Raw genomic sequence first — 114,303 nt, forward strand, 5'->3', positions numbered from 1 at the left:
GCATTGCCACACGCTACGATAAGTTAGCAAGCAGCTTTAGGGCGATGGTATGCGTGGCATGCATAGACCGCTGCCTGCGAGCTAACTTTTCGTACAAAGCCTAGGCTGGCCAACCCGAACAGGCTGCATAGCTGCGCCCGGTTCTTGGCCAGCCCCTTGTAACGCACCTTTCGGTAGCCGAAGAGGTTCTTGATGACATGAAACGGATGCTCGACCTTGGCCTTCTCGATCTCCAACAGCAGCGTTTTCATGGATCTGTCTTCCATCTTCTTGATGGCGTTGCGCTTGACGGCCACACAGCAGCGGGAGTCCGGGGCACCCTTCTCTTCGTCCAGGTACTTCCACATGCCGGTGTAGCCCGCGTCGTCGTATACCCGATTGTCATCGTCCCAAACCAAATGGCCCGTCATGGTGACATTGGCGACGTTGGCCAAGGTGGCGACGACACTGTGGGCCAGTCCGGTGAACGCATCTACACCGAGATGGGCCTTTAATGCCAAAGTAATACTGGTTGCCCTTCCTGGTCTGATTCATCTCAGGATCGCGTTGCTTGGCCTTGTTTTTAGTGGAAGGGGCGGCCGCCACGATGGTGGTGTCGACGATGGTATCTTCGCGCATAAACAGGCCCTTCTCAGCAGGTGGCGGAAGCGCACCAAGGTGGTCACGTCCGGCACGCCCTTGATGGCCAAACCGATACCCACGAAGTCGCGCATCGCCTGGCTGTCGTAACTGGCATCCTCCAGCGCTTCATCGACCAGGACCGACCACTGCTTGAGGAAGTAGATGCGCAGCATGCGCTCCGGGCCAATCGGCGGATTCCCCCGCTTACCCACCGCGTTCGGGAAATAGGATGTCGGAAGCGCCTCGATCAGTCGCGGCCATGGAACCAGCGCCTCCATCTGAGCCAGGAACCGCTTTCAGCGGGTGACCTTCTTCTTGTTTTGGTGCTCGGCTTGGGCGAACGAGATTTGTTTCATCGGGCGGCTCTGATCAAGCAGTGGCAGGAGGACCGAATTCTACCCCGCCGCTGGCTACCTGGCAGCTGCGGCGGGATTTATGCAGCGTTTCCTTAACTAACTGTAATAACGCCACATTGTGCCAAGTGCCCTACCTTATGCGATACGCTTCCCGCGACCATACCGCCTAAATCACTGAGTCCGCGACTACCCATCACGATCACGTCGACGCCTTCGCGCCTTGATACTTCCAATATGATATCGACAGGCCTGCCTTGTTCGATCATTGTCTCGATATTGCGGATGCCTTTCGCTTTAGCAAACGTTTCGGCTTCTTCAAGCAGTGCCTCGCCCGCTGACGCCAAGTGTTCGGACGTTGCATCACTTGCAAGCGCGCCGACACCCCAGATCAGCTTGCTAGTGTTACTGACCACCTCAGGAATATGCAGCACGTAGACCTTCGTACTGTTTTGCTCTGACAATTTGCACGCCACGGACAGCGCATGCTGTGAGTGTGCAGAACCATCGATAGGCACCAAAATCTTGGTATACATAACATCTCCGACATTGACTAAAGTATGAGAAACATCCTTCAGCAAAACTGATAGCTTATACTTTTTAGGTATTTTAAGCGCTCTACCAGAAAGATTAATTATAGCTAGAAAATGCCATTTCCATTGGCATTTCTCCAATATCTTTCGGACAGAAAGCCATACCTAGGAGGTATAATGGAGCTACGCCATCTTAGATACTTCTGCGTGGTTGCCGAAGAGCTAAACTTCACGTCTGCCGCAGAGCGGCTCCATATGTCGCAACCTCCGCTTTCTCGTCAGATCAAGCAGTTGGAGCAAGAGGTAGGCACGGAACTGTTCGAGCGCAGTTCACGAGGACTACAGCTCACCCCATCAGGCATTTTCTTTCAACAACACGCCATACAAATATTAGAAAAAGTCGATGTTACGGTGGAGGCTACTCGCCATATGGCGCGCCATAAACGTCAGCTATTTGGGATTGGCTTTGTGCCTTCGGTTTTCTATGGGCAGTTGCCCACGCTCGTGCGTGATTTAAGACAAATGGACAATGTCGAGCTATCGTTAGCGGAGCTGACGACGGTGCAGCAAATTCAGGCTTTGAAAGCCGGGCGGATCGATATGGGGTTTGGCCGTATCAGAATCGACGACCCCGATGTGGAGCAGGACATTCTTTTCGAGGAGCCCATTATCGCGGCGTTACCCAGCGGCCACCCGCTCGAAGGAACAACCCCCAGCTGTGAAGAGCTTGCCCGCTACCCCCTCATTCTCTTTCCCGCCAAACCACGCCCGAGCTTAGCCGACATGGTACTTGGCATTTTTCGTAGGCGAGGCTTGAAGGTTCAGGTCTTTCAAGAAGCGAACGAGGTGCAAACGGCACTCAGCCTCGTCGCTTCTGGCATTGGCATCACGCTCGTACCGGAGCAAGTCAAGCGTGTGCAGCGAGATGGCATCACCTATGTCTATTTAGCGGATAGCAGTATCACGTCGCCCGTTATTTGTAGCCGTCGCCGTGGTGAAAAGCCATCTCACGTCATGCAAACGGCCAATGCCATTTTGGATGTGCTGGTCGATAACCGACGCTCGGGACGGTATCCATAGCCTCACACGCATCGATCGCACTAGGGACGGAGCACGACGACTGGGCATGGCGCTTCATGAACGACCTCATGACTGACGCTGCCTGCCACGACCTGAGAAAGGCCGCTGCGGCCATGGGTCGTCATCGCCAGCATGGTATGGTGACTATCTGCTAGGTAGCTCACGATAGACGCCGCTGGGTCACCATGAAGCACTTCCCAGTCGACCTCCAACGCTTGATCACTTCCAACGCGGCGCGCCAATGCCGCTAAATACGCCGACTCCGAGACATCGGCGGGGGCCAACGATGTCGGTTTGTTGAACGTTGGGGTATCGAGTACTTGTAGCAGCTGTAAGCGCGCGCCTAATCGTTTGGCTAGTTCGGCCGCATGGGGCAGCATTTTTTCAGAGAGTGCAGACCCATCGACACATACCGCCAATACATCGACGTGCTGGTGAGCGCGACCATTATAACGTGGTCCGCATAAAAAAACGGGCCGTCGAGAACGCCGAACCACGCCAGCCGTCACGCTACCGATCAGCATTTCCGGCACCGGGCGACGTCCATGAGCCATCATGCATACCCCTACCTCCTCCCGATTGGCCAGCGCTCCCAGGTAGTTCTTGACGCTATGATGGGCAATCACTTCCAGCGCCATATCATCGACACGGTGTGACTTGAGGCGTGCTTTTAACATCGCCGTACGTGAGCTGACGTCTGCTTGTTCGAGCACCACGGAGACGGCCTTCATCTCTACGCCCAGCTGCGACGCGAGGCGTCGACCAAATTCGATGGAGGTCACCGCTCCTTCACTGTCATCAATAGCCACGACGATCGTCTTCATCATTCCTCTCCAGTGACGGTGTCAGCCGCCTTTGTTGTTATTGCGTGTCATTATTCAGTGGCGCAAAACGCCGGTGCAGTAGGTTGTATGCCAGTCCGCCTACGACCACGCCCCAGAAAGCCGACCCGAGCCCCAAAAAGCTCACCCCGGATGCCGTGGCGACGAAGGTCAACACCGAGGCTTCCAAGTGGCTCTTTTCGGCGGCGAACGCGCTGATGTTGCTGCTTATCGCCCCCATCAACGCCAGTCCCGCCAGTACCGCCACGAAGGCATTCGGCAGCGAAGTAAATAGCGCCACTATGGTGCCTGCAAACAGACCGCCCACGAGATAGAACACACCGTTGGCCACGCCGGCAACGTAGCGCTTGTCCGGATCTTCATGCGCTTCTTTGCTGGTGCAGATCGCGGCGGTAATGGCCGCGATCACCGTCGTGATGCCGCCAAAAAAGGCCGTCAGCAGCGACGTGACGCTGGCCACCGTGACAATGGGTTTGGCAGGCGTCGTGTAGCCTGAGGTACGTAATATCGCCATGCCCGGTAGGAACTGGCCCGTCAGGCTGACGAGTACCAGCGGTATCGCCAAGCTCAAGGTCGCCTCCCATGTCCAATCGGGTTGGATGAACTGCGGCTGCGCCAACTGGACGCTGACACCCTCGAGGCTGGCGCCCTCCAAGAGAACCGCCAACAAGACACCGACCAATAATAGGCAAATCAAGCTGTAGCGCGGCGTCAGACGTTTGAAAACCAGATAAGCGATCATCATTCCAATCGCCAACGTCGGCACATTGTGCAACGACTCGAAGATGCCGACGCCAAATTGGAACAAGATGCCAGCCATCATGGCGCTGGCAATGCCGGGAGGAATCAGCTGGATGATGCGATCAAACGATCCGGTGATGCCGATCACGAATAACAGGATGGCGGCCGTCAGGTAAGCGCCCACCGCTTCGTTGAGCGACAGCTCTGGAAAAAGCGTCACCAACAGGGCGGTTCCCGGCGCCGACCACGCGGTCACCACCGGCACCTTCAACCACATGCTCAGCAAAATCCCCGAGATGGCGGCTCCCATGGAGATGGCCCAGACCCAGGAGGTCATCATCGTGCTCGAGATGTCAGCACTCTGAGCGGCCTGAAAAAAGATGGCCAGCGGTCCTGAGTACGAGACCAGCACGGCCACGAAGCCTGCGGTGATCGCAGACACCGACCAGTCTTTGTGTAATTGCATACCCACAGTATCCCAACGCGATTAAGGGTCACTACCCTGTGTATTGGCCTGGCAAAGAGAGCTCGGCCAGGCCTTCCATTACGCAACGCCCAGGTGCGTTTCCAACAGTTCCGGGTTATTCCTGAGCCCCTGTGAATCACCGCTGTACTTCACTTCCCCTTTTACTAACAGCAAGTGCTTCTCAGCCACTTCCAGCAGGTTATCGATGTTTTTATCGACGATGATCGTCGAGATGCCCGTGGCCTTGATGGTCCGAATGATGTTCCAGATTTCATCGCGTATCAGCGGCGCCAAGCCTTCGGTGGCCTCATCGAGGATCATCAGATCAGGATTCGTCGTCAGCGCTCGGCCAATCGAGAGCATCTGCTGCTCCCCGCCCGACAGCAGCGCGCCATCATGGTTAATGCGTTGTCCCAGGCGCGGAAACGTGTCCAGCACGCGTTCCATGGTCCAGGGGGTCTCTCCCCGCTCATTGGGGCGCGCCGCCATGATGAGATGCTCACGCACGCTGATCCCGGGAAAGATGCCACGCCCTTCGGGTACGTACCCGATTCCCTGGCGCATCAACTGCCATGGGCGTCGTTTCGCGGTCGATACGCCCTTGATATAAACGTCCCCACGGCGTGGTGGCACAAAACCGAGGATCGACTTCAACGTGGTGGTTTTTCCCATGCCGTTACGCCCTAACAAACTGAGCGTCTCTCCAGGCATTAGGATCACATCGACGCCGTGCAACACATGGCTTTCGCCATAGTAGGCGTGCAGCCCGCGGGCTTCGATCAGGGGAGTCACGGTGGGGTCTGTGGTCATGCGGTTACTCCTTCGTCGTGACGTCCCAAATAGACATCGCGCACCTTGTCGCTGGTACGTATCTGCTCCGTCGGGCCACTTTCGAGGACACAGCCATCGACCATGACCGTAATGCGATTGGCCAAGCGGAAAACCGAATCCATATCGTGCTCGATCAACACCAGGGTGTAGCGGTCGGTCAAACTGGCGAGTAGCTCCGTGACCTGCGCCGTCTCTTCACGCCCCATGCCAGCCATCGGTTCGTCTAGCAGCATCAAGGAGGGTGCCGTTGCCAGCACCATGGCTATCTGAAGCTGACGCTGCTCGCCGTAACTCATGTCCGAGGCGGTCGTGTGCGCTCGGTGGTTCAGTTGACAGGTTTCCAGCACCTCTTGGGCGCGCTCGCTCACCTGCTGCGCCGTGTGACGAGAACGCCAGCTGCCCAACACGCCGCCCATATGGATGCGTGCCGCTAGCTCACAATTCTGCAAGCAGCTAAGGCGTGGAAAAATATTAGTTTTCTGATGGCTGCGACCAATGCCCAAGCGTGCAATTTGGCGAGCACTTTTGCCTTGAATCGCTTTTTGTCGATAGAGCACCTGGCCTTCCGACGGGGGGATCTCACCGGAGAGCAAATTGATCAAGGTGCTCTTGCCGGCGCCGTTGGGGCCCAAAATGGCATGTATTTCGTGGGCTCTCACATCAAAGTTCACGTCATTGACGGCAACGAGGCCACCAAAACGACGCGTCAAGCCCTGGGTGGCTAATACGATGTCATCACTCATGGCTAGTCCACCTTACTCTGTGTCACGGGCTGGGCGGAGACGATCGTCTTTTCCGGCGCTTCACTGGCTGTTGTGCGGCGTTTGCGTGCCCAGGGAGGCGCGATCATCAAGCCTGCCACACCGCGCGGCAGCACCAACACTGCAACGATGATGGTCAGCCCCATCAAAATGGGCCAATGTCTCGTGGCATGCTCATAGACGAACAGCAGTATTTCATACGCGAAGGCGCCTAGAATGGGGCCAAAGATGGTGCCCATACCGCCCAGAATCAGCATCATCAGTACCTCACCGGACGTGTGCCAGCCGAGCTGGGCCGGATTGGCGAAGCCGTACTGCATCGCCGCCAGCATGCCGGCAATCGAGGCCATCACCCCGGCAATCACGAAAGCGATCAGCTTGTAACCACTGGTGGCATAGCCCAGGGCCTGCATGCGGTGCTCGTTATCATGAATGCCGTCTAGCACCTGACCGAAGTAGGAGCGGGTCAGCCAGCGCAGAAAGAGGTATCCCGCCAACAGCGTTACCAGGCAGAAATAGAAGAAACTGTAAGGATCATCCAAATCGACTAGCAGGGTATCGCCCACGGCCAAGCTGGGGCGGAACATAATGAAGACACCATCGGTGCCCCCCGCGAACTGGGACGTGCTAATGAAGTAGTAAAGCATCTGACCGAACGCCAGCGTCGTCATGATGAAGAAGATACCTTTGGTGCGAATGACCAAGAGGCCGACGATGAGCCCAACGCAGGCCGACACGCCGATCACCAAAGGCAGCATCCACCACATGGAGGCCGGGCTAAAGTCAGGGCTGGCGAGGGCAAGCGTATAGGCGCCCAATCCGAAAAAGAGCGCGTGCCCCAGGCTGACCAGACCCACGATGCCTACGAGCAAATCGAGGCTCATGGCAAACAGCGCGAGAATCAGCATCAAGGTAAGCTTCTCCAGCATGAAATTGGCCTGATTGCCGAAGACCACCTCGCCCCACAGCGGGAAGGTCGCCACTAAAGCCGTCAGTACCAACATGAGGTAGGCAACGCGCTTGGGATATTTATGTAACATTGCTTGTTCTCCTCACGCGAAAAGGCCGCGCGGTTTCACCAAAAGAACCGCTGCCATGATCAGATAGATCACCATGCTGGCGAGACTGGGAATGAGCACAGCGCCGAAGGTCGTAGCCATACCGATGATGATGGCACCCCAAAAGGCACCCTTGATGGAGCCAATCCCCCCGATGACCACGACCACGAAGCAGGTGATCAAAATGCTGTCACCCATGCCGGGGGCAATCGACGTGAGTGGCGCGGCAATCATGCCGGCAAAGGCGGTGAGCGCCACACCCACGCTAAAAATCAGTGTAAAAAGCGTACGGACATTGATACCGAGCCCCTCCACCATATCGCGATTCACGGCACCGGCACGGATGATGATGCCCAGACGGGTATGGCGAATGACGCCATAGATGACGCCGGCCAACGCCAGACAAACGCCCATGACGAAGAGCCGATAGACCGAGTACTGCAGGTTGTCGGTGAGTTGGATACTGGCGTCGAACGGCGCAGGTACCGGCACGCGATGCACATCGCCGCCCCAGATGATGCGCTGGGCTTCGTTGAGCACTAAAATCAAGCCAAAGGTCAGCAGCACCTGATAGAGATGGTCGCGCTTGTAAAGCGTGTCGAGAAACAACCGCTCGATGACCAGGCCTAGCGCAGTAGCAATGGGAATCGCGACCAAGATGGCTAACCAGAAGTTGCCGAAACGCATGGTCAAGTCATACACCAAGTAGGCGCCGATCATGTACATGGCGCCGTGGGCCAAATTGATGATGCCCATGATCCCAAAAATCAGCGTTAACCCACTGGCGATCAAAAACAGCAGTAACCCATACTGGAGTCCATTGAGCAGCTGGACACCAAAAAATGCGAGATCCATAAGACCCCTCCGAGCATAAAAGGGGAAGCAGGATTGCCCCGCTTCCAAGCATTACGAAGTGTCGTTACATCTGACAGGCGTCGTCCGGCACTTCTAGATTCTCGGCAGCAATGCTGACGACCTCGTGCTTGCCGTCACGAATCTCACGGAGGTAGATATTCTGGATGGGATGGTGAGAGTCCGAAAAGCTCAACGGACCTCGTGGACTGGCTAACTGAACATTTGCCAAGACATCGATTAGTCGCTCGCGGTCTGACGTGTCTCCACCGAGTACATTGAGCGCCTGGGCTAGCATCATGCCGGTATCGTAGCCTTGTACCGCATACGTATCCGGCGCTTCACCGTAGGCGTCTTCATAGGCGGCGACGAACGATCGGTTCGCGTCGTTTTCTAGCGTTTCTGCGTAGTGAAGCGTGGTCATGACGCCTTCACCCGCATCGCCCAGGGCGGCTAGATTACCTTCGGTAAGGAACCCGGACCCCAGCAGCGGGATGCTCTCGTTGAGCCCCGCCGCCGCGTAATCCCTCACGAAGCTGACACCACCGCCCCCCGCGAAGAAGGTGTACACGGCATCCGGCTGAAGGCTGGCAATCTGCGTCAGGTAACTCTGGAATTCGGTGCTCGGAAACGGCACGAGAATCTGCTGGACGATGTCACCGCCTTCCGCGGTAAAGGCCTCTTCAAAGCCCGCTAGGTCCTCTTTCCCACCCGCGTAGTCCCAGGTAATGGTCACGATGTTTCTATGCCCTTGCTCGTAGGCCACTTTTCCCATGGGATAGCTGTCTTGCCACATACTAAAGGAGGTGCGAAATACGTTCGGCATGCATAGCTCGTTGGTCGCCGCCCCAAGCCCTGCATTGGGGATGATCATAATGGCGCCGGTTTGTTTGGCCACGCGGAGCATGCCCATCGCCACACCTGAGTGCACCGGGCCTATCACGAAGTCCACGTTGTCGCCGTTGACCAAACGACTCATGTTTTGCGGAGCCTTAGAAGGATCGGCTTCGGAGTCCAGCTCGACGTATTCGACGTCGCGACCGCCCAACTGGCCCCCTTCCTGCTCGATGGCCAGCTTCAAGCCGTTAGTGATAGCTTCGCCCAGCGCTGTGTAGGTGCCTGAATAAGGCAGCATCAGCCCTAGTTTGACGGGATCTTCATTCGCTGAGAGGCCCATGGCTGACAGCGTTAGAGTGGTACCCAGAGCGGCAACGAGAGTGGTCTTTTTGACATTTTTCATTATGGGTTCACCAGGATTGTGTTGTTTTAGATTGTTATGTCCATCGCGCTTCGCGTTGATAGAAGACACGATCAGCGACGTCCCTGTCTCATCGATGCGGCTTATACGTGATACACGTCGATGACTTGATGGATATAGTCGTTGTTCAACTGCACGACTTTTCTTGTGATTAGCGGGCGCTCACCCGAGACGTCCAGGGTGTAGAAGCTCGTGCCGAAGAAACTGTCCGTCTTCTTGTAGCGGTGGCTCAGCGTGTGCCAGTTGAACCGCAGCTCGGCCGTCTGGTCGTCTTGCGACAGGATTTCGAGGTTGGTCACCTGGTGCGTGGTCCGCGGCTCCGGCGTGCTCGCCCCGCTGCGCTCGGTCTTGATCCGGTAGACCCGATCTTCCAGCCCTTCGCGGTTGGGGTAGTAGATCAACGAGATCTCGCTGTGCGGATCGCGGGTGAGCTGATCATCGTCGTCCCAGGCGGGCATCCAGAACTCGGCGTCCTTACGATACAGCGCAAGCCACTCGTCCCACTCGCGGTCGTCCAGTAGGCGCGCTTCGCGGTATAAAAAGGCTTGGATGTCGTGATAGCTGATGCTCATGGCGTTCTCTCCTCTCTTCTGGCATCGGACGTTTAGGCGGTCGCCGTGGCGATAAACTGGCGACGCTCTTTGTCGATGGCGCGCAGCATTTCGCTGACCCAGTGTTGGTGGTGCAGCACGTAGAGCCCTTCGTCTTCGGGGGAGGCGCCGCTGAGCAGCGGTTTCATGTCGATGGCCTGGGCGTTCTCATCGGCCCCTTCGATCCATTGTTGGGCGCCGCGGGAGAGGTCGTTCCATTCGGCCAGCGCGCCGCTGTAGCCTTCTTGGCAGGCGCGGAACTCTTCGAGGTCGTCCGGGGTGCCCATGCCGGAGACGTTGAAGAAGTCTTCGTATTGGCGGATACGTACGCGACGGTTTTCGGCCGACTCGCCTTTGGGGGCGAAGCAGTAGATCGTGACTTCGGTTTTGTTGACGTCGATGGGCCGCAGCACGCGGATCTGTGTGGAGAACTGGTCCATCAGGTAGACGTTGGGGTAGAGGCAGAGGTTGCGCGTCTGGTTGACGATGGCGTCGGCACGCGCCTCGCCTAGCTGCTCTTGGATCCACTCTTTTTCTTGGTAGACCGGGCGCACCTCGGGGTTGAGTAGCCGGGTCCAGAGCATCATGTGGCCGTTTTCGTAGGAGTAGAAGCCGCCTTTACTCTTCGACCAGCCGTCGGCGTCCACCGCCTTGGTACCACCGGCGTCGTAGTTGCGACGCTCCATGGTGGAGGCGTAGTTCCAGTGCACGGAGCTGACGTGATAGCCGTCGGCGCCGTTTTCGGCCTGCAGTTTCCAGTTGCCGGTGTAGGTGTAGGAGGAGGTGCCACGCAGCACTTCCAGACCCTCGGGGGCTTGGTCGACGATGTTGTCGATGACCTTGGTGGTTTCGCCCAGGTGCTGCTCGAGGGGTAGCACGTCGTCGCTGAGGCTGCCGAACAAAAAGCCTTTGTAGTTCGCGAAGCGCGGTAGGCGCTTGAGGTTGTGGGAGCCGTCTTGCTTGAACTGGTCGGGGTAGGCGCCAGTCTTTTCGTTTTTGGCTTTGAGCAGCTGGCCGTCGTTTTTGAAGGTCCAACCGTGGAACGGGCAGGTGAAGGTGCCTTTGTTGCCGCGCTTGCGGCGGCAGAGGGTGGCGCCGCGGTGGGCGCAGGCGTTGATCAGGCCGTGCAGCTCGCCCTGCTTGTCGCGGGTGATGACGATCGGCTGACGACCAACGGTGGTGGTGAAGTAGTCGCCCGGCTCGGCCACTTGGCTCTCGTGGGCCAGAAAGACCCAGTTGCCTTCGAAGATGTGCTTCATCTCCAGCTCGAAAAAGGCGGGGTCGGTGAACATGCTGCGGTGGCAGCGGAAAATGCCGTGATCCGGGTCGTCTTGTACCGCTCCGCGCACGCGGGCTTCGAGTTGATCAAGCTGTGTGGTCATGATCGCTCTCCTCGTTAGGATGTCGCGCTGTTAGGGCGTCAAGGCGGGCCAAGGGGAAGGCCCGCCTCTTAAACAGGGGGTTATACCTTGGCCGTACCGGCCAGTTGGCTGGCCAGGTCCTGCTCGTCTTCCTTGGCGCGGGGGCGGGCGTGGCGTACCTGCAGCTCGGCGGCGTCGGTGGGCGCTAACTCGACATCGAACACCACATGGGCGAAGGGGCCGTCCAGATCACGCTGGGCGATCTCGGCGGGGTCGTCGATGCGCTCGGCGGGCACCACCAGCTCTTCGCGCGTGGCAAAGGCGAAGTCGTCGAAGGTGTAGGGGTCACCGGCGAGGTTGATCTGAGTCGTCAGGTGTTGATGGCCGGGGGCCGAGACGAAGTAGTGAATGTGCGCCGGACGCTGGCCGTGGCGGCCCAGCGATTTGAGCACGACGTCCGTGGGGGCGCCTTCGGGCACGCCGTAGCCCGACGGGACGATGCTGCGGGCGGTGTAGCGGCCGTCGCGGTCGGCATAGATCGTGCGGCGCATGTTGTACTCGTCCTGGGAAGGGTCGAAGAACGAGTAGCCGCCTTTGGAGTTGCAGTGCCAGATCTCGACCTTGGCGCCGGGGATCGGCTGGCCGTTCACGTCGCGCACTTGGCCGGTCAGCCACATGGTCTCGCCATCGGGGTCGCTGCCGTCGTCCATCCGGGCGAAGCCGTCAGCTTCCGGGGCACCGGCCACGTAGAGCGGGCCTTCGATGGTGCGCGGGGTGCCACCGGTGCGCTTGGCTTCGGCGTCGATGGCGTCGTGGCGCATGTCGAGGAAGTGGTCGAACCCTAGCCCCGGAGAGAGCAGGCCGAACTGGGTCTGGCTACCCAGCGCGTTGAGCAGGTTCACGGCGGCCCAATACTCTTCTTCGGTGACATCGAAGTCGTCGATCAGTTTGAACAGGTCGCCCACCAGGCGATGCACGATCTGCTTGGCGCGGTCGTTGCCGCCTGCCTGGTCCAGGCCGGCCACGGCGTTGAGAAAGTCTTGAACCTCGGGCGTGTCGAAGATTTTTACGGTCATGGTAAAAGCCTATTGCTAGTTTTATCGTTATTTATTTCCCAGTCACCGAATGTACGTTTGTCGATAAAGCGACTGAGTGTCTACTTAGGACATGAGGACACTGTTTCTCTGTACTCTTCACGACAATATCGAACAAACACCCATTAACAGACCAATATCGTTTGAGTTCTCACCCATACTTCGAAGGTATCTCAAGCAGCGTTCGGTTTTTGTGCGGCCGCACACCGGGCATCACAAGGAAAATACAACTATTTGTTTTTAATTAATAAAAATCCAAACAGAAAGATAGCGCGCTAACAAAGAAACCCACCCCTCAACATATGACCGAGTATGCCCCGTCGCGCAGGGAAGGATGGGCTAGGAACGGCTAACACACTCTGTCCAAAGTCGGGGTGGGCTACGACCAAAGCACAAAGGCCTCAACGGGCATCCATAGAAAAAAGCCCGCACTGCCTAAGCATGTACGGGCCAAACGCATCAAAAGAGTAAGAAAGCAGAACTTGCTATCCGCTATGTTTCTGGGCCGCCCTACGCGTAAACATGAAGTCAAAATCTTTGGTTTCAAAAATGGCCGATACTACCACTCCAAGGACCAGGGCCCAGAACGTTGCGCCGATACCAAGAATTTGAATGCCAGAAGCAGCGATCAAAAAAGCGAACAGCGCCCCTATTTCGTGCTTCTTGCCCGCAAACGCGATGGTCATGGAGGACGTGATGACGCGCATCAGCGCCAAGCCAGCGATGATGGTGATGAAGTAGCGAGGCGTGGCTTCCAGCAGGTTGACCACATAACCATAGAAAGGCGCCGCCACGATGAAAATAGCTCCGGCAATGGCCGCTGCGACCCAGCGCTTGTCATGGGCGCCTGCCTCCGGTGAGGCGCATACCCCGGTCATGGGTGCCGCGATGCAGGTACTGTGTAGATTGAAGAACGATGACACGATGGTACCGATGCCACCCACAGCCGTGATCGCGTTCGCGGGCGCGTCCTTATAACCCATTCCTTTGACCAAGCCGACACCCGCCGGCGTCTCCATCCCGACTAGAATGATCGCAAGCGGCAACCCATAGGTGAGAAACGCCTCCAGAGTGAACGTCGGCAGAATGAACTCCGGGAACCGGATGGTCGCTTGGATTCCCGAAAGATCCACTCCGGTGACTGTCAGGTAAGCAAGCCCTGCCGCCATGGCGATGATGAGCGGGGGAATTTTGCGAAAGACTCTCGCCGAGATAAAGAAAGCCAACATCATGATCGCGGCTGGCACCATCGCGTTTTCCAGCGGCTTGACCATGTTGAGCCCAAAGCTAAGCAGCATACCGCCGACCATGCCCATCACGATCGGCATCGGTATCAACCGCATCACGATGCCCATGACACCGGTCACGCCCGCTATCAGCGTAATGATGCCAGCGATAAGACCAGCGCCCAAGGCCGCTTCTAGCCCGATCACCGGAATGACCGCGGCAAACATCAGCGCCCCTGGAATGGAGTTTGCCATCGGCAGCGGTAGACGGTAGTAAGCGGGCATGAACAGCCCAAACAAACCGTTGATCATCAAATAGCTGATGACCCAGATCATGATGAAGGAGGGGTCGAGACCTGCTGACGTGCCCGCACTGATATGGACGACGCCAACGCTGAGACCTAAGATGCCGGCGACTAACCCTGTACTGGCATTGTCAGCATTGAGGTCACGTAGAAAATCGCGAGGCGCATGCCGTAGGCTCACGCCTTTTTCTATATGTTTCACGGTGTGCTCCAGGGGTTTTGTAGTATTTAGCGTTATTTTGACAACGGGTTTACGACGATGGCTAACGGTTCGATTAGCCTTGATCCCCCCCACCGACCGGTAGAACGCTCCCTGTGATGTAACTCGCCTCATCGGAAGCCAGGAACAAAATAGGCGCGGCCATCTCGTCGAGCGTGCCGTAGCGTTTCATCAGACAGCTCTGCTTGGTCTGGTCGATATGCGCCTGGAACCATGCCCGTTCGGTCTCGTTGCTAGGCTCGGGCGTGCCGCGGGAAATCCGGCGCGGCGGTGCTTCGGTGCCACCGATGGCAGCGGCAGCCACGCGGATGCCAGCATCAGCGTATTCGAAAGCCAGTGACTCGGTCAGCGCATTGACCCCCCCTTTGGCCGCCGAGTAGGGGATTCGGTGGATGCCCCGCGCCGCCACGGAAGAAACATTGACGATCACGCCGCTACCCTGCGCTACCATGGTAGGCAGTACCGCGCGGCAGCACCAAAGCGTGGGCATTAAAGAGCGGTTAATCTCTGCGACAACTTGTGCTTCAGTGAACTCGGTAAACGGCTTAAAGTTAATTGCACCACCTACGTTGTTCACTAGAATATCAATACGGCCAAAGTGAGAGAGCGTCTCCTGAATCACTTTCTCGGCACCTTCATAGGTCTCCAGATCCGCTTGTGCTGCGATCACTTCACACCCCTGCTGGCTGATTTCAGCCACTACTTCATGGATGTAATCATTGCGATCTACCAGTACTAAACGTGCCTCTTCCGCGGCTGCGCGCTCAGCAACTCGCCGCCCAATTCCCTGAGCTGCACCGGTAATCACCATCACTTTGCCTTGAAAGCGGTGTGTCATGATGTACTCCCTGCTTCATTGGGGGTGAACTTCTCGTAGTGAAAGCTCTGTGGCTCAATGCCTTCTGCGTCAAAGTATTTCAGCACGGCATCGACCATTGGAGGCGGGCCACACAGGTAAACGTCCACATCACCGTCATGCATGACAGCAGCGTCCATGTGGTGGGTCACATACCCTTTACGCGGATTCTCACTGGCTTCATCAACCACCACCGTGGCGTAGCTGAAGCTTGGCAGTTTCTCAGCGAAGGCGTCTAAGGCGTCGGTTTTGACCAAGTGATCGTCTTTATTGACGCCATAAATCATGTGAATCGGCGCATTGCACCCCTTTTCGACCAACTGCGCTAACATGGAAAGAAAAGGAGCTAACCCCGTCCCCCCCGCCAGCATTAGCACCGGACGTTTCACTTCTCGCAGGTAGAAGCTGCCCAGCGGGCCGGTCAGCGTAAGCTTTTCGCCCACCGCCGCTCGCTCGGTCAGGTAGCCGCTCATTACCCCATTGGGAATATTGCGGATCAAAAAGGTGGCGCGCTTATCACTTGGCAGTGAGCTGAAGGAGTAGGAGCGGTGTACCTCTGTACCGGGCACATCAATATGGATGTATTGACCTGGTAAAAAGGCAAGGCCTTCCTCATCATCCAGTTCAACCGCTAGCTCAATGCTATCTTCAGAGAGTTGCTCAACCGCGGTGACAGTGGCTTCAACCTTGCCCACCTGTGTTTTACACAGCGTGGAGGCCACGGGCACTTGGATAACGCAGTCCGAAAAAGGCACCATCTGACACGTGAGCACTTGGCCTTCTGCAGCTTCTTCGTCAGAAAGCGCGTCTTCCAGGTATTCGTCACCCATATCGAACTCGCCCTGCTCGCAGTGGCCTTTGCAGGTGCCGCATACGCCGTCGGAACAGTCCATCGGAAGATTCACTTTCTGGCGGTAAGCCGCGTCAAGAACGGTTTCCCCTTCTTTACAGCCGATGAAACGCGTCACGCCGTCTTCGAAGTTGAGGGCAATGGTATAGCTCATGGTTAACTCTCCTCTCCTATCAGGTCACACGTGATACACATCGATGACCTGATGGATGTAGTCGTTATTCAGCTGCACGACTTTTCTTGTGATCAGCGGGCGCTCGCCCGACACGTCCAGGGTGTAGAAGCTCGTGCCAAAGAAGCTGTCCGTCTTCTTGTAGCGGTGGCTCAGCGTGTGCCAGTTGAACCGCAGCTTGGCCGTCTGGTCGTCTTGCGACAGGATTTCGAGGTTGGTCACCTGGTGCGTAGTGCGCGGTTCCGGCGTGCTCGCCCCGCTGCGCTCGGTCTTGATCCGGTAGACCCGATCTTCCAACCCTTCGCGGTTGGGGTAGTAGATCAACGAGACCTCGCCGTTCGGGTCGCGGGTGAGCTGGTCGTCGTCGTCCCAGGCGGGCATCCAGAACAGGGCGTCTTTGTGGTACAGCGCGAGCCAGTCGTCCCACTCGCGGTCATCCAGCAGGCGCGCTTCGCGGTATAAAAAGGCTTGGATGTCGTGATAGCTAATGCTCATGGCGCTTCTCTCCTCTCTTTCTGGCGTCGGACGTTTAGGCGGTCGCCGTGGCGATGAACTGGCGACGCTCTTTGTCGATGGCGCGCAGCATTTCGCTGACCCAGTGTTGGTGGTGCAGCACGTAGAGCCCTTCGTCTTCGGGGGAGGCGCCGCTGAGCAGCGGTTTCATGTCGATGGCTTGGGCGTTCTCGTCGGCCCCTTCGATCCATTGCTGGGCGCCGCGGGAGAGGTCGTTCCATTCGGCCAGCGCGCCGTTATAGCCTTCTTGACAGGCGCGGAACTCTTCGAGGTCGTCCGGGGTGCCCATGCCGGAGACGTTGAAGAAGTCTTCGTACTGGCGCAGGCGTACGCGACGGTTCTCGGCCGATTCGCCTTTGGGGGCGAAGCAGTAGATCGTGACTTCGGTTTTGTTGACGTCGATGGGGCGCAGCACGCGGATCTGCGTGGAGAACTGGTCCATTAGGTAGACGTTGGGGTAGAGACAGAGGTTGCGCGTCTGGTTGACGATGGCGTCGGCACGCGCGTCGCCTAGCTGCTCTTGGATCCACTCTTTTTCTTGATAGACCGGGCGTACTTCGGGGTTGAGCAGCCGAGTCCAGAGCATCATGTGGCCGTTTTCGTAGGAGTAGAAGCCGCCTTTACTCTTCGACCAGCCGTCGGCGTCCACCGCCTTGGTACCACCGGCGTCGTAATTGCGGCGCTCCATGGTGGAGGCGTAGTTCCAGTGCACGGAGCTGACGTGATAGCCGTCGGCGCCGTTTTCGGCCTGCAGTTTCCAGTTGCCGGTGTAGGTGTAGGAGGAGGTGCCACGCAGCACTTCCAGACCCTCGGGGGCTTGGTCGACGATGTTGTCGATGACCTTGGTGGTTTCGCCCAGGTGCTGCTCGAGGGGCAGCACGTCGTCGCTGAGGCTGCCGAACAGGAAGCCTTTGTAGTTCTCGAAGCGCGGTAGGCGCTTGAGGTTGTGGGAGCCGTCTTGCTTGAACTGGTCGGGGTAGGCGCCAGTCTTTTCGTTTTTGGCTTTGAGCAGCTGGCCGTCGTTTTTGAAGGTCCAGCCGTGGAACGGGCAAGTGAAGGTGCCTTTGTTGCCGCGCTTGCGGCGGCATAGGGTGGCACCGCGGTGGGCGCAGGCGTTGATCAGGCCGTGCAACTCGCCCTGCTTGTCGCGGGTGATGACGATCGGCTGACGACCAACGGTGGTGGTGAAGTAGTCGCCCGGCTCGGCCACTTGGCTCTCGTGGGCCAGAAAGACCCAGTTGCCTTCGAAGATGTGCTTCATCTCCAGCTCGAAAAAGGCGGGGTCGGTGAACATGCTGCGGTGGCAGCGGAAAATGCCGTGATCCGGGTCGTCTTGTACCGCTCCGCGCACGCGGGCTTCGAGTTGATCAAGCTGTGTGGTCATGATCGCTCTCCTCGTTAGGATGTCGCGCTGTTAGGGCGTCAAGGCGGGCCAAGGGGAAGGCCCGCCTCTTAAACAGGGGGTTATACCTTGGCCGTACCGGCCAATTGGCTGGCCAGGTCCTGCTCGTCTTCCTTGGCGCGGGGGCGGGCGTGGCGTACCTGCAGCTCGGCGGCATCGGTGGGCGCTAACTCGACATCGAACACCACATGGGCGAAGGGGCCGTCCAGATCGCGCTTGGCGATCTCGGCGGGGTCGTCGATGCGCTCGGCGGGCACCACCAGCTCTTCGCGCGTGGCAAAGGCGAAGTCATCGAAGGTGTAGGGGTCACCGGCGAGGTTGATCTGAGTCGTCAGGTGTTGATGGCCGGGGGCCGAGACGAAGTAGTGAATGTGCGCCGGACGCTGGCCGTGGCGGCCCAGCGATTTGAGCACGACGTCCGTGGGGGCGCCTTCGGGCACGCCGTAGCCCGACGGGACGATGCTGCGGGCGGTGTAGCGGCCGTCGCGGTCGGCATAGATCGTGCGGCGCATGTTGTATTCGTCCTGGGAAGGGTCGAAGAACGAGTAGCCGCCTTTGGAGTTGCAGTGCCAGATCTCGACCTTGGCGCCGGGGATCGGCTGGCCGTTCACGTCGCGCACTTGGCCGGTCAGCCACATGGTCTCGCCATCGGGGTCGCTGCCGTCGTCCATCCGGGCGAAGCCGTCCGCTTCCGGGGCGCCGGCCACGTAGAGCGGGCCTTCAATGGTGCGCGGGGTGCCGCCGGTGCGCTTGGCTTCGGCGTCGATGGCGTCGTGGCGCATGTCGAGGAAGTGGTCGAACCCCAGCCCCGGCGAGAGCAGGCCGAACTGGGTCTGGCTACCCAGCGCGTTGAGCAGGTTCACGGCGGCCCAATACTCTTCTTCGGTGACATCGAAGTCGTCGATCAGTTTGAACAGGTCGCCCACCAGCCGATGCACGATCTGCTTGGCGCGGTCGTTGCCGCCCGATTGGTCCAGACCGGCCACGGCGTTGAGAAAGTCTTGAACCTCGGGCGTATCGAAGATTTTTACGGTCATGAGATAGCTCTCGACATTATTATAGATGTTATGGGTCAGTACCTTGGCGTGCTCCGCCGAGCATTAGCTGTCGTCGTCGCGTACGGACGAGGGGTGGCGGCAAAGCGGCTTGACGCTGATCTCCATGTAGGGGAACAGTGGCAAGTTGCTGACGAGCTCTTGCAGCTCGGCATTGTCCTCCACGTCAAAAATACTCACGTTCGAATAGCTACCGGCCACACGCCACAGGTGGCGCCATTTGCCTTGGCGCTGCAGGTCCTGGGAGTACGCTTTTTCGGTTGCCTTGATATTCGCGGCCTGCTCGGCGGGCATATCGGTCGGCAATTTGACGGTCATCTCGACTTGAAACAGCATATCGATGGCTCTCCTTTTCGTTTGCGGTCTTTGCGTGCGGCGCGTTGGCTAGCGCGCGTAGTGCGCCAACTTATCTTCATCCAAGGTGATCCCCAGGCCTGGCCCAGGCGGTAAGGACACCCCAAATTCGGTGTAGTCGAGAGGCGACACCACGATATCGTCTTGCAACAAGAGCGGGCCGAACATCTCCGTTCCCCAGGTCATGGTCGGTAGTGTTGCCCACGCATGCAGCGACGCGGCGGTACCGATCGTGCCTTCCAGCAAGGTGCCGCCATACAGGCCGATGCCGGCCGCCTGAGCGACATGCGCGAGCTCCAGTGCGCCGTAAATACCGCCCGACTTGGCGAGTTTCAGTGCAAAGGCTCCGCTGAATCCGCTGCACACCAAATCAAGGCCGTCGCGCGCATCCTGAACGGCCTCATCGGCGAGCATGGGCACATTGAAGCGGTTCGCCAAACGCACCAATCCCGCATGCTCACGCGCGCCGATGGGCTGCTCGATCAACTCGATGCCCGCCTCTTGTAACGCTTGAATACCGCGAACGGCGGTGGATTCGTCCCACGCTTGATTGACATCGACGCGTACGCTCGCTCGGTCTCCCAAGGCCTCCTTGATAGCCGCTACGTGGCGGACGTCCTGGCCCACGGGATTGGCGCCAATTTTCAATTTGAAGTCACAGTGCCGACGCTGCTCTAAACGCAGCATGGCTTCATCGATATCTTTCGCGGTATCGCCACTCGCGAGCGTCCATAGCACGGGGATATGATCCTGACGCACGCCTCCCAGCAGCTCGGCCACGCTCAACCCCAGGCGCTTGCCTTGGGCATCGAGCAGCGCCATTTCCAGTGCGGATTTAGCGATCATGTTGCCGCGCGCATGCCGATTGAGCAGTGCGCGGGCGTGGTGAATGTTCTGGGAAGGCTGGCCAATCAGCAGAGGTGCCAAGTACGTATCGATGTTGCGCTTGATGCTCTCGGGACTTTCCGGGCCATAGGCTAGGCCGCCGATGGTCGTGCCTTCGCCCAACCCCTCAATACCGTCTGAGTGATGCATGCGGATGATCACCATGGTCTGGCAGGCCATGGTGGTCATCGATAGTTTATGAGGACGGATGGTCGGTAAATCGACCAGAAGCGTCTCTATTCGTTGGATAACAGTTGACATGGCAGCTCCGGCATCAGGCAATCGTTTCGCTATCGAGCAGTTTGCGTGCCCGTGCAAGCCGGAACCAATATTGTTTAAGTGCGCGTCCATACCAAGGAGGTATCACAAGCGCATGACAGGCTCGGCTATTCAGCCACTTTTTCCCCATAACCCCGAGTGCGAGAGCCGCTGCACGAGACGTGCCCTCGCCAGGGGCGCTCAGCGCCGGATAAAGCGCGTATCGATACGCAACCGCGTGTTAAAGAGCCACGCAATCACTTCGCCGTGATACAGAGCGCCATAAGACAAAAGAATGATCCAAGCGTGTTGCTCGACGCGCACTCGCCTCAAGCGGAGTTTCTAGAGACGGTCTCGAGATACGGTTTCGAGATACTGCCGAGCCGCAATGACATCGTCGTGTGGATCGTGATTCCACAGCCAGTCGAAGCGATTTTCCAGATCGTGGATGAGCTTGCTCTCATCGCCCCCAATGCCTTTTCCCGAATATTCATAGACATCGCCGGCGTCGTGGGAAGTACGCTGCGCTCGACACGTGCGTGCATGGCGCACGTGCTCGAAAGCGGCCAACACGTCGCTCACACGGCGATGATCGCAGCGGACGTCTGTCAGTAGTGTCGCCAGCACGTAGGCATCTTCGAGCGCCTGTCCGGCCCCCGCCCCTTGGTGGGGCACGAGCGCATGGGCGGCATCGCCGACAACCATGACCCGCTCGCGCTGATAGAAGGGAAGCTCGGGCAACTCATGCAGCGCCCAGCGCGTTGGTTCGGCGATGGATGCGAGAATAGCCTGGCAAGCCGGGCTCCAGCCTTCGAAGACGTGTAACATTTCCTGCTGGCTGACGGCCTGAACCCACTCCTCCCCATCGGGTAGTCGCGGGTGAGGAACCGAGCGGTCCGTGATGAAGGCTACGACGTTGACGAACTGTGACTGTTTGACCGGAAACGTCAAAATATGGCGATCTTTACCGAGATACATTTGCGGCACCCATGCCAAACGTTTCTCGCTGCCATTAGCCTCGAGCGCTGTCTCTAAGGTGTGGGTGGGGATCATGCCACGATACGCGTAAGTACCGCTCCAGAAGGGCGCAATATCGCCAAACTGGTCGGGCGGTAATACATGGGAGCGAACCGCCGATTTGATGCCGTCAAAGCCGATGATGACATCCCCCGTAAAGTGCGTGCCATCATCGAAGTGGGCAGTGGCGCTAGCAGCGTTTTGCGTCACCGCGACACAGCGTTTGCCGAAATGCGCGATGTCCTCCGGCAGATGGGCAACGATCGCATCGAGGAAGTCGGCACGGTGTACCGAGGATTGACCAACCCCCGGCGCGAGGCTAGCCGTCAAGTAGGTATCATCACTGCCTCGGCGCCACTCGAACCAAACATCTTCGAAGGGGGCTGGCGAGGCGTCTGCAATACGTTGATAGGCCGCTTCCAAGCCCAAGCGTTGAATGGCCTTTACCGCATTGGGGCCAAAGGATACGCCAGCACCAATTTCTGAGAACTGCGGAGCGGCTTCGAACAGCTGGACATCAAGGCCGCTATCTCGCGACAGCGCAACGGCAAAGGCGACGCCACCGATACCGCCCCCCACAATGCCAATGGAGAGACGTTTTTGCTGGTTATTTTTGATGGTCATGCTTCACTCCCTTTCACGATGTATCGTTATCATGTCGAGCGTCACGCTCTACTGATAACGCTATTAGGAGGAGGCAATGGCCACCACACAGCCCTCTTCATTCAAACTATAAACGGCGCTAATAACTATATGAAACAAAGAGTTGAGCCACCACTCCGCGACAGAAGTAGACAATCGTCGCATGCCCGTCAGAGGCCATTGTGATGATCAAGCTTGCCGATATCGATCTCAACTTGCTGGTGGTGTTCGATCTGCTCTACCAGGAGCAAAACACACAGCGTGTCGCGCTACGCCTGGGCATTACCCAGCCTGCGGTCAGCCATGCCTTGAAGCGTTTGCGTCTTCTATTGAACGACGAACTCTTTGAACGCACCTCGCAAGGGTTACAGCCCACGCCCCGCGCGAGCCAGCTTCATCCTGGGCTGGCCGACGCGTTAGCGAGAGTGAATGACACGCTGAACCTACACAACGATTTCAATCCAGCCCTTAGTGGCCGTACCTTTCACCTCAACATGACCGATATTGGGGAAATCGTTTTCCTACCCCGTTTACTGCAGCATTTATCACAGGTGGCTCCCGGCGTCTCGCTCCACACCGCTCGCAGCAGCCACCACGCGCTGAAGTATGAGATGGAAGAGGGGCAGATCGATCTAGCCGTTGGGCTGATACCACAGCTGGGCGCTGGCTTTTATCAACAGCGGCTATTCGAGCAGCGCTATGTTTGCCTGATGCGTGACAACCACCCACTCGCCAAGGGCGATTTTGGTCTTGAGGAGTTTCGCTCAGCCCATCATGCCGTCATCGTCGCGAGCGGTACCGGTCATGGCGTGGTAGAAGAGCAGCTCGCCAACGCGGGCATTCAGCGCCCGGTGAGATTAACGCTGCCGCATTTCGCTGCCATTCCCTACATCGTGGGCAGCAGCGATCTCGTCGTGACGGTTACGAATAAATTGGCCGAGGCGACGTGCGAACGATTTGGCCTCACCGTTCGCGAGCACCCGCTGGCCTTTCCAGACATTCCCATCAATCTTTTCTGGCATCGCCGTTTCCATCAAGACCCCGGCAACCGCTGGCTGCGGGGCTTGGTGTATTCGATGTTCTCCGAATAGCGCCCAGTGTCATCCGGCGCTAGGCGATGGGTTTGGCCCACGCCGCACGCGTACTATGAGCAGCCGTCTTATTGGTAATTTTCCATTTACCATCGATTTTGATCAGCGCAATCACATCGACCCAAGAATCTTCAAGGTTGTCGCTATTATCGAAGCCTAGCAGCACGCTGGCGACCTCTCCGGCCTGGGTGATGGCAATGAAACGGCTCTTGACCTGTCGCTGGCTATTCGCCCATCGCTCAAAACGGTCGCTAATGAGATCGGTTGCCAAGGCACCCTCCGCGTCCAGCGCAAAAATCCACGCCTCCTGATGAAACGCCTCCTCCAGCTTTTGCCTACTGCCTCGAAAGCCATCGACATATAGCTGCACGACTCGTTTGATCTCGTCGATGTCAGGTGCATCACCGACCAACGTGGTATCCGCCATCTCGTCACTCCTGCTTATCAAGTGGTTGTTTTTTATCGTTATAGCCCGAGCATCTCACGCGCTTGCTGCCAGGTGGCCACTGGGCGCTGATACTTTTCGCAAAGGGCTACGGTGCGCTCGACCAAGGCCGCGTTGGAGGGCGCCAAGGTGTCACTATCCAAGCGCACGTTATCTTCGAGCCCCGTACGGGTATGGCCGCCAGCCGCAATCGACCACTCGTTGAGTAGGTATTGGTTGGCTCCAATGCCTGCACCGCACCACTGCGCATCCGGCGCCAGCTGCTTGAGCGTCTCGATGTAGAAATCGAAGGTGGGCTTGTCCGCTGGCATCGCATTTTTCACGCCCATGACAAACTGCACATAGAGCGGCGTCTTTAGCTTGCCTTGCTGGGAAAGACTCACTGCCTGGTGGATATGCGACAGGTCGAACGCTTCGATTTCAGGCTTGACGCCGTACTTGATCATCTCATCGGCCAGCCACTCCACCAGTTGGGGCGGATTCTCGTAGACACGGTTGGGAAAGTTATTGGAACCCACCGAGAGACTTGCCATATCAGGCTTGAGCGGCAGCATGCCGCCGCGTGCTTCCCCAGCCCCCGAGCGCCCACCAGTAGAGAGCTGAATAATCATTCCTGGGCAGTGCTTCTTGAGCCCTTCCATCAGGCGGCCAAACTTTTCTGGGTCAGATGAGGGGGTTTGGTCATCGTTGCGCACATGGCAGTGGGCAATGGTCGCCCCTGCTTCGAACGCTGCCTGGGTGCTCTCAACCTGCTCCTCGACCGTAATCGGTACGGCTGGGTTGTTCTCTTTGCGTGGCAGGCTGCCGGTAATGGCGACACAGATAATACAGGGCTGGGACATGGGAGCCTCTTTGTTCTTATTGCGAACATAAATTTGAATAACGAACACCCTAGGCCGTCTATCTGGAATCGTCAAATCGGCAGGGCGACCAACGACATCGAGTGTCACGGGTTAGAAAGAGACATCGAAGACCAACGGTACGATGGTGTAGAGCGCCACCATGATCACCAGCAGGCCGATGACATTGAGCCAGACACCTGCTCGAATCATGCTTTGGATAGGCAGATCTCCCGTGGCGAACGCCACGGCGTTGGAAGGCGTTGCGACCGGCAGCATGAAGGCACAGCTCACGGCAAAGGTGACCACGATGGTCATCAGGAAGGATTCGATACCCAGCCCCACGGCAATCGATCCCATGATCGGGAAGAAGGCCGCCGCCGTCGCCGTGTTACTGGTGAGTTCGGTCAATAGAATGATGACGATAGCCGTGATGGCGAGAATCAGGATCGGCGGTAACCCCGATAATCCCGAGACGCTTTCGCCCACCCAGGCACTTAAGCCAGTGGCGGTGAACTGGGCTGAGAGCGTTAGGCCACCGCCAAACAAAATCAGGACTCCCCAGGGCACGTCCCGGGTGGCCGACCAATCCAGCAATGCCCCTTTTCCCTTAGAAGCGGGAATCACGAACATCAGAATCGCCGCGAGGATCGCCACACTGGTGTCGTTGATATTGGAGAGCCAGGGTAAGACGTTCTGCACCGACGAGATTCGCGCTATCAAGGGTAAACATACCCAGCAGAACACGGCCCCGCCAAACACCATCAGTACGCGCGCCTCTTCAGGCGATAGGCGACCCATCCTTTCGAGCTCCGACGCGATCATCGCTCGACCGCCCTGAATGTTCTCGACTTCCGAGCGGAACACCAGCTTGTTCAGAACGAACCAAGCCAGCACTAGCATGGTGAATGAGAATGGCACTCCCACCAGCATCCAGTGGCCAAACCCGATACTCAGCCCGTGGGTATCTGCCATGTACGCGCGCATTAGCGCCATCGGCGGCTGGCCAATCAATGTCGCCATGGAGCCGATGGTGATGGCGTAGGCAATCCCCAGTAAAACAGCGGCGGAGAACTTGGGCGTGTCATCACCGTTACCCAGTGACGCCACCAGCGCGATGATCGAGCCGCCGATAGGTACCATAATGACGGCGGTGGCGGTATTGCTCACCCACATGGTGATAAACCAGCTAGCGAACATCAAACCGAAGACAATTTGCGCAGGCTTGGTTCCCACGGTGAGCACCGTCAGTAGCGCAAAGCGGCGATGTAAATTCCAGCGCTGCGTTGCCAAGCCCAGCAGTACGCCACCCAAGACGAGAAAGACGATGCTATGGGCATAGGGCGCAGCGGTCACACCGACCGACGCAATATCGAAAAAGGGGAACAGTACGAGCGGAAGCAGCGATGTCGCCGGAATGGGAATCGCCTCTGTCATCCACCAGGTGGCCATCAGCATTGCAATGCCAGCGACGAGACGCGCATTGAAGGCCAGCGTTTCGGGCAAAAGGAAGAAAACTCCCAAACTTACTAGAACGCCCAGAACAAGAAACATCGGCTTTAAAGCCGAGGCTTCAGTAGAGGGCACTGGCTCAACGGCCCCAGTGGAGTGCGACATGGCAATGACCTGCATGAAATAACGTGCAGATCAGTGTCACGACGGACGCGCAATGCCGCCAATACCTCTCAGGTTGTTGTGCATACCCGGACAAGCCGCACCGCCCAAGCACACACCCTCCCTACATAATAGAAACGATGAATCGAGCTTCCAGGGGCTATGCACTCCCCATCTTTTTGGGAGAAGGCTGCCGACACCTCGTATTTTTGCTCATCCGTGCGACGTATGGCTTACGACTAATGGATGGGCTACTGCGAGAAATGTGGCAAGTTCACGACTCGCGTGACGTGACAGCAAAAGCGGTAAGCGAAATATTGAACAAGAAAGAGTTATTCATCAGGAAGGACCCGGGCTCTAAGGTAGATCATAGGTGTAGGGTTCCGGATGATCAAATCGCCTATAGGAGTTATCCTCTGCTAGCCGCCAGGGAGCTTCTTCAGCAATTCATCCGGGAACAGGTTCATGAACATCAAGCTGCATAAACAAGCGACGACGACACCGAAGATCCGTGCCGAGATTTAGGCAGCGCCTTCCAGCATCACGGATAGCGAACTGGCCCGGCAGTATGGTGTCGCTACTGCGACCATCCGGCGATGGCGTTACCGCGACGATGTCCATGACCGACCGCATACCCGTCACAACCTCCTGGCCACGCTCACAGCTGAGCAGGAGGAGGTGCTGATCACGGCTCGTGAGTTCCTGCGCCTCGGCTTGGATGACCTTCTCGTCGTGGCGCGTGAGTTCCTGAGCCCAGGCTTGTCGCGCTCTGCCTTGCATCGCATGCTCAAGCGGCGTGAAGTGCCGACGTTGGCGGAACTGGCGCGGCAGGATGCCGGTGGCGACGAGAAGCCCCGGCACAAGCCCTTCAAGGACTATGAGCCGGGCTACGTGCATATCGACATTAAGCACCTGCCTCAAATGCCCGACGAGGAGCAGAAGCGCTACTTGTACGTTGCCATCGACCGTGCGACACGCTGGGTCTACCTGGAGGTCCGAGGCAGCCAGTCCGCGAAGGATGCTCGGGCGTTTATGCATCAGGTGGAGAAAAAGGTGCCCTTCAAGATTCAGACGGTGCTGACCGACAACGGCAAGTCGTTCACGGATCGCTTCACGCGGGCAGGTGAGCGCAAGCCCAGCGGGCGCCATCCCTTCGATCAGGAGTGCCTGGCCCACGGGATTGAGCACCGCCTGATCAAGCCGGGAAGGCCGCAAACGAATGGGATGGTGGAGCGCTTCAACGGCCGTATCAGCGACGTGCTGGCGACCCGGCGCTATACCTCAGGCGAAGACCTCGAGCAGACGCTTAAGCGATACTGCTGGCTGTACAATCACCACATACCGCAGAAAGCGCTGCATCATCAATCGCCGATCACGGCGATGAAGGAATGGCAGGCCAAGCGGCCTGAGTTATTTACCAAACGGGTGGTCAATCACACGGGACCCGACACATAGGGAAAATATAAGTACTTGGCCGCGATGACTTAATTCCAGCGTCCCTCAAGAGCCTACAGCGCGTTTAAGTTATGAAACATTCTACTTAAGCACTGGTTGATATAAACAATGTCCTGTTTGCTGAAATCGGCAAAGGCTTTCTCCACCAGACGGCTAGTCACTTGCCGAGCAATACCCAACTTCGCCTCACCCGCCTCGGTAAGCTCTACTTCGGTGACGCGACCATCCTGCGGGCTGGCTTCTGTTTTAAGCAAACCTGACTCTTGCATTCTGTATACAATTTTGGTGATAGTTGACAATTTCGCAACAGCGTGTACTGATATATCAGACATGCTCATGCGCCCATGTTCATGTAAGATCATAAGAATGCGCCACTTAGACGAACTGAGCCCATGTGGTTTCAATAGGGTATCGACATCAGCGCTGTATTTCGCATTCAGCCTCGCGACCCAATAAAAAGGAAAATCACGCGAGCGAAACTCATCGGCAAGAGGAAAAAAGGAAGACGATAACTCATCCTTGTCGACCATAAAAAGCACGCCATCCAAAAAAATAGTGGATTATTCTAGCATATATCCCCACGAGTGTAATCGCCGGGAGCCTCGAGGGAAGGGATGGAGATGGAGATGGAGATGGAGATGGAGATAGGGATGAAAATAGGGATAGAGCGTGCCCTCGACTGGCCCAGCCGACACAGCTTCGGCTTCACACCCCATAAACATCGCTTGCTTGGTGCATTGTTGAGGTGAACCATGGGTACAACACCGTTTCTGCTGCAGAAGCACGCTATTGTGCGTACCGATTCACAAGAACTCATTCGTGAGCATGTCGCCCACTACCTCTGTCCTCACCGGATGCGTTTATTTGACGGCCCGCGACTTGCCTCACGTCTGAGCGCCGTCAACTTCGACCAATTGGCCATCATCGAACTGCAATATGGTGCTAATGTCGAAATTGACCCTGTCGAAGCGTCAAACGTTTACCTTTTTCGCATCACGCTCGAAGGTCAGGGAACCATCGTGTACGCTGACCGCCAGGTCAGTATGGTTCAGGGAGGTGTCACCGTCACATCACCCTGTCAGGGCGCTCTCATTCAAACCTCTCCGAACTGTCACAACATCATCGTGCGCGTTCCGCGCCACCGTTTGGAGCAACGCTTGTCGTGTCGGCTTGAGCAACGTATCGATCTTCCAATCCTCTTTGACCACTACTTTCCCGAGCATTACCCCGGCACGGTGTTTCTTCTCAATACCATCAAGTATTTTGCCCGTATCACCGACTCGCTTCACCCGCAAAATGCGCCGCACCAGCAGATCAAACTGATGGAAGAGTACTTATATGACAGCCTTTTAGGTCTGTTCATGAACAACTACACTCAACGGTTGAGTGGTCATCCCTCGCCTCTTCCACACTATGTCAAAGCGGCCAAAACTCACATAGAGCAGCACCTCAAGCAGGGTATCGAGCTGAATACTCTGGCTGCCTTGGTGGGAGTATCAAAGCGCACACTGCAGTATGGCTTCCAGGAATTTATGGGGCTTTCACCCAAAGCCTATTTTACGCAGCAACGCATTAAAAGCGTGCACCAGGCACTGCTGGATGCCCCTCGCGGTTACCGCGTTACCGACGTCATCATGCAGCATGGCATCAACAGCCCTGGCCACTTCTCCGCACAGTACAGGGAGGTCTATGGGGTGACCCCGGTGCAAACGCTACAGTCAAACCGCGCGCATACGACGGGTAACGCATTGGCCAACGCCTTTCCATAAACCGACGGTCGGCGCTGCTCCTGCTATTCAGCCGCGGTACGGTACTCTTCGATCAGCTCATGCATTCGTTCTGCAAAGGCGTACGCAGGCAGGCCCTGCTGTTCGGCCTCCGACAGAATGGTCTCATTGACCGGTGCCAGCTGGTCATCCCAACGGCTAGCCTCATCATCGGCAAGCGCTATTACTTCAACCCCCTCCTCCTGCTGCGCCCACTCGAGTGAACGCTGTATATGCTCATCGAGATAGTGACCGGTGAAGGTTGCCATCTCCGGTGCCAACTCCTCGATCACCGCCTGAATATCCGCAGGGAGGGCCTCCCACTTCTCTCGCGACATCAGCGCTACAAAAATGGTGTTAGTTAAGGGGTAGTCGGTCACGTACTTAGCCAAACGTGCGAACTGCATATCCATTAGCACTTCGCGAGAAGCTGCATACCCATCAATAATGCCGGACTGAAGTGCCTCTCCTGCATCGGCCTGGGACATGCCTACTGCTGTTACCCCCAGTGCATCCAGCGCTCTGGAGTTATCGCCGGAAATTCTGATTTCCAGCCCCTCCAGGTCTTCCAGTCGACGAATCGGCTCAATGGTCTGGAAATAGGCAGGCTCGGAGGTAAAGGCCGTGATGACCTTGAACTCTTCGAGTTCGGGCATCTGCTCACCAAACTCTTGAATCAGTTGGTACGTCATGCGGCTGGCTATTTCTGAATTGACGTCCTGGCCGGTCAGGCTTCCGGCCAAGTTGATCAGGGGAAAACGGCCCGGTTCGTAAGAGGTGGCGGAAAGCCCTATATCCGCAACACCATTCAGCACCCCATCGTACATGTTGCTAGCTGTGAGTAAGGAGCCCCCGGGGAAGAGATTGACCTCGACACGCCCACCGGTACGTTCATTGAGCTCGTCCGCCCAGTGATCCATCTGAACGGCAGGAAAGCTCTGCGCTGGAGCAAAAAAAGCGTAGCTGAGGGTAATCACTTGGGACTCGTCGCTAGGCTCATCGACTACTTCCTCCTGCGCATCGCTACACCCCACCAACGCCATTACAGCTATTAGTGCTGTTAACGCTCCCACCTGCGTACTCGTTTTCATTATGACGATCCTCGGAAAAGGCCTACGGAAACAGCATGGTTTCCAATAGGCGCTTTATAGGCTGTGAAGGGTTAAGAACGCGCGACTGTCGGCATCAGATCAAGCAGCTCAAGACGCTTTAGAAAGGCGTCGGAGCGCTGCCTTCGGTAGTTCGACAGGTCGACCCCTGAGTAGTCGAAGAAGCCCACGCCATCTTGGAATCCTCGACGCTTCTCTTGCATATTCCGGGTAATAACCTCAGGTGACTTGAAGCGGTTATCCAGCTTGTCGCACAGGTAGTTGGAGGCGTAGAAAAGCGTATCGCCACCGCCCCAATCGATAAACTCCAGCACTCCCAGCACCGAATAGCGCAACCCCAGCCCAACCCGAATGGCCACATCGATATCCTCGGCGCTTGCAACGCCCTCCTCGACCATACGCGCGGCTTCATTCATGAGCAGCACCTGCAGACGGGGAATGATGTAGCCCGGCGCCGCCTCGCACAGCACCGGTACTTTTCCAATCCCTTTAAGCACCGTGAACAGCGCATCGACATAGCGCTGCTCGGTACCCTTGCCCCGACTTACTTCCACTAAGGGCATCAAATGGGCAGGATTAAGCCAGTGGGCGTTCATAAAACGGGCTGGATGGCTCACCATGCAAGCGAGTTCGGTGACCAGAAAAGTGGACGTCGTAGAAGCGATAACAGCCTCTTTATCCAAATGTCGGCTTGCCCAGGCCAGCCCTTGCTGCTTAATTTCTCTGACTTCAGGCAGCGCCTCGAAAGCCAAACGGCTTCCCGCCACCATCTGCACCTGCTGGTCATCCACGATACGAAGTTGCTTCACCATTGAAGCGATCTGCTCTTCCTGAATGAGCCGCTTCTCCTGAAGATACTTAAGCTCCGTCACTAGTCGACTGCGAGCCTGCTCATAATAGTGCTGACGGTCTTCAGGGCTGCGCGACTTAAAGTCGATCAGCACGACCTCCTTCCCAGCCAGAATAAATGAGAGGGCAATACCTTCCCCCATTCTTCCGGCCCCCAAGACGATAATGTTGTCCTGCATGATGCGCTCCCCTCTACCGGTAGGTCAGGCCTGAATACCGTACGTCAATAAAGAGCGCATCTGCGCCTGGGATAGCGAATCCAGTCCCAGCATTTCCAGCGTTCGGCCTTGGGCGTAGAGATCTTGGCCGGTGATCGCCGAAGCAATGCTCAACAGCCCCTCCGCCACTGGCGTGGGCTGCCCCGCCCAGCGGCCAACCGATACGATGAAGGAGAGCCCCATTCGGGTGTCCTCCAGCATGTAACGATGGCTATGAAGGTCGATGTTCTCTCGCCAGTCGCCACTATCGGTCAGTTTGCCGTGGGCGCCACGACCATACATCCACTCCTCGCCTTCGGCGGCGTAGTGGTTGGCAAGAGGAAAATGGGAGGGCTTGTAACCCAACTTTTCACGCACCGCGATACGCTCATTATCTAGCGCGGTGGTCACGCTGCGGATAGAGGGCTGGGTTCCTTCGTTATGAATATCCCAGGCATCAAAATGCTCCAGTGGCCCCGCATTCATCATAATTAAAGGCGGGTGGATAATAGGGCCAGCGTTCATTAAGGCGCCACTGAGTCCATCCTCGATGGGTTCAACGCTGGGGTAGGCCTCTCGCAGCACAGAGAAGGCGTGTGCTGACAGTTCGCTGGGAAATACGCCGGTAGGGAGACGGGTTGCATAAACACTGATGACGACCTTATTAGCACCGTGCTTACGCGCCAAATAGGGCAGCGTTCCCGTTTCACAGAAGGCCACTTGGCTGTCGTTACCCGCTTTTCGCATCGCTCGGTGGAACAGGTAGCTGCCGAATGTACCTGGGGGCAGAAAGACCACCTGATCATCCCGTAGTAACGGCCCCAGTTGGTCGGCTAGAGAGTCATGGGAGGTGGCGGGTAACGGCACAATCAGCAGCTCCGCCTGTTGCGTCGCCTCCGCCAGACTATCTGTTAGAGATAATTGATCCTTGTGAGTACCAATCTGAATACGCCGTTCTCCTTGCGCATCCTTCACATCCAAATAGCCCAATTGACGCAACTCTTGCAGAGCATTGCCATCCCGACGCCACAATGTCACGTCGAAACCTTTCTCTACCATCTCAATGGCTGCGGCATAGCAGCCATGTCCACCGCCAATAACGCTAACTTTCATGTTTATCTCCGTTTCTTGTTAAGACTTTCAGGGTCGTTAAACGGTATAGCCATCGGGTGACTGACGGATATCCACAATGCGCAACCGATATTCAAAAAACGCAACTAATAGTGACTCGCAGGGAGAAGACATCTATCGATAAAGCCTCGTCCTTGGACGGCGGTGAGCGTGATTAGGCTTTGTACGAAAAGTTGGCTCGCAAGCAACGCTCTATGCAGGCTACGCATACCATCGCTCTGAAACTGCTCGCTAATTTTTCGTAGCGCGTTGCAAATCGACGTAACTCTTTAAGCCATCCAAAGCAGCGTTCTACCGCGTTTCTCTGGCGGTATCTGTGCTGATCAAAACGCCTCGGCAAACCAGGGCGTGTCTTGCGATGCATTTGACGTTGCGCAATAACGGGTTTTATACCGTGCCTGTCACAGTAACGGCGCAGTTCATCACTGTCATATCCTTTATCAGCGACCACGTAGCGGCTACGTTTGCGAGGCCTTCCAACACGGCCTGGTAGATAAACACTCTCCAGCGTCGAGATGAAATGTCGAGAATCAGCCTGCTGTCCTGGAGACAGGGTAAATGCCAGCGGCCAACCATGGGAATCACATACCAGGTGGATTTTTGTCGTTAAACCACCACGACTACGCCCCAATGCGTGATCTACCGGTTCTTCTGAGCCCCCTTTTTGCCGCCTCCTGCGGCAGCGCGGGTGGCACGTATCGAGGTCGAATCAATCATCCACGTATCCAGATCCATCAGTCCATCTTCACGCAGCCTGAGCTGTAAGCGAGAAAGGATAGCTTCAAACGTGCCATCATCCCGCCATTTTCGAAAGCGCTCATAGGCAGTTGACCAGGGACCATACCGCTCGGGTAGATCTCGCCATTTGGCACCAGAACAGAGCACCCAGAAAATACCATTGAGGACCTGCCGGTCATCCCGCCGGGGCCTGCCCATCACCTGAGTTGGCGACACAATATCTGTAATCTGCGCCCAGTTCTCATTGGATATCTCGTACCGGCCAACCATAATTCATTTCCCCCTATGCTTCTATTGCATGGGAAAACTTAGCAGATATCACTTTTCGTACAAAACCTAGCTACTATCCGTGACATCGAACTGATGAAGGAGTGAGTGTGAGTGCACCACTGTATGCCCTTTGTTCACCAAGGTGCGCACGAGTGGTGCTTTGCTAGTAAGAAGAGACGAAATGCGTGCTTGTCCCGACACACATAGCCACCCTCGCCTCTCTTTAAGTAAATAATTATTTAGGTTTTTCACACCACTGGAACTCAACTTGCACAGTATTGGAATGAGGGTTATTAAATTAACAACTTACTTTACTTTACATGTGATGTTGAATGTTTGTGCATTCCTTAATAACCGGCATTCAACGAACAACAAAGAGAGGATGTTCCCCATGGCGATCAACATGCACAAAAAACACGCGCTTTTGCAGCACCGATCCTCACTACTGCGTTTAAGCAGTTTCGTGGCGGGTGTGATGCTAAGTTCAGCGACCCTGGCTAGTGATATCAGCCTCAATTACGCTTTCTTTGCTCCCGCTCAAACGTTTCCCGGTGTACAGATGCAGTTCTGGGCCGATGAACTTGAAAAACGCACTGAGGGCAAGGTCACCGTCAACACCTTTCCAGGTGGCACCCTGCTCACCGCCAGCAACATGCTGGATGGCGTACTCAATGGCGTCGCCGATATTGGCCTTACGACAACCTCCTACGAGCCTGCACGCTTTCCGTTACTGAACCTGATGGGTGATTTCAGCGGTATCGATGTTAACTCTGAAGTGGCAAGCCAAGTTGCCTACCAATTGGTACGCGATTTTCCCCAGGAGCAGTTCGGTCTTGAGGATTTCAAAGTGATTACTGTGTTTACCTCCGAACCGGGGTATCTCCAGACGCGAGAACAGGTGAGCACACTTGAGGATCTATCCGGCCTGGAAATTCGTGTGCCGGGCGAGTCCGACACTCTGCGCACACTCGGGGCCGTGCCGATTGGCATGTCTCAAGCTGAAACCGGCGAAGCGCTCCAGGCCGGTATTGTTCAAGGAGTAGCTTCCTCCCGCGAAACCCTGATGGATCTTCAGTATGCCCGCTATCTCGACTACATAGTGGACTACCCCCTATCCAATGTTGTGATGTTGGCAGTCATGAGCCGTCAACGCTGGGAGTCGCTGCCGGAAGATGTCCAACAGGTTATTGATGAGCTAGGCGCTGAAGCCTCTCAGTACGCCGGGCACTATCTTGATAATCATGTTCGCGAAGCCATCACCTGGGCGCAGGATAACCACAACTTGGAGATTGTCACCCTGAGTGAAGAAGAGCAGAAACGCTGGACGGGGCGTATCGAACCGCTAAATGAGCAGCGTATTGAGCAGGTTGCGGCGCAAGGCCTACCGGCAGAGGAGCTTTACGACCGCATGTTGGCGTTAATCGAGCAATACCAGCAGTAACGTGAATAGTCGGTGGGCCGCCCATCGTCAGCCCTGAGGCAAACAGGCAGCCCATCTTCATATCTATTTTAGAAAGGGGGTGGATTAGAAAGGGAGCGGACGTTCGGACTTAAGCTTGCGCACCATGGCAGCAAAGAATTCGTTGGCGAAGCCGCTGTCGCGAATCAGCTCGGCGGTAAGATCTGCACACTTCTGACTAATTGAGGTATCGATTTCCACATCCTCGCCACCCAAAGCCCCTGCTGCGCACTGGTTTTCCGCCGCCCGCTGGACGGTCCACAACAGGAACAGCGCCTTCTCAATCGAGGACTCGCCCACGGCGATCCCATGGTTACGTAGTACCAGAACGTGCTTGTCCCCCAGACTCTCCAACATGCGCTGTTTCTCGTCAGCAAAGAGCGTGATGCCTTCAAAATCGTGGTAGCCCACACGACCATAGAGCTGAGCACCGTAGAAATCGTGGTGGGTGAACCCTTTTTTCTTCTGCACGATGGCCGAGATGGGAACGGTATGGGTATGCAGCAGGCAGTGGATATCCTCTCGCGCCCCGTGTACCGCGCTATGCAGAGCAAAGCCAGCGGGGTTGGCGTTGTAATCAGAGGCCTCAACCTTGTTACCGTCCAGGCCGACCTTCAACAGATTAAGCGGTGTCACTTCCGTGTAGTTGAGACCAAAGGGATTCACCAGATAGTGATTGTCTGAGCCCGGCACTCGGGCTGAGATATGGTTAAAAATGGTCTCCGTCCAGCCAAAGAAATCGACTAGATGGTAGCAGTAGGCGAGCTTAAGGCGTTGCTGCCACTCCTCTTCGCTGCAGCCATCGGGTTTGACCATCGTATCCGGCATAGCTAACGGCTTAATCGTCATTTAACACTTCTCCTTGCCATCGCAGGCATATGGGTGGTGAAGACCGGAGTCTTCGAAGTATCGCGTCAGGTGAAGAATCGACTTGATGGTGGGAACGGGGATACCCTTGCGATCGGCCAGTTCGATCACCCCCTCGACGATCGCCGCAAGTTCGAGGGCTCGTCCCTGCCGATGATCCTGCAGCATGGAGGTACTGACAGCCCCCATGCTCTCGCCCAATTCCACAAGTTGCTGGAGGGTCATCTCGAGCTGACTACCATAGGCTTCTGCCGTCAGACGCGTTTCGCCGAAGAGTTGGCCAACCACCCTCTGTAGTGAAGGATGACTATATAGCTGCGCAAGCGTAGTACCTGTTATCACTGAGAGAGGGTTGGAGGTCAGGTTAGCAGCGATCTTGCTCCATACAGCATCGCGGATACGCTGAGCGTAGCGCGTATCGATGCCAGCGCTTTCCAGCACCTCGATAAGCACTGACAAACGGCTATACGTAAACGTTGAAGGAGTGCCAACCTCCCCCACCACTAGCCTGAGCGGGGTATTCGAGCAAGCGATGCCGGGGGCTTTTAGTTGTGCCGTAATATAGACAACGCATCCTACGATGGCACTGGCAGGTAGACAGTCAACCAGCTTGCCCCCAGGGTCTACGGCTTCTATATGAAACTGCTTAACGGAACGAGGCTCCACGGCATCCATGAGTAACCACCACGGCGTGCCATTCACCATGGGCACCAAGCAGGTATGTTGGCCGAACAGCGGTTTTAATTGTGGTAACAGAGAGGGTAAAGAGTGAGCTTTAGTACACAGCAATACGATGTCTTGCTCACCAAGTTCACTACACTTATCCGAAACAGGGACGTTGGCGGTATGTTGCTCCTGCCCATCGATGAGGCAGACCCCCTGGCGCTTGATGGACGCCAGCGTCTCCCCCCTAGCCAACACGCTGACGCTATACCCCGCCACCGCAAGACGCGCCGCTAGGGTAGTGCCGATAGCGCCAGCACCCACGATAGCAATTCTAGGGGCAGCAATGGAGGCTAACATTAGGCTACTCCTTAGGGTTTCATTAGCACCGACGACGCTGGAAAATCCGTTGCCCACCCCTCTTTCAAGGGGGAAACAAACACATTTTCCGTTCGTGTACGGGTAATTAACCAACGTCCGTCATCCTGCTTTCTGAAGGCGTTATTAAGCCGCGATGAACGCAGCAGCGAGCTACCATCAGAAAAAATCCATGGCTGGCAGTGCACCCACTGCCCAGTCGCTGTACTACCCTCGACGTGAATCTGCTCAGAAGTCAGGTAGTGCACATTGAGGAGTAATTGAGGATCTTTTTTCTGTCCCCAGAAATTCTCGAAGTGGCGTCGAATAGCCGTAGCACCCTCTAGACGTCCAAACTGCCCGTCGTAATACTCACCAACCCCCTCCCAAACCGCATCCTCAGTATAGAGCGCCATGATTTGATTAATGCGCTGCTCATCGTTCTCGATACCGTACTCCGGCATAGGGGTGTCACAAAGAAACATATACCGGGTTTGAATCCGACGGATTTCGGACTCGGCCTCTAGGGTATCGACTCGCTCTATAAGCCGCTGAAACGCGGCTGCAGATACTTCTGTCATACTATTTTCCTCTGGTGATAGGCGATTAACGACTCTTCGCAGTGACGCTCCAGGGGTTCCCTAGCTGCCCAATGACACGCTCCAGCCCCCCTTTCAAGACACCCATCTCCTCCTCACTCACGCCTTCGAATACCTTCTGCTCATGCTCACGCGCCATTTGCAGCAGCTTACGGGCCAGCTCACCGCCGGCATTGGTCAGGGCCAAAGAGACGTGATCATCATGGTCGCGTAACAATCCCCGGCGGGTCAGACCGCTTAGGGTGTCCTTCAGGTCTTCGATGGGCTGCGCGACTCGTTGGGCAATGGTTTCAAGGGGTAGCGCTCCTCGATCGAGCAGCAGGGTCAGCACCCGCCACTCCTTCTCATCCACCCCCATATGTTCAAGACGAGGATAGAAATCCTGACGATAGGCAGACAGTGACTGGCGCAGCAGATACAGAAAGTGGTGCCCCAAAAGCCCCTCTCCCGTCTCGGCCTCCTCTTGAGGAATCGTCATCGGGTGGGGCTCAGGCAGGGCATAGCGCCCATTGTGGAAGACTAAAGCTCCGCGCCCCTCCTGGTAGCCATACTTCAGCACCTCCCCAACGATAATGAAGTGGTCTCCGCCTTCGTACACCTGCCAAGTGCGACACTCAAAATGGGCCACAGCGCCCACTATGCGTGCGCTCCCCCCCACTCCCTCTTCAAGATCGATCCCCTGGAACTTGTTCTCTCCCCGCTGGGCGAAACGGTTGGAGATAGGTACCTGATCACTCCCCAGTACATTGACCAAAAAGTGCTCTGCCTGGCAGTAGGCATCCAGGCTATAAGCGCCCTTATCGATGCTCCACAAAATCAGCGGCGGCGTCATGGAGACGGCATTGAAACTGCTGGCCGTTACGCCATAGTGCTCGCCTTGCGTATCACGGGTAGTGATCACCGTGACGCCGGTTGCGAACTTTCCCAAGGCGTTTCTAAAATCTCTGGTATCAATACTCATCACCTTTCCCTCTTGTACTAGTTATGCAGAGGAGTATCAGCGGCCTAGTTTTTCACCGGTGACACCACCTATCCCATACTCACTTTTCGGTACCTCGCTGATAATCACCCTTACATTCTCTTTAGGTGCACTCAGCGAAGAGACCACAGCATCCGTGACTTCACTGATCAGTGACTCTTTCTGCTGCTGTGTCCGGCCTGACATCATGTAAACGTGAACGGTAGGCATCGCGATCCTCCTTATTCGTATTAGAGCGTTTGGCTCAGGGTGGTTAAAAAGCAGTTAGCTCGCGGTACTCGTCATAGCGCTCGCTAAAGTTTTGATACGACTCAATCACCTCGGCAAAGCCGCTATCACGTTGAGCCTCCTCCTTCAGAACCTCTTGGGTAGCCGACTGCAAGGCGACTAACACCTCGTTTGGAAAGCGCTCAACGGTCACTCCGGCACTGCGAAACTCTTCAAGAGCGGCTGACTGCGCCTGCATATCATGAGCAAACATGCGAATGCTCAGGTCACTACAGGCATTGCGCACGGCCAAGCGCTGACTCTCTGCCAAACCTGCCCAGACGTCAGCGTTGACCAGCAACTCATTGAGGCTGCCGGGCTGATGCCAGCCTGGGAAGTAGTAGTGCTTGGCGACTTCATAGAAACCGGCACTGGTATCGATAGTGGGAAAACTGAGTTCAGCGGCACCAATGCGCCCCGTATCAAGTCCGAGAAACGTCTCACCGGCAGGAATGGAAACCGGTGACACTCCCAAGCGACTAATCACCTCTCCACCCAGACCACTAATACGCATGTTCATGCCACTGAGGTCTTCAACACTGGTGATTTCCTCGGTGAACCATCCGCCCGCTTCAGAGATCATGCTGCCGCAGGGAATCGGCACGACATTGTGGGGTTTGTACAGTGCCTCCCACAGTTCGAGACCGCCGCCACCGTATAGCCAGGACAGGTACTTCGGCACATCGGGGCCAAAGGGAATGCTTTGAAACAGCGCGGCGGCAGGAATCTGGCCCGCCCAGTAGCTGGCGGCCGACCAACCGGCATCTAGGCTGCCGTTACCGACGTTCTCCAGAATTTCGAAGGGGGGCGAAAAGGATCCAGCATCATAAGGAGTGAAGGTCAGCTCCCCGTTGGTCGCGGTGGAGACATCCTCGACAAAGCGATGTATTGAGGTATCGATGACCTCAAGACTGAAGGGAAAAGCGGATTGCAGGGTCAAATTCTGGGCCATCGCGGTGGAGGCGAGTAGCGATGCGCCAGTACCGATAATAGTGCTCTTCAAAGACAACTTCATGGTGTTAACTCCTGTTCTATTTGTTTCGTAAGTTCTATCTCTTAAGTCCTATGCCTTAAGTTCTGTGCAGTGATGGTTGAGTCAGCGGCTTACAGCATAAGCAGCCCTGGAAACAGCAGGATCAGTAGCAAGACAAATAGTTGGATGGCGATGAAGGGCAGCACGCCTCGATAAATATCCAGGGTAGCAACGCGATCACCCACGGCCCCTTTCAAATAGAAGAGTGATACGCCGAACGGGGGAGTGAGAAAGGAAGTCTGCAAATTGATTGCAAACAGAATGGCAAACCACACCAGTAGCGCTCCACCGGTAAGCCCATTCGACAGCTCCAACTGGGTGATGATAGGCACAAAGATAGGCATCAGAATCAAGGATATTTCTAGCCAGTCCAGGAAGAACCCCAGCACAAAGACCAGCAATAGAATGAGGATTAACACGCTCCAGCTGCCTCCCCCCATCAGCCCCAAGCTACTGCGAATTAAGCCATCACCGCCGACCCCTTTAAAAATTAGCGAGAAGCAGGTCGCCGTAATGACCAACATCATGATCATCGCAGTGGAGACCACGGTCTCCCTCGCCGCCGTCATTACTGATCCCACATCAATTTTCTGCATGACAGCGGCAAACCCCACCACCGCCAGCACGCCCACACCGCTGGCCTCCGTAGGTGTCGCCACCCCATAGATAATGGTGCCAAGCACAACGGGGATCAGTACGAGGAAAGGGAACAACGCCAGCAGGCTGCGCCAAACGCCAGCGCTTTGCTGCTCGTCCGGGCGCTTGATATCCGTTAAAGGCGAACGCCGCTGCCCCCATGCGAGAGCAAGCGAATAGAGGGTGTAGAGCAGTAGCAGCAAAGCACTCGGGATCAAGGCAGCCTTGAACAGATGGCCGACGGGCACCGACACCAAGCTGGATAGAATGATCAGCATAACGGAAGGCGGCATCAGAATGGCGAGCGTGCCCGAGGCTGAGATTAGCCCCGCCGACGCCGATGCTGAGTAGCCAGCATCGAGCATTCGAGGCAGCGCCAGTACCGCAAGCAGGACAACGGAAGCGCCAACAACGCCGGTGGTGGCTGCCATCAAGCCTCCGATGAACAGCACCGTCAGCGCGAGATGGCCAGGAAGCCTGCGCAGCAAGCGTTCGCTAACGCGGAAAGCATCGCGGGCCAAGCCGGTGCGCTCTAACAGCAACCCCATCATGATGAACATCGGGATGGCAACGTAGAGCCAGTTGCTCAGCGCGTTCGCGTACACGCGCGTCAACATGAGATTGGAGAAGGCCAAGGGGAGGTCTGAAAACAACAGAAAAATGGCCGACACCCCACCCAACACAAGTGCCACCGGATAGCCCGACAAAATACCCGCGAATAGCAGCAGCACCATGGAGAGTGGCATCCAGTGTTCAAGCATGATCCGAGCTCCCTGACATCAATAACCAGGTTCGTTTCACTAACAGATACACCAGCACCGCCAAAAACAGGGTGATACCGACAGGCAGAGTGGCCTTGATAACGTATATGTCCGTCAGCCCCCCATCTGTCGAGCGCTCACTGGTCAGGTAGGCACGCTCGGCAAACCGATAAGCGGGCAGCAGTAGCAACGCAAAGAAAGGGATACCGAACAGTGTATGCCCGACAATATCGATCCCATGCCGATAGCGTGCCGATAGACGGGAGTGAAACACATCAACCCTAACGTGCCGATCCAGCAGCATGACCGGGGCGATAGCCATCATGATGGCTACTGCAAAAAGCAGCACCTGTAACCCCATCAGAGAGTTGAACGTAATGGCTCCCCCCACCAGCCAATGGGGCGTTTCAAACGCAATGAGTTGCGACACTCCCAACAGGTGCATCAACACCCCCGCGCCGATGACAACGGCGATCAGTAACAGGCAGAAGCCACAAAGGTTTAGAATCGACTCACAGAGTTTTGCTTTGACGGCATACATACGGTTTCCCTTTACGCTGGCGGATCAAAGGTCGATGACGAGACGTGCGCTTTTGGCCCTGGAGCAGCACACGGCAATCTGGTCGTTATCTTCCTTTTCTTCTTCGCTGAGAAAGTGGTCACGGTGATCGGGAGTACCCTCCAAAACCTCGCAGATACAGGTGCCGCAAACCCCTTCTTCACAGGAAACATTGACCTTGACGCCCGCCGCCCTGAGCGCCTGGGCGATGGACATGCCCTCTTCCACCTGAACGGTGACGCCGCTGGCAACCGCCTCCACTTCAAAGGCGGCACCGCTGGTATCCACTTCTGCAGAGAAGTACTCTGAATGCACACGGCTCTGTGACCACTCCGCCTGACGGGCAGCATTAATCACCCAGTCCATAAAACCGGTGGGGCCGCATACATAGAGGTGGGTCTGGTCGGGTTGTGACGCCAGCAACGTCTCTATTTCCAGCCGCTGGGAGGCCTCCCCATCATCGAAGTGCATCACTAACGCATCGCCAAAGGCAGACTCAAGCTCATCAATAAAAGCTGCCTTGTCACGCCCACGGCAGCAGTAATGCAACGCGAAGGAGCGTCCGGCATCGCGCAGCTCGTACGCCATGGCAATCATTGGCGTAATACCGATGCCACCGCCCACCAACAGGCTATGGGGTGCCGATCCATCCAGCGGGAATAGATTGCGTGGCACGCCAACCTTCACTTGGACACCTTCGTGTAGGCGTTCGTGTACTGCCTTGGATCCTCCCCTCGAAGCGGGGTCGAGCAGCACCCCGAGCCGATAACGGTGGCGCTCCCCTGGGGAGTTACTCAGCGAGTATTGGCGCACCAGCCCTTCATCAAGGTGAATATCAATGTGGGCGCCTGCTTCAAAGGCAGGCAGATCAGCGCCACTCTCAGCAGCCAGATCGATCACTGAGATCTCATTGGTATGAAGTTCGCGGCGCACAACGCGCAGGGTTATGATGTCATCTTGCATGGTCATCTCCAGATGCTCAGCGCATGTAAATGCCGCCATTGACGTCCCAGCAGGCACCGTTTACAAAAGCCGCCTGAGGGCTGGCAAGAAAGCTCACCATTTGCGCGACCAGCTCAGGGGAGCCCAGCTTGCCTACGGGGATATTGGCAAGCGCTTTATCCAGGTTGTCACCGAGTACCTCACGCACCATCGGGGTATCCAGTGGCCCCGGCGCAATGGCGTTGCAGGTCACCCCGTCCGCCGCCAGATCGCGGGCAAAAATCTTGGTCAAGGTCAGAATGGCGCCCTTGGAGGCGGCATAATGAGCGCCAGTGGCGGTACCGCCGTTCTGCCCTGCCAGCGACGCCAGGTTGACGATGCGCCCATAGCCACGCTCTCTGAAGTGGCGACCAAAAATCTGGCAACCGGCAAAGACACTGCCAGCGTTCGTGGTCATCACTTCGTTAAATTGGGCGGGGTCAATATCGAACACCCCTTGCACTGCGGTGCGGGCTGCGTTATTGACCAGCACTTCGCAACTGCCCCAGCGGGCGACAATCTTGTCCAGCACACCCTGGAAATCCTCTGGCTTGGCGACATCGAGGGTCGCGGTCACCGCGGTCTCTCCGGCCAGATCGAGTTCGGATGCCAGCGCTTCGGCGGGGCCGGTGTCGATATCGGTGATAACGACACGAAACCCCGCCTTATGCAGTGCGCGCACAATGTGAACCCCGAGTCCACGTGCGCCGCCGGTCACCACTGCGGTCTGAATTTTGTCGGGTAGTGGTACGCTCATCAGAACAAATAGCTGAACGAATTCAGCACTCCATCAGCGTTGAGTAGACGAACCACCTTCTCCTGAAGACGGAAGCCGGTATCAGTGGACGTGAGGGTGTAGCGCACATTGGCGGCCCAAATGCGCTGACGCCCAAACTTGTCTTCAACCAGGTGCTCAGCGCATGAAACGACAACCGTATTGCCATCGACGGCATCGATCACAAAACGAGACAAGGTGCGTACGGTGACGGCAGGGGGTGCCGAAGAGATCGAGAAGCCATCCTGGAAGCGTTTAATACGATCCCGGCGCATCTTGTCATCGTCGTAACAGAGGTTGAGCACTGCCGCGTAATCGTCGGCATCCTCGATAGGAATGATGTACAAGCCCTCTGGCTGCCACAGGTCGAGCCAAGCGTCGTACTCTTTTGCGTCCAGAATCGCCGCTTCGTGCCAGATAAACTGCGTGACCTGCCAGAGCAAGCTTTCATTGTCGGTTGTGTTCATTTCGTTCACTCCTGCATCATCCGTTTCCACATCGCATAGGCGGCACGCATGCCCGTTTCATCCGATACATGACCACGTGGCCCTGCCTCGCCCGGCACTTCTTTCTCGATGCCGCGATTGACCAGAATCGGCAGTTCGGCACCGCCATCGACCCCCCGCTGGATTCGCTCCCAGACCTCGGCATCGTCGGGAGAACCAAAGCCCATGGGGCCCTGAAAGTGTTCATGCAAGCGCAGGCGTACGCGATTGGCGATGTCGGGACCTCCCTCCATACCAATGGCAATGTGGCGAATATCCGTTTTATCGACAGCAACTGGCGTCAACACCCGGAAGAAGGCCATTGAGCACGCCACGTTGGGGAACAGATTAAGGTTGAACCCGGAGCCACCTACCGCGCGCACAATGCGGCGGACTTGATCTTCCGGGTAGCCTTCGTCGCGCAGCGCCTGCGCCAGCTCTGCAAAACGCTCTGGAATCTTGCGATCGAGATCCTCCTCTAGATCGACGAGTTCGGGAATCATGACCATGACGGAGTGACCGTTACCCAGGTCTTCAACGAAGCCTTCGCCATCAAGGAAGGTGAACGTCTTTTCAGCTTCCTCATCGAGGGATTGCAGGAAGGATTTATGCACGATCGGAAAGTGATAGGCGTCGGTGGTGTTCTCGAGCTGAACTTTCCAGTTCATTGGCACCGAAAACTGATGTTCGCCAAGGGTTTTTACGGGGTATCCACCACCCTGTTTCATAAACAGATCGATCCACTTCTTGGCAGCCCCCAGGAAGTCTTCCAATGGCTCAATACCCTCGTTGAAAGTGGCGAAGACCATGCCCTGATAGCTTTCAACGCGTAGCTTGAGCATCCCATGCTGTGACTTATCGAAATCATCGCCATACTGCTCGGGATTCGGCAAAGCACGCAGACTGCCATCGAGTCCATAGCCCCAACCGTGATAAGGGCATTGGAAAGATGAGGTCTTGCCCTTGTGAACCTCGCACACCGTCGCTGCCCTGTGGCGGCAGCGATTAACCATTACATGGATATTGTCCTTACGGTCACGTACCACGATGACCGGTTCACGACCTACTTTGGACAGCTTAAAAGACCCCTTATCGGGGATCTCGCTGGTATGCGCGACCCATACCCAGGTGTTACGAAAAATCTTCTCTTGCTCTTGCTCAAATAGCTCTGAGCTGGTGTACATCGGGGTCGCAATCTTATCGTTATGGACCAGTTGATCTGGATCGAGCGCGATGTTTTTGACGTCGATTAATTGATTCATTTTGTTCTCCTCATGCCTAGCCAGCTAATGCTGTCTTTATTCAGGTACCACCAACTCACGGCCGATACGCGCTTCGACACGGGCGTATTTCCAGAGCTTATAGGTGCCGTCCCCCACCGGGATGGTGCGGAAGAAGTTGCAGGCGGCTACAACAGTCTCGTAATCAGGGACATCGGCCATGATGTAGGCGGTCCAGGGGGCGGTGGCGGAAGGGCCGACCATGATGCGGTCGTCATCCATGATCCCCAGGATAGTGACGCCGGGGAGTTCATCAATGCCTTGCATCATCTGGCTGAAGGCTTGCCAGACTTGCTTGCCTTCCTCAGCGGTTGCATTCATGAAGTTTTGGTTGATACCGATGCAGAAAAGTACGCGATGCATAATGTCGATCTCCGTTGGTTAAACTACGTAGGGTGGTTATAGGTAACCCGGTAAAGGGTCATGGCCGAAGAAGATCGCGCCGGCGTTCTTCCAGGTGATCTCGCCCATAAAGGCGTGCTGGGTGCACAACTGCGAGTCACGCAGAATGCGCGAGAGAGGGTGGCCGTTTTCGGCCCCAGTCATACCGCTGATCTGATATACGCTGCGAATCGCCTCAGCGCACTCATGGGTCAAATGGGTGGTAGAGAGGCGCAGCAGGTTGACCTGCTCACGGCTTGGTTCGCCCCCGGCCAGAATGCTCGCCCAGGCGGCCTCAGTACTCTCATAGAAGAAGGCCCGGGCGGCGCGAACTTTGGCCTCGGCCTTGCCGAGGGCAATCTGGGCATACTCACGCTCACCCAGGTTGGGGGCGCCAGTGACCGATTTCCGCCCACCGGCCGTGGCGCGGACGATATCCAATGCCTCGCGGGCCAAACCCAGTGTCGTCACTGCCAACACCTGAGCGGCGAAGGAGAGCGATGGGTAGCGAAAGAAGGGGGAATCGACGTTGGGTTTGCCGCCGCGCACGAAGGTCCAGGCTTCTGGAACATAGGCGTCCTCGACAACCAGGTCGTGGCTGCCGGTGGCTACCATGCCCAACATATCCCAGGTCGGGTCGATCTTCACCTGGTCGCGGGGCAGCACTGCCATGCGCGGCAGCGCTCCCTCTTCGGCGGGGAGAATGCCTACACCACATAGCGAAGCCCCCATACAACCACTGGCAAATTTCCACCGTCCTTTGATACGGAAACCGTTATCGACCCGCTCAGCGGGTTGGGGCGGAAAAATCCCGCCAGCGAAGACGATATCAGGGGAATCCCGCCACACTTCCTTTAGGGTCTCCTCGGGTAACGCGGCCAAATAGGCGGGGTTCATGCCAAAACTCGCTACCCAGCCAGAGGAGCCATCCGCCGCCGAGATCGCTTCGACCATTTTCAGGAACTCGGATGGCGACTTCTCATCACCGCCGTAGCTGGCGGGTACCATAGCGCGATAGACGCCAATGGCTTTGAACTCATCAATGATGTCCATAGGGATATGGCGCAACTCCTCGAACTCTTCGCGCCGAGATCGGATAGACTCGAGCAGCGCATCAAAACGCGCCTCGCCTCCCCACAGTGATTTATCTATGCACTGTTGCATGCTTCTCTCCTGTTTGTTGTTCCTCTACCGCCGACAGCACCTGCCCCATGAGTTGAGAAGCCGCCCGACAGACGCCTGCGTCATCGCCACGACGCCCTACCAACTGCATGGAGACCGGGAGTGCTTGCTGAGAATCAAGGGGAATCGATAAGGCGGGATGCCCTGACAGATTGAAGGGGCGCACAAGGGACGAGATTTTCAGATCCTGCTGGCCCGCCAACGCCTCCTGAACGGTCATGGGAAAATGCGGCAGCGTTGGCAGCACCAGGACATCATGCCGCTCTAGCACTGCGTCGACTTCGGCGGTAAAGGCACGACGTATGCGCTCCGCCTCCTTTAGCTCGGCATCGGTCGTCGCGGCAGCGGCTTTCAAACGCTGATCAACATCCGCGCCCACCTTGCCCGTGGCAAGTAACGCCTCGCAAGCACGGAAAGTTTCGCGATTGATAACCACCATGGCAGCTTCAAACGCCTCGGCCATAAGCGGCAAGGTGACATCCCCACGCGCCAGTCCAGACCAGCTTAGCTGGCCTTCGATACTTGCCCAAATGGCCGGCTCAGCATTCACGCTGATACACCCCAGAACAGGTGCAGAACCCTTCACTGGCGACTGAAAGGAAGGATCAATCGCACTCATGAAAGCCATTAGTACGTGGAGATCGCGAGCCATGGGGCCCACGCAATCGAGGCTACTTTCCGCTGGCATAACCCCTTGGCGACTCAAGCGTCCGAAGGTGGGTTTAAGGCCGTAGACACCACAGCAAGCAGCGGGGACGCGAATAGAACCGCCGGTGTCTGTACCAATACCAATATCGGCAAGACCAGCGGCCACCGCGGCGGCCGACCCACTGGAAGAACCGCCAGGGATAAGGGTGGGGTAGCGCGGATTCTCTGGCGTGCCAGCCCAGGCATTGATGCCCGTCATACCAAACGCCAGCTCATGCAGATTGGCCTTCCCTACAATGTGGTATCCCGCTTTGAGGGTTCGCTTGACAATCTCTGCATGAGCCACGGCTGGCGGTGCGTCAGCAAGGGCAGCGGATCCTGCGCAGGTGGGGAAACCGGCGATATCGATCGTATCTTTAACGACCACTTTGCGCGGCCCCTGCCCCAGGCTTAACCTCGATGTCAGTATAGTCACCTCAGCCACCTCGCTAGACTTATCACATGAAATTTCAAGTAAATAGGCATAGAGTTTATAACCATTCATCTAATCGGGTGAGCGTTAAAGGACGAACAATACGATCTGAGGTAACACTAGCAGCAAGGCAATGCACAGCAGATAAGGGGGTATGAAGTAACCCACTCCACGGAATGTCTCACCCATTCGTAACTCTGCATCCAGGCTCTTTACAATGAAAGCGTTCACCCCCACCGGCGGCGTAATCGCCCCCATGCTGGTAACAATACATACCACCACGCCGAACCAAATGGGGTCGTAACCCAAGGCAAGCGCTACGGGAAAGAAAATCGGGATTGAGATAATTAAAAATCCCATCGCATCCATTAGCGCTCCGCCGATCACATAGATCAGCAGGATACAGGCCATTACCATTATGGCTGGCAAGGGCAGTGCTGCTGCCCACTCGCCCACCATGTAAGGCAGTCTTGTGATGGTAAGAAAGCGCCCGAAGATGACGGCTCCAGCAACCAACATCAAGATCATGGCCGACGACTTGAGTGCATTAGCGATGGCCTCACTCAAGACGGCCCAAGAGAGTTTTCCTTGTATCAGGGTAATCAGCATTGCGCCAATGCAGCCCACTGCAGCAGCCTCTGTTGAGGTGAACCAGCCAGCAAATAGCCCGCCTAGGACCAGCGTAAAGAGGGCACCAATTTCGATAATACCTTTTAACGAGCGCCACCTTACCGACCAGCTCGAACGCACACCTGCGGGGCCCATATCAAGTCGACGGCGACAGAGCAGTCCAATCGTCGCGATAAATAGCACGATCAGGATAAGCCCAGGGACAATACTGGCCAGAAACAGATCGCGAATGGCCAGTTCGGCTTGCAGCGCAATAACAATCAGCACAGAGCTTGGTGGGATGATGACCCCCAGCGTGCCCCCCGCCGCGACACTGCCTGCACTGAGCGCACGGTTATAGCCAAATTTCTTCATTTCGGGGAGAGCAATGGTGCCGACAGTGGCTGCCGTGGCCGTGTTCGAACCACTAACCGCTGCAAAACCTGCGCTGCTAAGGATCGTCGTTGTGGCCATAGAGCCGCGGAAATGGCCTATCCAAGCATAGGCAGCCGCAAATATCTTTTCCGTTATCCCCGAGCGAAACAGTAATTCCCCCATAAAAATAAATAGGGGTATGACACTAAGAGAGTAACCCGATAACTGCTCCCAGATTCCTGAGCTAATAACGTTATACGCAGCAATAGGGCTAGTCATGTAAAGCATGCCAAAAAAACCCACCATGAACATGGCGAAGCTAATCGGCATTTTTAACAAAATAAGAAGAAACAAACAGAGTACGCCTAACAAAGCTACCAGCGTCATACTCATTGTGTTACCACCTTTTTTAGACTACTCAAAAAGTCTGCTAAAAGAACCAAGCAAAAAGCAGAAAACCCTAGTGCCACTAGATAAACAATTGGGTAAAACGCAATACGCAGTGTTTGCGATAAAGAGCCTCTTTGCATAGCGCTAAAGCCATACTCCCAGAGTTTCCAAGCCACCATGGAGAAGAATAAAAAACTTGCGCCTGAGACCAAGACATAGAGAACGCTTTGCAGTCGGGTGGGCAAATGTTCGACCAGCAAGTCCAGCTCAATATGCGCTTTAGTAAGCTGGGAGTAAGCGAGCGATAGCGCTACTACTACCGCTGTTAGCCAGCCCACCATTTCGGTGGTACCACCAAATGAAGAGCTAACTTGGCGCATTACGATGTTACCGACCACCAGAAATACCATCATTAGTAATGCTGAGCCGGCTACATAGAGTAAGAGACGGCTAATTACCCAATTAAATTTATTCATGGTAACTACCTAGATCCATCAGCATGGCGCTTACTGGGCGCAAAGATATACGCCCAGACAAAAAGCGTAGGCACTATTGGTTTTGTTCGATCAGCTCAATAAACCGATCGCGCAACTCAAAGGCAGGAAGCCCTTGAGCAGCCACCTCTTCCAGCCGTTGCTCATTGATGGGCTCCAGCAAGCTCGACCAGCGCTCAGCCTCATCTTCGGACAAGGAGAGCTGCTCAAGCTCATGGTTCTCAGCAGCCCACATCAAGGATTCCTGGATGTGTTCATCGAGATACTTACCTGCATAGGAGGCCATTTCGGCACCCAATGCATCGATCTCCTGCTGAACGTTTTCAGGTAAGGCGTCCCACCGCTGCTGATTCATCACCGCAACGAAGACCACGTTGGTCAGAGGATAGTCAGTGATGTAGCTCACATTGCGGGCATACTGCAGATCCATCAGCGTCTCGCGGGAACCTACATAGCCACTAACAATACCGGCCTGAAGGGCTTCACCCGTTTCCGCCTGAGAGAGACCTACAGGCACGCCCCCAAGGGCTTGAATAACGGCAGTGCTGTCACCTGGCACCCTGATCTCTTGGCCCTCAAGATCCTCCAGCGAAGCCACTGGTTCTTGCGTATGTAGGTAGCCTGGCTCGGAGGTGAACGCCGTAATGACTTTAAATTCTTCCAAGCCCAACGTCTCTGCAGGAAACTCTTTGATGAGTTCGTACACTGCCTGGCTGGCTGTCTGCGAATCCACTTCGATGCCCGTTAGGTTTCCGGCCAAATTGAGTAACGGAAAACGTCCCGGCTCGTATGAGGTAGCAGAGAGACCGATATCGGCAACACCGTTTAAGACGCCATCGAACATGTTGGCAGCTGTCAGCAACGTTCCGCCTGGGAAGGTGTTGACGTTTACCTGGCCATCGGTTCTTTCGTTAAGCTCTTTCGCCCAGTGTTCCATCTGCACGGCGGGAAAGGTTTGGGCAGGCGCAAAGAAGGCATAGCTGAGGTTGATATTTTCCGCTAGCGCACTGGTGCTGAGAAGCACCCCAGCGCATACGGCGCTCAAACGTGTCAGACAGCGAGTAGTGTCGAGCCGCAGCTGTTTTTGGCTGGTCATTGGTCATTAGCCCTATTTGTTTTTGTGTTGAATGTCAGGTAAGCCTAGCAGAAACATTCAACATCACATGAAAAGTAAAGTAAATACCCCGAAAGAAAAACGAGGTTTTTTTCATAATGCAAAAATATTTCCATTATGAAAAAAACTTCATTAAATCAATAACAAAAAAATGTTGATTGAGAAACAGCTTTAAAATTAGCGAATAATCAAGCTTGCTTGCAGTAGGAGCGCACCAACAACGTGCACTTTTGAAATACTTCTGATTACTACGACTACGTGAGAAATTAACAAACCAAAAAAGCCCACGATCTTGATCGTGGGCTTTTTTGGTTCATTCTGGCGCGCCCGGCAGGAATTGAACCTGCGACCTTCGGCTTCGGAGGCCGACACTCTATCCAACTGAGCTACGGGCGCTTTGGGTGCGTATCGTACCCGTGTGGGGGCGTGGTGTCCAGCCGCTTGGCGGTTTTCGGCGCGTAGATGATTGACCGTTTTCCCTGCGGTGGTGCATGCTCTGGGGGCACTTTTGCACCTCGCACCTACCCTGATCCGTTTGGGAACATAATAAATGAAAACATTTGCACGTAGTACGCTGGCACTGGGCATCTCACTGGCGCTGGTCGGCGCCGCGAACGCCAACGAATTTGCCGACATGAACCCCGTGACCCTTCGCCTGGCCCACGTGGTGAACGAGCAGGATGGCTTCCATATTGCCGCCACCAAGTTCGAAGAGCTGGTGGAAGAGCGCACCGAAGGCAAGGTGAACATCGAGATCTTCCCCAACGCCTCGCTGGGCGATGAGCGCACGCTGCTGGAAGGCATGCAGATCGGCACCGTGGACATGGGCGTGATCACCAACGGGCCGGTGGCCAACTTCGTGGAAGAGATGGCGGTCTTCGAACTGCCCTTCCTGTTCCCCACTCCTGAAGCCGCCTATGGCGTGCTGGATGGCCCCATTGGCCAGGAGCTGCTGGACAAGCTGGCCGACGTGAACCTGAAAGGCCTGGCCTACGCCGAGCGCGGCTTCCGCAACCTGACCAACAGCGAGCGCGCCGTGAATTCGCCGGAAGACCTGGATGGCCTGCGCATTCGCGTGATGGAAAACCCGGTGTACACCGATACCTTCCGCGAGCTGGGGGCCAACGCCATCCCGATGGCCTGGACCGAAGCGCTGACCGCCATGCAGCAGGGCACCATCGACGGCCAGGAAAACCCGGTGAACGTGATTCACTCGTTCAAGCTGGATGAAACCCAGAACTACATGACCCTGTCACGCCACACCTACGCCCCTGCGATTTTCGTGATGGGCATGCCTGCCTGGAACCAGCTGCCGGAAGCTGCCCAGGACGTCATCCGCCAGGCCGCCCGGGAAGCCGCCGAGCATGAGCGTCAGGTGAACGCCGATATGGAAGCCGAGCAGCTTGTCGACCTGCGCGAGGCGGGCATGGAAATCAACGACTCCCCCGATATGGAAGCCTTCCAGGCCGCCGTTGCGCCGGTTTATGAGAAGTACGGCCAGCAGTTCGGTGATTACCTGCCGCGCATTCAGGAGGCGCTGAATCAGTGATGCCCTTTGCACAGCCTCTTTTGACGCTGCTGCAACGCATTGAACGTGGGCTGGATGCCATCATCCAGCCCGTCGTGTTTGCGGGCATGGCAGCTTTGATCGGTGTGATCACGCTACAAATCGTGTCCCGGGTGTTTTTCAGTGCCGTGGGCTGGACCGAAGAGGTCGCGCGGTTTCTGCTGGTATGGATCACCTTTCTCGCGGGCACGCTGGCCTTCCAGCGTGGGCGGCACATTGCGGTCACCTTTGCGGTGGATGCCCTGCCCCTGCCGCTGCGCAAGCTGGCCAAGTTGGCCGCGCTGGCCATCGTGCTGGCCTTCATGGTCACGCTGGTGATCATCGGCCATCGCTACATGCAGGTACAAAGCTTTCAGAAGTCGGCCGCGCTGCGTCTCTCGATGACCTACGTCTACGCCGTCATTCCGCTCTCGGCGGGCATCATGGCGTGGTATGCGCTGGTAGACATGGTCGAGGTGCTGGTGCACGGGCAGCCCATCACCGCCCAGGAGGAAGTGCTATGACGCTGGTGCTGTTCGGGCTGTTCTTCCTGTTCATGCTGCTGGGCGTGCCGATTGCCTTTGCCATTGGCGCCAGCACGCTCTACGCCCTACATCAGTCGGGGGTGCCGCTGATGGTGGTCACCCAGCAGATGTTCCAGGGCATCAACTCGTTCGCCCTGGTAGCCATTCCCATGTTTATCCTGGCCGGTGATTTGATGGCCCAGGGCAAGGTCAGCGAGCGGCTGGTGAGCTTTGCCGACTCGCTGGTGGGCTTCATGCGCGGCGGGCTCTCGGTGGTCTCGGTGATGGCAGGCATGTTCTTCGCGGCCATTTCCGGCTCGGGGGCGGCCACCACGGCGGCGGTGGGGTCTAGCCTGGTGCCGGAGCTGAAGCGCAAGGGCTACGACCCCGCCTCGGCGGCCAGCCTGATCGCCGCCAGCGGCACCATCGGCGTGGTGATCCCACCTTCGGTGCCGATGATCATCTACGCGGTGATCGCCCAGCAGTCGGTCTCCAAGCTGTTCCTGAACGGCTTCTTGCCGGGGCTGGCCATGGGCCTGGCGCTGATGGCCATTGCCATCACCCAGGCGTACAAGCGCCAGTACCCGAAAGGCACCCCGCTCTCGCTGGCCACCATTTGGCGCACGTTGAAATCGGCCAGTTGGGGGCTGATGACGCCGGTGATCATTCTGGGGGGTATCTTCTCGGGGATTTTCACGCCCTCGGAAGCGGCGGTGGTGGCGGTGAACTACGCGCTGCTGGTGTCGCTGTTCGTGTACCGGGACTTGACCCTGCCCCAGGTGTACAAGCTGTTGATCCGTTCAGCGATGACCACCGCCGTGATCATGCTGGTGATTGCCATGTCGGCGGTGCTCAGCTGGACGCTCTCCAGCTGGCAGGTGCCCGGTGCGATTGCCCAATCGGTGCTGTCGCTCTCCACCAACCCCTACGTGATCATGCTGCTGGTGGTGGCGGTGATTCTGCTGACCGGGGTGTTCATCGAGACGGCCAGCGCCTTGATCATCCTCACCCCGGTGCTGCTGCCGCTGGTGCTGCAGCTGGGCATCGACCCGATCCACTTCGGGCTGATCATCGTGGTGGGGCTCTCGATTGGCATGATTACCCCGCCCGTGGCCATCAACCTTTACGTAGCCTCGTCGGTGACTCAGCTGCCGCTGGAACGCATCACCCGCGCCATTATCCCTTATCTGCTAGGGCTGATCGGCGTTCTGCTGCTGGTGGTTTACGTGCCCATCCTGCTGGGCTGGTCGGGCCACTGAACTGACGCCTCGGCCACCGTCTTGTCAGGCTCAGGGGGCGTAGTCTCCGGCCTGACAGGACTTGCGGAACTGGCCCGGGGTGGCCTCGAACAATTGATAAAAGCAGCTGCGAAAATGTGAAATGCTGACGAAGCCGGTGGCCACCGCCACCTCGGCAACCGGCTTGTTGGTCTGTTGCAGAAGCTGACGAGCCCGGGTCAGGCGCAGCTCCATGTAATAACGAGAGGGGCTTGCGCTGACGTAAGTGCAGAACATACGCTCCAGCTGACGCCGCGAAATATTGACCCAGTTGGCGATTTCGGAGATCGAAAGCGGCTCTTCGATATTGTTCTTCATGAGCTGCAGCGAGATCTTGAGCTTCTCGGGCAGGGTATGGTTCTGGTCGACGTGCAGCGTCGATATATCCGGCAGGTCGATGCCCTTGTCGCAGCTCAGCATCTCCTCGACGGCACCCACCACGGCGTTCCCGCAGTCAGCCCGCACCACCTCCAGCATCATGCTCAGCGAACTGCTCGCCCCGGCGCAACTCAGCCGATTGCGGTCCACGATGAAGCTGCGGTTGGTGATGGTCACATCCCAAAACTGCTCGGCCATCATGGCCCGTCCATCCGGGTGATAAGCACACTGATACCCACTCAGCAGCCCCGCATCAGCCAGAAAGTAGGCCCCGTTCCAGAGTCCCCCCAGCAGCACCCCTTGGCTATCCGCACTGCGTAAACGGCTGCGCAGCAAAGGCGTGCTTTTGGGCTGAACACGCAGGCCACCGCAGACGATCAGCACATCGACGTGCAGCGACTCGGTGTCGAAGTCCTCCAGCGAGAATTCCGTTGCCACTTCGATGCCCAGGTCAGAGACCGTCGCCTTGGGTTCGGCGCCCACCACCAGCACCTCATACACCGTGGAGGCCTTCATCAGGTTGGTCGTCACCAGCGCATCCACGGCGCCGGTGAACGCCATCATCGAAAAATGCTCCAGCAGTATGAACGCGACGCGCCGGGTATTGGCAGGCGTCTCGTGCGCCTCACCCGCCCCCATATAAGGCAGGTTCTTGTTCTTCAGCGCGCTCGAGAATCGGTCTCTCATGACGCTCCTCTCCCATTCATCGCGGCGTTCTGTAAAAACAAGCATGGAACAGCGCCAGCGGCAACGCCATGAGGCTTACCGAACGGTAAGCCTCTTTGGTCATTACGGAAGACGCCTACGCCTCGGCCAGATTACGCCCTGGCGTGCCTGCTTCGAACGCCAGCACGTTCTCGAACGCGTCGCCAAAGTAGAGCTCGTAGCTGTCTTTTTCCACGTAGCCCAGGTGGGGCGTGGCCAGGAAGTTGGGCAGCGCCAGCAGCGGATGCTCGATCACCGGCTCTTCGTCGAACACGTCCACGGCGGCCATGCCGGGGCGGCCAGCCTTCAGCGCCGCTTCCAGCGCGCCCGCTTCGATCAGCGGGGCGCGGCTGGTATTCACCAGCACGGCGGTCGGCTTCATGCTGGCCAGGTTGGCGGCGGTGACGATCCCGCGAGTTTCCGGGTTCAGGCGCAGGTGCAGGCTCAGCACATCGCTGCGTTCGAAGAATGCCTCCTGCGAGGTTGCTACCTCCAGCCCCGCCTCAGCGGCCCGCTGGCGGGTGCCCTCGCGGCCCCATACCAGCACGTTCATTTCGAACGCCTGGCCGTAGCGGGCCACCAGTTGGCCAATCTTGCCGTAGCCAAACACGCCCAGGGTGCGCCCTTTCAGGCCCATGCCCAGGGTGCGCTGCCAGCGGCCTGCCTTGAGGTTGGCCACCTCATCGGGAATGCGCCGCATGGCCGAGAGCACCAGCCCCCAGGTCAGCTCCGCGGCGGCGTAGGGCGAGCCGGTGCCTGCCAGCACCATCACGCCGTGCGCTCGGCAGGCGGCCATATCCACGTGGGCCGCGCCGCCGCCGGTTTGGCTGATCAGCTTGAGCTTGGGCAGCCGCGCCAGCAGGGACGCGGTGATCGGCGTGCGCTCACGAATCAGCACTAGCGCGTCGGCCTCCTTGAAGCGCTCGACCAGCGCATCCTCATCGGTGACGGTGTCGTTGTAAATCGTCACCTGGTGGCCCGCCAGTTTGGCGAAGGCATCCAGGTCGCGTACACAATCCTGGTAATCATCGGGAATGACAATGTTCATCAAAGCGGCTCCTTGCTTGCTGCCTGCTTTAGGGAAGTGCCCTGTTTCACGGCATGGCTAACATAACGCTGTCAGGCAGATACCTCTCGCTCGTACCTTACGTTCATACCTCACGCTCATACCTCAAGGTCAGCGCCCTGCCCACCTCGGCGCTGAGGGCCTGCCCGCTCGTCAACAATAAACGGAATCAGCAAGCCGCCCAAGGACATTTCGTGGCGGCATTCGAGGTCACGCTGCCGACATACCATGACTCCACAGGCACGGTGTTGTTGGGTTTATTCCGCCTCTGGCGGTACGAGGTCGCTGGGCACCTCGATACCGATCTCGCGGTAGTAGCGCAGCGAACCGGCATGCAGCGGCGTGGTGGTGTTCTCCACCGAGATCTCCGGCGTCATTCCACGGGCGGGGGCGAACGTCTCAACCAGCCGTTCGATGTTCTCCCAGTAGGCGCGGGTGAATGCGTAGCCTGCCTCTTCAGAGAGTTCATGGGTGGCGGCGATACCGATGTAGGTGCCGAGCGTGGTGGCGGCGGGCATGTCTCGGTAGGCGTTTTCAGGAATCTCGGTGGCGGACAGGAAGGGCAACGTTTCGGTGACGGTGGACACCTGCTCCTCGCTCATCGAGAGCACCCGCAGCGGGCGTGCGGAGTGCACTTCGGTGAACGCCGGGATAGGTGGGATGCCGTTGTAGCTGAAGCCAACGATGCGCCCATCCACCACGGCATCGGCGGCGTCCGACATGCTCATGCGTTGGAAGTCAGGCGAGATTCCCAGCGCATCGAACACCAGCTCGGTGATGTACTCGCCGCCCCCACCAATACTGCTGGGGTTGAAGCGCGCCCCCTCCAGATCCTCGAAGGTCTCGATGCCACTGTCCTGGCGCACGGCCCAGTGCATGGTGGAAGGTGCCACCCACAGCACGACGCGCATCTGCTCGATGGCGTCGTTCTCGTAGCGGCCCTCACCGTTGTAGGCCTCGTAGGCGCCCGGGGCGTCAATCAACCCCAGGTCAATCTCACCACGGCCCAGGCGGATGGCGTTCTCCCTGGAGCCGCCGGTTTCGCGCACCGAGACTTCCAGCGGTGAATCGCCGCTCACCAGCCGCGAGAGTTCCGAAAAGCCGAAGTACCAGCCAGAAGCGGCCGGTGCCACGCCGATACCAAGGGCCTCGTTAGCCACGGCCTGGGTAGCCACACCCGAGGCGACACCGGCGGTCAGCACCGCCGTGGCCAGCGGGGCGAGCAGGCGTTTGGGGGATAGCGTCATGGCAGTTCTCCATACTCGGTTATTGTTGTCGTTCGCCCGGTGGCGGCCGGGTCGTCGGAACACGGCCTCAGCGGCCGTTCTGCTCCTCTTGCCAGGCGGCCAACACCTCCCGGGCGGTACGCAGCCCGTCGATGGCCGCCGGAAAGCCGCAGTAGGGCACGCACTGCAGCAGCACCTCGCGAATCTCCTCCTCGGTGCAGCCGTTGTTCAGCGCGCCACGCAGGTGCACCTTGAGTTCATGGGGGCGGTTCAATGCCACCAGCATGCCGATGTTGATCAGGCTGCGGGTGGGCCGTGCAAGGCCCGGGCGGTTCCAGATGTCGTTCCAGCAGTTGCGGGTCACCAGCTCCTGCATGGGCCAGCTGAACTCATCCACCTGGGAGAGGGCGGCATCCACGTAGGTATCGCCCAGCACTTCGCGGCGGGTGGCCAGGCCGTTCGGGTCCAGTGTGTCCTGTCGATCACTCATCAGGCGGGCTCCTTGTGGGTGGGGGGCGTCAGAGCTACCTCTGAACGCTGATTTTTAAGGTACTGCCAAACGAACAACCCTCCGATCACGGCAATACCCGCCACGTCGGTGATCAGTTGGCCGCTGATCAGCATCAACGCGGCCGCAAGCAGCAGGCCGCGTTCCAGCCAGGAACAGGGGCGCAGGAAGTAGCCGATGGTGGAGGCCGCCAGCGCCGTGATGCCGATCACCCCGGAGCCCACCGCCAGGGCAATCTCCAGCGCCGTGCCGTTGCCGAGCAGCGGCGGGTGGTAGATGAACATGTAGGGAATCAGGAAGCCGCCCAGCGAGATCTTGGTGGCGGTCAGCGCGGTGCGGAACCAGTGGGAACCCGCGATGGCGCCGCCGATATAGGCGGCCAGTGCCACCGGTGGCGTGACCCCGGAGAGAATCGCGAAATAGAGAATGAAGAGATGCGCCGAGAGGCTCGGCAGACCGGCTTCGATGAAGGCCCCTGCCACCACCGAGGCGGCCAGCATGTAAGCCGCCACGGTAGGCAGCCCCATACCGAGGATGATCGCCACCACCATGGCCAGCACCAGCGTCACCAGCACGTCACCACCGCTGACCACCAGGATGACCGAGGAGACCTTCAGACCCAGGCCGGTCAGGCTGATCACCGAAGCGATGATAGCCACGCTGCCGATGATGACTGCGATCATGGCGGCGGTCATGGCGCCCGCTTCCAGCGCTGCGGGCAGCGACTTGAGGCGCTCCACGAAGGTGCCCGGGCTGCGCCAGGAGAACAGGTAAAGCGCCATGGCGGTGAAGTAGGCGGCCACCGCCGCCGTGGTGGGGGTATAGCGCATCACCAGCAGGGTGATCAGCACGATCAGAGGAATCAACAGGGTCTCGATGTTGAACAGACCCTCACGCAGGCTAGGGCGCTGGGACTTGGGAATCGGCGACAGGCCCAGGCGCTTGGCCTCGAAGTGCACACTCATCCAGATAGCAAGATAGAAGAGCAGCGCGGGAATGAGGGCGGCGCTGATGATGGCGAGGTAGCTGGTCGAGATGACGTCGGCCATGACGAAGGCGGCGGCCCCCATGATAGGCGGCAGTATCTGACCACCGGTGGAGGCAGATGCTTCGGTGGCCGCCGCAAAGCGCGGGCTGTAGCCGTTCTTTTTCATCATCGGGATGGTGAACACTCCGGTGGTGGCCACGTTGGCAGCGGTACTGCCGCTGATACTGCCGAACATGGCGCTGCACAGGGTGGCGGCCTTGGCGGGGCCGCCCGAAAGGCGACCGGTAGCGGCGTTGGCCAGGCGCATGAAGCTGTCGCCGCCGCCGGTGGTCACCAACAGGGCACCGAACATGATGAACACGACGATCACCGTGGACGAGGTGCGCATCAGGCTACCGTAGACGCCGGTAGGACTCAGGTAGAAGGTCGCTATCAGGTCGTCCCATCGAAAGCCGCCATGCCCCCAAACGCCCGGCAGGTGCTGGCCGAAGGCGGCATAGGAGAGCGCGATGAGTACCAGGATGGGGAAAGCGAGGCCGATGGCTCGTCGACAGGCTTCCAGCAGTAGCAGGATGGCCGAGATACCAAAAATGATATCCAGTTGGGTGGGCATCAAATAGCCCAGCTGATAGATGATCCGGTCAAAATGGATCACGTAATAGATACTGACGACCGCGCCGAGGATGATCGGCACCAGGTCGTACCAGGGAATGCGGTTGGCGTCGCGGCTACGGCAGCTATAGGCCAGAAAAATCAGCGGCAGAGCGAACAGCAAGTGGATCGCGTTCTGGGTGTTCATGGGGCCGGTGAGGGCCGTATAGAGGTGAAACAGCGCCATGGAGACCGCCGCCAGGCGCGTGACCATGAACCAGAAGCCGGACAGCTGACGCTTGCCCGAGCCCTCCGAATATTTCTCAACGACGTTGGGGTTTGCAGGGGTGTCCATTGGGATAACTCCCGCACCGCGGCACGATAGAATGGCGGCGCGTCAGGATAAGGGCATCGAAAGCTTCTGCGGGCGATGGGCCCGCAGAAGTAGAGGGTTACTGCGCTTCAGGAGGAATGATTTCCTCGGGGATATCGAGCGCCAGGTCGTCCCGGTAGTAGCGCAGAGCACCGACGTGCAGCGGGAACGTCGCATTGTCGAGCACGACCTGCGGCGTCACCCCCTGGGCGGGCTGGAAGGAGTTGGCAACCTGCTCGTGGTTCTCCCAGTAAGCCTTGGTGATTTCATAGACGGTGTCTTCACTGAGGCTGGCGTTAGCGGCCACGCCCATGTAGATGCCCAGCGAGGTGGTATCCGGCATGCCGCGATAGGTGTCGGCAGGAATCACGGTGCTGGCCAGGAAGGGCAGCTCTTCGGTGACTGCCTCGACCTGCTCGTCCGTCAGCGACAGCAGGCGCAGCGTGCGAGAGGAGTGCACTTCGGTAAAGGCGGGAATGGGCGGCACGCCGTTGTAGCTGAAGCCTACCAGGCGTCCGTCGATCACCCCTTCGGCGGCATCATCGATACGCATGCGCTGAAAGTCGGGTTCTATGTTCAGGATGTCGAACACCAGCTCGGTGATGTACTCGCCGCCGCCGCCGATGCTGCTAGGGTTGAAGCGCGCCCCGTTGAGGCCTTCGAAACTCTCGATGCCGGAATCTTCGCGCACTGCCCAGTGCATGGTAGAGGGGGCAATCCAGTAGATCAGGCGGGCGTCGGGGTTGGGCGTGTCTTCGAAGCGGCCGGTGCCGTTGTACATCTCGTAGCCTACCAGCGCTTCGGTGAAGGCCAGGTCAAGCTCGCCACGGCCCAAGCGGATGGCGTTCTCGCGGGTGCCGCCTGTTTCACGCACGGTGATTTCGTAGTCCGTGTTGGCGCTGATCACCCGAGCGCCTTCGGAGATGCCGAAGAACCAGCCGGTCCCCGTGGGCACCGCGCCAATGTTGAGCGACGTATTGGCCTGGGCTGTGGCGGCAGTCAGTGCGCCTACGGCAAGCAGGGAAGCGGGAAGCAAGTGGCGTAGTGCTGATTTAGTCATTGTTATATCCTCGAAGCGTCGGGAAGCATGTTGTGCTGTTATGTGCTGCGAAAGGCGCAGGGCCTCTCCCGATAACCAGTTAAGCAAGGGGATCGCTTAGTGGTGCTTAAAGTGATAACGCCAAAGCGACAGGCTGTATATTGGTGATTGATGAACCTGCCTTCTCCAAACGCGAAAGCAGGACCATGGTGTCATGGCTCGGGCGGGGCCGATGCGGCGCTGGCTGACTGGATCAGATGCTCCACCAGCACGCGGGCCGCCATGGAAAGCCGCTCCATATCCTTCACGTAAATGCGCAGCTTGCGCCGCGCCCAGGCATCCTGAATCGACAGCACCTTGACGTTGAGACCGTCCACGTACTGGCGAATGGCCCCTCGGGGCAGCACGCCCACTCCCAGCCCCGCCTGCACCATCAGGCAAAGGGCATCGTAGCTGGTGACCTGAATACGAATTCGCAGGGTCTTGTTGGCCATGCTGGCCGCCCGCATGATTTCCAGGTTGATGGCACTGGCGGTATGCAGGCCCACGTGAGGGTAGTCCAGGCATTCACGGAACTGCACGCTCTCCCGCTGAGCCAGCGGATGCTGCTGCGGCACCACCAGCACCAGATCATCCACATGGTAGGGAAACTCCATCAGCTCGTAGCCGTGGATCAGCTGCGCGCAGACGCCAATGTCGGCGTTATTGTTCATCACTTCCCGGGTGATGATGGGGCTGACCTTCTCTTCGAGCTGAACGCCAATGTCCGGGTGCTGTTCGAAGAAGGCGCGCATTTCGTGGGGCAGGTATTGGGTAATGGCCGACATGTTGGCGAAGACCCGTACCAGGCCCCGGTGGCCGCTGGCGTAGTCACGCATCTGCAGGTCGAGGTCTTCGAGGTTGTGCAGCACGCCGCGCGACAGGTTCAGAAGCGCGCTGCCTGCGGGCGTCAGTTCGATCCCGCGATTGTTGCGCTTGAGCAGCGGCGTATTGAAGTACCCCTCCAACTCGCTGAGCCGCTTGCTGACCGCCGACGTGGCCATGAACGAGGCGTCGGCCGCCCCGCTGATGGTACCCAGCTCCGCGACCTTGACGAACAGCCTGAGTGACGTGGGGTCGAGCTTCATGTCAGTTGCCGTGCCAGGTCGAGGAAGTCCTCGGCCACCAGGTCGAAGCAGGGGTCGATGCTCAGGTCCGGCGTGGCCGTGGGGCCAAACTCCAGCGGGCGCTTCACGAACGCCGTGCGCATGCCTTCCCGGTGGGCGGCCTGCAGGTCGTCCTGGTGGGCGGCCACCATCAGAATCTGCGAGGGTTTCAGGTCGAGGAGATTGGCCGCCATGTGGTACACCTCGGGGTCGCGCTTGTAGTGCCCGGCAAGCTCGGAGGAGAGCACGCAGTCCCAGGGTAGCCCCGCGTGGCGGGCCATGTTCACCAGCAGCGACACGTTACCGTTGGAGAGCGTGGCCAGAATGAAGCGCTGCTTTAGCGTCTGCAGCCCTGCGACGCTATCCGGCCAGGGCGTGAGGCGATGCCATACGCGGTTCAGGTACTGCTTGTCGGCCTCGCTCAGCTGGTCGGCCACGCCGAATTCTTCCAGCAGGGTATCCAGCGTCATGCGGTGCAGCGCATCCAGCTTGGTCCAGGGCAGCTCCCCCTGGCGTACGCGGTTCATGGCCGGGGCATAGCCTGCCCGCCAGCGGTCGGCAAACGCCGGCCAGTCGATGGCCAGACCCTTGGCGGCGTTGAGCTGTTCGCCTTCGCGGATGACGCTGCCGCGCCAGTCCACCACGGTGCCAAACACATCGAAGGTGAGCGCCTTGATGTCATCAACGAAATCAGTGGTCATGGGGTGTCTCCTGAGGGGATAGCAGATGGTCGACCAGATGACGCGCCACCACCGGAAGGCCCGCGTGATGGCGCATGCCAATCACCAGCTCCCGGGTAGCCCATTCGTCGGCCAGCGGAATCATGCGTAGCTTGAGGTCTTTCAGGTCTCGATAGAGCGTGCGCTGGGGCAGTACCCCCACGCCCAGGCCGTAGTGAATCATGCGGCAGATGGCATCGAAGCTGCGTACCTGTATGCGCATGCGCAGGTTTCTACCGGCCTGGCTGGCCTGTTCATGCAGCAGCGACTGCAGCGAGGCGTCCTGCTGCAGCCCCACGAAATCGTACTCCGCCGCCTGGTGCAAATAGAGCTTGTCGTGCTCCGCCAGCGGGTGGTCCTGCGGGGTGACCAGCACCAGTTGGTCACGCCGATAGGGGCGCACCTCCAGCTCATCGGCGGCCACGTGGCTGGCAAAGATGCCGATATCGGCCACGCCGTCGCGCACCGCCGCAATCGCTTCGCTGCTGGTGCGCTCCTGCAGGTCGATCTTGATCTGCGGGTACTCCCGGGCAAAGGTGCTGAGATCCTGGGGCAGAAAAGCAATGATCGCCGAGGTATTGGAATGAATCCGCACGTGGCCCCGCACGCCTTCGCCGTACTCGCTCAGCTCGGCCTGCAGCCGGGCCACATCTTCCAGAATACGCCGGGCGTGGTGCAGGAAGGCCCTGCCAGCGGGAGTCAGCTCCACGCCACGTGGCCGCCGATACAGAAGCTCGGTGCCCACCAGTGTTTCCAGGTCGCTGACCCGCTTGCTGACCGCCGCCAGCGCCAGGTGCTCACGCTCCGCCGCAGCGGTCAGGCGCCCTTCGTCGGCAATCGCGACGAACAGTCTGAGCGTGACAAAATCGAATCGCAGCATGGCATCTACCCGGTCAGTGGTTGGAAACGTGGTCGAAAAGATCGTTGGAAAAAATACCGCGCGTCGCCTCAGGGTTCGCCAGTGACGAACACCCGTTTCCTGATTGCCTAATTGTGATGCTCGGCAGGCTCGCAGATGCTTGATGAACAACAACACGCCGCGTCTGCATCCAGACCCGCCTGCCAGATCAAGCGTTATCAGGAGCCTTCATTATGACAACGCGACAGCTTCCTCTCGATGGACTTAAAGTCGTAGAGCTTGGCCAGCTCATCGCCGGTCCGTTTGCCACCAAGCTGCTGGGGGAGTTCGGAGCAGATGTGATCAAGATCGAGCCTCCCGGCACCGGCGACCCCCTTCGCAAATGGCGTATTCTCGAAGAGGGCACCTCGCTGTGGTGGCACGTCCAGAGCCGTACCAAGCGTTCGGTGACGCTGGACCTGCGCAGTGAACAGGGCCAAGAGGTGGTGCGCCGCCTGGCCGCCGAAGCCGATGTGATCGTCGAGAATTTTCGCCCCGGCACGCTGGAAAGCTGGGGGCTGGGCTACGACACGCTGGCCGCCCAGAACCCGGGCTTGATCATGGTGCGGGTTTCCGGTTTTGGCCAGACCGGCCCCTACCGCAACAAGCCAGGCTTTGGGGTGATTGGCGAAGCCATGGGCGGGCTGCGCTACTTGACCGGCCACCCCGGCGAGCCTTCGGTGCGGGTGGGGGTCAGCATCGGCGACTCGCTCTCGGCGCTCTACGCGGTGATCGGCACCCTGCTGGCCCTGCAGGAGCGTCAGCGCAGCGGCCTAGGGCAAGAGATCGATGTGGCCCTGTACGAATCCGTGTTTGCCATGATGGAGAGCCTGCTGCCGGAGTTCGATGCCACCGGCCAGGTACGTGAACCCAGCGGCAGCGCGCTGCCCGGCATTACGCCATCCAACGCCTACCGCACCTGCGAAGGCGAATACGTGCTGATTGCCGGTAATGGCGACAGCATCTTCAAGCGCTTGATGGGCGTGATTGGCCGTGAGGATCTCGCCAACCACCCCGCCATGGCCCACAACGATGGCCGCAGCCAGCACGCCAGCGAGATCGATGCAGCCATCGAAGCCTGGACCCAGACCCGCCGCCGCGACGACATTCTCAGCGCCCTGGACGACGCCCGCGTACCGGCTGGCTTCCCCTATACCGCTGCCGATATCGCCAACGACCCCCACTACCTTGCCCGGGAGATGATCCAGAGCGTCACCCGCGCCGATGGCCGCGCGCTCAAGGTGCCGGGCGTGCTGCCCAAGCTGAGCGCCACCCCCGGCAGGCTGGGGCAAGGCGGGCCGACGCTGGGCGCCCACACCGATGACGTACTGGAAGAGCTGGGCATCGATGCCGCCACCCGCGACAAGCTGCGCCAAGCGGGCATCATCTAACCGGAGACCCCCATGACTACCCTGCAAATCAACGAAGTGGCCCCCCGCGATGGCTTTCAGAGCGAAGAGCGCTTTATCCCCACCGAACAGAAAGTCGCGCTGATCGACGCTCTCACCGCCACCGGCATTGCACGCATCGAGGCCACCTCCTTCGTCTCGCCCAAGGCCATTCCCAACCTGCGCGACGCCGCCGACGTGGTGAATGCCATTCAGCGCCGCGACGGCGTGGAGGTCACCGTGCTGGTGCCCAACGTCAAGGGAGCCGAGCGGGCGCTGGCCTGCGGCGTGGATGAAATCAACCTGGTGATGTCGGCCAGTGACGCCCATGGCCGCGCCAACCTGCGCATGACGCCAGAGGCATCGCTCGAACAGTTCGCCTCGATCATTCAGCTGGCACAGGGGAGCGGCGTGTTCATCAACGCCTCGCTCTCCACCACCTTTGGCTGCCCCTTCGAAGGCAAGGTGCCCGACGCCCGCGTGCTCAGCCTGATCGAACAGCAGCTGGCGCTAGGCGTGGAAGGCATCACGCTGTGCGATACCACCGGCGTGGCCAACCCCGCCCAGGTCGGCGCGCTATGCCGCCAGGTGCTGGAGCGTTTTCCCGGCGTGCCGTTCACGCTGCATTTCCACAATACACGAGGTATGGGGCTGGCCAACGCTCTGGCGGCTTGGCAAGCGGGCATCTTGCGGTTCGATGCCTCGCTGGGTGGTCTGGGCGGCTGCCCGTTTGCCCCCGGCGCCACGGGTAATGTCTGCACCGAAGACCTGGTGCACATGTTCGAGCAGATGGGCGTCGCCACCGGCGTCAACCTGCCTGCGCTACTGGATATTTCCGCCACCTTGCCAGCGCTGATCGGCCACGACACGCCCGGTCAGGTGGTGAAAGCCGGCAGCGCGGACCGCTGCTACGCCCTGCCCTGAACACGCTTTCTCCCTGCATCCTCTGTGCCATCGATAACAACGACAACCTGGTGAATGACCATGACCGCATCCTCCCCTGTTCCGCCGTCAAACCTTGCCCAACAGTTGCTTCAACGTCACTTGGTCAGCGGCGAGCTGACCCCTGGCAGTGAAATCGCCCTGCGCATCAACCAGGCCCTGCTGCAAGACGTACTGGGCACGCTGGTGATGCTGGAGCTGGAAGCCATGGGGCTCGACCGTGTACACACCGAGCCCAGCGTGCAGTACATCGACCACGGCCTCGTCCAGGCCGACAACCTGAACGCCGAAACCTACCTGTTTCTGAAAAGTGCCTGCGAACGCTTTGGCGTGTGGTATTCAGGCCCCGGTAACGGCATCAGCCATCCGGTGCACATGGAAAACTTCGGTGTGCCCGGCGAGTCCATCGTCGGTTGCGACAGCCACACCACGGCGGCGGGTGCCCTCGGCATGCTGGCGATTGGTGCGGGCGGCATCGAAGTGGCCATGGCCATGGCAGGCGAGCCGCTGTACATCACCATGCCGAAGATTTGGGGCATCAAGCTGGAAGGCCAGCTGCCCGACTGGGTCTCGGCGAAGGACATCGTACTGGAGCTGCTGCGCCGCCACGGCGTGGCGGGCGGCAAGAACACCATCATCGAGTATTACGGGCCAGGGCTTGCCCACCTTTCCGCCATGGACCGCCATGTGCTGGCCAACATGGGCACCGAGATGGGAGCCACGGCCACGGTGTTCCCCAGCGATGACGAGACCCGGCGCTTTTTGGCCTCCCGAGGCCGAGAAGCCGACTGGACCCCGCTGGCTGCCGAGCCCGGCTGCCACTACGACCTGCACGAGACGCTCGACCTCAGCCAGCTGGAACCCATGATTGCGCTGCCCTCCAGCCCGGATAACGTCGTCACCGTACGTGAGGCGGCGGGCCAGCCGCTGCATCAGGCGTACATCGGCTCGTCGGGCAACCCCGGCTTTCGCGATTTTGCCGTGGTGGCCGAGATCGTGCGCGGCAAGCAGGTGGCCGACGGCGTTTCGCTGGATATCAACCCCTCTTCCCGCCAGGTGCTGACCTCGCTCATCGAGCAGGGCTACCTGGCCGACCTGGTCGCCAGCGGCGCTCGGCTGCACCAGGCGGGCTGTAATGGCTGTATCGGGATGGGGCAAGCACCCGCCGTGGGGCTCAACAGCCTGCGTACCGTGCCGCGCAATTTTCCCGGGCGCTCCGGCACGCGGGAAGACAGCGTGTTTTTGTGCAGCCCGGAAACCGCCGCCGCCTCGGCGGTGGCCGGGGTGATCACCGACCCACGCACCCTCGACATGCCCTACCCCCGCCCCCAGGAGCCCGCCCGAATCGAGGTGAACCGCGCCCTGTTCAACGCGCCGCTACCCCCCCACGAAGCAAAGCTGAAAGCGCTGCAGAAGACCGACAACACCCCGGCGCTGCCAGAGCTCGCCCCATTGCCGGACCGCCTGGAAGTGCCGGTGCTCCTGGTCACCGGCGACAATATCTCCACCGATGACATCATGCCTGCCGGGCAGCGGGTGCTGCCCTACTGGAGCAGCGTGTATGCCTCGGCCCCCTTCACCTTCGAGGCAGTCGACCCGCACTATGCCGAGCGCGCAGAAAGCACTCGCACCCAGGGTGGGCACGCGATTATCGGAGGAACGAATTACGGGCAGGGCTCCAGCCGCGAGAATGCCGCACTGGTGCCGCGCTATTTGGGGCTACAGGTGGTGGTCGCGAAGAGTTTTGCGCGGATTCACTGGCAAAACCTGATCTGCTTTGGTGCCCTGCCCCTCACCTTTACCCGCGAGGAAGACAGCGCCCGGCTAACCCAGGGCGACTGCCTGGTGATCGAGGGGCTCTACGCGCAGCTGGAACGCGGGGACACGCTGACCGCGCATATCCCCGGCAAGGGCGAGCTGACGCTGCATCATGGGCTCAGCCCCCGCCAGCGGGAGCTGATAGCGCAAGGTGGCGTGATCAACCACCTGCGCCAGCGTCATCGTTGATGGCATCGCCATTTACAGGAACTGAGGCTCTTGACGGAGGTTCAATGTGTCATCTTTAGCCACTTTTCGGCGCTTTTTTACTTTGCGAACAAATAATTAACGGCCGATTGGCGACTTCATAACCTAGGTTAAGGTTATCAGGGACTTATCAGTCCACTGTGTCCAAGTGGTGGCCAGGGACGGCCCGTTTTGGCACGACGCTGACCACACTCTTCCGCTGCCCTGACCGCTTACCGCCTGGTCAGGGCAGCTTTTTATCAGGCGCTTGCTGCCGCTGGGCGCCGCTCTTCCAGCATGCCTTTGTCGAGAATGAAGCGAATGATCTCTTCGAGGCCAACGCCATCGTAGAGGTTGGTGAACACGAACGGGCGTTCGCCGCGCATTTTCTTCGAATCTCGCTCCATCACTTCCAGCGACGCGTGTACCTGCTCGGCGATATCGATCTTGTTGATGATCAGCAGGTCCGACTTGGTGATGCCCGGGCCACCCTTGCGTGGAATCTTGTCGCCTGCGGAGACGTCGATCACGTACAGGGTGAGATCGGAAAGCTCGGGGCTGAAGGTGGCGGAGAGGTTGTCGCCACCGGACTCTACCAGCACCAGTTCCAGGCTGGGGTGGCGGGCGTGCAGCTCGTCAATGGCCGCCAGGTTCATCGAGGCATCTTCCCGAATCGCCGTGTGCGGGCAGCCGCCGGTTTCCACCCCCAGAATGCGGTCGGCGGGCAGCGCTTCGTGGCGCAGCAGGAAATCGGCGTCTTCGCGGGTGTAGATGTCGTTGGTGACCACGGCAATATCATAATGATCGCGCAGCGCCGAACAGAGCTGCTTGAGCAGCGCGGTTTTGCCGGAACCTACCGGGCCACCCACGCCAACGCGTAAACAGTGAGTCATTGTCTTCTCCTGAATGATGCCAGTTAACTTCTAAATAAACGGGAGTATTGGGTTTCATGCAGGGCGCTGGCCAGTGCCACGCCGGGCAGCACGGGGCCCAGCGCATCGTCGTCCAGGTGCTTCGCCCGGTCGACGGCCACGACCAGTTCGCTGCGTAGCCGCTCGATGATACGTTGTGCCGCAGTATGCCCCAGCGGCAGTGCCTTGCAGGCTACGGCCAGCTGGTTTTCCAGCCAGGTCCAGGCAAACCCCAGCTGCGCCTGGTGAACGGGAATTCCCCGTTGATAAGCTGCCCAGCTGAACATCGTGACGTAACCCGCCTGCGGTGGCAAAAGCGGCGTCAGTGAGTCTTCACTTTTCAGCAGTTCATCGTTTGGTAACAGGTCCAGGCTGCCCAGCAGCCGTGTGAGCGATGCGCCCAGGCGGCTATCCTCTGCGGCCAGTTCGGCGGTTTCACGGGTAGCGGCCAGCCAGTGGTCCCACTCGGCAACCGTGCCGCCTTGCTGGGCGGCAAAGGCACCGTATAGCCGGTCGATCACCGGCAGTTCACAGCGGGTCAGGCCATCTTCCAGTACCCCGGACAGCCACTCGCTCAGGCTCTCTTCATCGCGGACCCAGCCCAGCTCGAAGGCGCTTTCCAGCCCTTGGGAAAAGGCGAAGGCGCCGATGGGCAGCGCCGGGCTCACCAGTTGCAGCAAGCCCAGCAGCGCCAGGTCTGGCGAGGTGTCTGGCGAGGTGTTTGGCTTAGTGGGCATGGCTGTGTCCATGTCCATGTCCATGTCCGTGGTCGTGGTCGTGGTCGTGGTCGTGGTCGTGGTCGTGAGCATGGGAATGCCCGTGGCCATGGCTATGACCATGGCCGTGCGAATGCCCACCCCCCACCTGGTTATAGGCGCCCGGCTCGGGGTCGAAGGTGGCGTTGTGGTGCTCGAGCGTCGCGCCCAGCAGCTCGGCCAGCTCTTCGAGAACGTGGTCGGGTGGGAAACGCACCCAGCCGCCCTGCTGGTCTTCTCCCAGCGCCAGCTGCACATGGCGATTGCCGAGGTGGTACGCCAGCCGTGCCAGGGGTAAGCCAGTACTCACTCGCGCGGTCACCACGGGCTCGATGGCGGCACAAATGCGCACGATCTCACCATTTTCGGCTTTCAGGCCTTCACCATCGCGCAATACCGGGCCGCGATCCAGAAACAGGCCCAGCGGCTGGCCGCTGTCGCTTTCGGCTTTCAAGCGGCCACGAATGCGCAGCTCAAAGGGCAGTGTCAGCGTGTCGCTGGCGGTGCTTGAGTCTATCGGCCCTAAGCGTTCTATCAGTTTCAACATTACTACCGTCCCGTTGAAAGAGTTGTTCGTCATATTCTGTGTCTCACTCTCCAGCTTGAAGCCATGGAGCCAGCAACCTCTGTGGGAGGCCGCTTCAGCGGGCGAAGGGTACCGAAGGCACCCCGGCTTGTTAGGCCTGAATGGTCGCGAGCTAAAGCTACCTCCCACTGTGCCACTCTCAGGCTGGCAGAAGTGGACTCATATCGATGAACGAACGTTCGAAAAAGCTCCCTAGCGTCTATCGCTATGGGCAGTGCATTCCAATCAAAACAAGTGATACCGCTGCGCCAGCGGTAGCTCGGTCGCGGGTTCGCAGGTGAGCAGTTCGCCGTCGCAGCGCACTTCGTAGGTTTGCGGGTCGACGGTGAGCTCTGGGCAGGCGTCGTTGAGCTTCATATCCTTTTTACGCACGCCGCGCACGTTCTTGCAGGCGGAAAGCGTGCTTTGTAAGCCAAGGCGCTCTTTGATGCCTGCGTCAATCGCCGCTTGGCTGACAAAGTTGAGCCGGGTCTGGCTGGCGGCGCGGCCAAAGGTGCCGAACATGGGGCGGTAGTGCACCGGCTGGGGCGTGGGGATGGAGGCGTTGGGGTCGCCCATGGGCGCTCCGGCAATCATGCCGCCTTTTAGGATCAGCGCGGGTTTGACGCCAAAGAAAGCAGGCTTCCACAGTACCAAATCGGCCAGCTTGCCCACTTCAATGGAGCCAACTTCATGGGCGATGCCGTGGGTAATGGCGGGGTTGATGGTGTATTTGGCGATATAGCGCTTGGCGCGTAGGTTGTCGGCCCCCAACGCTTCATCTTCCGGCAACAGGCCGCGCTGCATTTTCATTTTGTGCGCCGTTTGCCAGGTGCGGCAGACCACTTCACCCACCCGGCCCATGGCCTGGGAGTCGGAGGCAATCATCGAGATCACGCCCAGGTCGTGCAAAATATCCTCGGCGGCGATGGTTTCGCGGCGAATGCGTGAATCGGCAAAGGCGACGTCTTCGGGAATATTGGGGTCCAGGTGGTGGCACACCATGAGCATGTCGAGATGCTCGTCGATGGTGTTCACCGTGTAGGGCCGCGTGGGGTTGGTGGAGGACGGCAACACGTACTCCTTGGAGCAGGCAGTGAGAATGTCCGGGGCGTGGCCGCCGCCTGCACCTTCGGTGTGGTAGGTGTGGATGCCGCGCTCTTTGAAGGCCGCCAAGGTGTCTTCCACGAAGCCGGATTCGTTGAGCGTATCGGTGTGAATGGCGATCTGCACATCGTACTTTTCCGCCACGCTTAAGCAGGTATCAATCGAGGCGGGGGTGGTGCCCCAGTCTTCATGCAGCTTGAGACCCATCGCGCCCGCTTCCAGCTGTGCTTCGAGCCCTTCCGGCAGGCTGGCGTTGCCTTTGCCGAGCAGACCGATGTTCATGGGCAGGTCGTCCACCGCTTGAAGCATCTTGCCAATGTGCCACTCGCCGGGGGTGCAGGTGGTGGCGTTGGAGCCCGTGGCGGGGCCGGTGCCGCCGCCCAGCATGGTGGTGACACCGCTCATCAGCGCTTCTTCCACCTGCTGGGGGCAGATGAAGTGGATATGCGCGTCGATGCCGCCTGCGGTGAGGATTTTGCCTTCGCCCGCAATCACTTCGGTGCCGGGGCCAATGACGATCTCGACATCGGGCTGGGTGTCGGGGTTGCCTGCCTTGCCAATGGCGGCGATGCGACCATTTTGCAGCCCCACATCGGCTTTGACGATGCCCCACCAGTCGAGAATCAGCGCGTTAGTGATCACGGTGTCCATCACCGAGGCATCCTGGCGCTGGCTTTGGCCCATGCCATCGCGGATCACCTTGCCGCCGCCGAACTTCACTTCTTCACCGTAGTGGGTGGCGTCTTTTTCGACTTGAATCCATAGCTCGGTGTCGCCCAAGCGCACGCGGTCGCCTACCGTGGGGCCGTACATATCGGCGTAGGCGCGCCGACTGATTTTGTTTACCGATTTCATGTGTTGCCTCTCCTAGAAGATGAAGCTTGGCACTGGAGAGGCCATCACTCATGGGACACGCTGTGAATACGTCCCTGTACGCTTGGCTGCGGCATCCATGCCGCAGACAGTCCCATGAGCGATGGCCTGCCGGTGCCTAATCGCCTGACGCCATTAGCTTTTCAGAGGACGATCCAGCGGCCCCATCACATCACCACGGAAGCCGTAGATTTCCCGCTTGCCGACAAACGGAATCAGCGTGACTGCGCGGGTTTGGCCGGGTTCGAAGCGGATGGCGGTGCCTGCGGCGACGTCCAGCCGGTAGCCACGGGTTTTATCGCGGTCAAACACCAGCGCGGGGTTGGCTTCGGCAAAGTGGTAGTGGGAGCCTAGCTGAATGGGGCGGTCGCCGGTGTTGGCCACCTCGACGGTGATTCGTTCTCGACCCGCGCACAGCTCGATATCACCCTCTTGTAACTGATACTGTCCTGGAATCATGGCGCTCTCCTAGCGGTGGACGGTTAGTTGATAGGGGTGTGGACGGTGACCAACTTGGTGCCATCGGGGAAGGTGGCTTCCACCTGTACTTCATCGACCATCTCCGCCACGCCTTCCATCACGTCGTCTCGGGTGAGGATTTCGCGGCCGTAGCTCATTAAATCCGCCACGCTGCGGCCATCTCGCGCGCCTTCCATAATCTCAAAGCTGATCAGCGCTACCGCTTCGGGGTAGTTCAGTTTTAAACCACGCGCTTTGCGGCGCTCGGCAAGCTGGGCGGCGGTAAACAGCATCAGCTTGTCTTTGTCTCGTGGGGTCAGTTCCATGGAGTGTCTCCAGCGTTATCAGCGTGTTGCCAATCAGGTTAGCCAAATGCGCGGCGTATGCGCTTCGCGTTCGATCCAGCGCGGGCGTAGTAGCTGCCAGGCGTGTTCACACAGGGCCCAGGCTTCGTTTCGGGATGCACCTAAATAGCGCATCAGCAGTACGCCATGGCGCTCCGTCACTGCCCAGCGGGGGTTATCCGGCAGCGCCTCGCGCAGTACTTCGATGGCCGCCGGGGCATCATCGAGCCCCACGGCCCACAGCGTGGCCTGCACCGTCGCGCCGCCCTGCCCCCAGCGGCCCACGAAGCGCGGGTGTGCGGGGTCCAGTGGCTGGCGCTCCAGCCATAGCGGCTTGCCGTCCAGAGTCAGGCGGAAGTGCTGCTCGATCTGCCCGGAAACATAGGGTAAATCGCTGGCCGGGCGGCCAAGCGCCATCACTTCCCAGCCCAGGCAGCGGGCACTGCCCTGCAGCGCGATATGAGTGTGCTGGCTGCCTTTAGAGCCGTTAAACGCGATGGTTTCCTGGGGCAGCCACTCTAAGGTGCCGCCCTCTTCTACCGTCAGCTCGGTGTGCTGTGTCCAGGCCACGCCTTGGCTGTCGGCTTTGTAGAGCTTATTGGCAGCAGGGGTGGTGAGCAGCGCATGGGCTTCGCGCTCGATATGAGCACGGATGGTCAGCGCATCACCGCTCACCAGCCCGCCGGGCGGGTGCAACACGTAAACGTGGCACGCTTCCTGGCTGCCTTCCGGGTAGAAGGGGCGCTGCACCCGTAGCGGCCCTTGGTGGCGCGCCTGCATTAATCGGGTCACGCCATCGCGGTTGGCAAAGCGCAGGGCCAGCGAGGCGGCCCAGCGGCGCTCGGCGTCAAAGCGGTGGCCGGAACCAGCAGCGGGTAGGGCGAGTTCGCTCAATATCATGGGCGCTGTCGCTTCCTTGTGGATAAATCATTGCCTTATAAATGCAAAGAATGCGCCAAAATGGTGAAAAGCGCTTTTTTACCGTCATAAAGACCTTTTTTTGAGCCTCAACCCTCTTGCTCAGCCCTGCAGTGCACCAAATATGTGCATATAGCCATCACATTGCACCTAACCGGCGAACGGCTGGCGGTGTACGTCAATCCCTATACGGCTGAGGTGCTTGGTTATCTGGATGGCCGGGGAACGGTGATGAGGACCGTTCGCTACCTGCATAGCTTCAAGTTTTTCGGGCAAACCCCGCGCAAGCTGATTGAGATTGCCGCGGGCTGGTCGATTTTGTTAGTGCCACCGGCATTTATCTCTGGTGGCCGTGAAACGGCAGGGGCGGCGTGGTGAGCCGCTGCTCGATATGAGCTACGCCGACTATGGCCCGCTAGGCCGCTGGCTGGAATTTGGGATTAACGTTCACTTGGGGCAGGAGTTTGGGCTTATCAATCAGCTCTTCCTGCTGGCGGTATGCATCGCCATCATCGTGATGTGCGTGGCCGCAGGCGTGATGTGGTGGAAGCGTCGCCCCGCTCGCCAAGGCTAACAGGGCGGTAGGCCGACTTAGTGCGTCGCGTGCCCATGATCATGGGCACCTTTAGGGTGACTACCTTCATGGTGGCTCCCTTCCGGAGAGGCACCCACTGGTAGCACCTGAAGCTCGATCTTCATCGGCTCGGCGTGCTGGAACTCCAGCGTCACAGGGACGGGCGCACCCTCCACGATGGGTGAGCCCAGTTCCATCAACATCAAGTGTAAACCGCCCGGCGCTAGCGTCACGCTCTCGCCCGCCGGTAGCTCGATGCCACCGGGCAGGGGTACCATGCGCATTACATCGCCGTCCATCTCCATAATATGGATCTCGACACGCTCGGTGATCGGGCTGGTCGCCCCCAGCAGCATGTCATCGCCATCGCCGTGATTGGTGAGAGTGACAAAGCCACCGCCCGCCCCGGCCCCCGGCGGCGTTGCACGGGTCCAGGGTTGCGCCACTTCAATAGAGGAGTGGCCCTCCATGGCATCCGAATGGTCGCTGCCATGATGAGCCGCCATCAGCGGCGTGCTCATGAACAGCAGTGCGGTTAACAGCATAAAACGGCGCATCAACATAGTGTTCTCCGTGGGTAACATCGCCAAAACCTAGCGCTTACCGCGATATTACTCAGTGGCAGCGGCAACCACCACCCGGTCACGCCCGCTGCGCTTCGCTTGGTACAGCGCTTGGTCGGCGCGCTGCATCGAGCGTTGGTAGTCTGGGTGGCCATCATGAAGCGTAACCCCGACGCTCACCGTGACGTTCAGTAGCGTATCGGCAGCGGCTAACATCGGCTCTTTGGCCACCGCGTGGCGCAGCCGTTCGGCAAACAGTCGACTGCCGTCTTGATCCGTATCCACCAGCACAATCAGAAACTCTTCACCGCCCATGCGAAACACGTAGTCGCCGCCTCGGGTCGAGCGGTCAAGGATACTGGCTACCTGCCGCAGTACGTTATCGCCAGCATCATGACCATGGGTATCATTAATTGATTTGAAGTGATCAACATCCACCATGAGCAGCGCAAAACACTTTTCCGAGTGGCGCGCGATCTCTATTTCACGGTTCAGCACCACCGAGAGGAACTTGCGATTGAGCAGACGCGTCAGGCTATCGCGGCCTGCTTCGAGCCCCGAGGCGCGATCCAGAACGTCATCCAACAGCATCAAGATCGTGCGAGCCGCATCGCGAATGCTGCTCAACGCAGTCAGGCGACGCTGGCTGTCTGAGTCGCCTAGCTGGGCGAGCCACTCCTCGTCCACGCGACGAACATGCTGTGAAATAGTGGTAATTTCCGGCGCGCCCTCAAAGGCGTGACACGCCTTGTGGTGATACCAAAGCCCAAACTCGGAGCTGGCTAATCGGGGTAAAGCCGTCGTTGCCTGCTGCGCAGCCACGGCAAACATGAGCGCGTTCTCCCAATCGAGCAGTGCCGAGCGCTGCCGCTCGCGCTCATCGCCGATGCTCTGGGTCAAAGAGAACAGCTTATAGGCTTCTTCCATACGGGTATTACGATTATTCGCCACTGAATAGGCATGGCTCATTATTTCCATGGCCATATCAATATGATCAGACACATACACCGCTGCATCACCGGAAGAGAGTTCAGCGCTAAAGGTGCTGTTAATGTGCTCATAAAGCGTCTGCTTTAACTGCCGTGCGCCATTAAGTACCAAGTTCACCGGGATATCGATACGCGCATGCACCTGGCCGACTTTTTCCTGCTGCTCGACCAGGGACTCAAAATCGGCGTGCTCGACGGCAAACATAGCACTGAGCCAGCGCTGCATGGAGGGGTGAAGCCGGTTTTTCACCTGCTCATTGGAGAGAAACAGCGACGCGTGGGGGTCTTCCAGCATCACTTGATAGAAATGATCGGCAAAGATATCGCGGCGGGATTCCACCAGTGTCTCCACCGCCTGGCGTAGCGCCAAAGGCGTGCGCTCCAGGAGTGACTGCCACTCGGCAGCGAGCTGATGTTTGTCTTTATAGCGCATATCCCACCCGATGGTTATTTTGAAACCCGCCATGTTACACATAAAACGCAGCGCCAAAACCTACTCAGCGCAGGGTTTTAAGCAAAAAGCCCCCTCTTTTCTACATGAAACGAGAGGGCTATTAGAGTGTGCTCTGTCAACAGGCAAAGAAAGGTTAAAGTGGTTGTGGATAACTCAAACCGTCAAATGCTGTTTAATCAGCTCGTTGGAGAGTTCGCTGATAGCGCCTTTGGCCACCGGGCGGCCGCGGTCCATGAGCACGAAGCGGTCGGCGTATTTGCGGGCGAAGGGTAGCTTCTGCTCGACCAGCAGCACCGTCAGGCCGTCCTCTTTGATGAGTTGGCGAATCACCTGACCAATCTGGGCGACGATATTGGGCTGAATGCCCTCGCCGGGCTCGTCCAGAATCAGCAGTTTCGGTTCGATGACCAGCGCGCGGCCAATGGCGAGCTGCTGCTGTTGCCCACCGGACAAATCGCCGCCACGGCGGTGTTTCATCTCCTTGAGCACCGGAAACAGCTCGTAGATGCGCTCGGGAATTTTTTTCAGCCCGTCGCCTCGGGCGGCAAGCCCTGTGCGCAGGTTCTCCTCCACCGTCAGCAGCGGGAAAATCTGCCGCCCCTGGGGCACGAAACCGATACCCAGGCGCGAGCGCGCCTCCACGGCTTTTTTGGTGAGTTCGATCTCGCCATCATTGCCCTGGTAGCGCAGCTGGCCGCTCTTCACCGCCACTTCCCCCATGATGGCTTTCATCAGGGTGGTTTTACCCACCCCGTTGCGGCCCATCACGCAGGTGCACTGCCCGGTGGGCACCTCCAGGTCCAGATCCCACAGGGTGTGGCTTTCGCCGTAAAACTGGTTCAACTTGTCGACGGTCAGCATCAGGCCATCTCCTCCTCGTCCGCGCCCAGGTACACTTCGACCACTTTCGGGTCATTGGAGACCTGATCCATGCTGCCTTCGGCCAGCACGCTGCCCTGGTGCAGCACGGTCACCTTGCGCGCAATCGAGCGTACAAAGCCCATGTCGTGCTCCACCACCACCACCGACTGTTTGCCAGCCAGCCCCGTAAGCAGCTCGGCAGTGCGCTCCATCTCCTGTTCGGTCATCCCGGCCACCGGCTCGTCCACCAGCAGCAGGCGCGGGCGCTGCATCAGCAGCATTCCGATCTCCAGCCACTGCTTCTGGCCGTGGGAGAGAATCCCGGCGGGCTGGAAGCGCAGCGCGGTCAGGCCGATGGTGTCCAGCACGTCGTCGATGCGGTCGCTGATCTCGCTGGTCATGCGGGCGGTCAGCGTGGGAAAGATGCGCTTGTCGGCGGCCATGGCCAGCTCCAGATTGTCGAACACGCTGAGCGCTTCGAACACCGTGGGCTTCTGGAACTTGCGGCCAATGCCGAGGCTGGCGATTTCCGGCTCGTTCATTTGCAGCAGGTTATGGCGGCTGCCGAACCAGACGCTGCCCTGGTTGGGGCGGGTCTTGCCGGTGATGATGTCCATCATGGTGGTTTTACCGGCCCCGTTGGGGCCGATGATGCAGCGCAACTCGCCGTCGTCGATGGTCAGGTTGAGGTTATTGATGGCCTTGAAGCCATCGAAGCTCACCGTCACGTCTTCCATGTACAGAATCGGGCCGTGGCGAACGTCCACCGGCGAGGCTTCCCCCGCCATGAAGTCGAACACTCGGTCGCGTGCTTTCAGCGATTGTATCAGGCTCATGCTGCAGCCTCCGTAGGCGGTTGTTCGGCTTTGCGACGGCGCTTCACGTGGCTCAAAAGGCCCGCGACGCCCTTGGGCAGGAAGACCGTGACCAGTACGAACAGCGCGCCCAGGGCAAACAGCCAGGCATCCGGCATGACCCCGGTAAACACGGTTTTGGCGTAGTTGACCAGAATCGCCCCAATGACGGCACCGTACAGCGTGGCCCGCCCACCCAGTGCTACCCAAAGCACGATTTCGATGGAGAACAGCGGCGAGAATTCGCTGGGGTTGATGATGCCTACCTGAGGCACATAAAGCGCCCCCGCCAGGCCCGCCAGCATGGCCGAGACCACGAACACGAACAGCTGGAAGCGTTCGACCCGGTAGCCGATGAAACGCGTACGCGCTTCGGCATCGCGGGTGGCCACGCACACACGGCCCAGCTTGCTGGTGACAATGGCGCGGCACAGGATGTAGCCCAGCGCCAGCGCCACCCCAGTGGCAATGAACAGCCCCAGCCGCGTGTCGTTGCTGCGCAGGTTGAAGCCCAGCAGCTCACGGAAATCGGTGAGGCCATTGTTGCCGCCGAAGCCCATCTCGTTGCGGAAGAAAGCCAGCATCAGGGCAAACGTCAGCGCCTGGGTGATGATCGACAGATACACCCCGGTCACCCGCGAGCGGAACGCCAGGAAGCCGAACACCAGCGCCAGCAGGCCAGGGGCCAGCAGCACCATGGCAAAGGCGAACCAGGCCATATCGAAGCCCAGCCAGTACCAGGGCAGGCTGTCCCAGTTCAGAAACACCATGAAGTCGGGCAGAACCGGGTGGCCGTAGGTGCCACGGTCGCCAATCTGGCGCATCAGGTACATGCCCATGGCGTAGCCGCCAATGGCGAAGAACGCCCCGTGGCCCAGGCTCAGAATGCCCAGATAGCCCCACACCAGGTCCACCGCCACGGCCAGCAGCGCATAGCTCAGGTACTTGCCGAACAGGTTCACGGTGTAGGCGTTGACATGCAGCGGATGCCCTTGCGGCACTGCCACGTGCAGTACGGTGACCAGCACCAGGGCGGCCAGCAGCACGCCGAGAAAGAGCTGGGTGGCCCGTTCGCCGAACGGGCGTAGCAGCCAGAACCGTTGAGAAGATGATGTCATCATGATGGGTTAGCCCTCCGCAGCCCGGCCCTTCTGCGGGAAGAGTCCACGCGGGCGTTTTTGAATGAACAGGATGATGAACACCAGCACGATGATCTTGGCCAGCACGGCACCCGCCCAAGGCTCCAGCACCTGGTTGATGATACCCAGTGAAAGCCCCGCCACCAGCGTGCCCCACAGGTTACCCACGCCACCGAACACCACCACCATGAACGAGTCGATGATGTAGTTCTGGCCAAGGTTGGGGCCGACGTTGGTGAGCTGCGACAGCGCCACACCGGCCAGCCCCGCTACGCCGGAACCCAGCGCGAAGGTCATGATGTCCACCCGAGTGGCCCGGATGCCCATGGAGCGTGCCATGGCGCGGTTCTGGGTCACGGCGCGCACTTCGAGCCCCAGCCGCGTGCGGCGCATGATCAGCATCAGTCCGGCGAACACCACCAGCGCAAAGCCGAGCACGAACATGCGGTTGAGGGTCAGCGAGAGCGCATCGTTGATCACCAGCGAGCCGCTCATCCACTCGGGCGTCACCACGGTGCGGTTGAGCGGAGAGATCACCGTGCGCACCAGCTGCTGCAGAATCAGGCTGATACCGAACGTGGCCAGCAGCGTTTCCAGCGGGCGGCCCTTGAGGAACTGGATCACGCCCCGTTCGATGGCAATGCCCACCAGGGCGGCCACCATGAAGCCCGCCGGAATGGAAAGAATCAGCGCCAGCCCCGGCTGGCCCGGCAGCAGTTGCTGCATCATCCAGGTGGTATAGGCGCCCAGCATCATCAGCTCGCCGTGGGCCATGTTGATCACGCCCATGACGCCAAAGGTGATGGCCAGGCCGATGGCCGCCAGCACCAGTACCGACCCCAGGCTCAGGCCAAAGTAGAGCGTTTCGAGGCCACGATTGAGCTTGAGGTTTTGCTCGATGCTGAGGAGCGCTTCTCTGGCCGCGTCGGCGACCACCGGGTCATCGCCATTGGCCGCGCGATTGAGCGCCACACGGGCACGCGGATGCAGGCTGCCACGCAGCGCTTCCACGCCTTCCATCTGGCCCGCTTCGGTTTGATAAATGGCCAGTGCCTGCGCTAACCGGCGCTGCACCTGGCTATCCTCTTCTTCGGCAATCAGCGCTTCCAGAGGCTCGGCCAGCGTCTCGTCCACTTCGCCCAGCAGGCGCTCGGCGGAGGTACGGCGGCGTTCCACGTTGGGGGAGTAGAGGTCGACCACGGCGATGGCGCTGCGCAGCTGGTTGCGCAGGGCGTTGTTGATGCCGATACGGTTGAGGTCGCGGCGGGACATCTCGCCCAGCGGCTCGTCGGTCAAGGCATCGGCCACGGGCCAGTCACGCCCGGTGTTGTTCAACACCACGACGAAGCGACCCTCGCTGGTGCGCTGCAGGCGGCCATCGAGCAAGGCTTGCAGCCAATCCCGGGCGCGTTCGTCGTCGCTTTGCACAATGGCGTTGATGGCCTCGCCTTTGGCGCGGAAGTTCTCCACGTCCAGCGCTTCCAGCAGCGCCAGTGCCGCGTCGTCATCAGAAGGTGTGGTGGGGGTTTGTGCCTGCGACAACGTCGCCATGCTGAGCAGCAGCAGACACAACACCCCAGAAAGGAAACGCCTCATGGGGTTCTTCCTTTGGTGATCATCAATGGGGAGAGATAGCGTGCTCCCTTGCCGCGAAGGCTCGCGGCAAGGGAGGGGGGTTACTCGGCGAGTGCCGCTTCGGCTTCTTCTGCTGCGGTGCTGCCACCGCACGAGCCGTTGGCGACGTTGAAGTTGCCGCAGCGCATCGGTGCACGCCAGTCAGCAATCAGGTCGCGAGAACCCGGCAGGTAATCCGACCAGGCATCGCCTGCCACGGTGGACGGCGTTTGCCAGACGATGTCGAACTGGCCGTTGTCCTGCACTTCACCGATCAATACCGGCTTGGTGATGTGGTGGTTGGGCATCATGGCGGCATAGCCACCGGAAAGGTTAGGCACGGTCACGCCGATGATGGCATCTTTCACCGCGTCGACATCGGTGGTACCCGCCTTGCGCACCGCTTCGGCCCACATGTTGAAGCCGATGTAGTGGGCTTCCATGGGGTCGTTGGTGACCGCTTCTTCATCGCCCGTCCAGTCGATCCAGGCGTCGATGAAGTCGTAGTTGGCGTCGGTGTCCACGCTCATGAAGTAGTTCCAGGCGGCCAAGTGGCCCACCAGCGGCCCGGTATCGATACCGGACAGCTCCTGCTCACCCACCGAGAAGGCGATGACGGGAATATCCGCGGCATCGATCCCCTGGTTGGCCAGCTCACGGTAGAACGGCACGTTGGCATCGCCGTTGATGGTGGAGACCACCGCCGTGGGCTTGCCCTCTTCACCGAAGCGACGGATTTCAGAGACGATGTTCTGCCAGTCCGAATGGCCGAACGGGGTGTAGTTGACCATGATGTCTTCTTCGGCCACCCCGTGCTCATCCTTCAGGAAGGCTTCCAGAATCCGGTTGGTGGTGCGCGGATAGACGTAGTCGGTGCCGATCAGCGCGAAACGCTCGATCCCGACTTCGTTGATCAGATACTCCACCGCAGGAATGGCCTGCTGGTTGGGTGCCGCGCCGGTGTAGAAGACGTTCTCGGAAGACTCTTCCCCTTCGTACTGTACCGGGTAGAACAGCAGGCCGTTCAGCTCTTCGAACACCGGCAGAACCGCCTTGCGGGATACCGAGGTCCAGTTACCGAACACCACATCTACCTCATGCTGAGCCAGCAGCTCGCGGGCACGCTCGGCGAATAGCGGCCAGTTGGAAGCGGGGTCGACCACCACGGCTTCCAACTGACGCCCCAACAGACCACCGGCTTCGTTCTGCTGGTCGATGAGCATTTCGACGGTGTCTTTCAGGGTCGATTCGCTGATTGCCATGGTGCCAGAGAGGGAGTGCAGAATACCCACCTTGATTGGGTCGTTGTCCTGGGCAACGGCCTGGGCGCTGGCGCCCATGATGGCGGCGGCCAAGGCGGCCGTGGCAAAACGGCCAAGGGTACGAGGGTGTGTCTTGCGTTGCGATGTGGTCACTTGAACCTCCTTGCACCCCTTGGAAGGGGCTTGTTATAGGCGCGTAGAGCGGGCATTCGCCCGCCGTGGGCTAATCCACCTTTCACACTGCAAGGGGTGCGCCAGATTGAATCAAAGCCTATTAAGACAATGACAATCAGACAGTTAGCGATACTCAAAAAAACCCGCATTGCGCCAGACGCACTAATTCAGGGCAAGCCGAGAGGCACCATGCACAGTTGTCATGCACCAGCAAAGCGCCTTGCACCAAAGAGGGGTGCATGCACACAAAAAAGCGCCCGGGGTTCCCCCCGGGCGCTGACAACGCCAAAACTCACTCCATCACCACCACCCAACAATCGCTTATTTGGCGGCCATGGCCTTCTGCTTGCGGCGCTTTTTCAGCAGCGGCATGCCCAGCGACAGAGCCGCAATGATCAGCAGTGACAGTGAAATAGGCTTGTCGATGAAGATGGACCAGTCACCTCCGGAAATCTGCAGTGCGCGACGCATGGACTCTTCCATCAGGCTGCCCAGGATCAGCGCCAGAATCAGCGGCGCCGTGGGGAAGCCGAACAGCCGCAAGCCCAGGCCGATCAGGCCGAAGCCCAGCAGCAGCAGCAGGTCGAAGACGCTGAAGCTCATGCCGTAAACACCGATCATGCAGAAGATCAGGATCATCGAGAGCAGCAGCGGACGTGGCATATCGAGAATTTTGGCGATCAGCGGAATCAGCGGCAGGTTGAGTACCAGCAGGAAAATATTACCAATGTACATACTGGCAATGACCCCCCAGAACACGTCCGGGCGCTGCTCCAGCATCATGGGGCCAGGCGTCACGCCCATGACCAGCAGCGCACCCAGCAGCACCGCCGTGGTGCCCGAGCCAGGCACTCCCAGGGTCAGCAGCGGTACGAACGAGCCGGTACAGGCAGCGTTGTTGGCCGCTTCGGGAGCTGCCACGCCCTTGATGTTGCCCTTGCCGAAGGTGTCACCATCCTTGGCCAGGCGTTTTTCCATGCTGTAGCCCAGGAAAGAACCAATGGTGGCACCGGCCCCCGGCAGTACGCCGGTGAAGAAGCCCAGCACCGAGCTGCGGCTGATGGGGCCTGCAATTTGCTTCATTTCACTACCGCTCAGCTTGAGCGAGCCAATGGCATTGCGCGGCGCTTCCTTGCCACCGCCCCCACGCAGCAGCATGTAGAACACTTCCGCCAGGGCGAAGATACCCAGCGCCACGACCAGGAAGTCGATGCCGTCGAGCAGTTGAATCGAGCCAAAGGTGTAGCGCTCGGTGCCGGTTTGCATGTCGATGCCGACGATCGAGATCATGACGCCGATCACCGCCGCAATCAGACCCTTCACCAGCGACTTGTCCGACAGCGAGACGACCGCCGTCAGGCCCAGCACCATGAGCGCGAAATATTCGGGAGGCCCAAAGCTGACCGCCACTTTGGAAAGCAGCGGCGCCACCAGCATCAAGAAGACGATGGAGACGGTGCCGCCAATGAACGACGCGTAGGCGGCAATGGCCAGCGCCTTGCCCGCCAACCCCTGCTTGGCCATGGGGTAGCCATCGAAAGAGGTGGCGACCGTGCCCGCCACCCCCGGCGCATTGAGCAGAATAGAAGAAGTCGAGCCACCGAAAATGGCCCCGTAATACACACCCGCCATCAGAATCAGGCCTGATGCAGGCTCCATTGAGAAGGTGATCGGAATCATCAGCGCCAGGGCACTGATCGGGCCGAGGCCCGGCAACATACCGATGATGGTACCAGCAAACACACCGGCAAAGACGTAAGCGATGTTGATGGGCTCGAGCGCGATGCCAAAGCCGTACATCAAGTTGTTCAAGGCATCCATGGGCGTATCTCTCTTAAAAAACTACGGCAGGTGCGTGGGCACGGCGTATTCAGAACGGCAGGAGGCCAGTGGGCAGATACACATCCATGACGCGCGTCATGGTGATATACAGCGCCAGCACTACCCCCAGCGAAGCCGCCAGGTTGATGCCATGACGACGATACCCGTAATAGGCCGTCAGCCCGGTGCACAGCAGCGTCGACGCCAGTACGAACCCCAGCGGCACCAGCAGGAAGGCATAGGCGGCGATGGCCACGGCGGTGACCACCACACGCGCCCAGGGCGTCAACAGCAGCGGACCGTTGGTGGCCTCTTCGTCGATCTCGTCAGCGCCTGCCAGCGGTACCGGTTTTTCAAAGAAGAGCAGCCCTGCTAGCAATAACAAGGTAATTCCCAGCACTTTTGGAAACAGGTCTGAATCCACCGGGCGCGGCAGGGGAAAGGTTGGAATTTGCCAGGCCATTGCTAGATAGGCGGCAGCTAGAAGCGCCAGCACGAGGGCCAGCCACTGATTAGTGTTCAATCGAGTCATGGGGAGTCTCTCCGAAGGCGCAGGTTGCGCTTACGGTCACAGGCAGTGACCCCGGGCCTGGCTGGCCCGGGGCAGCACGGTGAAGCGGGGGTTATTGAGCCAGCAAGCCCAGGTCGCTCAGGACGCTGCTGAACTGTTCTTTCTGCTCATCCAGGAACGCGCCAAACGCTTCGCTATCCTGGTAGGCATCGATCCAGCCCAACTGGTCGCGAGCCTGCTGCCAGCCATCGGTTTCGAGCATTTCGGCAAACAGGTCTTCGTAGTAGGCCACGGCTTCGGCAGGCATGTCAGGGGTGCCCATCACGCCACGCCAGATATCGAAGGTGTAGTCCACACCCTGTTCCTGGTACGTGGGCACGTCGGCCAGAGCACCGCCCAGGCGCTCAGGGGCAGATACGCCCAGCGCACGCAGTTGGCTGCCTTCGCCCAGCTGGCCCACGGACTCACCCGCGCCAGTAATGACCGCCTCGATATGGCCACCCATCAGGTTGGTCATGGCATCGCCACCCCCCGAGAAGGGGATGTAGTTCACCGAGGAAGCATCGAGACCCGCCGCAGAGGCCAGGCCAGCCACCGAGATGTGGTCCATCGAGCCTGGCGCACTGCCGCCACCCACGCTCAGACGCGGGTTCTCTTTCATCGCGTCGAACAGATCGGTGATGGTCTGATATTCGGAATCCGCCGCTACCAGAATGATGGAGTAGTCGGTGATCAGGCGCGCCACGGGGGTGAAATCCGTGTGGTCGTAGCGCGAAGCACCTGCCAGCGGCACCAGGATGATGGGCGGACTGGTGGCGAACAGCTTGTGCGGGTTACCGCTGTCACGGGCGATTTGCGCCCATGCCACGGCACCGCCGCCGCCAGGCACGTTGATGGCCGCAAAGTTACGGTCTGCCAGCTGCTCTTCCTGCAACACGCGGGAAACGGTACGCACCAGCGTATCCCAGCCACCGCCCGGGTTGGCAGGCGCGACGAATTCGATGGAACGGCTTGGGGTCCACTCCTGGGCCTGTACGCCAGTGGTCATGGCGAGGGCTGCCAGAGGCAGAGCAAATACAGCGGCGCGCTTGAAGGAAAGCGAGGTCATGGGCGTTCTCCACAGTCAATTATGTTGTTATGCGCGGTGATCGACACGCGGCAATTGTGGTTACACTGCGAACGTTAGAAGAAAGCCACCTTTCAGGACAAGCTTGTGACCATAAACGACAAATTGTTCTTTATGGTCGTTTTGTTCATTTTGTTCACGCATCCAGCCAGCCGTGATCGCCCTTCAATAAGCGGTAGCGCCGCTCGGGTCGCCCAACATCCCCGTAACCCAGCTCGGCGCCTACGGCCTGCTCGGCCACGAGAAACTCCAGATAGCGGCGTGCCGTCGAACGGCTGGCGCCCATGGTACGCGCCACCTGCATGGCGGTCAGGGCGCCGCTGTCTGCTGCCAAGGCTTCTACCACACGGCGCAGGGTCAAGCGGTCGATGCCCTTGGGCAAGCTGCGCTGAGGGGCGCGTGCAGGCTCGCTGGGCGTCACCCGGGCCAGCACATGGTCCAGCTCGTCCTGGTTCAGCTCGGCTCGGTTGGCCAGCGCCTCCCGTTCGCGCCGAAAACGCGCCAGCATCTGGTTCATTCTTGCCGCTTCGATGGGTTTGATCAGGTAATCGAACACCCCGCCACGCAGCGCCTCGCTGATGGTCTCCACCTCACGGGCCGCCGTCACCATGACGATATCCACGTGCACATGGTCGCGACGAATCGACCACAAAAGCTCCAGCCCTTCCACGTCGGGCAGGTAGGCATCCAGCAGAATCAGCTGTATTTGCGAGGCGTGTTCGGCCATCAGCGCTTTGGCTTCGCTGCCGTTGCGCGCCATACCCACCACATAAAAACCGTCGCTTTGCTCGATGAAGGCGCGGTGAATATCGGCGATGCGGAAATCGTCTTCGACGACCAGAATGCCGTATTGCGTCGCAGACATGCGTCATCCTCTTGTTAACGTCGTTATTATGAGTGTGAACCGTTTAGCCTGGTGGGCCGGGTTCATCGCTGCGGGCACATAGCGAGCGGTCCAGCACGGCAATGAAACAGGCGCCCCCCAGCTCGCTCTCTTCCAGGGTGATCGCGCCACCGTGCTGGCGACACAGCCGCTCCACCAGCGCCAGGCCAATGCCGCGGTGCTTGCCGGTCTTGGTCGAAAAGCCCTCCTTGAAGATCGACCCGGCGTGCTCCGCAGGGACCCCTGCCCCATTGTCTTCGACCTCGACCAACAGCTGTTCGCCCAAATCGGTGAAGAACAGCCGTACCTTGGGTTCGCTGGCGTGGGGGCCGTTCAGTGCCGCATGGCAGGCATTATCCAGCAAATTGCCCACCACGCTCATCATGACCTCTTGCCCCGTTGCGGTCAGCGGGCAGGAGAGCGAGCTTTGTTCGTCGATTTCCAGTGCCACGCCCAGTTCACGGGCGCGGGTCAGTTTACCCAGCAGCGTGCCGCTCAGCACCGCATCGGCCACATGGCGCATCAGAAAGTTCATCTGTGCCTGGGCACGCTCGGTTTCCTGATGAATCAGGGCCAGCGCCTCCTCGATGCGCTGCAACTGCAGCAGCCCGGAAATGGTGTAGAGCTTGTTGGAGAACTCGTGGGCCTGGGCGCGCAGCATGTCCACATCGCGGCTGGCCTGGGTCAGCGCCTGGGAGAGGTCGATGATTTCCCGGCGGCTACGGAAGGTCGCCACGGCGCCTTCGATCTCGCCCTCGTGAATGATGGGCACACGGTTGACCACTACCGGGTGATCCCCCAGCCACATTTCCTGGTCGAACTCCTGTTCACCGCGTCTGAGCACCTCCAGCAGGCGGGAGTTGGGCACTACCTCGCGGATGGGCTGCCCCAACAGCACGTGCTCGTCGGGCAGCTCTAAAAAGCGGCGCGCCTGCTGGTTCACCAGGGTAATGTGGCCGTCTCGATTGACCGCCAGAATACCTTCGTGAATCGATTGCAGGATGGCTTCCTTTTCCATGGCGAGACGGGCAATTTCGTAGGGTTCGAGGCCGAGAATGATCTTCTTGAGGTGCTGCGACAGCCAATAAGCGCCGGCAAACCCGAGCACGATCATCATGGCCACCAGTATCCAGCCCAGCTTGGTGTAGCGCGCCACGTCCATGTCCACGCGATCGAGCATGAAGCCGACGGAAACCACGCCGATGATGTTGCCCTCCTCATCCCAAATCGGCGTTTTGCCGCGCATGGCGGTGCCCAGGGTGCCGGTGGCTTCGGACACGTAGGATTGACCATAGATCAGCGCTTGATCATTATCATCCCCCACCATGCGCTCGCCGATGCGCTCGGGCACCGGGTGGGAGTAGCGTATCGACTGGGCATTGCCCACTACCACGTAGCGCGCGCCCGTCTCCTGGCGTACCCGCTCGGCCAGCGGCTGAATGAAGTGGGAGGGCTCGGGCGTGGAGAAGGCATCGACGATTTGCGGCATGGCCGCCACGGTCTTGGCGACCGCCAGCGCCCGCTCGCCCATTTGATAGGTGATAATGTCGGCTTTACGGTAGTTCAGGTAGGTCCCTTGGGCCAGCAGCATACCCGCCAGCAGCAGGCCCACCAGGATCATGACCTGTAAGCGAAAGCTGCGTTTGTACCAGCGTCGCTTGGCGCGCGTGCGACGCCAGCGCTGCAGTTCGGCCAGGGTGCGTGGGCGGGGCTCGGTCATAAGGGAACTCGTGATGCGCAAGAGCGTCATTATGGCACGCACCGCCAGGCGGCGTTAGGCTTTGCGCTTTTTCACCCAGCGGCTTATATACTCCCTGCCCACCGCAACACTCAAGGAGGAGAAAAGTGCGACACCTTTCACGCTACCTGTTACTGGCCAGCTGCCCGCTCTGGGCGGGGGCTGCCGCAGCCAACCCCTTTTATGCGCCACCGCCGCCCCAGGAAGATGCGCCCATCTTCAGCGGCGACGCCGAGCTTGGTTTCAACCAGCTCTCCGGCAATACCGACAGCCGCACGCTGATCGGCAAAACACTGCTCACCTGGCTGACCGGCGACTTCACCCACTCGTTTCGGGCAGAAGTGCGCAATGTCAGCAAGGATGGCAACACCAGCGCGGAGCAGTACCTCGTGGCGGGGCGGGAGCGCTATGACTTCAACGGCCCGCATTATCTGTTTGGGTTTGCCCGCTGGGAAAAGGACCGCTTTGCGGGCTACGATCAGCAGCTCACCGCCATCGGTGGCTATGGTCGACAGATTGTAGATGGCGAGCGCCACTATCTTTCCCTGGAAGCAGGGCCCGGCTATCGCCATGACCGGCTGCGTGACGATGAGAACGAGCAACTGGGCGTGGCCTACTCGGCGCTGGACTACCGCTGGGAATTCTCCCAGTTCGCGGATCTGCGCCAGGAGATGTCGGTGGAGTATACCCATGAGAACACCACCTCGCGCTCGCTGTCGGCCCTCACGGCACGCCTGAACTCTCGGCTGTCGTTGCGCCTGTCTCATGAGATCAAGCGCAACTCCCAGCCCCCCGAAGAGGCCAGCGAGCGGACCGACCATACCACCAGCGCGTCGCTCCTCTACCGCTGGTAGCCTGACCGCCTATTGGCGCTGCTGCCCGCGGTGTGCCCAGGCGGTCATGCGCTTTTCCAGCAGCGAGAACAGCTCGTACATCACCATGGCCATGGCGCTGATCACCAGCAGCCCGGCAAATACCAGCCCCATGCGCATCTGTGAGCCCGCGCTCATCATGAGGTAGCCAATGCCCTGGTTGGAGGCCACGGTCTCGGACACCACCGTGCCCACGAAGGCCAGCGTGATGGCGATTTTCAGCGAGGCGAAGAAGTACGGCAGCGAACGCGGCAAGCCCACCTTGAGCAGCACATCGATGCGCCGTGCGCCCAGCACTCTCAGCACATCTTCCATCTCAGGCTCCAGGGTCGCCAGGCCGGTGGCCACGTTCACCACGATGGGGAAGAAGCAGATCAGGAAGGCGGTGAGTATTGCGGGCACCGAGCCGATGCCGAACCAGACCACCAGAATGGGCACGAAGGCCACCTTGGGAATGGCGTTGAACCCCACCAGCAGCGGGTAGCAGGCGTTGTACAAAAAGCGCGACGAGCCGATGCTGAAGCCCAGCAACAGCCCCACGGCAACGCCCAGGCCAAAGCCAATCAGCGTGGTCCAGAAGGTTTGCCAGGAGTGCTTGCCGATGGGCCCGGCGTAGGTCACCAGCGCCTGAACCGTGTCCAGCGCGCTGGGAAAAATAAAGCTGGGCACGTTGAACAGGCGTACCGTCACTTCCCAGATCACCACCAGCCCCGCCATGGCGATCCAGGGAGCCAGCCGCTCGGCCAGCTTGCGATTGTGGTTCATGGGCATTCCTTCAGGCGCTGCGCACTTCACCGATCTGGGCGCGCAGCGACTGCACCAGGTCAATGAACGGTTTCTGGTAGGTGGTTTCCAGCGCCCGAGGGCGAGGCAGTTCGATGGAGCGCCGCTCGATCACGCGCCCCGGACGACGGCTCATGACATAGACGGTGTCGGCCAGGAAAGCGGCTTCGCGCAGGTCATGGGTCACCAACACCACGGTAAAGCGTTGGGCTTCCCACAGGTCACGCAAGACGCACCAGAGCTCTTCACGGGTGAACGCATCCAGCGCGCCAAAGGGCTCGTCCAGCATCAGCAAGCGCGGCCGATGAATCAGCGCGCGACAGATGGACGCTCGCTGCTGCATGCCCCCCGACAGCTCCCAGGGGTACTTGTTTTCATGCTCGGCCAGGCCCACCGTCTCGAGCAGCGCCCGAGCCCAGCCTTTGAACTCTTCCCGGCGCTTGCGAAACTGCTGCCGATAGGGCTCGACGATTTCCAGCGGCAGCAGCACGTTGTCCAGAGTGGTACGCCAGGGCAGCAGGTTGGCATTCTGGAACGCCATGCCGGTGATTTTCAAAGGCCCGGTCACGGGCAGCCCATCCACCTGGATGCTTCCCTGCGTAGGGGCATGCAGGCCGGTACACAGCTTCATGAAGGTGGATTTGCCACACCCTGACGGCCCCACGAAGGCGACGAACTCGCCTTCGTGGATCGACAGGTCGATATCTTCGATGGCGTTGCCCGAGCCGTCGTACGCCAGGCTGACGTCATCGAAGCGGACGAACGCTGCCGACATCACTCCGCCTCCGGCAGCAGCATGCGCTCTTCTACCGGCGGCAGGTAGCGGGAGTCAAAGACCTGATCGGGGGATGGCAACGTGGGCAGATCGTAAGCATCCGCCACCAGTTGAATCGCCTGGCTCAACCGCTCGTCATCCACACCGCCCACGCCATATTCACGGGCATCGGGGGTATCCACCACGCTCTCCAACGCCAGCTTCAGGCGACGCGTTTCCATCTCGACATCGATCAGGCCGTCGCGGTTACGCACGTACTCGATGGCTGCTTCGGGGTCTGCCAGGGTCTCTCCCAGCGCACGGTTGAAGGCGCGCAGAAAGCCCTGCACGGCCTCGGGGTTGGCATCGGCAAAGGCATCACTGACCAGAATCGCGTTGCCGTACAGCGGGACGCCGTAGTCGGGGAACGGCATGATGGTCAGCTCGTCTTCGCTCATGCCGCGCTCTTCCAGGTTGAGCAGGCTGGTGAAGTAGAAGCCGGTGATGGCATCGACATCGCCCCGGGTCAGCAGGGTTTCGCGTAGCGCAGGGTCGACGTTTTGCCACGCCACCGCGTCGGCCTCCAGCCCATTGGCAGCGGCAAAGATGCCCCAGGCGCGATAGCCGGTGTCGAAGGCCGGGGCGGCGATGGTCTTGCCTGCCAGGTCAGCGGGGCTCTCGATGCCGCTCTCCTTGCGCGCAAACACCGCCGCGGGCGTGCCGTCATAAACGATATAGACGCCCTTGATGCCGGGGCCTTCCGGGTTTTCCGCAAGGAATTCGACCAGCGCGTTGAGATCGCCAAAGCCCATCTCATAGGCGCCCGAGGCCACCCGGTTCACCGCCCCTGCAGAGCCGCTTCCCGAATCGATCTGAACCTGCAGACCTTCTTCGGCGAAGTAGCCTTTTTCCGCCGCCATCAGAAACGGCGCTGCCGGGCCTTCGAAACGCCAGTCCAGCTGGAAGCGAATCGAGGTCGTCTCGGCAGCAGCGCCGAGCGGCATCATCAGCACCGCGCCAAATAGCGCTAGCGGAAACAAAGGGGAACGGGCAGTACGGGAACGGATCAGCATGGCAGTGAGCACCTTGTATACAAAGTTGAAGAGGCTCTGCAGCAACACTGCCATCTTTTGCTTTTTACTGTTCATTCATGCGCTTAGATAAGCGAACGGGTCCCTCATTGCGCCAGAAAGTGCCAAAATGGTGCGCACCACACCCATCTCGCACCATTAGAAAACATTTTGGCCAAATCGTTAGACTTTGGTCTAACCCGACGGTATACTGTGCTCAGTTTCCTGTCCTCGCGCCATTCATTGAATGGCGCTTTTTTTTGGTTCTGGCGGTGGCGGTGCTCGCCCCTTTGGCGACGACCGTCTGGTTCACGCTGCTGGGCGGTACCGGCATTTACTACCAATTGACCGACGTGATCGATATCACCGAGGCACTCGAAAACTTCCAGTTCGACGTGGCTACCCTCACCGTGGCCCAGGCACTGCCTGGCGGCACCTGGATGGCCATGGCCATCTTGCTGCTGACCACCATCTTCGTGGCCGCAAGCGGCTTATGCCATGGCGCGAGAGCAAGGGCTCATCGACTGATCTCGGCTTACAAGCCTTGCAGCAGCCGTAGAATCACCTGCGGCTGCTGGTTGACCTGAGCCAGCATGGAGATGCCGACCTGCTGCAACAGCTGGGCACGAATCAGGTTGGAAACTTCCTGCGCGTAATCGGCGTCCTGGATGCGTGACTGGGCGGCAGAGGTGTTGATGATGTTGGTATTGAGCCCGTCGATCACGCTTTCGAAGCGGTTCTGCACGGCGCCCAGGTAGCTGCGCTGGCGGTCGACCAGCTTCATGGCTTCATCCACCACGTCCATGGGCTTGCCGGTGGCCGTGCCATCGTCCAGCACGCTAAAACCTTCCAGACCAAGCGCCTGAAGCCCCATGGCGGAAAAACGAATGCCAATCACATCCCCCGCATTGGCACCCACCTGAATGTTCAGGGTCCGATCTGCGTTGATCAGAGGAATGCCGTTGAAGTTACTCTGCTCAGTGACACGGGTGATCTCTTCCAGGCGCTGATCGATTTCCAGCTGAATAGAGGCCAAATCTTCGGAAGAGTTGGTGCCGTTGAGGGCTTGAACGCTCAGCTCACGGATACGTTGAAGGTTGTCGTTGATCTGGTTCAGCGAGCCTTCCGCCGTTTGCACCATGGAAATGCCATCGTTGGTGTTACGAATGGCCTGGGTCATGCCTCGAATCTGCGCGCCCATGCGATTGGCAATGGCCTGACCAGCGGGGTCGTCCTTGGCGCTATTGATACGCAAGCCGGAAGACAGGCGCTGCATGGAGGTCTGCATGGCCTGCTGGCTCGTACGCAAATTGTTCATCACCAGCAGCGACGTGATGTTGGTCGCAAGGCTAAGCACGGGCATGACCTCGAAAGTAAACGCGCAGGGCACGATTAGCGTAATTATCGGCCGCCCCCCCGAAAACGTGAGGCCTGTCGCATCAATTATGTCGGACAGGGCCCGCACTGATTAGCGAGCGCCCGCTGTCGGCTAGCACGGCATCGACTGGGCCACGCACGTAGTCGTGCTGAAAATAGCTTTCGTCCACTATCTCGCCATCCCAGGCCACGATGTCCAAATCCATGGTACGTGGCCCCGACTTGATCAGCCCACGCACGCGTCCCAGGCGATGCTCGACATCCTTCAAATAGGCCTTGAAGGCGCGCCGCTCCAGCGTGGTGCGAACCACCAGCGCAGCATTGAGAAAGTCGGGCTGCTGCTGAAAGCCAACCGGCGCCGTACGAACAGCCTCCGAGTGGGCGACCAGCTCACACTCGCTGCTCAAAATGTCCAGTGCTCGGGCAAAATGGTGCTCGGGTTCGATATTGGAACCCAGTGAAATCACGCACTCATGATGCATGGTGTCAGTCGCTCCATGTGACGACGTTGATGGCATAGCAGCATTCCATATAAAAACCGTGATGGGGTAACCAGTTCAGGACACTGTCGAACCGCCATGGCACTCCAAAAAATAGCTCACTCAGGCTTTCTACAGAGTAAACCGCCACGCATTTCGTTCAAGCTCTGTACAATTTATTGACAAACGCTGCGCTCACGCAGAAAGTCAGCTGACCACCCAATAATAATCTTCCGTATAGGGAGCAACCCATGGGAAACCCTGCTGCACTCGTCACCGGTGGCGCCACCCGCCTTGGCCGCCACTTTTCCGAAGCGCTGGCCGACAAGGGCTTCGATATCGCGCTGCATGTCAACAGCTCGCGAACCGAGGCCGAAGAGGTCGCGGAACGCATCCGGAGCAAGGGGCGAGATTGCGAGATCTTGCCCTGCAACTTTCTGGAAGACCCGCTGGACGCGTTGATTGCCCACGCCAAGGCTCGTTTCCCAGGGCTTTGCGTACTGCTCAACAGCGCCAGTGCCTATGAGCCTGCACCCATCGCCCAGACAAACCTGGCCATGCTGGAGACCCAGTTTCGGGTCAATATGTTCACCCCGCTGCTATTGACGCGCCACTTTGCCGAGGTGGTCAAACACGGCCAGGTCATCAATATCATCGACAACAAGGTGGCTTACCATCAGTACCCTTATGCGGCCTACCTGCTATCCAAGAAAAGTCTGGCAGACATGACGCGCATGGCGGCGCTGGAGTTTGCACCTCGCCTACGCATCAATGGCATCGCCCCTGGCGTCGTGCTGCCCGCATCACAGCGCACCAGCGACTATGTTCAGTGGCGCATCGAGGGTATTCCTGCCGATCACCAGGGAAGCCCAGCGCATCTCGTACAAGCCTTGTACTACTTGCTGGACAACGACTTCGTGGTGGGCCAGGTGCTGTTCGTGGACGGCGGGGAGTCCATCAACCTGGTGGGACGTCACTCAGAAAATTATCCGGGCGAGTGAGCCTGGCAGACTCTGCGCATACGACAAGGCCGCCCGAAGGCGGCCTTGTCGCTGATGCGGCGAGGATCACACTTCCTCATCGTCGGGCTTGTGGTGCTCAGCCTCTTGCTGACTCGGTGCTTTTCCACGACGAGGGTGATGGCGGTCATCCACTTCGAGCTCTGCTCGTTTGGGCTGCCCTGCCGGGCTACCATCGATGGTGAAGTCCTGTTTCATGACACGCAGGTTGGCAGGCGGCGCAGAGCCGGACTTGTCCTGCCCGAAGTACAGGGTGGTATGCGGGAACGGAATCTCGATACCCGCCGAGTCGAAGCGCATTTTGACGAGGCGATTGTACGCCCGGCCAACGCCCCACTGGTCACCCGGCGTGGTCTTGATGACCACACGGATATTGACCGAGCTATCGGCCAGCGCGGTGACGCCCGCCACGGTCATGTCTGCCAGCAGCTTGTGACCATGCTCTTCGCTGGCCTTGAGGTCTTCGAAGGCCAGCTGGAGCTGAGCAATGGCATCGTCGATGTTCTCGCGGTAGGCAATACCGTATTCGCCCACGTGATTACCGTACTCACGCATGTAGTTGGAGACCGTATCCACACTGGAGAACGGCACGATATGGTAGGTGCCGGAAAGGTCGCGAATACCCACCGAACGTATGCTCAACCGCTCAGCAGTGCCGGTAATACCGCCTACGGTCACGACATCGCCAGTATTCATGGCGTTTTCGACCTGGATGAAGACGCCGGTGATGACATCCTGCACCAGTCTCTGGGCACCGAAACCGATCGCCAGACCCAGCACACCGGCACCGGCAATCAGCGGCCCGATGTTGATGCCGATCTCCGACAGAACGATCATGCCGGTAATGGTCACCATGGCAATGGCCAGTGCATTACGGAACAGGCTAAGCAGCGTCTTGGCACGCGCCGAGGGCTCCCCGTCGCCCGTCTCGGGGTTCAGCTTGTGCTCGATCAGGCTTGCCAGCCCCAGCCATACGCCCAGCGATACGATCAGAATGACCGCCACGCTGATCAGGTTGCCCACCAGGTTGGCACCGCGCTCGGAAGCGTACCAGGCGGCGAGATTGAACGCTCCCCAGGCATCCAGCACCACCATGATCACAGCCACGACAATGATGGTGCGCAGCACGCGCAGGGCATTGGGCACGTAGCTGTTCAGGCGCGCTTCCAGCAGCGGCAGCTTGCGCCGCAGGTCATCCGACAGCTGAATACGACGGCCGATGGTCTGGGTGAGGAAGGTGGACAGCAGCAGCCCCACCACCACCGCCACCAGCGTTTTCAGCGTGGCCATGAGCACGAAGGGCAGCGCATCGCCCGGGCGGGTCAGGGTCAGTACGAACACCATCAGGAAGTAGAGCAGAGCAAACAGGTGCCACGTACGAGCGAACAGGTGCAGCGAGACACGACTGGCCATCAGCGTCGAACGGTCGCCCATCAGGTTCAGGTTATTCCGCAGTCGAACACGGTTCTTCAGCACCACCGCCACGGCATAGACGAAGGCCAGCAGCATGATGAAGGTGCCCACGGCCTGCCCCAAGGTCGGGGCCAGGTAATAGTTGACCAGCGGTACGACCACCATCAGGCCATAGCCCACCATACCGATCAGGCGGGCGATCCAGCGATTCCAATAGGAGGCTTCCTGGGCAGAAATATGCAGCAGCCGCAGTCCCTCATAGCGGGAGGAGAACAGCATGCGCACTGCCGCCTTGAGCAGCTCGATGATCAGGAACGCGTTCAGGAACAGCGAGGCCCGGGTAGACAGCTCGCCCGTTTCGCCCACCGCAAACGTGGCGATCAGATTGCCGCCCACGTAGGCCAGCGCCACCAGCAGCACATCTACTACCGCGGCAAGCGCCACGCATAGCACGAGACGCAGCACCGGGGTCAGGTTGCCACCGGCCAACGACCAGGCACTGAGCTTGGTAAACAGCGTCTTGGCGAGACGACGGAAGGTAAAGAACAGGGCAAACGTGGCAATGATGACAATGCCGAGATTGATCGCGGCATTGGTGAAGTCGGCCATATTGAAGGTGCCGCCCCCCTGCCCCGTGAACAGGTTGCCGACGATCGAGACGGCCTGCTCTAGCTGCCCACCCACATCGCTCACCGTGCGGCTGGTCAACTCTGCCAGCTGGCGCGGCAGCGAGACGTCTTCAGGAGAGACATTGCCACCGGCAGCCGCGGCTTCCGGGGAGAGCTCGTTGGCCAGTGCGGGAGGTAGCGCCGATGCCTGATGGCGCAGCAGCTCAATCAGCTCCTGGCGAGCCTGCTCATCTTCCAGCAAGTCCGCCAGCGCAGAATACGAGGGCGGCTGCTCGGCACTCGTATTCGACGCTTCATTGTCAGCGCCTAGCGTGGTTTGCGCCATGGCTGGCCCGGCCAGCAAGGCGAACAGCGTCAGCATCCAGACGCCTAGCCAAGGTAGTAAACGTAGTGACGTCACACCATAACCTCCCTTTGGGTGAGTTTTTGCGATCCTGCGACTTGCCAAGAACCTGTCTATGCGTGCCCGCACAGACACGTCCACACAGAATAGTGCATCCATCAGGAATGCAAACCTGACATAACATACGCTAGGATAACATGCCTGACTGCCAGAGAGGTTATCGCGACTGCTTTCGGTGCACCAACGAAAACACCCTCGCGCAGTTTTCAGGCAATCGCATAGCAGTGCCTTATTGGCAGTAAGGGGCCAGCCACTGCTGGGCCATGACGATCAACAGCGCATAGCGCGCGCCCTTGGCCAGCACGATCCAAAGCAGCGCCCGCCACCAGGCCAAGCGCATGACGCCGGCCAGGACGGTGAGCGGGTCGCCCACCACCGGTAACCACGAGAACAGCAGGCTGTACTCACCAAAGCGATGGTACCAACGCTCTGCGCGGGCCAACCCTTGCGGTGATGCAGGGAACCAGCGACGGTCCTGAAACTGGCGGGCATAGCGGCCCATGGCCACGTTGATCACGCTGCCCAGCGTATTGCCCGCCGTGGCGACCAGCCACAACCCCAGCGCGGGCTCACCCAGGCACCAGAGCCTGGCCAGCCACACTTCAGAGCCGCCCGGCAGTAGTGTGGCACTGGCTAGTGCCACCCAAAACAGACTAAACATGAGCAATCATCGGCAATTAACGAGGCCGCTGGCCACCCATTTGCAGGGTGATGTCGTCGGCCGTGCGACGCACCAGCGCCCCCAACGCCAGCAGGCGATCTTCTGGAATGCGCGCCATGGGCCCGGAAACGGAAATGGCCGCCAAGGGGGTGGCGTGCTCATCGAAAATACACGCGGCCACGCAGTGCAGGCCAATGGCGTGCTCTTCACGGTCACAGGCAAAGCCCTGGGCACGAATGGCGGCCATTTCCGCCAACAGCGAATCGACCTGATAGCGCGTGTTTTCCGTGACGCGCGCCAGCTCATACCCGCCTGCCAGCAGCGCGTTGCGCTCCTCTTCGCTCATCCAGGCCAGCAGCGCCTTGCCTACCCCAGAGGCGTGCAGCGGTGCCCGCGACCCCAGCCGCGTGATCATGCGCATCATTTGCGGCGATTCGTTCTGGGCCAAAAACACCGCCGTGGCGCCATCGCGAATGCCCAGGTTGGCCGTTTCGCCGGTCTCTGCCGTCAGGCGGCGCAAAAACGGACGGCTTTTCGCCACCACGTCGCGGGCTTCCAGAAAGCTGTTGCCAATGCGGAAGGTTTTCACGTCGATGCGCCACAGGCCTTGCTCGCTCTCCTGGGTGACGAACCCCTGGCTTTGCAGTGCCTGAAGTAGCCGGTGGGTCGTGGAAGGCGCCAAGTCTGCCTGTTCGGCGAGCTCCGAGAGCGCCAGCCCCAGCGGGCTGGCCGCCAGGTATTCGAGCAGCGTGAGGCCGCGTACCAACGATTGGCTATGCCCGCCGCTGGCTTTGGTGGCTCCCGCCGGACGTCCGACTGACCTGCGCTTTACTTCACTCACCTGGCACTCTCCTGAGGGCGCGTTAACATTCATAAATCAGCAGGATAACGCGCCCCGGCGGCCATGTCGCGTTTACGGAAACAAATTCCACCAATGGATCGCTAGCGGTGCCGCCAGACCGGCGGGCGTTTTTCGATAAACGCATCGATGCCCTCGACCACGTCCTCAGCCAGCATGTTGCAGGCCATGGTGTCTCCGGCAAAGGCGTAGGCTTCTTCCAACGGCATCGCCAGCTGGCGCGCAAACATGGCTTTACCGGTGCGCACCGCCACCGCACTCTTGGCACAGATGCTCGATGTGAGCGCCTCCACTGCCGAGTCCAGCGTTCCCTCTTCTGCGACGCGGTTGATCAACCCCCACTCCGCCGCCTGGTCGGCGCTGATGAAGTCGCCGGTCAGCAGCATCTCCATGGCTCGCTTACGCGGTACGTTGCGCGACAGCGCTACGGCCGGGGTCGAGCAGAACAGGCCGACATTGATACCGGAGACCGCAAAACGCGCGCTGCTGGCCGCCACGGCCAGATCGCAGCTGGCAACGAGCTGGCAGCCCGCGGCGGTGGCGATCCCCTGCACCTTGGCAATCACCGGTACGGGGAAGTGAACGATGGTTTGCATCACCTTGCCACAGCGAGCGAACAGCGCCTGGTAATAGGCCTGCTCGGAGTGCGCGCGCATCTGCTTCAAATCATGCCCCGCGCAGAACGCTCGGCCATTGGCGGCCAGTACCACGCAGCGTACCTGGTCATCCTGGGCGATCTCGTCCAGCGCCGTTTGCAGCGCTTCCAGCATGGCTTCCGAAAGCGCATTGAAGCGCTCCGGCTGGTTGAGCGTGAGGGTGACGACGCCGTCCTGCGCGGTGCGCAGCAGGCAGTCGTCGAGGGAAGCAACGTGTGAAGAGGGCATGGCAGGCTCCTGAGCAAAACGTGCTGCTCAGTTTAGCGGCTGCCCGGCGCGCTGATCGCTCACTACGACCAAAGTGGCCTCTTGCAAGGCAAGCGGCCACGGGGTCGGGTTACGCTTTGTCGTGGGCCGCCTGGCGGGGGTTGTAGCCCAGCGGATGGGGTTCACCGCGGGCCTTGGCCAGCTCGATCTGGCGCTGGCGTTCGCGGGCAGCGGCGCGGGTCTTCTCGGGCAGCGAGTCGATGCAGTGCGGGCAGCTGATGCCGGGCTCGTAGGCCGACGACTGCATGTCTTCCTGAGAGATCGGCATGCGGCAGGCGTGGCACTGCTCGTGCTCGCCCTCGGTGAGATCATGGCGCACGGTGACGCGGTTATCGAACACGAAGCACTCGCCGCGCCACAGCGACTGCGATTCCGGCACCTTTTCCAGGTAATTGAGCACGCCGCCCTTCAAGTGGTAGACCTCTTCGAAGCCCTCTTTCAGCATGAAGCTGGAGGCTTTCTCGCAGCGAATGCCGCCGGTGCAGAACATCGCCACCTTCTTGTGCTGCTCCGGGTTGTAGTGCTGGCGCACGTACTCGGGAAACTCGCGGAACGTGGTGGTCTTGGGGTCGACCGCGCCTTCGAAGCTGCCAATCGCGACTTCGTAGTCGTTACGGGTATCGATCACCAGCACTTCCGGGTCGGAGATCACGTCGTTCCAGTTTTCCGGCTCGACGTAAGTGCCCACGGTGTCGTTGGGGTCGATGCCCGGCACGCCCAGCGTCACGATCTCCTTTTTCAGCTTCACCTTGGTGCGGTAGAACGGCGGCTCGTCGCAGAAGGACTCTTTATGGTCGATATCGGCCAGGCGCGGGTCGGCGGTCAGCCAGGCCAGCAGCGCATCGATGCCTTCACGGCTGCCGGCCACGGTGCCGTTGATGCCCTCTTTGGCCAACAGCAGCGTGCCTTTGACGCCATTGGCCAGCATGGTCTGGTGCAGCGGCTCGCGCAGCGCTTCGAAGTCGTTCAGGGTGACAAATTTGTACAGCGCAGCCACCACGATGGGCGGTGTGGAAGTGGGGGTCGTCATGCAGTGCTCCTGGTAGTCGCCCTCGCAAAGGGCGGACCGGGTGAATAATCCCGCGCATGATAGCAAAAAGCGCGCCGCGCGTGCATCTGCACGCACCTGCCAGCCACCCTCCTGACGGCCCTCAATCGTCGATTATTTCGACGCCATCATTGAGAAAGCTTCACCCCACGCAGGGCGCTCTCGGTCGTATAGTAGGCAACATAGAGTAGGCAACATAGAGTAGGCAACAACCTGACTGATCAACGAGGTACCGTTCATGAAGATTCGTCGTTCCAACGAGCGCGGCTATGCAGACCACGGCTGGCTGCGCTCGTACCACACCTTTTCGTTTGCCAATTACATGGACCCTGAGCACATGGGCTTTCGTGCCCTGCGGGTCATCAATGAAGACCGGGTCGCCCCGGGCCACGGCTTTGGCGCCCACCCCCACCGGGATATGGAGATCATCTCCTACGTGCTCGAAGGTGAGATGGAGCACAAGGACAACATGGGCAACGGCGAGGTCATGCGCCCCGGCGACGTACAGCGCATGTCAGCGGGCACAGGGGTAGTGCATAGCGAGTTCAACCACTCCCAGCAAAACGGCCTGCACTTTTTACAAATATGGATCCAGCCAGCCCAGCGGGGCATCGCGCCCAGCTACGAGCAGAAGGCCTTCCCCTCGGCCGAACGCCAAGGCCAATGGCGCCTGGTCGCGTCGCAGAGCGGCCGAGAAGGGTCAGTGAGCGTCAATCAGGACGTCAATCTGTACGCCAGCCTGCTGAGCGCGGGTGATCAGCTGGCGGCGCCGCCCTCCCGTTATGCCTGGCTGCATGTGGTGAAAGGGACCATCGAGGTGAACGGACAAACCCTGCGCACCGGCGACGCGGTGGCTTTCAACCCAGGCGAGGACTTTGCAGTGGCAGGCAGCGAGGCCAGTGAAGTCCTGCTGTTCGACCTGGCCTGATACGCAAAACGGCCCTTTCGGGCCGTTTTGTGACGCTGCGCGGGTCGGTAATATCAGCTGTTCTGCGCCGAGTAGAGAACGCGAATCTTCAGCGTATGCTCTACCTTTTTCAGGGCTTCCAGCGCCTGCGGGCCATAGGCCTTGTCGACGTCGATGACCACGTAGCCCACCTTGTCGTTGGTCTGCAGGTACTGGCCGGAGATGTTGATGCCGTTCTCCGACAGCACGCGGTTGATCTGCGACAGCACGCCGGGCACGTTGTCGTGGATGTGCAGCAGACGGTGTTTGTCCGGATGGGCAGGCAGCGCCACTTCGGGGAAGTTGACCGACGTCACCGTGGTGCCGTTATCCGAGTAGGTGATCAGCTTTTCGGACACTTCGATACCGATGTTCTCCTGCGCTTCCAGCGTCGAGCCACCGATATGCGGCGTCAGGATCACGTTGTGCAGGCCACGCAGCGGGCTCTGGAACTCTTCATCGTTGCCCTTCGGCTCGACCGGGAAGACGTCGATGGCGGCACCGTTCAGCTTGCCAGACTTCACGGCATCGGCCAGCGCTTCGATCTCGACCACACTGCCCCGGGCGGCGTTGATCAGGATCGCACCATCCTTCATGGCAGCGATTTCCTTCGCCCCCATCATCCAGCGGGTAGAGGGCAGGTCCGGCACGTGCAGGCTGACCACGTCCGAACGACCCAGCAACTCCTCCAGGCTGGCGACCTGGCTGGCATTACCCATGCCTAGTTTGGTGATCACATCGTAGTAGATCACGTTGAAGCCCAGTGACTCCGCCAGCACCGACAGCTGAGCACCAATGCTGCCATAGCCCACGATACCCAGCGTCTTGCCGCGCGCCTCATGGGAGTTCTTGGCCGATTTCAACCAGCCCCCCTGGTGCGCCAACGCGTTTTTCTCGGGAATGCCACGCAGCAGCATGATGGCTTCCGCCAGCACCAGCTCGGCCACCGAGCGAGTGTTGGAGTACGGCGCATTGAAGACTGCGATACCGCGCTTGAGCGCCGCATCCAGGTCGACCTGATTGGTCCCGATACAGAAACAGCCCACGCTGACCAGTTTCTCGGCGGCATCGAACACGCGCTCCGTCAACTGCGTCCGGGAGCGAATGCCGAGGAAGTGAACATCACGGATCTTCTCGATCAGTGCCTCTTCATCCAGCGATGTAGAGAGAGACTCGATGTTTTCGTAACCCGCGTTGTGAAAATTGTCCACCGCGCTTTGGTGGACGCCCTCGAGTAGCAGGATCTTGATCTTGCTCTTTTCCAGGGACGTTTTGGCCATGGCTGAATCAACCTCTATGGTCGGCGGCAGGCGCCGTGTATCGGTTCACGGAAGGCCCGTATGGTAGCACAGCCCCCGCCTTTCTCAGCGCTCCCGGATGATGAAAAGTCTGCGTTTTGAAGATGAACCCGGCACACGTCGAGGAATCCCGCCAGCGGGAGGCAGACGCCACCCCCTTGCCTCGGTGTATACTGTGCGTTTATTTGACTGGCATCCGGCCACTTTCGCCGCCCGCACCGAGCACAGGGCCCACGACAAACGGTAGGCATTGACCATGAGCACCCCTCCCCAAGATTTTGCTGCCACGGTGACCGAGCTTGAAACCATCGTGGAACGCCTGGAGTCAGGCGAACTCTCACTGGAAGATGCCCTGACCGCCTTCGAGCAGGGCGTGCGGCTCACGCGCGATGCCCAGCAGCGCCTCGACAGTGCCGAGCTGAAAGTGCGCGCGCTCAGCGAAGCCGCCGAAGGCAAGCTGGACGTGGCTCCCTTCCATGCTGCACCAGAGCCGTCAGCTGCTCAGGGACACGACGACAGCGAGGAAACGCCTCCATGGTAACGGCCCACGACACACCGCTGGTCACGCTGCGCCGCGCCAGCAACGCCCGCGTCGATGCCACCCTGGCGGCGCTGTTCGAGTCTCGGCCCGCCGTCGAGGCGCGCCTGGAGGCAGCCATGCGCCACGGCCTGCTGGTGGGCGGCAAGCGCCTGCGCCCGCTGTTGGTCTATCTGGCGGGGCGCTCCCTGGGAGCAGAAGACGACGCCCTGGACGCCCCCGCGGCGGCCATCGAGCTGATCCACGCCTACTCGTTGATCCACGACGACCTGCCCGCCATGGATGACGACGACCTGCGTCGTGGCCAGCCCACGGTGCACAAGGCCTACGACGAAGCCACGGCCATTCTGGCAGGCGACGCCCTGCAGGCGCTGGCCTTTGAAGTCATGGCCAGCCGCCCGCACCCGCGCCTGGCTGCACTGGTATCTACCCTGGCGGTGGCCGCTGGCCGCGATGGCATGGTGGCCGGCCAGGCGCTGGACCTGGCAGCCGTGGGTGGCCATCCCGATGTCGAGGCACTGGCTCACATGCACGCCCACAAGACCGGCGCGCTGATCGTGGCGGCGGTCCGGATGGGTGGGCTGATCGCCGTCGAGGCCGACGACCCACGCCTGGCGGCACTGATTCGCTATGCGCGGGCCATTGGTCTAGCCTTCCAGATTCACGACGACATTCTCGACGTCACCGGAGACACCGCCACGCTGGGCAAAACCTCCGGTGCCGACGCTGCCCGCGCCAAGCCCACGTATCCCAGCCTGCTCGGGCTGGCGGGCGCCCAGCAAAAAGCGAACGCATTGATCGACGAGGCCATTGCTGCGCTCGCCCCGCTTGGCGAGCCCGCCGCGCCCCTGGCCGATCTTGCCCATTACATGATCGAGCGCGACCACTAACGATGCCTTTCACAACATACCCATGAAAACATGCCGCCTATGAAGCTGTTCGACGAGATACCCCGCGAGCGCCCGGCGACGCCGCTGCTCGACTCCTTTGACCACCCCGCGGCCCTGCGAGCCATGAGTCCTGGCCAGCTGGCGCAGCTGGCCGACGAGCTGCGCGCCTATCTGCTGTATAGCGTCGGTGTCACCGGCGGCCACTTTGGCGCAGGGCTCGGCGTGGTGGAACTCAGCGTGGCCCTGCACCACGCCTTTCACACCCCCAGGGACCGCCTGGTATGGGACGTAGGCCACCAGGCCTACCCCCACAAGATTCTCACCGGCCGCCGTGAAGCCATGCTCGGCATCCGCCAGCACGGCGGCCTGGCCGCGTTCCCCCGCCGCGCCGAATCCGAGTACGACACCTTCGGCGTTGGTCACTCCAGCACCTCGATCTCGGCGGCGCTCGGCATGGCCCTGGCCGCCCAGGCACAAAACGACCCGCGCCGCGTATGTGCCATCATCGGCGATGGCGCGCTCACCGCGGGCATGGCCTTCGAAGCGCTGGCCCACGCCGGGCACGTCAACGCCAACATGCTAGTGGTGCTGAACGACAACGAGATGTCGATCTCCGAGAACGTCGGCGGTATCGCCACCTATCTGGCGCGGATGCTCTCCAGCAAGCCTTACCTGAAAATGCGCGAAGAGGGCAAGAAAGTGCTCTCGCACCTGCCCGGCGCGCTGGAGTTTGCCAAGCGCACTGAAGAGCACATGAAGGGCATGGTGAGCTCCGCAACGCTCTTCGAAGAGATGGGCTTTCACTACGTGGGCCCCATCGACGGCCACGACCTGGACGCGCTGACCCAGACCCTACGCAACCTGCGTGATCAGAAAGGCCCCCAGTTTCTGCATATCAAGACGGTCAAGGGCAAAGGGTTCCTGCCGGCAGAGGCCGACCAGATTGGCTATCACGCCATTACCAAGCTGGAAAAAGTGCCCGCGTCCAGCGCGCCCCCGGTGAAGCCCCCCGCTGCGCCCAAGAAGAAGTACTGCAATGTGTTTGGTGACTGGCTGTGCGACATGGCCGCCGCCGACCCGCGCCTGATGGGCATCACTCCCGCCATGGGCGAAGGCTCGGATCTGATTCGCTTTGCGCAGACCTACCCCGAACGCTATTTCGACGTGGCGATTGCCGAACAGCACGCGGTCACCCTGGCCGCGGGCATGGCCTGCGAGGGCATGAAGCCCGTCGTCGCCATCTACTCGACCTTTCTGCAGCGTGGCTACGACCAGTTGATCCACGACGTGGCCGTGCAGGACCTGGATGTCACCTTCGCCATCGACCGAGCAGGCCTGGTGGGAGAAGACGGCCCGACGCACCACGGCAGCATGGACCTGTCGTTCCTGCGCTGCGTGCCCGGCATGGTGATTCTGGCCCCCGCCGATGAAGCAGAGTGCCGCGCCATGCTCAGCGCCGCCTACCACCACCCGGGCCCGGCCGCCGTTCGCTACCCCCGTGGCACCGGCCCCGGCGTGGCCATTCCAGACCATCTGGAGCCCATGGCGATTGGCCAGGCCGAGGTTCGTCGCACCAGCACCAGCGACGGCATGCGCATCGCTCTGCTGGCCTTTGGCAGCATCAATGGTGCCGCCGCCGAGGTGGCCGAGAAGCTCAATGCAACGCATATCAACATGCGCTCCATCAAGCCGCTGGATCGCGACGCCGTGCTGCACGCCGCCGACGAGCACGAGCTGCTGGTCACGCTGGAGGAGAACGTGATTGCAGGCGGCGCGGGCAGCGCGGTGAATGAGCTGCTCCACGCCGAAGGCGTTCAGGTCGAAGTCCTGAACCTGGGCTTGCCGGACAGCTTCGTCGAACACGGCACCCCCGCCGAGCTGCTGCGCGACTGCGGCCTGGATGCCGCCGGCATCGAAGCGGCCATTCGTTCGCGCCTGCCGTCGCCTTGAGCCTTCTGACTAACTTGTTGAGACCGTTATGCTTTTTTTGATGATTCTGTTTGGTTTGATCGGCCTTGCCAGCGGCGGCCCCGTGGGTCTGCTGGTGGGGGCGGGTCTGGGCTGGTGGTTGGCACGCCAGCTGGGGCGCCGTTTGAATGCCGCCCGCACGCGCTTGCAGGAAGGCTTCCTGGAGTCGATCTTTTCGGTGATGGGCTGCCTTTGCCAGGCCGATGGCAAGGTCACGCCAGGTGAGCTGAGCGTGGCCGAAAAGCTGTTCGACCAGATGCGCTTGCAGGGCGAGCACCGCGCCAAGGCGCGGGCCGCCTTCGAACGGGGCCGTGCCGACGACTTCGACCTGGAGGCCGAGCTGGCCAAGGTCAATCGCCTGACCCAGCGTCAGCCCATTTTGCGCCAAGTATTTTTGCAGGTTCAGCTCAGCGCGATTGCCGCCGACGGGGTCCTGCACCCCGCCGAGCATGAGATGATTCTGCGCGTGGCGCGGGGCGTTGGCTGCAGCGAGGCCGAAGTACAGCAGATCGAAGCCATGCTGCATGGCGCGGCGGCCAACTCTCAAGGCGCCAGCGAGGAAGCTCTGAAGGATGCCTATCGCGTACTGGGCGTGGCCGAAGACGCCAGCGATGCCGAGATCAAGAAAGCGTATCGTCGCCTGATGAGCCAGAATCACCCGGACAAGCTGGCGGGCAAGGGGCTTCCGGAGAGCATGCGCGAGGTGGCGCAGGCCCGCACCAGCGAGATTGGCAATGCCTACGAGCGCATCCGTGCAGCGCGGGGCCAGTAGCCCCGTGACAGGCGTTCAGGCAGTGGCTACAGTGAAGGCTTCACGGTACTGCCTGGAGCCGCCCCATGATCACCCTTTATAGCTTCCCCAACTCCCGCTCGCTGCGTGCCGCCTGGACGCTGGAAGAGCTGGGCCTGGCGTACCAGTGCCACCACGTAGCCCTGGACCAGGGCGCTGGCCCGTGCCGCAGAGAAGGAGCAGGCCGCCAAAGGGTAAGCGCTACCCCTTGCGCTCGATATCCACATCGCTGGCCTGGGTGAAGTCATCCAGTGCCATCATGTGGCCCAGCTTGCCCGCCTTGGTGGCCAGGTACTGCTCGTTATGCGGGTTGAGGCCGGTGGTGATGGGCTGACGCTCCACCACGTTGACCCCATCGCGGGTGAGCGCATCGACCTTGCGGGGGTTGTTGGTCATCAGCTTAAGGGCCGTAACGCCCAGATGCTCGAGCATCGGCACGCAGAGATCATAACGGCGCATGTCGGCACCGAAGCCGAGCTGCTCGTTGGCCTCCACGGTATCCGCCCCCTGGTCCTGCAAGTGGTAGGCGCGAATCTTGTTGAGCAGGCCAATACCGCGCCCCTCCTGACGCAGGTAGAGCAGCACCCCGCGACCTTCGCTGGCAATGCGCTTGAGGGCTTCCTGCAGCTGGTAGCCACAGTCGCAGCGCATGGAAAACAGCGCATCGCCCGTCAGGCACTCGGAGTGCACCCGCCCCAGCACCGGCGCGCCATCGCTCACATCGCCCAGGGTGAGCGCAATATGGTCTTTCCCCGTGGCATCGTCTTCGAAGCCATGCATGGTGAACGTGGCCCAGGGGGTGGGCAGCCGGGAAGCGGCGATGAAGCGAATGGTCACGGATTACCTCACAGATGAACCAGGCCAGTTATCCACATCAGTGTTGGCAAGTGGGCGCATAGTCTAACAGGAAGTGGCGCAAGCCTCACGGATTGGCCGGGGTGCGACGATGTTGGCCAGCCAACAGGCGCCACCGCTGCCCAACTTCACGTACAATTCCTATCGTCGGATGTGCTGACTCCCTTACAATGCGGGCAAATTTTCCAAGAGCAAGTGTTTATGACCACCACACCTTTGCAGAACGACCGTTTTCTTCGCGCGCTGGCGCGCCAGCCTGTCGACCGCACTCCGGTGTGGATGATGCGTCAAGCGGGCCGTTACCTGCCCGAGTACCGCGCCAGCCGCGCCGATGCGGGCAGCTTCATGGACCTGTGCCGCAATCATGACCTGGCCTGTGAAGTCACCCTGCAGCCGCTGGAGCGCTACCCGCTCGACGCCGCCATCCTGTTCTCGGACATTTTGACCATCCCCGATGCCATGGGGCTGGGCCTGTACTTCGAAACCGGCGAAGGTCCCAAATTCAAGAAGACCGTACGCACCGCCGAAGAAGTCGCCGCGCTCACCGTGCCCAATGCCGAGCGCGACCTGGACTACGTGATGCGGGCGGTCTCCACGATTCGCCGTGAGCTCAACGGCCGTATGCCGCTGATCGGCTTTTCCGGCAGCCCCTGGACGCTGGCCACCTACATGGTAGAAGGCGGCTCCAGCAAGGACTTCCGTCACCTGAAGACCATGCTGTACGACACGCCCGACACCATGCACCAGTTGCTGGACACCCTGGCGCAAGCGGTCACCGACTACCTGAACGCTCAGATTCGCGCAGGCGCTCAAGCCGTACAGATTTTCGATACCTGGGGCGGCGCGCTGTCCACACCGGCCTACCTGGAGTTCTCGCTGCGCTACATGGAGCAGATCGTCTCCGGGCTAATCCGCGAGCACGACGGTCGCCGCGTACCGGTGATTCTGTTCACCAAGAACGGTGGCCAGTGGCTGGAGCACATTGCCTGCGCCGGTGCCGACGCATTGGGCATCGACTGGTCCACCGAGCTGTCCGACGCCCGCGCTCGCGTGGGCCATAAGGTGGCCCTGCAGGGTAACCTGGACCCCAACGTGCTGTTTGCGCGCCCTTCGGCCATTCGTGCGGAAGTGGCTCGCGTACTGGAGAGCTACGGCCACGGCCCTGGCCACGTTTTCAATCTGGGCCATGGCATCAGCCAGTTCACCAACCCTGATCATGTCACCGCCTTCATGGAGGCGCTGCACGACTTGAGCCCGCAGTACCATCAGGGCATTCCGACTCAATCGAACGACTCATGCCCAGGAGCCAAGCAATGAGCGACCTACGCGACGACCAGTGGTTTACCGAAGTCTTTGATAGCCACGGCAGCGCTTTCTCGCTGAAAGTTTCTGAAAAACTGCTGGATGTGCAAAGCCCCTACCAGCACCTGGAAGTGTACGCCACCGAGACCTACGGCAACCTGATGGTGCTGGATGGCTGCGTGATGCTCACCGACCGCGACAACTTCCTGTATCACGAAATGATCGCCCACCCGGCGCTGTTCACCCATCAGGACCCCAAGCGCGTGGTCATCATTGGTGGCGGCGACTGCGGCACCTTGAAAGAAGTGCTGCGCCATCCGAGCGTCGAGAAGGTCACCCAGATCGATATCGACGAGGAAGTCACCAAGGCCGCCGAGCGCTTTTTCCCCGAACTCGTGGAAGCCAACGGCGACCCCCGCGCCGAGCTGCTGTTTGCCGACGGCGTGAAGTGGGTGGATGACGCGGCCGACGAGAGTATCGACCTGCTGATCATCGACTCCACCGACCCGGTCGGCCCGGCCGAAGGCCTGTTCAAGACCGACTTCCTGAAACGCTGCCACCGTATTCTGAAAAGTGGCGGAGTGATGGTGCAGCAGAGCGAGTCGCCGCTTTACCATAGCGGTTCGATCATTCGCGAACTGCGCAACGACATGCGCGAAGCGGGCTTCGACAGCGTGGCCACCTTGCCCTTCCCCCAACCGGTCTACCCCTCTGGCTGGTGGAGCGTGACGTTGGCAGGTAAAGGCACCAGCGTTGAAAGCTTCCGCGAAGAAGCTGCCGCCAGCCACGAAATGCCGCTACAGTACTACACAGCAGAGGCCCATCGTGGAGCCCTGGCGCTGCCCCCCTTCATGCGCAAAGCCTTTGCGTGAGAGCGGGCATCGTTAGTGGAAGAGCCGGGCGCTGCTCGGCTTTTTTATGCGCGCAGATCGGCGCGCTTCGACGTCAAGGAATCACACATGAAGAGTGTTCGTTGGTTGGGAGTAGGGGCCAGCCTGTTGGCACCGGCCATCGCCATGGCCAGCACGTTGGACACCGTCCAGAATCGCGATAGCCTGCGTTGCGGCGTGAATGCCGCCCAGCCCGGTTTCTCGTCACTGGATGACGACGACCAGTACCGGGGCCTGGATACCGACATCTGCCGCGCCATTGCCGCCGCCGCGCTAGGCGATGCTAACAAGGTGGACTTCGTGCCGCTGGACTCCGTGGAGCGTTTCACGGCCCTTCAGTCCGGTGAAGTGGATGTCCTGTCGCGCACCACCACCTGGACCTCCAGCCGCGATACCACGCTGGGCATGCACTTTACCGGCGTCAGCTATTACGACGGCCAGGCCTTCATGGTCGCCAGCGACCTGAACGTACAGAGTGCCAAGGAGCTGGACGGCGCCGCGGTATGCACCCAATCGGGCACCACCAGCGAACTGAACCTGTCCGATTACTTCAGGGTTCACGGCATGACCTATGATGCCGTGGTCTTCGACTCTCCCGAGCAGTCGATTGCCGGGTTCGAAGCAGGCCGCTGCGATGTGCTGAGCTCCGATGCCTCGCAGCTCTATGCCCAGCGGATGCAGCTGGCCGACCCCGACATGGCCGTGGTGCTGCCCGAGATCATCTCCAAGGAGCCGCTGGGCCCGGCCGTGCGCCAGGGCGACGACCAGTGGTTCAATATCGTCAAATGGACGCTGTTTGCCATGCTCAATGCCGAAGAGCTGGAAGTCACCCAGGCGAACGTGGACGAGCAGCTCGACAGCGACAACCCTGACGTACAGCGCCTGCTGGGCCAGGATGGCGATTTCGGCAGCCCCATGGGCATCAGCGCCGACTGGGCCTACCAGATCGTCAAGCAGGTAGGTAATTACGCGGACGTTTATGACCGCAATGTCGGCACAGGGTCGGACTTCAACATTGCCAGAGGCCTCAACGGGCTATGGAAAGACGGTGGCATTCAGTACGCCCCGCCGATTCGCTGATCGGCGAACGTCAGTAGCTTTCTCCCCGCGCCAGCGGCTACGCACCAAAACAGAGCATCGCGTAGCCGCTGGCACTCTTTTTTTGCACCAATACTTTCGATAAATTCGCTGATTTTACGTTGAAAACCGCTGAATTTGCCGACATATCTTTTTTGGCACCTTCCTTGCTAGCTTTTAGGCATGCATCGACATGCATAACATCATTAAATCGAGGAAGGGGAACACACATGGTTAACAAGAAACACCTGGTACTGCTTGCCTCTGCGGGTGCAATTACGCTGGCCGGTATCGCTACCGCGCAGGCGAACACATTAGAAGAAACTCGCTCTCGCGGTGCCGTACAGTGTGGCGTTAGTGATGGCTTGCCAGGTTTTTCCGCGCCGGACGATAGCGGCGAGTGGCAAGGTCTTGATGTTGACGTATGTCGTGCCGTGGCTGCCGCCGTATTGGGCGATGCCGGCGCCGTTAACTACATTTCCCTGAACGCCGTCGAACGCTTCACTGCGCTGCAGTCTGGCGAAGTCGATGTTCTGTCCCGTAACACCACCTGGACAACCACCCGCGATACCACGTTGGGCCTCAACTTCACCGGCGTCAACTTCTACGACGGCCAAGGCTTCATGGTCTCTACCGACCTGGGCATCTCCAACGCCTCCGAGCTGGATGGCGCTGCGATCTGTATCCAGTCCGGCACCACCACCGAGCTGAACCTGGCTGACTACTTCCGCGCCAACGGCATGGAATTTGATCCCATCGTTTTCGATACGTCCGAGCAAACCGTGGGTGGCTTCCAGGCGGGACGCTGTGACGTTCTGACCTCTGACACCTCTCAGCTGGCCGCACTGCGTATTCAGCTGGACGACCCGTCTGCTGCCATGATCCTGCCCGACGTCATCTCCAAGGAGCCGCTGGGCCCCGTGGTACGTCAGGGTGACGACCTGTGGTTCAACATCGTCAAGTGGTCGCTGTTCGCCATGCTCAACGGTGAAGAGTACGGTGTGACCAGCGAAAACGCCGAAGAAATGCGCGATTCCGATAACCCGGACGTGGCTCGCCTGCTGGGTCAGGACGGCAACTACGGTGAAGGCATGGGGCTGGATGCCGAGTGGGCCTACAACATCCTGAGCCAGGTAGGTAACTACGCAGAAAGCTTCGAACGTAACGTCGGCATGGATTCACCGCTGGAAATCGAACGGGGTGTCAACGCTCTGTGGAACCAGGGTGGCTTCCAGTACGCACCGCCGATTCGCTAAGCGTCTCGCTTGACCCCGGCCCGCCGTCCCTTGCCAGCATCACTCAAGGGGATCGGCGGGCCATTTGATTGACCTTCCGTGTAGCGGAGACGCCATCCATGTCCGTAAGACCTAACGCTCGCCCCGTTGGCCACAAGCCTCCGTTCTGGCGAGACCGCGCAAAGCGTGCGCTGATCTTTCAGTTTCTACTCATTACAGCCGTTATTACGTTTCTGTTCTATATCGTCGGTAATGTTCAAGACAACCTGTCCTCTCGCGGGATCACTACCGGGTTCGGTTTTCTTAACAACACCGCAGGCTTCGGGATCGTTCAAAGTCTGATCGACTACTCCTCCCAAAGCACCTATGGCCGCACCTTCTTCGTGGGCCTGCTGAATACTCTGCTGGTGGGCGCATTGGGGGTCATTGCCGCCACCATCATCGGTTTCATCGTCGGGATTGCCCGCTTGTCGCCCAACTGGCTGATCGCACGACTGGCCACGGCGTATATCGAAACCTTCCGTAACATCCCGCTGCTGCTGCAGATTTTCTTCTGGTACTTTGCCGTATTGCGTACGTTGCCCAGCGCCCGTGATAGCCTGGCGTTCGGTGAGGTCATCTTTCTCAACGTGCGCGGCCTGTATCTTCCCGAACCGTTATTCGAGTCCGGGTTCGGGCTGATTCCGGTCACCTTCATTGCAGCGATCATCGCCAGCATTGCACTGGTGATCTGGAACAAGCGCCGTCAGGAGGCCACGGGCCAGCGCCTGCCAGCCTACTGGATCTCCTTCGCGATGATATTCGGCCTGCCCCTGCTGGTGATGTTTGCCACCGGCGTGCCGATCACCTGGGATGTCCCCGAGCTGCGCGGTTTCAACTTCCGCGGTGGTATCACTGTCATTCCCGAGTTCCTGGCACTGTGGTTCGCGCTCTCGATTTATACGGCGGCGTTCATTGCTGAAATCGTGCGCTCCGGTATTCAGGCCATTTCCCATGGCCAAACCGAGGCCGCACAAGCGCTGAGCCTACCGCGTAACCTGGTGCTGCGTCTGGTGGTCATTCCGCAGGCACTGCGGGTCATCATCCCCCCGCTCACCAGCCAGTACCTCAACCTGATCAAGAACTCGTCGCTGGCCACCGCCATTGGCTACCCGGACCTCGTTTCGGTCTTTGCGGGCACCACGCTGAACCAGACAGGCCAAGCCATCGAGGTCATTGCCATGACCATGGCGGTTTATCTGACCATCAGTCTGCTGGTCTCCATGTTCATGAACTGGTTCAACGCCCGTGTGGCGCTGGTTGAACGCTAGGCCGTTGGCGAGGACATTCCCATGATTCATAACCAA

At 59.4% G+C, this 114,303-nt stretch carries 111 protein-coding genes, 1 tRNA gene and 3 pseudogenes (1 of these 115 only partly in view); 27 read left to right on the forward strand and 88 right to left on the reverse strand.

What is annotated here, in order from left to right:
- Positions 1-23 precede the first annotated feature (23 nt).
- Positions 24-977 (reverse strand): annotated as a pseudogene (locus IE061_RS06745) (IS5 family transposase).
- 92 nt (positions 978-1,069) lie between these two features.
- The gene (locus IE061_RS06750) at positions 1,070-1,510 is read right to left on the reverse strand and encodes a universal stress protein (protein ID WP_096921918.1); all 441 of its coding nucleotides are present in this window, start codon (positions 1,508-1,510) and stop codon (positions 1,070-1,072) included.
- Between the two features lie 174 nt (positions 1,511-1,684).
- Here IE061_RS06750 and IE061_RS06755 point away from each other — a divergent pair, with 174 nt between their 5' ends.
- Positions 1,685-2,587 (forward strand): LysR family transcriptional regulator, encoded by a 903-nt coding sequence (locus IE061_RS06755; RefSeq protein ID WP_096921917.1) that lies wholly within the window; start codon positions 1,685-1,687, stop codon positions 2,585-2,587.
- Between the two features lie 20 nt (positions 2,588-2,607).
- On the opposite strand, the gene IE061_RS06760 is transcribed toward IE061_RS06755, so the two are convergent.
- The 19 genes from IE061_RS06760 to salA form a co-directional block, all read right to left on the reverse strand.
- The gene (locus IE061_RS06760; protein ID WP_096921916.1) at positions 2,608-3,414 is read right to left on the reverse strand and encodes a universal stress protein; all 807 of its coding nucleotides are present in this window, start codon (positions 3,412-3,414) and stop codon (positions 2,608-2,610) included.
- 34 nt (positions 3,415-3,448) lie between these two features.
- Positions 3,449-4,636 (reverse strand): benzoate/H(+) symporter BenE family transporter, encoded by a 1,188-nt coding sequence (locus IE061_RS06765; protein ID WP_096921915.1) that lies wholly within the window; start codon positions 4,634-4,636, stop codon positions 3,449-3,451.
- A gap of 78 nt (positions 4,637-4,714) precedes the next feature.
- Complete coding sequence (locus IE061_RS06770) at positions 4,715-5,446, reverse strand: ABC transporter ATP-binding protein (RefSeq protein ID WP_096921914.1); 732 nt, start codon at positions 5,444-5,446, stop codon at positions 4,715-4,717.
- A complete protein-coding gene (locus IE061_RS06775) occupies positions 5,443-6,210 on the reverse strand; it encodes an ABC transporter ATP-binding protein (RefSeq protein ID WP_096921913.1) in 768 nt (255 codons plus the stop codon). Before IE061_RS06775 ends, IE061_RS06770 begins: the two co-directional genes overlap by 4 nt.
- A gap of 2 nt (positions 6,211-6,212) precedes the next feature.
- Positions 6,213-7,268, reverse strand: a complete 1,056-nt coding sequence (locus IE061_RS06780; protein WP_229800899.1) for a branched-chain amino acid ABC transporter permease — start codon at positions 7,266-7,268, stop codon at positions 6,213-6,215.
- 12 nt (positions 7,269-7,280) lie between these two features.
- Complete coding sequence (locus IE061_RS06785; protein WP_096921912.1) at positions 7,281-8,141, reverse strand: branched-chain amino acid ABC transporter permease; 861 nt, start codon at positions 8,139-8,141, stop codon at positions 7,281-7,283.
- A 64-nt stretch (positions 8,142-8,205) separates the two neighbouring features.
- Positions 8,206-9,378 (reverse strand): ABC transporter substrate-binding protein, encoded by a 1,173-nt coding sequence (locus tag IE061_RS06790; protein WP_096921911.1) that lies wholly within the window; start codon positions 9,376-9,378, stop codon positions 8,206-8,208.
- Positions 9,379-9,479: 101 nt separating this feature from the next.
- Positions 9,480-9,968, reverse strand: coding sequence for a benzoate 1,2-dioxygenase small subunit (benB, locus tag IE061_RS06795; protein WP_096921910.1), 489 nt, complete (start codon positions 9,966-9,968; stop codon positions 9,480-9,482).
- A gap of 32 nt (positions 9,969-10,000) precedes the next feature.
- Positions 10,001-11,368 carry a Rieske 2Fe-2S domain-containing protein gene (locus tag IE061_RS06800; protein ID WP_096921909.1) on the reverse strand — a complete coding sequence of 456 codons (1,368 nt, stop codon included), beginning with the start codon at positions 11,366-11,368 and terminating at the stop codon, positions 10,001-10,003.
- An 80-nt stretch (positions 11,369-11,448) separates the two neighbouring features.
- Complete coding sequence (catA, locus tag IE061_RS06805) at positions 11,449-12,423, reverse strand: catechol 1,2-dioxygenase (RefSeq protein WP_096921903.1); 975 nt, start codon at positions 12,421-12,423, stop codon at positions 11,449-11,451.
- 503 nt (positions 12,424-12,926) lie between these two features.
- Positions 12,927-14,174, reverse strand: coding sequence for a benzoate/H(+) symporter BenE family transporter (locus IE061_RS06810; protein ID WP_096921908.1), 1,248 nt, complete (start codon positions 14,172-14,174; stop codon positions 12,927-12,929).
- 73 nt (positions 14,175-14,247) lie between these two features.
- Positions 14,248-15,030, reverse strand: coding sequence for a benzoate diol dehydrogenase BenD (gene benD, locus IE061_RS06815; RefSeq protein WP_205738341.1), 783 nt, complete (start codon positions 15,028-15,030; stop codon positions 14,248-14,250).
- On the reverse strand, positions 15,027-16,052 hold the full coding sequence (benC, locus tag IE061_RS06820; RefSeq protein ID WP_096921906.1) for a benzoate 1,2-dioxygenase electron transfer component BenC: 1,026 nt from the start codon (positions 16,050-16,052) through the stop codon (positions 15,027-15,029). Before benC ends, benD begins: the two co-directional genes overlap by 4 nt.
- A gap of 24 nt (positions 16,053-16,076) precedes the next feature.
- Positions 16,077-16,565 (reverse strand): benzoate 1,2-dioxygenase small subunit, encoded by a 489-nt coding sequence (gene benB / locus IE061_RS06825; RefSeq protein ID WP_096921905.1) that lies wholly within the window; start codon positions 16,563-16,565, stop codon positions 16,077-16,079.
- Between the two features lie 34 nt (positions 16,566-16,599).
- Positions 16,600-17,967 (reverse strand): Rieske 2Fe-2S domain-containing protein, encoded by a 1,368-nt coding sequence (locus IE061_RS06830; protein ID WP_189463584.1) that lies wholly within the window; start codon positions 17,965-17,967, stop codon positions 16,600-16,602.
- Between the two features lie 80 nt (positions 17,968-18,047).
- Entirely contained in the window at positions 18,048-19,022 is a 975-nt protein-coding gene (catA, locus tag IE061_RS06835; RefSeq protein ID WP_189463585.1) for a catechol 1,2-dioxygenase, read from the reverse strand.
- A 63-nt stretch (positions 19,023-19,085) separates the two neighbouring features.
- The gene (gene catC, locus IE061_RS06840; RefSeq protein WP_189463586.1) at positions 19,086-19,376 is read right to left on the reverse strand and encodes a muconolactone Delta-isomerase; all 291 of its coding nucleotides are present in this window, start codon (positions 19,374-19,376) and stop codon (positions 19,086-19,088) included.
- A 48-nt stretch (positions 19,377-19,424) separates the two neighbouring features.
- Positions 19,425-20,540, reverse strand: coding sequence for a muconate/chloromuconate family cycloisomerase (locus IE061_RS06845; RefSeq protein ID WP_189463587.1), 1,116 nt, complete (start codon positions 20,538-20,540; stop codon positions 19,425-19,427).
- Between the two features lie 339 nt (positions 20,541-20,879).
- On the reverse strand, positions 20,880-22,178 hold the full coding sequence (gene salA / locus IE061_RS06850) for a salicylate 1-monooxygenase (protein WP_189463588.1): 1,299 nt from the start codon (positions 22,176-22,178) through the stop codon (positions 20,880-20,882).
- 203 nt (positions 22,179-22,381) lie between these two features.
- Between salA and IE061_RS06855 the strand changes: the two genes are divergently transcribed.
- Positions 22,382-23,287, forward strand: coding sequence for a LysR family transcriptional regulator (locus IE061_RS06855; protein WP_189463589.1), 906 nt, complete (start codon positions 22,382-22,384; stop codon positions 23,285-23,287).
- 19 nt (positions 23,288-23,306) lie between these two features.
- On the opposite strand, the gene IE061_RS06860 is transcribed toward IE061_RS06855, so the two are convergent.
- From IE061_RS06860 to IE061_RS06870, 3 genes are all read right to left on the reverse strand, one after another.
- On the reverse strand, positions 23,307-23,714 hold the full coding sequence (locus tag IE061_RS06860; protein WP_096921898.1) for a nuclear transport factor 2 family protein: 408 nt from the start codon (positions 23,712-23,714) through the stop codon (positions 23,307-23,309).
- 38 nt (positions 23,715-23,752) lie between these two features.
- On the reverse strand, positions 23,753-24,574 hold the full coding sequence (locus tag IE061_RS06865) for a beta-keto acid cleavage family enzyme (protein WP_096921897.1): 822 nt from the start codon (positions 24,572-24,574) through the stop codon (positions 23,753-23,755).
- Positions 24,575-24,685: 111 nt separating this feature from the next.
- Entirely contained in the window at positions 24,686-26,188 is a 1,503-nt protein-coding gene (locus IE061_RS06870) for an SLC13 family permease (protein ID WP_189463590.1), read from the reverse strand.
- A gap of 462 nt (positions 26,189-26,650) precedes the next feature.
- On the opposite strand from IE061_RS06870, the pseudogene IE061_RS06875 reads away from it, so the two are divergent.
- Positions 26,651-27,640, forward strand: a pseudogene (locus IE061_RS06875) (IS481 family transposase).
- A 53-nt stretch (positions 27,641-27,693) separates the two neighbouring features.
- On the opposite strand, the gene IE061_RS06880 reads toward IE061_RS06875, so the two are convergent.
- Positions 27,694-28,170, reverse strand: coding sequence for a MarR family winged helix-turn-helix transcriptional regulator (locus IE061_RS06880; protein ID WP_096921895.1), 477 nt, complete (start codon positions 28,168-28,170; stop codon positions 27,694-27,696).
- 222 nt (positions 28,171-28,392) lie between these two features.
- On the opposite strand from IE061_RS06880, the gene IE061_RS06885 reads away from it, so the two are divergent.
- Complete coding sequence (locus IE061_RS06885; RefSeq protein ID WP_096921894.1) at positions 28,393-29,409, forward strand: AraC family transcriptional regulator; 1,017 nt, start codon at positions 28,393-28,395, stop codon at positions 29,407-29,409.
- Positions 29,410-29,432: 23 nt separating this feature from the next.
- Here the strand turns inward: IE061_RS06885 and IE061_RS06890 are convergent, their stop codons facing one another.
- The 4 genes from IE061_RS06890 to IE061_RS06905 form a co-directional block, all read right to left on the reverse strand.
- On the reverse strand, positions 29,433-30,497 hold the full coding sequence (locus IE061_RS06890; RefSeq protein WP_229800810.1) for a TRAP transporter substrate-binding protein: 1,065 nt from the start codon (positions 30,495-30,497) through the stop codon (positions 29,433-29,435).
- 71 nt (positions 30,498-30,568) lie between these two features.
- The gene (locus IE061_RS06895) at positions 30,569-31,543 is read right to left on the reverse strand and encodes a 3-hydroxybutyryl-CoA dehydrogenase (protein ID WP_096921893.1); all 975 of its coding nucleotides are present in this window, start codon (positions 31,541-31,543) and stop codon (positions 30,569-30,571) included.
- A 24-nt stretch (positions 31,544-31,567) separates the two neighbouring features.
- The gene (locus tag IE061_RS06900; RefSeq protein ID WP_096921892.1) at positions 31,568-32,674 is read right to left on the reverse strand and encodes an NAD/NADP-dependent octopine/nopaline dehydrogenase family protein; all 1,107 of its coding nucleotides are present in this window, start codon (positions 32,672-32,674) and stop codon (positions 31,568-31,570) included.
- Between the two features lie 172 nt (positions 32,675-32,846).
- A protein-coding gene (locus tag IE061_RS06905) for an IS5 family transposase (protein WP_087110723.1) occupies positions 32,847-33,700 on the reverse strand; the annotation gives its coding sequence in 2 pieces (ribosomal slippage) (positions 32,847-33,344 and positions 33,347-33,700; 852 coding nt in all).
- 391 nt (positions 33,701-34,091) lie between these two features.
- On the opposite strand from IE061_RS06905, the gene IE061_RS06910 reads away from it, so the two are divergent.
- Complete coding sequence (locus IE061_RS06910) at positions 34,092-35,141, forward strand: TRAP transporter substrate-binding protein (RefSeq protein ID WP_229800811.1); 1,050 nt, start codon at positions 34,092-34,094, stop codon at positions 35,139-35,141.
- A gap of 84 nt (positions 35,142-35,225) precedes the next feature.
- Here IE061_RS06910 and IE061_RS06915 read toward each other — a convergent pair whose 3' ends face one another.
- The 19 genes from IE061_RS06915 to IE061_RS07005 form a co-directional block, all read right to left on the reverse strand.
- Positions 35,226-36,008 (reverse strand): class II aldolase/adducin family protein, encoded by a 783-nt coding sequence (locus IE061_RS06915; RefSeq protein WP_096921891.1) that lies wholly within the window; start codon positions 36,006-36,008, stop codon positions 35,226-35,228.
- On the reverse strand, positions 36,009-37,049 hold the full coding sequence (locus IE061_RS06920; protein WP_096921890.1) for a ketopantoate reductase family protein: 1,041 nt from the start codon (positions 37,047-37,049) through the stop codon (positions 36,009-36,011). It lies immediately after the preceding gene.
- Positions 37,050-37,060: 11 nt separating this feature from the next.
- Positions 37,061-37,627, reverse strand: a complete 567-nt coding sequence (locus IE061_RS06925; RefSeq protein ID WP_096921889.1) for a nuclear transport factor 2 family protein — start codon at positions 37,625-37,627, stop codon at positions 37,061-37,063.
- Positions 37,628-37,652: 25 nt separating this feature from the next.
- Complete coding sequence (locus tag IE061_RS06930) at positions 37,653-38,606, reverse strand: flavin reductase (protein WP_096921888.1); 954 nt, start codon at positions 38,604-38,606, stop codon at positions 37,653-37,655.
- Between the two features lie 36 nt (positions 38,607-38,642).
- On the reverse strand, positions 38,643-38,834 hold the full coding sequence (locus IE061_RS06935) for a 2-hydroxymuconate tautomerase (protein ID WP_088700097.1): 192 nt from the start codon (positions 38,832-38,834) through the stop codon (positions 38,643-38,645).
- 43 nt (positions 38,835-38,877) lie between these two features.
- Entirely contained in the window at positions 38,878-39,906 is a 1,029-nt protein-coding gene (locus IE061_RS06940; protein ID WP_096921887.1) for a TRAP transporter substrate-binding protein, read from the reverse strand.
- Positions 39,907-39,995: 89 nt separating this feature from the next.
- Entirely contained in the window at positions 39,996-41,321 is a 1,326-nt protein-coding gene (locus IE061_RS06945; protein ID WP_096921886.1) for a TRAP transporter large permease, read from the reverse strand.
- Positions 41,314-41,862: a TRAP transporter small permease subunit gene (locus tag IE061_RS06950; protein ID WP_096921885.1), complete on the reverse strand. Its 549-nt coding sequence runs from the start codon at positions 41,860-41,862 to the stop codon at positions 41,314-41,316. Before IE061_RS06950 ends, IE061_RS06945 begins: the two co-directional genes overlap by 8 nt.
- Positions 41,863-41,886: 24 nt before the next feature.
- A complete protein-coding gene (locus IE061_RS06955; RefSeq protein WP_096921884.1) occupies positions 41,887-42,843 on the reverse strand; it encodes a PDR/VanB family oxidoreductase in 957 nt (318 codons plus the stop codon).
- Between the two features lie 16 nt (positions 42,844-42,859).
- Positions 42,860-43,618: an SDR family NAD(P)-dependent oxidoreductase gene (locus IE061_RS06960; protein ID WP_088700092.1), complete on the reverse strand. Its 759-nt coding sequence runs from the start codon at positions 43,616-43,618 to the stop codon at positions 42,860-42,862.
- Positions 43,618-44,103, reverse strand: coding sequence for an aromatic-ring-hydroxylating dioxygenase subunit beta (locus tag IE061_RS06965; protein WP_096921883.1), 486 nt, complete (start codon positions 44,101-44,103; stop codon positions 43,618-43,620). The genes IE061_RS06960 and IE061_RS06965 overlap by 1 nt, the downstream gene beginning before the upstream one ends.
- A gap of 5 nt (positions 44,104-44,108) precedes the next feature.
- Complete coding sequence (locus tag IE061_RS06970; protein WP_096921882.1) at positions 44,109-45,383, reverse strand: aromatic ring-hydroxylating oxygenase subunit alpha; 1,275 nt, start codon at positions 45,381-45,383, stop codon at positions 44,109-44,111.
- A 36-nt stretch (positions 45,384-45,419) separates the two neighbouring features.
- Positions 45,420-45,764 (reverse strand): IacB protein, encoded by a 345-nt coding sequence (locus IE061_RS06975; protein WP_088700089.1) that lies wholly within the window; start codon positions 45,762-45,764, stop codon positions 45,420-45,422.
- 36 nt (positions 45,765-45,800) lie between these two features.
- Complete coding sequence (locus IE061_RS06980) at positions 45,801-46,946, reverse strand: acyl-CoA dehydrogenase family protein (protein WP_096921881.1); 1,146 nt, start codon at positions 46,944-46,946, stop codon at positions 45,801-45,803.
- Entirely contained in the window at positions 46,927-48,156 is a 1,230-nt protein-coding gene (locus tag IE061_RS06985; RefSeq protein ID WP_096921880.1) for an amidase, read from the reverse strand. Before IE061_RS06985 ends, IE061_RS06980 begins: the two co-directional genes overlap by 20 nt.
- A 15-nt stretch (positions 48,157-48,171) precedes the next feature.
- Positions 48,172-49,461: a TRAP transporter large permease gene (locus IE061_RS06990; protein ID WP_096921879.1), complete on the reverse strand. Its 1,290-nt coding sequence runs from the start codon at positions 49,459-49,461 to the stop codon at positions 48,172-48,174.
- The gene (locus IE061_RS06995; protein WP_096921878.1) at positions 49,458-49,934 is read right to left on the reverse strand and encodes a TRAP transporter small permease; all 477 of its coding nucleotides are present in this window, start codon (positions 49,932-49,934) and stop codon (positions 49,458-49,460) included. The genes IE061_RS06990 and IE061_RS06995 overlap by 4 nt, the downstream gene beginning before the upstream one ends.
- Positions 49,935-50,007: 73 nt before the next feature.
- Positions 50,008-51,048: a TRAP transporter substrate-binding protein gene (locus tag IE061_RS07000; RefSeq protein WP_096921877.1), complete on the reverse strand. Its 1,041-nt coding sequence runs from the start codon at positions 51,046-51,048 to the stop codon at positions 50,008-50,010.
- Positions 51,049-51,385: 337 nt separating this feature from the next.
- A tRNA-Arg gene (locus IE061_RS07005) sits at positions 51,386-51,462 on the reverse strand.
- Positions 51,463-51,616: 154 nt separating this feature from the next.
- On the opposite strand from IE061_RS07005, the gene IE061_RS07010 reads away from it, so the two are divergent.
- The 3 genes from IE061_RS07010 to IE061_RS07020 are packed head-to-tail and all read left to right on the forward strand — an operon-like array spanning position 51,617 to position 54,395.
- Positions 51,617-52,615: a TRAP transporter substrate-binding protein gene (locus IE061_RS07010; RefSeq protein WP_096921876.1), complete on the forward strand. Its 999-nt coding sequence runs from the start codon at positions 51,617-51,619 to the stop codon at positions 52,613-52,615.
- The gene (locus IE061_RS07015) at positions 52,615-53,136 is read left to right on the forward strand and encodes a TRAP transporter small permease (RefSeq protein WP_189463592.1); all 522 of its coding nucleotides are present in this window, start codon (positions 52,615-52,617) and stop codon (positions 53,134-53,136) included. The genes IE061_RS07010 and IE061_RS07015 overlap by 1 nt, the downstream gene beginning before the upstream one ends.
- On the forward strand, positions 53,133-54,395 hold the full coding sequence (locus IE061_RS07020; RefSeq protein WP_193461289.1) for a TRAP transporter large permease: 1,263 nt from the start codon (positions 53,133-53,135) through the stop codon (positions 54,393-54,395). The genes IE061_RS07015 and IE061_RS07020 overlap by 4 nt, the downstream gene beginning before the upstream one ends.
- 30 nt (positions 54,396-54,425) lie before the next feature.
- Here the strand turns inward: IE061_RS07020 and IE061_RS07025 are convergent, their stop codons facing one another.
- The 9 genes from IE061_RS07025 to IE061_RS07065 form a co-directional block, all read right to left on the reverse strand.
- The gene (locus IE061_RS07025; RefSeq protein WP_193461290.1) at positions 54,426-55,478 is read right to left on the reverse strand and encodes a GlxA family transcriptional regulator; all 1,053 of its coding nucleotides are present in this window, start codon (positions 55,476-55,478) and stop codon (positions 54,426-54,428) included.
- Positions 55,479-55,593: 115 nt separating this feature from the next.
- A complete protein-coding gene (locus tag IE061_RS07030) occupies positions 55,594-56,544 on the reverse strand; it encodes a D-2-hydroxyacid dehydrogenase family protein (RefSeq protein ID WP_193461291.1) in 951 nt (316 codons plus the stop codon).
- A 275-nt stretch (positions 56,545-56,819) separates the two neighbouring features.
- Positions 56,820-57,809, reverse strand: a complete 990-nt coding sequence (locus IE061_RS07035) for a TAXI family TRAP transporter solute-binding subunit (RefSeq protein WP_096921872.1) — start codon at positions 57,807-57,809, stop codon at positions 56,820-56,822.
- A gap of 67 nt (positions 57,810-57,876) precedes the next feature.
- Positions 57,877-58,278, reverse strand: a complete 402-nt coding sequence (locus tag IE061_RS07040; protein WP_189463593.1) for a carboxymuconolactone decarboxylase family protein — start codon at positions 58,276-58,278, stop codon at positions 57,877-57,879.
- The gene (locus tag IE061_RS07045) at positions 58,278-60,230 is read right to left on the reverse strand and encodes a TRAP transporter permease (RefSeq protein WP_189463594.1); all 1,953 of its coding nucleotides are present in this window, start codon (positions 60,228-60,230) and stop codon (positions 58,278-58,280) included. The genes IE061_RS07040 and IE061_RS07045 overlap by 1 nt, the downstream gene beginning before the upstream one ends.
- Before the next feature lie 97 nt (positions 60,231-60,327).
- Positions 60,328-61,308: a TAXI family TRAP transporter solute-binding subunit gene (locus IE061_RS07050; RefSeq protein WP_096921869.1), complete on the reverse strand. Its 981-nt coding sequence runs from the start codon at positions 61,306-61,308 to the stop codon at positions 60,328-60,330.
- A gap of 191 nt (positions 61,309-61,499) precedes the next feature.
- The gene (locus IE061_RS07055) at positions 61,500-62,414 is read right to left on the reverse strand and encodes a LysR family transcriptional regulator (RefSeq protein WP_096921868.1); all 915 of its coding nucleotides are present in this window, start codon (positions 62,412-62,414) and stop codon (positions 61,500-61,502) included.
- Positions 62,411-63,133, reverse strand: a complete 723-nt coding sequence (locus tag IE061_RS07060; protein WP_096921867.1) for a haloacid dehalogenase type II — start codon at positions 63,131-63,133, stop codon at positions 62,411-62,413. The genes IE061_RS07055 and IE061_RS07060 overlap by 4 nt, the downstream gene beginning before the upstream one ends.
- Positions 63,123-64,031: a LysR substrate-binding domain-containing protein gene (locus IE061_RS07065; protein WP_096921866.1), complete on the reverse strand. Its 909-nt coding sequence runs from the start codon at positions 64,029-64,031 to the stop codon at positions 63,123-63,125. Before IE061_RS07065 ends, IE061_RS07060 begins: the two co-directional genes overlap by 11 nt.
- A 212-nt stretch (positions 64,032-64,243) precedes the next feature.
- Between IE061_RS07065 and IE061_RS07070 the strand changes: the two genes are divergently transcribed.
- From IE061_RS07070 to IE061_RS07080, 3 genes are read left to right on the forward strand one after another with little or no spacing between them, the layout of a single operon-like run.
- A complete protein-coding gene (locus IE061_RS07070) occupies positions 64,244-65,440 on the forward strand; it encodes a CaiB/BaiF CoA transferase family protein (RefSeq protein WP_189463595.1) in 1,197 nt (398 codons plus the stop codon).
- A gap of 12 nt (positions 65,441-65,452) precedes the next feature.
- Entirely contained in the window at positions 65,453-66,361 is a 909-nt protein-coding gene (locus tag IE061_RS07075) for a hydroxymethylglutaryl-CoA lyase (protein ID WP_193461292.1), read from the forward strand.
- A gap of 60 nt (positions 66,362-66,421) precedes the next feature.
- The gene (locus tag IE061_RS07080; protein ID WP_229800813.1) at positions 66,422-68,386 is read left to right on the forward strand and encodes an aconitate hydratase; all 1,965 of its coding nucleotides are present in this window, start codon (positions 66,422-66,424) and stop codon (positions 68,384-68,386) included.
- A 257-nt stretch (positions 68,387-68,643) separates the two neighbouring features.
- Here the strand turns inward: IE061_RS07080 and ureG are convergent, their stop codons facing one another.
- The 7 genes from ureG to IE061_RS07115 all read right to left on the reverse strand — a co-directional run bounded on the left by ureG (position 68,644) and on the right by IE061_RS07115 (position 74,297).
- Positions 68,644-69,276 carry an urease accessory protein UreG gene (gene ureG / locus IE061_RS07085; protein ID WP_039178559.1) on the reverse strand — a complete coding sequence of 211 codons (633 nt, stop codon included), beginning with the start codon at positions 69,274-69,276 and terminating at the stop codon, positions 68,644-68,646.
- A gap of 23 nt (positions 69,277-69,299) precedes the next feature.
- Positions 69,300-70,031 carry an urease accessory protein UreF gene (locus IE061_RS07090; protein ID WP_189463621.1) on the reverse strand — a complete coding sequence of 244 codons (732 nt, stop codon included), beginning with the start codon at positions 70,029-70,031 and terminating at the stop codon, positions 69,300-69,302.
- A complete protein-coding gene (ureE, locus tag IE061_RS07095) occupies positions 70,021-70,596 on the reverse strand; it encodes an urease accessory protein UreE (protein ID WP_193461293.1) in 576 nt (191 codons plus the stop codon). The genes IE061_RS07090 and ureE overlap by 11 nt, the downstream gene beginning before the upstream one ends.
- A gap of 264 nt (positions 70,597-70,860) precedes the next feature.
- Complete coding sequence (gene ureC, locus IE061_RS07100; RefSeq protein WP_193461294.1) at positions 70,861-72,576, reverse strand: urease subunit alpha; 1,716 nt, start codon at positions 72,574-72,576, stop codon at positions 70,861-70,863.
- Positions 72,577-72,729: 153 nt separating this feature from the next.
- A complete protein-coding gene (locus IE061_RS07105; RefSeq protein ID WP_016915358.1) occupies positions 72,730-73,053 on the reverse strand; it encodes an urease subunit beta in 324 nt (107 codons plus the stop codon).
- Between the two features lie 23 nt (positions 73,054-73,076).
- Positions 73,077-73,379, reverse strand: a complete 303-nt coding sequence (gene ureA, locus IE061_RS07110) for an urease subunit gamma (RefSeq protein ID WP_016915359.1) — start codon at positions 73,377-73,379, stop codon at positions 73,077-73,079.
- A gap of 33 nt (positions 73,380-73,412) precedes the next feature.
- On the reverse strand, positions 73,413-74,297 hold the full coding sequence (locus IE061_RS07115; protein ID WP_193461295.1) for an urease accessory protein UreD: 885 nt from the start codon (positions 74,295-74,297) through the stop codon (positions 73,413-73,415).
- Between the two features lie 144 nt (positions 74,298-74,441).
- Between IE061_RS07115 and IE061_RS18030 the strand changes: the two genes are divergently transcribed.
- Together IE061_RS18030 and IE061_RS18035 are read left to right on the forward strand one after the other, a co-directional pair.
- Complete coding sequence (locus tag IE061_RS18030; RefSeq protein ID WP_230478401.1) at positions 74,442-74,693, forward strand: PepSY domain-containing protein; 252 nt, start codon at positions 74,442-74,444, stop codon at positions 74,691-74,693.
- A 13-nt stretch (positions 74,694-74,706) separates the two neighbouring features.
- Entirely contained in the window at positions 74,707-74,889 is a 183-nt protein-coding gene (locus IE061_RS18035; RefSeq protein WP_058579800.1) for a PepSY domain-containing protein, read from the forward strand.
- A gap of 17 nt (positions 74,890-74,906) precedes the next feature.
- Here IE061_RS18035 and IE061_RS07125 read toward each other — a convergent pair whose 3' ends face one another.
- From IE061_RS07125 to IE061_RS07180, 12 genes are all read right to left on the reverse strand, one after another.
- Positions 74,907-75,452, reverse strand: a complete 546-nt coding sequence (locus tag IE061_RS07125) for a copper chaperone PCu(A)C (protein WP_193461296.1) — start codon at positions 75,450-75,452, stop codon at positions 74,907-74,909.
- 48 nt (positions 75,453-75,500) lie between these two features.
- Entirely contained in the window at positions 75,501-76,874 is a 1,374-nt protein-coding gene (locus IE061_RS07130) for a diguanylate cyclase (RefSeq protein WP_193461297.1), read from the reverse strand.
- Between the two features lie 174 nt (positions 76,875-77,048).
- A complete protein-coding gene (urtE, locus tag IE061_RS07135) occupies positions 77,049-77,756 on the reverse strand; it encodes an urea ABC transporter ATP-binding subunit UrtE (protein ID WP_193461298.1) in 708 nt (235 codons plus the stop codon).
- A complete protein-coding gene (gene urtD / locus IE061_RS07140) occupies positions 77,756-78,592 on the reverse strand; it encodes an urea ABC transporter ATP-binding protein UrtD (RefSeq protein WP_016915368.1) in 837 nt (278 codons plus the stop codon). Before urtD ends, urtE begins: the two co-directional genes overlap by 1 nt.
- Positions 78,589-79,731 carry an urea ABC transporter permease subunit UrtC gene (gene urtC, locus IE061_RS07145; protein ID WP_016915369.1) on the reverse strand — a complete coding sequence of 381 codons (1,143 nt, stop codon included), beginning with the start codon at positions 79,729-79,731 and terminating at the stop codon, positions 78,589-78,591. The genes urtD and urtC overlap by 4 nt, the downstream gene beginning before the upstream one ends.
- 6 nt (positions 79,732-79,737) lie before the next feature.
- Positions 79,738-81,345 (reverse strand): urea ABC transporter permease subunit UrtB, encoded by a 1,608-nt coding sequence (gene urtB, locus IE061_RS07150; protein WP_081193398.1) that lies wholly within the window; start codon positions 81,343-81,345, stop codon positions 79,738-79,740.
- Positions 81,346-81,425: 80 nt separating this feature from the next.
- Entirely contained in the window at positions 81,426-82,778 is a 1,353-nt protein-coding gene (gene urtA / locus IE061_RS07155) for an urea ABC transporter substrate-binding protein (RefSeq protein WP_081135922.1), read from the reverse strand.
- A gap of 342 nt (positions 82,779-83,120) precedes the next feature.
- On the reverse strand, positions 83,121-84,620 hold the full coding sequence (locus tag IE061_RS07160) for a tripartite tricarboxylate transporter permease (protein ID WP_100731461.1): 1,500 nt from the start codon (positions 84,618-84,620) through the stop codon (positions 83,121-83,123).
- 49 nt (positions 84,621-84,669) lie between these two features.
- Entirely contained in the window at positions 84,670-85,152 is a 483-nt protein-coding gene (locus IE061_RS07165; protein WP_016915373.1) for a tripartite tricarboxylate transporter TctB family protein, read from the reverse strand.
- A gap of 91 nt (positions 85,153-85,243) precedes the next feature.
- A complete protein-coding gene (locus IE061_RS07170) occupies positions 85,244-86,239 on the reverse strand; it encodes a Bug family tripartite tricarboxylate transporter substrate binding protein (protein ID WP_081135916.1) in 996 nt (331 codons plus the stop codon).
- A gap of 154 nt (positions 86,240-86,393) precedes the next feature.
- Entirely contained in the window at positions 86,394-87,122 is a 729-nt protein-coding gene (locus tag IE061_RS07175; RefSeq protein WP_039178626.1) for a response regulator, read from the reverse strand.
- A gap of 43 nt (positions 87,123-87,165) precedes the next feature.
- A complete protein-coding gene (locus IE061_RS07180) occupies positions 87,166-88,860 on the reverse strand; it encodes an ATP-binding protein (RefSeq protein WP_016915376.1) in 1,695 nt (564 codons plus the stop codon).
- A gap of 125 nt (positions 88,861-88,985) precedes the next feature.
- Between IE061_RS07180 and IE061_RS07185 the strand changes: the two genes are divergently transcribed.
- The gene (locus IE061_RS07185; RefSeq protein WP_193461299.1) at positions 88,986-89,732 is read left to right on the forward strand and encodes a DUF481 domain-containing protein; all 747 of its coding nucleotides are present in this window, start codon (positions 88,986-88,988) and stop codon (positions 89,730-89,732) included.
- A gap of 9 nt (positions 89,733-89,741) precedes the next feature.
- On the opposite strand, the gene IE061_RS07190 is transcribed toward IE061_RS07185, so the two are convergent.
- Genes IE061_RS07190 through IE061_RS07200 form a run of 3 tightly spaced genes read right to left on the reverse strand, consistent with a single transcriptional unit; the run spans position 89,742 to position 92,360 of the window.
- Entirely contained in the window at positions 89,742-90,515 is a 774-nt protein-coding gene (locus IE061_RS07190) for an ABC transporter permease (RefSeq protein ID WP_193461300.1), read from the reverse strand.
- Between the two features lie 10 nt (positions 90,516-90,525).
- Complete coding sequence (locus IE061_RS07195; RefSeq protein WP_193461301.1) at positions 90,526-91,308, reverse strand: ABC transporter ATP-binding protein; 783 nt, start codon at positions 91,306-91,308, stop codon at positions 90,526-90,528.
- Complete coding sequence (locus tag IE061_RS07200; protein WP_227407274.1) at positions 91,308-92,360, reverse strand: ABC transporter substrate-binding protein; 1,053 nt, start codon at positions 92,358-92,360, stop codon at positions 91,308-91,310. Before IE061_RS07200 ends, IE061_RS07195 begins: the two co-directional genes overlap by 1 nt.
- A gap of 257 nt (positions 92,361-92,617) precedes the next feature.
- On the opposite strand from IE061_RS07200, the pseudogene IE061_RS07205 reads away from it, so the two are divergent.
- Positions 92,618-92,848 (forward strand): annotated as a pseudogene (locus IE061_RS07205) (BCCT family transporter); the annotation flags it as partial.
- A 44-nt stretch (positions 92,849-92,892) separates the two neighbouring features.
- Here the strand turns inward: IE061_RS07205 and IE061_RS07210 are convergent.
- Both IE061_RS07210 and folK read right to left on the reverse strand, forming a co-directional pair.
- On the reverse strand, positions 92,893-93,714 hold the full coding sequence (locus IE061_RS07210; RefSeq protein WP_081136028.1) for a flagellin N-terminal helical domain-containing protein: 822 nt from the start codon (positions 93,712-93,714) through the stop codon (positions 92,893-92,895).
- Positions 93,715-93,796: 82 nt separating this feature from the next.
- Positions 93,797-94,216 (reverse strand): 2-amino-4-hydroxy-6-hydroxymethyldihydropteridine diphosphokinase, encoded by a 420-nt coding sequence (folK, locus tag IE061_RS07215; protein WP_081135911.1) that lies wholly within the window; start codon positions 94,214-94,216, stop codon positions 93,797-93,799.
- A 248-nt stretch (positions 94,217-94,464) separates the two neighbouring features.
- Between folK and IE061_RS07220 the strand changes: the two genes are divergently transcribed.
- Positions 94,465-95,214 carry an SDR family oxidoreductase gene (locus IE061_RS07220; RefSeq protein ID WP_193461303.1) on the forward strand — a complete coding sequence of 250 codons (750 nt, stop codon included), beginning with the start codon at positions 94,465-94,467 and terminating at the stop codon, positions 95,212-95,214.
- A 66-nt stretch (positions 95,215-95,280) separates the two neighbouring features.
- Here the strand turns inward: IE061_RS07220 and ybiO are convergent, their stop codons facing one another.
- The 5 genes from ybiO to trhO all read right to left on the reverse strand — a co-directional run bounded on the left by ybiO (position 95,281) and on the right by trhO (position 101,150).
- On the reverse strand, positions 95,281-97,635 hold the full coding sequence (gene ybiO, locus IE061_RS07225; protein ID WP_444542706.1) for a mechanosensitive channel protein: 2,355 nt from the start codon (positions 97,633-97,635) through the stop codon (positions 95,281-95,283).
- Between the two features lie 271 nt (positions 97,636-97,906).
- Positions 97,907-98,338, reverse strand: coding sequence for a YqaA family protein (locus tag IE061_RS07230; RefSeq protein WP_081135907.1), 432 nt, complete (start codon positions 98,336-98,338; stop codon positions 97,907-97,909).
- A gap of 16 nt (positions 98,339-98,354) precedes the next feature.
- Positions 98,355-99,179, reverse strand: a complete 825-nt coding sequence (locus IE061_RS07235) for an IclR family transcriptional regulator domain-containing protein (protein ID WP_096921839.1) — start codon at positions 99,177-99,179, stop codon at positions 98,355-98,357.
- A 101-nt stretch (positions 99,180-99,280) separates the two neighbouring features.
- Entirely contained in the window at positions 99,281-100,081 is an 801-nt protein-coding gene (locus IE061_RS07240) for an enoyl-CoA hydratase (protein ID WP_193461305.1), read from the reverse strand.
- Between the two features lie 109 nt (positions 100,082-100,190).
- On the reverse strand, positions 100,191-101,150 hold the full coding sequence (gene trhO, locus IE061_RS07245; protein WP_193461306.1) for an oxygen-dependent tRNA uridine(34) hydroxylase TrhO: 960 nt from the start codon (positions 101,148-101,150) through the stop codon (positions 100,191-100,193).
- 256 nt (positions 101,151-101,406) lie between these two features.
- On the opposite strand from trhO, the gene IE061_RS07250 reads away from it, so the two are divergent.
- Positions 101,407-102,096 carry a pirin family protein gene (locus tag IE061_RS07250; protein ID WP_193461307.1) on the forward strand — a complete coding sequence of 230 codons (690 nt, stop codon included), beginning with the start codon at positions 101,407-101,409 and terminating at the stop codon, positions 102,094-102,096.
- Positions 102,097-102,149: 53 nt separating this feature from the next.
- On the opposite strand, the gene serA is transcribed toward IE061_RS07250, so the two are convergent.
- Positions 102,150-103,394 carry a phosphoglycerate dehydrogenase gene (serA, locus tag IE061_RS07255; protein WP_081135900.1) on the reverse strand — a complete coding sequence of 415 codons (1,245 nt, stop codon included), beginning with the start codon at positions 103,392-103,394 and terminating at the stop codon, positions 102,150-102,152.
- A 274-nt stretch (positions 103,395-103,668) separates the two neighbouring features.
- Here serA and IE061_RS07260 point away from each other — a divergent pair, with 274 nt between their 5' ends.
- From IE061_RS07260 to djlA, 4 genes are read left to right on the forward strand one after another with little or no spacing between them, the layout of a single operon-like run.
- On the forward strand, positions 103,669-103,953 hold the full coding sequence (locus IE061_RS07260) for an exodeoxyribonuclease VII small subunit (RefSeq protein ID WP_081193414.1): 285 nt from the start codon (positions 103,669-103,671) through the stop codon (positions 103,951-103,953).
- The gene (locus tag IE061_RS07265) at positions 103,947-104,840 is read left to right on the forward strand and encodes a farnesyl diphosphate synthase (RefSeq protein ID WP_193461308.1); all 894 of its coding nucleotides are present in this window, start codon (positions 103,947-103,949) and stop codon (positions 104,838-104,840) included. Before IE061_RS07260 ends, IE061_RS07265 begins: the two co-directional genes overlap by 7 nt.
- A 39-nt stretch (positions 104,841-104,879) precedes the next feature.
- A complete protein-coding gene (gene dxs, locus IE061_RS07270) occupies positions 104,880-106,790 on the forward strand; it encodes a 1-deoxy-D-xylulose-5-phosphate synthase (protein WP_193461351.1) in 1,911 nt (636 codons plus the stop codon).
- A 28-nt stretch (positions 106,791-106,818) separates the two neighbouring features.
- A complete protein-coding gene (djlA, locus tag IE061_RS07275; RefSeq protein ID WP_193461309.1) occupies positions 106,819-107,580 on the forward strand; it encodes a co-chaperone DjlA in 762 nt (253 codons plus the stop codon).
- Positions 107,581-107,799: 219 nt separating this feature from the next.
- On the opposite strand, the gene ribA is transcribed toward djlA, so the two are convergent.
- Positions 107,800-108,435, reverse strand: coding sequence for a GTP cyclohydrolase II (ribA, locus tag IE061_RS07280; protein ID WP_039178678.1), 636 nt, complete (start codon positions 108,433-108,435; stop codon positions 107,800-107,802).
- A 219-nt stretch (positions 108,436-108,654) separates the two neighbouring features.
- Here ribA and hemE point away from each other — a divergent pair, with 219 nt between their 5' ends.
- From hemE to IE061_RS07310, 6 genes are all read left to right on the forward strand, one after another.
- Positions 108,655-109,770 (forward strand): uroporphyrinogen decarboxylase, encoded by a 1,116-nt coding sequence (gene hemE / locus IE061_RS07285; RefSeq protein WP_016915400.1) that lies wholly within the window; start codon positions 108,655-108,657, stop codon positions 109,768-109,770.
- Positions 109,767-110,627 (forward strand): polyamine aminopropyltransferase, encoded by an 861-nt coding sequence (speE, locus tag IE061_RS07290; protein WP_193461310.1) that lies wholly within the window; start codon positions 109,767-109,769, stop codon positions 110,625-110,627. The genes hemE and speE overlap by 4 nt, the downstream gene beginning before the upstream one ends.
- 87 nt (positions 110,628-110,714) lie before the next feature.
- Entirely contained in the window at positions 110,715-111,725 is a 1,011-nt protein-coding gene (locus tag IE061_RS07295; RefSeq protein WP_193461311.1) for an amino acid ABC transporter substrate-binding protein, read from the forward strand.
- Between the two features lie 227 nt (positions 111,726-111,952).
- On the forward strand, positions 111,953-112,978 hold the full coding sequence (locus IE061_RS07300; RefSeq protein ID WP_193461312.1) for an amino acid ABC transporter substrate-binding protein: 1,026 nt from the start codon (positions 111,953-111,955) through the stop codon (positions 112,976-112,978).
- Between the two features lie 98 nt (positions 112,979-113,076).
- The gene (locus tag IE061_RS07305) at positions 113,077-114,267 is read left to right on the forward strand and encodes an amino acid ABC transporter permease (RefSeq protein WP_193461313.1); all 1,191 of its coding nucleotides are present in this window, start codon (positions 113,077-113,079) and stop codon (positions 114,265-114,267) included.
- A 21-nt stretch (positions 114,268-114,288) separates the two neighbouring features.
- On the forward strand, positions 114,289-114,303 hold the start of the coding sequence (locus tag IE061_RS07310) for an amino acid ABC transporter permease (protein WP_193461314.1). Its footprint extends 1,086 nt past the window's final position; the window shows 15 of its 1,101 coding nt (coding positions 1-15); it begins with the start codon at positions 114,289-114,291; its stop codon lies off the right edge, out of view.

Origin of the sequence: Vreelandella hamiltonii (genome assembly GCF_014651795.1) — a bacterium.
GTDB lineage: Bacteria > Pseudomonadota > Gammaproteobacteria > Pseudomonadales > Halomonadaceae > Vreelandella > Vreelandella hamiltonii.

Coding starts and splice junctions, on each gene's coding strand:
- IE061_RS07055 (WP_096921868.1), bottom strand. CDS start 62,414: ATGAAGCTCGACCCCACGTCACTCAGGCTGTTCGTCAAGGTCGCGGAG.
- IE061_RS07020 (WP_193461289.1), top strand. CDS start 53,133: ATGACGCTGGTGCTGTTCGGGCTGTTCTTCCTGTTCATGCTGCTGGGC.
- benB (WP_096921905.1), bottom strand. CDS start 16,565: ATGAGCATTAGCTATCACGACATCCAAGCCTTTTTATACCGCGAAGCG.
- IE061_RS07300 (WP_193461312.1), top strand. CDS start 111,953: ATGGTTAACAAGAAACACCTGGTACTGCTTGCCTCTGCGGGTGCAATT.
- IE061_RS07195 (WP_193461301.1), bottom strand. CDS start 91,308: ATGTCGGCAGCGTTCGTCCGCTTCGATGACGTCAGCCTGGCGTACGAC.
- benC (WP_096921906.1), bottom strand. CDS start 16,052: ATGAGCTATACCATTGCCCTCAACTTCGAAGACGGCGTGACGCGTTTC.
- ybiO (WP_444542706.1), bottom strand. CDS start 97,635: ATGCTGACGCTGTTCGCCTTGCTGGCCGGGCCAGCCATGGCGCAAACC.
- benB (WP_096921910.1), bottom strand. CDS start 9,968: ATGAGCATCAGCTATCACGACATCCAAGCCTTTTTATACCGCGAAGCG.
- IE061_RS07040 (WP_189463593.1), bottom strand. CDS start 58,278: ATGAGTGATCGACAGGACACACTGGACCCGAACGGCCTGGCCACCCGC.
- trhO (WP_193461306.1), bottom strand. CDS start 101,150: ATGACGACCCCCACTTCCACACCGCCCATCGTGGTGGCTGCGCTGTAC.
- IE061_RS07115 (WP_193461295.1), bottom strand. CDS start 74,297: ATGATATTGAGCGAACTCGCCCTACCCGCTGCTGGTTCCGGCCACCGC.
- IE061_RS06985 (WP_096921880.1), bottom strand. CDS start 48,156: ATGAATGGTTATAAACTCTATGCCTATTTACTTGAAATTTCATGTGAT.
- IE061_RS06900 (WP_096921892.1), bottom strand. CDS start 32,674: ATGAAAGTTAGCGTTATTGGCGGTGGACATGGCTGCTATGCCGCAGCC.
- IE061_RS07075 (WP_193461292.1), top strand. CDS start 65,453: ATGACTACCCTGCAAATCAACGAAGTGGCCCCCCGCGATGGCTTTCAG.
- IE061_RS07025 (WP_193461290.1), bottom strand. CDS start 55,478: ATGAGAGACCGATTCTCGAGCGCGCTGAAGAACAAGAACCTGCCTTAT.
- ureG (WP_039178559.1), bottom strand. CDS start 69,276: ATGACTCACTGTTTACGCGTTGGCGTGGGTGGCCCGGTAGGTTCCGGC.
- IE061_RS06975 (WP_088700089.1), bottom strand. CDS start 45,764: ATGCATCGCGTACTTTTCTGCATCGGTATCAACCAAAACTTCATGAAT.
- IE061_RS07080 (WP_229800813.1), top strand. CDS start 66,422: ATGACCGCATCCTCCCCTGTTCCGCCGTCAAACCTTGCCCAACAGTTG.
- IE061_RS07240 (WP_193461305.1), bottom strand. CDS start 100,081: ATGCCCTCTTCACACGTTGCTTCCCTCGACGACTGCCTGCTGCGCACC.
- ureC (WP_193461294.1), bottom strand. CDS start 72,576: ATGAAATCGGTAAACAAAATCAGTCGGCGCGCCTACGCCGATATGTAC.
- ureA (WP_016915359.1), bottom strand. CDS start 73,379: ATGGAACTGACCCCACGAGACAAAGACAAGCTGATGCTGTTTACCGCC.
- IE061_RS06760 (WP_096921916.1), bottom strand. CDS start 3,414: ATGATGAAGACGATCGTCGTGGCTATTGATGACAGTGAAGGAGCGGTG.
- IE061_RS06970 (WP_096921882.1), bottom strand. CDS start 45,383: ATGAATCAATTAATCGACGTCAAAAACATCGCGCTCGATCCAGATCAA.
- IE061_RS06780 (WP_229800899.1), bottom strand. CDS start 7,268: ATGTTACATAAATATCCCAAGCGCGTTGCCTACCTCATGTTGGTACTG.
- IE061_RS07305 (WP_193461313.1), top strand. CDS start 113,077: ATGTCCGTAAGACCTAACGCTCGCCCCGTTGGCCACAAGCCTCCGTTC.
- catA (WP_189463585.1), bottom strand. CDS start 19,022: ATGACCGTAAAAATCTTCGATACGCCCGAGGTTCAAGACTTTCTCAAC.
- hemE (WP_016915400.1), top strand. CDS start 108,655: ATGACCACCACACCTTTGCAGAACGACCGTTTTCTTCGCGCGCTGGCG.
- IE061_RS06950 (WP_096921885.1), bottom strand. CDS start 41,862: ATGTATGCCGTCAAAGCAAAACTCTGTGAGTCGATTCTAAACCTTTGT.
- IE061_RS07165 (WP_016915373.1), bottom strand. CDS start 85,152: ATGACTCGATTGAACACTAATCAGTGGCTGGCCCTCGTGCTGGCGCTT.
- IE061_RS06785 (WP_096921912.1), bottom strand. CDS start 8,141: ATGGATCTCGCATTTTTTGGTGTCCAGCTGCTCAATGGACTCCAGTAT.
- IE061_RS07010 (WP_096921876.1), top strand. CDS start 51,617: ATGAAAACATTTGCACGTAGTACGCTGGCACTGGGCATCTCACTGGCG.
- IE061_RS06800 (WP_096921909.1), bottom strand. CDS start 11,368: ATGACCACACAGCTTGATCAACTCGAAGCCCGCGTGCGCGGAGCGGTA.
- IE061_RS06775 (WP_096921913.1), bottom strand. CDS start 6,210: ATGAGTGATGACATCGTATTAGCCACCCAGGGCTTGACGCGTCGTTTT.
- IE061_RS07015 (WP_189463592.1), top strand. CDS start 52,615: ATGCCCTTTGCACAGCCTCTTTTGACGCTGCTGCAACGCATTGAACGT.
- IE061_RS06930 (WP_096921888.1), bottom strand. CDS start 38,606: ATGAGTATTGATACCAGAGATTTTAGAAACGCCTTGGGAAAGTTCGCA.
- urtB (WP_081193398.1), bottom strand. CDS start 81,345: ATGAGGCGTTTCCTTTCTGGGGTGTTGTGTCTGCTGCTGCTCAGCATG.
- folK (WP_081135911.1), bottom strand. CDS start 94,216: ATGCATCATGAGTGCGTGATTTCACTGGGTTCCAATATCGAACCCGAG.
- catC (WP_189463586.1), bottom strand. CDS start 19,376: ATGCTGTTTCAAGTCGAGATGACCGTCAAATTGCCGACCGATATGCCC.
- IE061_RS06915 (WP_096921891.1), bottom strand. CDS start 36,008: ATGACGATTAAGCCGTTAGCTATGCCGGATACGATGGTCAAACCCGAT.
- IE061_RS07130 (WP_193461297.1), bottom strand. CDS start 76,874: ATGCGCTATAAAGACAAACATCAGCTCGCTGCCGAGTGGCAGTCACTC.
- IE061_RS06920 (WP_096921890.1), bottom strand. CDS start 37,049: ATGTTAGCCTCCATTGCTGCCCCTAGAATTGCTATCGTGGGTGCTGGC.
- IE061_RS07220 (WP_193461303.1), top strand. CDS start 94,465: ATGGGAAACCCTGCTGCACTCGTCACCGGTGGCGCCACCCGCCTTGGC.
- IE061_RS07035 (WP_096921872.1), bottom strand. CDS start 57,809: ATGACGCTATCCCCCAAACGCCTGCTCGCCCCGCTGGCCACGGCGGTG.
- IE061_RS07250 (WP_193461307.1), top strand. CDS start 101,407: ATGAAGATTCGTCGTTCCAACGAGCGCGGCTATGCAGACCACGGCTGG.
- IE061_RS06770 (WP_096921914.1), bottom strand. CDS start 5,446: ATGACCACAGACCCCACCGTGACTCCCCTGATCGAAGCCCGCGGGCTG.
- salA (WP_189463588.1), bottom strand. CDS start 22,178: ATGACCATCAAAAATAACCAGCAAAAACGTCTCTCCATTGGCATTGTG.
- IE061_RS06790 (WP_096921911.1), bottom strand. CDS start 9,378: ATGAAAAATGTCAAAAAGACCACTCTCGTTGCCGCTCTGGGTACCACT.
- IE061_RS06945 (WP_096921886.1), bottom strand. CDS start 41,321: ATGCTTGAACACTGGATGCCACTCTCCATGGTGCTGCTGCTATTCGCG.
- IE061_RS06990 (WP_096921879.1), bottom strand. CDS start 49,461: ATGAGTATGACGCTGGTAGCTTTGTTAGGCGTACTCTGTTTGTTTCTT.
- IE061_RS06855 (WP_189463589.1), top strand. CDS start 22,382: ATGATCAAGCTTGCCGATATCGATCTCAACTTGCTGGTGGTGTTCGAT.
- IE061_RS06865 (WP_096921897.1), bottom strand. CDS start 24,574: ATGTCCCAGCCCTGTATTATCTGTGTCGCCATTACCGGCAGCCTGCCA.
- IE061_RS07125 (WP_193461296.1), bottom strand. CDS start 75,452: ATGTTGATGCGCCGTTTTATGCTGTTAACCGCACTGCTGTTCATGAGC.
- IE061_RS07090 (WP_189463621.1), bottom strand. CDS start 70,031: ATGCCCACTAAGCCAAACACCTCGCCAGACACCTCGCCAGACCTGGCG.
- IE061_RS07105 (WP_016915358.1), bottom strand. CDS start 73,053: ATGATTCCAGGACAGTATCAGTTACAAGAGGGTGATATCGAGCTGTGC.
- IE061_RS06955 (WP_096921884.1), bottom strand. CDS start 42,843: ATGCAAGATGACATCATAACCCTGCGCGTTGTGCGCCGCGAACTTCAT.
- IE061_RS07230 (WP_081135907.1), bottom strand. CDS start 98,338: ATGTTTAGTCTGTTTTGGGTGGCACTAGCCAGTGCCACACTACTGCCG.
- IE061_RS06830 (WP_189463584.1), bottom strand. CDS start 17,967: ATGACCACACAGCTTGATCAACTCGAAGCCCGCGTGCGCGGAGCGGTA.
- IE061_RS06755 (WP_096921917.1), top strand. CDS start 1,685: ATGGAGCTACGCCATCTTAGATACTTCTGCGTGGTTGCCGAAGAGCTA.
- IE061_RS07070 (WP_189463595.1), top strand. CDS start 64,244: ATGACAACGCGACAGCTTCCTCTCGATGGACTTAAAGTCGTAGAGCTT.
- IE061_RS07190 (WP_193461300.1), bottom strand. CDS start 90,515: ATGAACCACAATCGCAAGCTGGCCGAGCGGCTGGCTCCCTGGATCGCC.
- benD (WP_205738341.1), bottom strand. CDS start 15,030: ATGACACACCGCTTTCAAGGCAAAGTGATGGTGATTACCGGTGCAGCT.
- dxs (WP_193461351.1), top strand. CDS start 104,880: ATGAAGCTGTTCGACGAGATACCCCGCGAGCGCCCGGCGACGCCGCTG.
- IE061_RS07060 (WP_096921867.1), bottom strand. CDS start 63,133: ATGACCACTGATTTCGTTGATGACATCAAGGCGCTCACCTTCGATGTG.
- IE061_RS07000 (WP_096921877.1), bottom strand. CDS start 51,048: ATGACCAGCCAAAAACAGCTGCGGCTCGACACTACTCGCTGTCTGACA.
- IE061_RS06880 (WP_096921895.1), bottom strand. CDS start 28,170: ATGGTCGACAAGGATGAGTTATCGTCTTCCTTTTTTCCTCTTGCCGAT.
- IE061_RS07030 (WP_193461291.1), bottom strand. CDS start 56,544: ATGAACATTGTCATTCCCGATGATTACCAGGATTGTGTACGCGACCTG.
- IE061_RS07170 (WP_081135916.1), bottom strand. CDS start 86,239: ATGACCTCGCTTTCCTTCAAGCGCGCCGCTGTATTTGCTCTGCCTCTG.
- IE061_RS06765 (WP_096921915.1), bottom strand. CDS start 4,636: ATGCAATTACACAAAGACTGGTCGGTGTCTGCGATCACCGCAGGCTTC.
- IE061_RS18035 (WP_058579800.1), top strand. CDS start 74,707: ATGAGCTACGCCGACTATGGCCCGCTAGGCCGCTGGCTGGAATTTGGG.
- IE061_RS06995 (WP_096921878.1), bottom strand. CDS start 49,934: ATGAATAAATTTAATTGGGTAATTAGCCGTCTCTTACTCTATGTAGCC.
- IE061_RS07180 (WP_016915376.1), bottom strand. CDS start 88,860: ATGACCGAGCCCCGCCCACGCACCCTGGCCGAACTGCAGCGCTGGCGT.
- IE061_RS06925 (WP_096921889.1), bottom strand. CDS start 37,627: ATGACAGAAGTATCTGCAGCCGCGTTTCAGCGGCTTATAGAGCGAGTC.
- serA (WP_081135900.1), bottom strand. CDS start 103,394: ATGGCCAAAACGTCCCTGGAAAAGAGCAAGATCAAGATCCTGCTACTC.
- IE061_RS06960 (WP_088700092.1), bottom strand. CDS start 43,618: ATGAGCGTACCACTACCCGACAAAATTCAGACCGCAGTGGTGACCGGC.
- ureE (WP_193461293.1), bottom strand. CDS start 70,596: ATGTTGAAACTGATAGAACGCTTAGGGCCGATAGACTCAAGCACCGCC.
- IE061_RS07200 (WP_227407274.1), bottom strand. CDS start 92,360: ATGCTGATCCGTTCCCGTACTGCCCGTTCCCCTTTGTTTCCGCTAGCG.
- IE061_RS06910 (WP_229800811.1), top strand. CDS start 34,092: ATGGCGATCAACATGCACAAAAAACACGCGCTTTTGCAGCACCGATCC.
- IE061_RS07065 (WP_096921866.1), bottom strand. CDS start 64,031: ATGCTGCGATTCGATTTTGTCACGCTCAGACTGTTCGTCGCGATTGCC.
- IE061_RS06870 (WP_189463590.1), bottom strand. CDS start 26,188: ATGTCGCACTCCACTGGGGCCGTTGAGCCAGTGCCCTCTACTGAAGCC.
- IE061_RS07045 (WP_189463594.1), bottom strand. CDS start 60,230: ATGGACACCCCTGCAAACCCCAACGTCGTTGAGAAATATTCGGAGGGC.
- urtC (WP_016915369.1), bottom strand. CDS start 79,731: ATGATGACATCATCTTCTCAACGGTTCTGGCTGCTACGCCCGTTCGGC.
- IE061_RS07050 (WP_096921869.1), bottom strand. CDS start 61,308: ATGACTAAATCAGCACTACGCCACTTGCTTCCCGCTTCCCTGCTTGCC.
- IE061_RS07260 (WP_081193414.1), top strand. CDS start 103,669: ATGAGCACCCCTCCCCAAGATTTTGCTGCCACGGTGACCGAGCTTGAA.
- IE061_RS06935 (WP_088700097.1), bottom strand. CDS start 38,834: ATGCCTACCGTTCACGTTTACATGATGTCAGGCCGGACACAGCAGCAG.
- IE061_RS06980 (WP_096921881.1), bottom strand. CDS start 46,946: ATGCAACAGTGCATAGATAAATCACTGTGGGGAGGCGAGGCGCGTTTT.
- catA (WP_096921903.1), bottom strand. CDS start 12,423: ATGACCGTAAAAATCTTCGACACGCCCGAGGTTCAAGACTTTCTCAAC.
- IE061_RS07295 (WP_193461311.1), top strand. CDS start 110,715: ATGAAGAGTGTTCGTTGGTTGGGAGTAGGGGCCAGCCTGTTGGCACCG.
- IE061_RS06940 (WP_096921887.1), bottom strand. CDS start 39,906: ATGAAGTTGTCTTTGAAGAGCACTATTATCGGTACTGGCGCATCGCTA.
- IE061_RS06860 (WP_096921898.1), bottom strand. CDS start 23,714: ATGGCGGATACCACGTTGGTCGGTGATGCACCTGACATCGACGAGATC.
- djlA (WP_193461309.1), top strand. CDS start 106,819: ATGCTTTTTTTGATGATTCTGTTTGGTTTGATCGGCCTTGCCAGCGGC.
- urtD (WP_016915368.1), bottom strand. CDS start 78,592: ATGAGCCTGATACAATCGCTGAAAGCACGCGACCGAGTGTTCGACTTC.
- IE061_RS06890 (WP_229800810.1), bottom strand. CDS start 30,497: ATGAAAACGAGTACGCAGGTGGGAGCGTTAACAGCACTAATAGCTGTA.
- IE061_RS06965 (WP_096921883.1), bottom strand. CDS start 44,103: ATGAACACAACCGACAATGAAAGCTTGCTCTGGCAGGTCACGCAGTTT.
- IE061_RS06885 (WP_096921894.1), top strand. CDS start 28,393: ATGGGTACAACACCGTTTCTGCTGCAGAAGCACGCTATTGTGCGTACC.
- urtE (WP_193461298.1), bottom strand. CDS start 77,756: ATGCTGACCGTCGACAAGTTGAACCAGTTTTACGGCGAAAGCCACACC.
- speE (WP_193461310.1), top strand. CDS start 109,767: ATGAGCGACCTACGCGACGACCAGTGGTTTACCGAAGTCTTTGATAGC.
- IE061_RS07175 (WP_039178626.1), bottom strand. CDS start 87,122: ATGTCTGCGACGCAATACGGCATTCTGGTCGTCGAAGACGATTTCCGC.
- IE061_RS06845 (WP_189463587.1), bottom strand. CDS start 20,540: ATGTCAACTGTTATCCAACGAATAGAGACGCTTCTGGTCGATTTACCG.
- IE061_RS07265 (WP_193461308.1), top strand. CDS start 103,947: ATGGTAACGGCCCACGACACACCGCTGGTCACGCTGCGCCGCGCCAGC.
- IE061_RS06750 (WP_096921918.1), bottom strand. CDS start 1,510: ATGTATACCAAGATTTTGGTGCCTATCGATGGTTCTGCACACTCACAG.
- IE061_RS06895 (WP_096921893.1), bottom strand. CDS start 31,543: ATGCAGGACAACATTATCGTCTTGGGGGCCGGAAGAATGGGGGAAGGT.
- IE061_RS07160 (WP_100731461.1), bottom strand. CDS start 84,620: ATGGATGCCTTGAACAACTTGATGTACGGCTTTGGCATCGCGCTCGAG.